Here is a 115,343-nt window from a genome sequence, read left to right on the forward strand (position 1 = left end):
AAAGGAACTGCTGCAGAAATATCTCGATCAGCAGGCTAGTCCGCAAGAGCAAAAAAAAGTTGAAGCGTGGTACGCTACACTTCAGACAAAAGATTTGGTGTTATCCGCCGATCGGAAAGCAGCAATAGGCGCGCAAATGTTTGCTCACCTCCAGGTTGCTATGCATGAGAAGCCAGAATCTGGAAAAGTATTCAAATTGCAATCTTTTATCAGGATTGCCGCCGCCGTATTACTTGTCATTGCCATAGGAATAAGCGTTTGGAAACTCAATACCAACGTGGTTGCTGAAAATCAGGTAACCGTAGTTACCGGAAGTAAGCAACAGAAGCGAATTACTTTATCAGATGGTTCGGTGGTTTTGTTGGGTCCGTCAGCAAAACTCTGCTATCCTAAAGTCTTCGCTTCAAACAGCCGCCACATTGCACTTAAAGAAGGGGAAGCTTTTTTTGATATTGCTCATCAGGAAAAAAGGCCATTTACAGTACATACAAGCGCTGGGGTAGATATTAAAGTTTTAGGAACCTCTTTCAAAGTTAAATCTTATCAGGCGAGTAAACAGCTTGAGGTTGCCGTTATTACCGGTAAAGTTGCGGTAAGCAATTTAAAAGGTAACCTGGGTACGCTGGTTAAAGATGAGTTTCTAACTTACGATAAAAATGCTGGTTGTGCCGCCATCAGTAAAATCAAAGCGCTTGCTTTTATCGAATTCACTTTTGATGGTGCAAGTCTCGACCAAGTGATTGCCAAACTCCAATATGTTTACAGCATTAAAATCTTGCTGAGCGATAGCAGTTTGGGGAAACTTAAAACTACTGCTTCTTTCAGTAGCAGACAATCGCCCGGGGAGATTCTGGATATCATCTGCAGTCTGCATCGCCTTAAATTCAATGCATCAAAAAATCATAAAACATTTAACATATACAGATGAGATAGGGATATGGTATAGAACTATGTACGGTTACCGGTCAGACTGGGTGCCGCAATCTTTCTTTCTGGCAACAAAAGCCAGTATAATTAAAGCTTTACAAAATAAAATCAAACAAATTAAGCAATGAAAACAACCTCCGCTAAGAGGACACCAGCTCTTTTAAAAATCATGAAATACTCATGTTTAACATTTACAATCCTCTGCATTTTTTGCAGCTCAATTATCGCTTCGGCAGGTATGGCGCAAAAATTAGAGAAAACTACAGTTAGCCTCACTATAAATAAAGGCCGGAAGATGACCGAGATCATCAAAGAAATTGAATCCCGTACGGGGCTTAGTTTTGTATATGATCCAGATCAGCTGCAACAAAAAAATATGTTTGTAAGCGGCGATTTTACCACCGAGCCTGTAAGATCACTTTTAGACAGACTTGGTTTGCAGGTTTTAGAAAAGGGTGGTTACGTGATTTTAAACAATGCCGTAATGAATAAACCTGACCGTATTATCACAGGCGTTGTAAGAGATACCACAGGCTTAGCACTTCCAGGTGTTTCGGTAAAAGTATTGGGTACACAAAGTGGTACTATCACTGATGGAAACGGTGCTTATCGCATTGCAGTTGGCGCTGATGCCGTACTTTCATTCTCAATGATCGGTTATCAGACCAGGGAAGCAAAAGTTGGCGAAGACCAGGTAATTAACATGGTTTTGAAAGAAGAACGCTCTACACTTGCGGACGTGGTTGTTGTGGGTTACGGTACACAGAAAAAAGAAACCTTAACCGGTGCAATTAGTATTGTTAGCCTGGATAAACTTTCTTCACGTTCATTAAACAGTGTTGGTGAGGTACTGGCCGGAAAATCTCCGGGTGTGATCGTAACCAATGAAGGTGGCGATCCAACCTCTGCACCACGTATCAATATCCGCGGTGCGGGTGGTATTAATGGAGAAAATGTACTTTATGTAATTGATGGATCTATATTTTCGGGTACGCCACAGCTTAACCCTAACGATATCGAATCAATATCGGTTCTAAAAGATGCATCTGCTGCCATTTATGGTGCGAGGGCTTCTGGCGGTGTAGTATTAATTACCACCAAAAAAGGTAAAAGCGGAAAAATGCAGATCAGTTTTGATGCTAAAGTGGGACAGCAAAGCGCCTGGAAAAAACTAGAACCGCTAGATGCACAACAACGCGCACAGGTTGCGGCAACTGCAGCTAAAAATGGAGGTACCAATCTATTACCAGCTTTTGATCCGGCAAAGTACCCTGACGGACAGATTACCCGTACCAACTGGATGGATGAGGTTTTTAGAAATGGATTAATACAGGATTATAACGCAGCGATAAACGGCGGTAGCGAAAAATCTAACTACTACCTCAGTTTTAATTACCGTAACGCAGAAGGTATTGTGTTAAATACCAAAACCCAACGTTACAACTTTAGGATCAATACAGAGCATGAGGTAACCAATTGGCTAAAAGTAGGTGAAAACCTTTCTTATAGCAGTACCAATGGAAATGGTGCCAATACCAGCAGCGATTATACAGGTGCTTTACTTTCTGCCATTTATTATCCAACCAATGGAACACCTTATAATGCAGATGGCAGTTTTGCAGGTTTGCCCGGACCATATGCAGGAGATTATGGAGATATTGTAAACCCTGTTGCCGATTTAATGCGTATTGATATCAATAACCCGGTAAATGTTTTGGTGATCAATCCTTATGCTAACCTTAAATTGGCCAAAGGTTTAACTTTCAGGTCAAATTTAAGCGTCACCAAATCAGATGCTGCCTTTAAGAGCTTTACGCCTAAAAGGTTAGAAGTAGGAAAACCTGTTGCTAGTAATAGTTTGGTAGAAAGAAGTGATAAAGCAACAGACTTTTTAGCAGAACAGGTTTTAAATTATAAAATATCTTTTGCACAGCACCAGTTAGAGTTTACCGGCGGTTATACTTTTCAGAAAACCAAAAGCAGTGGCTTGTATGCATCGGCTACAGGTTTTGATGATGAATCGAAACAATACAGGTATTTGGCCAATGCAACAACACCGCAACCTTCTTCCAGTTATTTCGATGCTAAAGCACTTTCTTCGCTGTTTTTCAGGGCAAATTATAACTATGGCGAAAAGTACCTTTTATCATTGATAGGTCGTCGTGATGGTTCATCATTGTTGGCCAAAGAAAACCGCTTCAGAAATTACGGTTCTGTTTCTGCAGGTTGGGTAGTGAGTAAGGAAGATTTCCTGAAAGATATGCGCTGGTTAAATGAATTTAAATTAAGAGCCAGTTATGGTATTTTAGGAAACCTGGGCAGTCTTTCATCATCTGCAGTTAATCCGTTGTTAAATGCTACGCAGAGTTATTTCGGACAATCGCCAACTTTACAGAACGGTTATATACAGACTGTTTTGGCCAATAAAAACTTAACCTGGGCCGAATCTAAACAAACCAACATTGGGCTTGACTTAACAGTTTTAAACCGGTTGAGTTTAGTGGCTGATTATTTTATTAAAGAAACCGATAAAATGATCTTAAACAGAACATTGCCGGGAACAGCTGGTCTGAACATCCAAACCATTAATGCCGGTGTAGTAAAAGATAAAGGTATTGAGTTAGGGCTAACTTACAACAGCGATAAAAATGCAGCCTTTACTTATTCTGTAAATGCGACTTTAACTAAGGTTAACAATAAGATAGAGGAGCTTATCCCTGGTATAGAAAACCAAACTGTACCTACTAATTTCAGGAATGAGCTTGCTCCTTTAACCAATACGGTAGGGCAGCCACTGTATAGCTACTATGTATTGAAAACTGATGGTATTTTCCAAAGCCAGGCAGAAGCCGATAATTATAAAAATGCTAAAGGGCAAAAAATCCAGCCGAATGCAAAAGCAGGTGATTTTAAGTTTGTAGATATCAACGGTGATGGATCAATTGATAGCAAAGACCGTTATTTTGCGGGCAGTGCTTACCCTGATTTCTCTTACGGATTAAGTTTTAATGCAAGTTATAAAAACTTCGATTTCAATATTTTTGCACAAGGTGTACAGGGCAATAAGTTATTTAACGCGGTAAAACGCACAACGTATAGTGCAGGTGGCCCCTCATACAACAAATTGGTTGGTATTTTAGATGCCTGGTCGCCAGAGAATCCAGGTGGCAAAGTGCCAATTATTTCAACCAGCGATGCCAATGGAAACTTTGCAGCTTCTGATTTTTATGTAGAAGACGGCTCTTACCTGCGTATCCGCAACGTAACCTTGGGTTACAGTTTGCCAAAATCGATCGCTAGTAAATTAAAAACAGGCGGTGTAAGAATTTATGCTACGGCAAATAATCTTTTCACCATTACTAAATATTCAGGTTTTGACCCCGAAATAGGAATGGACAACAACGGAGTGGATGTTGGCCGTTATCCTCAAGCCAGAAGTTTTATCCTTGGTTTAAGCGTAAATTTATAATCACAACAACAATGAAAAAGAATTTAAAATATATGGCATTTGCCGCCCTTGCTGTTTTCTCTTCATGCACAAAACAGCTTGATATTACACCAGAAGGTTCTCCGTCTGCACAGAACTTCTGGAAAACTAAAGAAGATGCATTGAAAGCCGAAGGTGGAATGTACGAACTTTATAATGCGGAAGATTTTTACGGTCGCGGAATGTTTTGGTTTATCAATGCCAGTGATGATATGGTTACCGGTCGTAATAAGCCAGAGGCCGATAACATTAAAAACTTTAACCGCACTTATGTTGGCGGTGGTTATACCGAAACACAGTGGAGTATGCGTTATGCCATTATCAAACGTGCCAACGATATCATCAACAATGTGCCTAACATCAGTATGGATGAAAGTTTAAAGAAACAGATTATTGGCGATGCTTATTTTAATGCAGGTTTAGTTTATTTCCAGTTGGCTGCAAATTATGGAAATGATAAAGCAGGTGTACCAATTGTTAAGCCCGAAACAGATGCATCTCAGCCCATCCCACGCGCTAGCAATGTAAATGAAAACTATGATTATATTATTTCGCTTCTTTTAAAAGCAGCAGATAACCTTCCATTGTTTTCGGCAATGAAACCTGCTGATTATGGTAAAGCACATAAAACGGCTGCATGGGCTTACCTATCTAAGGTATACTTATTCAAAAAAGATTATGCCAATGCCGCTAAATATGCAGATATGGTTATTAATTCAGGTCAGCATGATTTAATTAATACAGGTTTTGCTGATGTTTTTAAAGCTTCAAACAACTGGTCTAAAGAATATATCTGGTCGGTTGTTTGTACACCAAGCGGTGGCGGAACAGGCTGGGGAAGCAAGCTCCCGGGTGTAATGTTGACTAACAAAGCCTGGGGTATTTATAACGGATGGGGTTATTATCTGCCAACCAAAGAACTTTACGATTCTTACGAAGCTGGCGATCAGCGCAGGGAGGCAACCATTTTGAAACCTGGCGATAAATTTATGTTTTTCGGAGCAGAACGTAGCTTTACCAAAGACGGTGGCGCAACTTCAAACTACCAGTTTAAAAAATATATGGAGCCATTTTCTTATGCAAACCCGATTCCATCGCATGTTAACCCTAATGGCGATAATGGAACTACTGATTTAAATGTGCCCTTAATGCGTTATGCCGAAGTACTGCTGATCAAAGCAGAAGCAGCCATTAACCTGAGCGGCGCAGGAGCGGGTGATGCCGAACTGAACAAAATCAGGCTTCGGGCAGGTTTAGGTGCTAAAACAGGAATGACTATGAGTGACCTTAAACGCGAACGGCGTAATGAGCTTGCCGGAGAATGGGCAGACCGTCACCGCGATTTAGTAAGATGGGGCGATGCGCAAGCTACATATGCTAAACCATTGCATGATTACGATGGAAGTGTAATTTGGCCGGCAAGAACTTTTAATCCACAGGTACACGATGTTTGGGCGGTACCACAGAGAGAAATCGATAACAGCGCAGGTGTAATCAAACAAAATCCAGGATGGTAAAAAGAATAAGAATAAACTTTGCAGTGCTGGCCTTTGTGCTGGGGCTGCAAAGTGCCTCTGCCCAGGTAAAGTTAAACGCCAACCGTGGACATAGCCACAATGATTATAAGCAGGAAATTCCGCTTCTAACAGCATATTACGCAGAAATGGGATCTATTGAGGCAGATGTGTTTTTAAAAGATGGTGAATTATATGTTGCACATGAAGCCGCAGAAATTAAGCCGGGTTTTACGCTTAAAAAAATCTATCTCGATCCGCTAGCCCGGTTTTTTAAAGCAAAAGGGAATCATCCTTATGCCAATGCGGCCCTAAAACTGCAGCTGGTGGTTGATGTAAAAGAAGATTATCAGCATGTGCTTCCGGTATTGCTAAAAGAGCTTGAAGGTTATGGTGATGTATTCGATGCAAAAAAGAATGCCAATGCGATTAAAGTGGTAATTAGTGGTGATATGCCTGCCCCGGCTGATTTTAAAAATTATGATGAGCAATTATCTTTTGATGGAAGGCCGACAACCACTTATACCGATGCACAATTGGCCAGGGTGGCGATGATTAGCGATGATTTGAAAAATCATACCGTATGGAACGGGAAAGGCAACCCGACCAAAACGGATGAAGCCAGGATGAGAGCGGTTATCACACAGGCACATCAAAAGGGCAAACCTTTCCGCTTCTGGGCTTCGCAGGATAGTCCGAATACCTGGATTGTACTCGAAAGGCTTGGCGTAGATTGGATGAATACGGATAAACCAACCAAACTGAGAGATTTTTATCTTCATCAGGATAAATTGATTTATACGAATCCAAAACCATATACGCCTTATACACCAACGTACAAAACCGATGGACAGAACAAGGCGCCCAAAAAAATCATTTTGTTAATCGGCGATGGGATGGGACTGGCTGCCATCCACGCTGGGTTGATTGCCAATCATGGCGATCTGAACATGGCCAGGTTTCATTACATTGGCTTTTCTGAAACCGCTGCTGCTGATGCCGGAAACACTGATTCGGCCGCGGGTGGTAGTGCGATGGCAATTGGTTATAAAACCAATAACCGTTACATTGGAATGGGGCCCGATGACCAGAATAAAACCAATTTGGTTGATAGTTTATCCATCTTTGGGATCAAAAGTGGTATCATTACCGCAGGCGATCTGACAGATGCTACACCAGCGGTATTTTACGCCCATCAGCTTGATCGTTCTTACAACGGCGCAATTGCGAATGATCTGTTAAGCAGCAAGGCCGAAGTTTTAGTCGGTTCTAACCGCAAAGCTTTCGAGCAGAATAAAAACAGCAGGCTTTTGGCTGATCTAAAAACTAAAGGTTTTCAGGTAACCAATAGCTTAACTGATTTTGAAAAGCAGCATGATGGTAAACAATTGGTTTTGTTGGATGATTCGGCTACCAGGTCTGTGATAAAAGGCCGGGGAGATATGCTTAAAAAATTATTATCACATACCATGCAGATTTTATCGAAAAACAAACCGGGTTTCTTTGTCATGGCAGAGGGTGCACAGATCGATTACGGTGGACATACCAACGATCTTCCTTATTTGATTACCGAATTGCACGATTTCGACCGTACCATTGCTGAAGCATTGCGCTTTGCTGATCAGGATGGAGAAACATTGGTTATTGTAACTGCTGATCATGAAACAGGTGGATTAACTCTTTTAGATGGTGCTGCTGAAAAAGGAATGGTAAGAGGTGAATTTAGCACCAACGATCATACCGGGATCATGGTTCCGGTTTTCGCCTATGGTCCAGGTGCGCAAAATTTCAGCGGTGTTTATCCTAATAATCAAATTTTTCATAAAATCATTAAAGCTTATCACCTGGCAAAAGCTAAATAAGCCAAACATATTCTTATAGCGGTGTCTGTACCTAATACAGCGCCGCTTTTTTTTATTTTACCGTAAAAATGCAATGCCAGATTAAATTAAAGAAAACCTGATGGAAAGAAGATCTGCACTTAAAAATATCGGCGGCCTGTTTTTGCTGCCAACCTTATCTAAAGGTTCGTTATCAACAGAGAAAAAGCCTGTTTTAAGGGTGGCGCACATTACCGATGTACACCTGAAAAACCAATTTAATGCACCGGCAAGATTTGCCAAATGCCTGCATCACGTACAGGCACAATCGCCAAAAGTAGATCTGATTTTAAATGGCGGCGATATTGTTTTCGATATGAACAAAGAAAACATAGGTACCATTAATGATCAATGGAAACTGGTAAAGGAAACCATGAAAAACGAATGCAGCATACCTGTACGTTATTGTTTGGGAAACCACGATATCTGGTGGAATGAAGCTACTAAAGGTGATGTTTATTATGGGAAAAAATACGCGATGGATAAATTGCAGTTGGTTAAACCTTACTATAGCTTAGTACAAAACGGATGGAAAATCATTGTGCTGGATAGTACCCATTTGGATATAGACAGTACCTGGTACATTGGCAAATTGGGAGATGAGCAATTTAACTGGCTAAAAAATGAATTGGAAAACACCCCGAAAACGATGCCTGTGATGGTGATGTCTCACATCCCAATCCTTACTGCGCTGTTAATGATAGAAGATAATATTGTTAACAAATGGACCATGTTGGGCGGCGATATGCATACCGACACTGCGAAGATCATCAATCTTTTTTATCAGTATCCCAATGTAAAACTATGTTTAAGCGGCCATTTGCATATGCGTGATAAAGTGGTATATAACAATGTGACCTATCTTTGCAATGGCGCGGTATCCGGTGCATGGTGGGAAGGCAACAGAAGGGAGACTGCACCAGGTTACGGACTAATTGATTTATATGAGGATGGAAGTTTTGAAGAAAAATATGTGAATTATTGATGATGGAAAATGTAAGATGGGTGATAGAGCTGGCTAGTTTAGGCCCAGTTGAATACTGCATCTGTATAGTTGGTCTACGCTTCAAGTCCTTCATTCATAAACCTGGCAACAACGGAAGTCCTTTTTTTTTGCAGCAACCTCAGCATGACAGCATCACAAAAAGATTGAAGTGGATGGCAGGGCTGCAGTTCCCGATGGAAAAATGGTTATGCATTTCCAAAAAAAACTGCAAAAATAATCCATAAAATCTGAGCGGAACTTTCTAACGTTCTAAAACTATTCTTGATATTCCCTTAACATTGCCTTCACATCCAGATCCTTGCTTTGTTTAAAAAAAATAAATGAAGAAAGAATTACTCACCCTAATCGTAGCCATATCTATCGGTATGGTATCTTGTAAGAAAAGTCATGAAGAAACCCCTGTAGAATTTACTTATCCTGCCGTTGCAGAAGTTTCCGATCCTTCGGTGCTTTTTACAACTGCTGCTGGCGTAAAAGTGTATAACGGAGGTTTTGGATCAGCAGTTGCCGCCGATCCTAACTCGCCGGATGTTTTTTATATGCTGACCGATAGGGGGGCTAACGTAGCCGGACAGCTCGCAAACTCAATCATCATCGGAAAACCTGATTTTGATCCACAGATTGGAAAATTCAGGCTGAAAGATGGGAAATTGGTGCTCGAACAAACTATCGAACTTAAAAATGCAGCCGGCAATAAATTAAACGGACTTCCAAATCCTGCAGGAATGGGGGCTTCTGGTGAGATTGCTTACGACTTAAACGGACAGGTGATTGCGCCGAGTGCCGATGGAATCGACTCAGAAGGCTTGGTAAGAGCAGCTGACGGATCATTTTGGATCAGCGATGAATACGGGCCACATATTGCACACTTCGATGCAACTGGTAAAACAATAGAACGCATTAACCCATTTGGGACGGGAACCGGTGGACGTACCATTCCGGCTGTATTTGCCAATAGAAGAGCAAACCGTGGTATGGAAGGTTTGGCCATTACCCCAGATGGAAAAACTTTGGTCGGCATGATGCAGTCGCCAATGTATAATCCGTCTAAAGCTGCTGTTACAAATTCGGTGGTATTAAGAATTTTAACTTTTGATATCGCAAGCGGAGCAACCAGGCAATACGTTTACCTGATGGATGATGCTACTTTAACAGGTGTGAGTGATATTGTTGCCGTTAACAGCACTACTTTCCTAACCATTGAACGTGATGGACTGTATGGTGGCGCAGCAAGCAATCCAGCAACATTTAAAAAAGTTTTCAAAATAGACCTGAGTAATGCTACCGATATTTCTGATTCCGGCAATGGTGCAACAGGAAAACTTTATGGCGGCAAAACTGTGGAAGAACTGAAAAATGCAGCAGGTTTAAGTGCAGTGGGAATTACCCCGGTAAGCAAAACCATTGTTTTAGACCTCTTGAAAGATCTGCCTTCCATTTATCCGCACGATAAAGCAGAAGGTTTAGCCTTACTGCCTGGCAATATCCTCGTAATTTCTAACGACGATGATTTTGGTGTGGTGGATAATGGTGCAAGTGGCTTTGCACAAAAAATATTGCCTTTAACAAATTCGGTTGATAGAAACCGTTTATACTTTGTTAAAATTAAACTTTAAACGCATTTAGCCATCTGTCAATTGACTTATGGCTAATTTATAACATGAAGTAAGGCATAAGTTGAAAATTATGTACAATTAGTAAGTAGGTAGTTACCGTAATTTTACCCTTTTTTTGTCTTTTTGTTTAGATTCGGGTTAAGATATGTTAAGTTTGATGTAGCCTATCTTAACCACCTATGTATTACAGTTGTGCAATTGTTGACGATGAACAACACGCCATTGATGTCCTTCATGATTATATTGAAGACAATCATCTTTTAAAACTATCTAGCACTTTCAACAATCCAATTGATGCATTAAAAACAATTAGTGCTGGCGATACAATCGATTTTCTTTTTTTAGATATCGATATGGATGGAATGAAGGGTACAGAATTATCGAAGCATCTCCGTTCAAAAGCAAGGTTTGTGATCTACGCGTCTTCCCACCTTGAAAATGAGGTCAGGGGAATAGATTCTAACTTTGAATGTTATCTGGGCAAACCGATCTCAATGAAACGCTTTGCAAGTGCCATCAATAAACTGATACAACTTAACAATCTGTCGATAAACAATTGAAACTGCTTATGATCGAACTGACTTATCGCTTTGAACAGGAATTCTTGGAAGATATATCCTATCAGTTAATGCGTGCAGGTATGCGAAACCCATGGTTGGTCTTATCTGGATGTAAGGTGTTGGGTATTATTGATGAAGTTGAAGGTTCCTGGACCCAAACCGTTGGTGAAGATATCCCATCAATGGCTATTGAAGGGATGGGTAATTTAATTAATCAGCAGCAGTTTACCTGGTTGCCAGATCTAATTAAAAAACAATGGCCCAAGTATGTGCTTGATGTGATTGTAGAAAATTTGCAGCATTACGAAATAATTTGCCATAAAGAAGCTTGTACCAAACGTTTTATACAACGCTTTACATTGGGGATTCACGCATTGACTGAGCGGGAATCAGCTCTTGTTTTCAAAGTACGGTGTTTCCAAAAATCAGATTCATATGAGGTAATCAAAGATCCGGCAATTGACCGTTATGTTTAGCATCATTTTTCTTATGCAAACCAAAAGAGTTAACATCTTTGTTTTTAACCGTAAAGATAACGAGGGAAATAGGCAAAGCACGCAAGAGTTGCCTGGCTGGTGTAGGGAGGATATCATTAAGTAAAGGAATAAATTGCAAAAAAAAATGTTATCCTGATCGTAGTCGAAGGGTATTTATTTGCGATTTATCAATCTCAAGAAGTCGTCGACTGCAGTCAGACTGACAACCTCAATGCTAACTTAATGATCTTGAGCGTATAGTATCGGCTTTATATCCATTCTACATCATCCATTTAGCTCATTTCAACATTAAGGATAAATAATTTCTAAAGAAATAACCGCACCGATACTGCAATTCTCTTAGCCAGGTCTGGTTTCAACAAAAGAATAAGCTGTACAGAGGTCCTGCCTTGTTTTGAGATGTCAATGTTATATTTAAATTTGGCTCCACAAAACAATCCCTCAAAATGACCTTTGCAGAAAAATTGCAGGCCCTACGCCAATTAATGCTTACACAACAAGTAGATGCTTATCTAATTACCGCCGCAGATCCTCACATCAGCGAGTATTTACCCGAACATTATAAGGCCATTCCTTTCGCTTGCGGATTTACTGGTTCAGCAGGTACACTGGTTATCACTCAGAATTTTGCAGGTTTGTGGACAGATTCGCGATATTTTACACAGGCAGAAGCACAATTGATCGGTACAGGATACGAATTGGTAAAGCTGAAAGTGCCGCATACACCAGAGTACATCGGTTGGTTATCTGAAGTATTGCCGGGGGGAGCAAAAGTAGGTTTTAACCACAAACTCATTACTGTGGCATTGGCCCAGGAGATGCAGCATAGTTTAGCACAGTGTGAAATAGAAATAATAGATGTTGATTTTATTAGCACGATCTGGCCGGATAGGGTAGGGCTACCTGTAGAAAATGCTTTTTTAATAGACGAAGAAGCTGCGGGGCTTAGCATTTCGGCTAAAATAAAAGAGGTAAGAGCAGCTTTAAACATAAATAAAACAGATTATCATTTTATCTCATCGCTGGATGACATTGCCTGGCTGTTCAATTTAAGGGGTAAAGATGTAGCGTATAATCCGGTAACTTTAAGTTTTGCGCTAATAACACCTGCAGCCGTAAAACTTTTTATCGATAAACAAAAACTGTCGCATAGTGATATCAATACTTTAAATGAGCAAGGTGTAACTCTGCATGCCTACGCTGAGGTGATCAATGAAATTAAAAGTCTACCAGAAGATATACAGATTTTTATCGATCCAAAACGCACCTGTTTTGGCTTGTTTGAATGTTTGCCAAAAAGTGCTAAAATAATTTCTGGTATTAATCCGAGTACCCATTTAAAGAGTTTAAAGAACAATACTGAGATTAATCATATCCGCAGAGCCATGCTGCATGATGGGGTAGCTTTAACCAGGTTCTTTAAATGGATGGAAGAGCATTTAGGGAAAGAAAAGGTTACAGAATGGTCTGCAGCAGAGAAATTGGCTAATTTTAGAGCAGAACAAGCATCATTCGCGGGTTTAAGCTTTAATACCATAGCGGGTTATAATGCAAATGGGGCGTTGCCACATTATAGCGTTACTGCCGAAAGTAATCAGGAAATTGTAGGTAATGGTTTGTTTCTTGTTGATTCAGGAGGTCAGTATTTGTATGGTACAACCGATATTACCAGGGTAATGCCAATCGGTAATTGTTCAGCAACTCAGGCTGATGATTATACTTTAGTATTGAAAGGCCTAATTGAAGGTTCTAAACTGATTTTTCCGGAAGGTACAAAAGGTTATCAAATCGATTCCATCTGTAGGAAACCACTATGGGAATATGCTATAAATTTTGGTCATGGAACCGGGCACGGGATAGGTTTTTTTCTGAATGTACACGAAGGCCCTCAGAATATTAGTCCGGCTAATGTTGATGTAGCCTTTAAAACAGGTATGGTAACCTCCATAGAACCTGGAATTTATCGCCCGGGAAAACACGGTGTACGTATTGAAAACCTAGTTTTATGTGTACCTAAAGTGAATAGTGAATTTGGCGATTTTCTTACTTTCGAAACCTTGACATTGTGTTTTATCGATACCGCCATCATCAATAAAACGCTTTTAGTGGCAGATCAGATTGCATGGCTAAATCAATACAATCAAATGGTGTTCGAGAAGCTTCAGTCCATGTTAACTGAAGAAGAAGCTGAATGGTTGAAAGTGAAATGTGAGCCCGTTTAAAATTTGGCTGAATAAATACGCTTGTTAAAAGTAGCAATTCCAATAAATTTCTTAAATTATCGTCATTGCGAGGAGGCTTTTTCTGCCGCCGAAGCAATCTTTATAGTAAGAATCGCTAGCATGAAAGATTGCTTCGGCGTTCCTTCCAGAAATGACGACCAATTTATGGAATGTGCATTAATCATCCCAATGCTATGCTAATAACCTGAGTTCGGTTATTAATATCTGTTAGAAAGATGTTCTGCTGATATTTTAATTCAAAGTCGCCACCCTGAATTTATTTCAGGGTCTTAATAGCTGGAAAGATGCTGACCACGAAGTAGCTATTAGGCCTTTAAAACAATAAAAACTGCTAATAAAATAAATTCAGCATGACGATAGCTTTAGAAAAAGGAGGTTAAAACTAATCAAAATGCATAAATATTAATCGAACTAAGGTTAATATGCTGGGTTTTCCTCATGTATGGTAATCTGTGGTTTTTGCGTAATCTGAGGGATCACATAATACTCCGGGGTCAGACTTCTCGTAAATACACCAATTCTTTACCGATTTTGCGCTATTTTTAACTTCCGTGCCCGCTTTACTTTTTAAATTTTATTTTTGGTTTAACTAACATTCCTAAATCTGCTTTGTCATTATGATTGTCGAACCAAATAAAAAAACAGTCTTTTCCATAATAACCTTTAAATCAATAATTTGCTGTGTTTTAACTTTAATAAATATTGAGGTTATTCAAGCCCAATCTCCTTGGGTTGCTTTAGGTAAAAAGCCATCTACTTTGGGTTTGGAAAATGGTTTTTCAACCTATAATGCCGGAGCATTTAATCTGAAACTTGTTAAGTCATCACAAACGGTGGCGGGTCTCCAGCCTAAATTGGTTAAAGATTTCGATTTTGTACCAAGCGATAGCTTAAAAGTACGTAGTTCAGACGGTTTGTACCACTTGGGCGATATCAATTTAAAATTACGTTACATCGGCGAAGAAACCTGGAAAAGCTATAGTACGGCGGCAAAAAGAAGCCCTGTAAAAAATATTTCAGCAGATGAAAAATCACTCGCCGCTGCCGATCTTGCTGCAACGCTTCCAGCTGATATTCCGCTCCAGGTAAAACGGATCTGGGAGATGGTTAACGGTAAGCTCGTATTACGCTTCGAGCTGAAAAACAAAACTGATAAAAACGTAGAAATTGGTGCGCTCGGTATTCCGATGATTTTCGATAATATTTTAGAAGGCCGTACATTGGAGCAAACCCACGCCAAGAATGTGTTTTATGATCCCTATATCGGAAAAGATGCTGGTTATTTACAGGTTACGCGGTTAAGTGGACATGCGCCTTCTTTATTAGTTGTGCCATTCGGACATACACCATTTGAAGCTTATAACCCGCTTAATGACGACCGAACACCAAGAGGAATTGCTTTTGAAGGCTTTTACGAATGGATGGTGTATAGTAAAGCCTATGCTGAAAATGAGTGGAAGAATGCCGAGCAATGGAATATACCCACTTCAACCATTTTAAAGCCTGGCGAAAGCAGGAGTTATGCCCTTCAGTTTATCCTTTCAGGTACGGCAAAAGATACAGAAAGCAAGCTTATCGAAAATAAAAGACCAGTGGCTATATCCGTTCCTGGTTATGTATTGCCTAAAGATGTAGAAGGGAAATTATTCTTTAATTATCCTAAAAAGATTAAAGCTATTCAGATTCAGCCGGAAAATGCCTTAAAAGTAGTTGCATCTGGTTCAACCAAAAACGGTTGGAAAAGTTACACCATAAAAGGAATTAAGTGGGGTAGAGCAAGATTGTCCATTACTTATGAAGATGGGTTGGAGCAAAGTATTAATTATAAAGTAATCGATGCCGAGCGTGATGTGATTGCGAGTTATGGTAATTTTTTAACCACTAAACAATGGTTTAATCAAGCCGATCCTATTTTTAAAAGAAATCCTGCCGTGATTACCTACGATAATGAAAAACAACAGCAGGTTATCCAGGATAACCGTGCATGGATTTCGGGTTTAAGCGATGAAGGCGGTGCAGGTTCTTGGTTGGGCGCAATAATGAAACAGTTGGTGCAGCCCAAAAAAGAAGAAGTAGATAAACTGAAACAATTTGTTGATAGTGTTATGTTTGGACGGATCCAGCTTAAAAGCGGACCTCAGAAATATGGTGTAAAAAAGAGTTTGTTTTATTATGCACCAGATTCACTGCCTAAAGATACTTATGATGCAAATATCAATTTTAAAGTATGGTCTGCATGGCCGAAAAAAGAGGCTGATAACCTGGGCCGATCTTATAATTATCCGCATGTTGCTGCAGCGCATTGGGTAATGTACCGCTTGGCGCGTAATTACAGCGGACTTGTAGCCGGGCAGAGTTGGAAACAACACCTTATTGATGCTGCTGAAACGGGTATGGCTATGGTTAATATTGCACCTTATTATTCAGAATTCGGTCAAATGGAGGGGACCGTGTTCTTCCTTATCTTAAACGACCTTAAAAATGAAGGGTTAACCGCAGAAGCAACCCGGTTGGAAAATGAAATGAAAAAGCGTGCCAATCATTGGCGCTCATTGCAATATCCATTTGGTAGTGAGATGCCTTGGGACTCTACAGGTCAAGAAGAAGTTTATGTATGGTCGAATTATTTTGGTTACCAGGATAAAGCGAATGTAACGCTTGATGCGATATTAGCCTATATGCCTGTGATACCACATTGGGCCTACAACGGTAATGCCCGGAGATATTGGGATTTTCTTTATGGCGGTAAACTTTCGCGTATCGAACGGATGATCCACCATTACGGTTCAGCACTTAATGCCATTCCTGTATTAATGGATTACCGTAAGAATCCTGGCGATTTCTATCTTTTACGTGCTGGTTATGGCGGCTTATTGGGTGGAATCTCTAACATTACTCAGGATGGTTTTGCGCCTGCAGCATTTCATGCTTATCCATCAACCTTAAAAAATGACGGTATTACCGGCGATTACGGGTCTGGGTTTTTTGGATATGCGGTTAATACGGCTACTTACGTTTTACAGCATCCTGAATTTGGTTGGTTAGCTTTTGGTGGTAACCTGAATAAAACTGACAATGTTATCAATGTTAAATTAACTACTGCAGCAAAATCATCAGTTTACATTGCACCAGCCGGACTCTGGATTAATCTTGATGCCGGAACCATTGACGAAGTAAATTATAATACTGTGAATGGTGAAATCCGTCTGAGACTAGCTAAAGCAAACGAATATTCATCTTATGCCTTATTAAGATTGTCGCAACCTGCCAAGGTTAACGGGGTTAGTGTTTATTCAGTAAAAAGCAAAAGCATAGAGAAAAGGGGAGGATATGAATTTCCACTTTCAAAAGCTAATACCACTGAGATCATTCTTCAAAAGTAATATCAATCTGTACTATCTGTCCGTAGAGTTCCGAAGGGCTCTACGGATTATATAATGATTAAGAGTCTCTGACTCGCTGTGCATTATTGAGTTCTAAAACTTAACACCATTTGCCGATCTATAGGGATGCTGCGCTCAACACGACGCACAGGATGAGAAAACTCGTCATTCGACCATAGTGGAGAAATTTATAGTGTAATTTTTGTTTTTAGTGGATTAAAATCTATCTAAACCATAACATTTATTTAATAAGAAAATCTTATTTATATTCTTTGTTATCTTATTAACAAGGTGTTGTAAGGTTTATCATATATATTAATTTGTATTTTCTTCTTATTTATCTGTAAATCAATTTATATATAGATAATTTTTTTTGATTAAAAGCAATTTTATAGTTAATTTTTTATTTGTATAAATACTTCAATTAAATTATATAATAATTTGTTTAACAAAAATTTATGTGATATTTTTTTATTTTATCTATAAAATATCAATATCCTCAGGATGTAAACAGATTTTATATTTCTATTTCGTTAAAATGAAATTTATTGTGACTTTTACTTCATACTAATAGCTAATAATTTGCAGATACCCCTCGGATTTTAGCCATTCTATTTAATTATTATTGAATAAAATTAGCTTTTGGGATATTTGCTTTAACAAAAAAAATATGTTTGAAAAGAAAGTTTACCTCCAAAGAAGAGCAGCATTAAAATCAAAGATAAATACGGGGATATTACTCTTTTTGGGTAATGAAGAAAGCCCGATGAACTATAAAGACAATACCTACCATTTTAGACAGGATAGTACCTTTTTATATTACTTTGGTATCAGTGAACCGTCTTTAGGTGCTATTATCGACCTGGATGAAGATCAGGTAATTCTTTTTGGTGACGAGATGGGAATTGATGATATTGTATGGATGGGCAGGCAGAAAACACTTGAAGAAAAAAGTCTGGATGCTGGGCTAACCAAAGTTCTGCCTTATGCACAACTCAACACTTATCTAAAACAGTATCTGGACAAAAAACGAGCGGTTCATTTCTTGCCTCCTTATCGTTCTGAGAATAAAATTAAATTGGCCAACTGGCTTAACCTGCCAATTGATCAGCTTAAAGAAAAGGCATCAATCAGCTTTGTTAAGGCAGTAGTGGCTCAACGCGCTATTAAATCAATTGAAGAAATAGCAGAGTTGGATCGCGCTGCGGCAATATCTGCAGATATTCATTTGATGGTTATGCAGCAGGCGAAACCAGGTATGTATGAACGCGAACTGGCAGCTAAAATTCAAGGTGCCGCATTGGCTTCGGGCGGTAATCTGGCCTACCCGGTGATTTTAACCGTTCGTGGGGAAATTTTGCATAATCATTACCATGGCAATCAGCTCCTGGAAGGACAATTGGTTTTAAACGACTCAGGTGTAGAAACCGCTTTAGGTTATGCTGGCGATCTTACCCGTACTTTTCCTGTAGGCAAGAAATTTACTGCCGAGCAAAAAGATGTTTATGATATTGTTTTAAATGCTTACACGCATGGAAAAGATATGTTGGCACCAGGTGTTAGGTATTTAGATGTGCATTTGGCTTCGTGCAAAATGCTGGCACAGGGTTTAAAAGATATTGGCCTGATGAAAGGTAATGTAGACGATGCCGTACAGGCAGGTGCGCATGCCATGTTCTTTCAATGTGGAACGGGCCATATGATGGGCTTAGACGTACACGATATGGAAGATTTAGGTGAGCAATATGTAGGTTATTCAGATGAGCTGACTAAAAACACCACCCAATTTGGATTAAAATCGTTGAGGTTGGGCAAAGCGCTCGAAGCGGGATACGTATTAACAGTAGAGCCTGGTGTTTATATCATCCCAGAACTGATAGACCGCTGGAAGGCTACTAACCAGTTTGCTGACTTTATTAACTATGATAAATTGGAGCAGTTTAGAAACTTTACCGGCATCAGGGTAGAAGACGATTTTCTGGTTACCGAAAACGGAAGCCGGATGTTGGGAAAACATTTAGCTTTAACTACAGATGAGATTGAATCCATCAGGAACGAAGCTTATTAGTAAGGTTGGTTATTTGAAATAGCTGTTGCTTTTTGTTTTGGAGCGCAGGTTCATTCGATTTTTTTAAAGAATGTTCATGCCATCCGCTTTATTCCGATGCTAATTTCAGTGCCGATTTATCGGTAAAGGATCGGAATGCCCGCTGCTGTCAGGGCTAGAGACCTTGGCAGAAGCACAGAACCGGGGTTAAATAAACCTGATAGAACGGATGCTCCCGATTCTTCATCGGAGCAGGAGGGATAGCAGGACTACCGTAACCGATGAAAAGCTGCATTTGCTTTTCAAATTAATATTTTGCTAAAATAACGACATCACAAATAGTAAAGAGCCATTAAAGGGAACATAGATCTTTTAAAATAACCGATGTTTTTTTGGAGCGCAGGGTTTTTCGATTTTTTTAAAGAATGTTCCTGCCATCCGCTTTATTTCTGATGCTAACTCAGTACTGATTTATCGGTAAAGGATCGGAATGCCCGCTGCTGTCAGGGCTAGAGACCTCGGCAGAAGCACAGAACCCCGGTTAAATAAACCTGATAGAACGGATGCTCCCGATTCTTCATCGGAGCAGAAGGGATAGCAGGACTACCATAACCGATGAAAAACTGAAACTGCTTTTCAAATTATAAATGCACTATTAAACATGATAACCAGCAAAAAGATATGAAAAAAATAACCTCCATAACCCTACTCTTCTTAATGTTTAGTACCCTGCTTTTTGCACAAAACCCCAAAAAGGTTTATACCTTGACCGATACCTTAAGAGGAAGCTTAAATGCCGAACGCACCTGGTGGGATGTACAGCGTTACGAACTTGCTGTTAAGCCAGATTATAATGATAAAAGCATAACCGGCTCGAATAAGATCGTTTATAAGGTTGTGCAGCAAAATAATGGCAATACCCGCATGCAGATCGATTTGCAGGAGCCATTAATTATTGATAGTGTTTTATATAATGGCGGCTCAAAGTTAAAATTCGAACATGTTGCCAGTGTTTGGTATTTACATGTACCGGCACAAAAAATATCAGCATTAAATAATGTCCATATTTTTTACCATGGAAAGGTTCACCAGGCGAAAAGAGCACCCTGGGATGGTGGTTTTATTTTTACTACCGACTCGCTTTCACGTCCGTGGATGACAGTAGCCTGCCAGGGCTTAGGCGCTTCGGTGTGGTATCCGAATAAAGATCATCAAAGCGACGAGCCCAATCTGGGTGCATCTTTAACCATGACCGTACCGGATACATTGGTAGCAGTAGGTAACGGTCGCCTGGTATTTAAAAAAGATAACCATAATGGTACAACCACTTATCAGTACAATGTTAAAAACCCGATCAGTAATTATTGCATTATCCCTTACATAGGCAAGTACGTTAATTTTAAGGAAAAATATGCAGGCGAAAAAGGTTCCCTAGATGTGAATTATTGGGTACTTGATTATAATTACCCAAAGGCAAAAACCTACATGCCCGATCAGGTGCATAAAATGATGAAAAGTATGGAGTACTGGTTCGGGCCGTATCCTTTTTATGAAGATGGTTATCAGTTGATCGATGCTTCGCACACTGGTATGGAACATCAATCGGCAGTTTCTTATGGCAATGGTTATAAGTTTGGCTATCGCGGTAGAGATATGTCTGGCAATGGTTGGGGCTTGAAGTGGGATTTTATCATTATCCACGAAAGTGGGCACGAATGGTTTGGTAACAATATTACCAGCAACGATTTGGCCGATATGTGGGTACATGAAGGATTTACTAATTACAGCGAAACACTTTTTGTAGATTATACTTTTGGTGCTAAAGCTGGGAATGAATACAATTTTGGCATTAGAAAGGGTATCAAAAATGATGTCCCGATTATTCCTGACTATGGTGTAAATGCGCAGGGCAGTGGTGATATGTATCCAAAAGGAGGCAATATGCTGCATTCCATCAGGCATAGTTTAAATAACGATCAACTTTTTAGAGCCATATTACGTGGGCTTAACCAAACTTTTTACCATAAAACGGTAACCACAGCGCAGATCGAAAACTATGTTTCTAATAAAGCTGGTTACAATTTTTCGAAGGTTTTTGATCAATATTTGCGTACGGTGCAGGTTCCGGTATTTGAATATTACTTTAAGGATGGTAAAGCTTTTTACCGATATAGCAACTGTGTTAAAGGTTTCAATTTACCCCTAAGCCTAAAAAAAGAAGGTGTTAAAACATTAAAAATTATTCCTTCTCAAAACTGGCAGCAAGTTACGCTGGCTAAAGGGCAGGATATGCTTTTTACAAAACCGGGTATCGAATTTATGTATTATCTTCAGGTGAAAAACACAAAATAAATTATGGTGAAAAAGAAACTGCAGGATGATTTTTCTATCTGGTTGATTTTAAAGGTATTCTTGTTTTAGAGAATGCCTTTTTTGTGATATCTAATTTATTTTATAATTGCTAAAGGCTTTTCCTAATCAAATCTGTCTGATTGAAGTTGCGTATTTACGACCATTATCGGTTAAAATACAACAATACCGCTGCCGGGCAATTTCCTAACTTTGAATATCGTTTAAAGGATACAGATCATATCATCTGATTAAATGGTACTTGTCCATTACGACTGGCTTTTTGGTGAAGGGACAGATTAATTTTTGAAAATATTTTATAAAAACATAACATTACAATGAGTATCAAATGGACTGGGGTTTTCCCTGCTGTAACCACTAAATTTACAGCAAACGATGAGTTAGATTTTCCGGCTTTTGATTTAAATATCGAAGCGCAACTAGAAGCAGGTGCTGAAGGGATTATATTGGGTGGATCGCTAGGAGAAGCCAGTGTACTAACCGATGAAGAAAAATTTGGTTTGTTATCACATACCTTAACTGTGGTAAACGGTCGCGTTCCGGTTTTATTGAACATTGCAGAATCAACTACAAAAAAAGCAATCGAAGTAGCACAAAAAGCAGAATCGCTTGGTGCGCAAGGTTTAATGTTGTTGCCGCCAATGCGCTACAATGCTGCTCCAGACGAAACTTTAGCCTTTTTTGGTGCGATTGCCGAAAGCACAAGCCTACCGATCATGATTTATAACAATCCTGTTGATTATAAAATCGAAGTGACTTTAGATATGTTTGAGGTTTTAACCAAATACGATAACATCCAGGCGATCAAAGAATCAACAAGAGATGTATCTAACGTAACCAGATTAATCAACCGTTTTGGCGACCGTTTTAAAATCTTTACGGGAGTAGATCCATTGGCTATGGAAAGTATTGTAATGGGGGCACATGGATGGGTTGCAGGTTTAGTTGATGCTTTTCCAAGAGAGACTGTTGCTATTTTTAGATTGGTTAAAGAAAACCGCATTGCTGAAGCACTGAAAATTTACCGTTGGTTTTTGCCGGTGCTTGAGTTAGATATTCATGCAAAATTGGTACAATACATTAAATTAGCAGAAGTTGCCACAGGATTAGGAACTGAAGCTGTTCGTGCCCCACGTTTACCATTAAGTGGCGCTGAAAGAGAGAAAGTATTGAAAATTATTAACGATGCATTAGCTGTTCGCCCAGAATTACCTGCAGGTAGTTGGGGTAAATAGTTTAAAAACCAAATATGAACGGAAAAAATATTGTAGCCAGCACTTATATTGAAGTTAATGAAAAAAGCCTTAAAGCTGTTAATCCCGCAACGGGATTAACGCTTGATGGTGAATTTTTTAAAGCGAACGAAACACTTGTTGATGATGCCTTAACAGCAGCAACATTGGCTTTTCAAAGCTATAGAAACTTAAACAAAGATCTTAAAGCAGCTTTTTTAAATGCTATTGCGGATGAAATTGCTCATCTTGGCGAAGAACTCGTAAACAGGGCTTCGGCAGAAAGTGGCTTACCTTTAGCCCGTTTACAGGGCGAATTGGGCAGAACCACCGGACAGTTAAGGTTATTTGCAAATTTGGTTGCAGAAGGATCTTGGGTTGACGCCATTATTGATACGGCATTACCCGAAAGACAGCCTTTACCGCGACCTGATATCAGGCGGATGTTAATCCCAATCGGACCGGTAGTGGTTTTTGGTGCAAGCAACTTTCCGCTTGCTTTTTCTGTTGCAGGTGGCGATACCGCATCTGCGCTAGCTTCAGGTTGCCCGGTGGTGGTTAAAGCACATCCTGCACATTACGGAACCAGTGCTTTGGTAGGTGGTGCCATTATTAAGGCTGCAGAAAAAACGGGAATGCCTAAAGGTGTTTTCTCTTTGTTGTATGATGATGGTTATACCATTGGCGCTGGCTTAGTGCAACACCCTTTAACCAAAGCGGTAACTTTTACAGGTTCTTTTAAAGGTGGTATGGCCTTAATTAATCTTGCTCAACAGCGCGAACAACCGATTCCGGTTTTTGCCGAAATGGGCAGTATTAATCCGGTAATTTTTCTGCCGTTAGCGATAGAAAATCAGGCAGAAGAACTGGCTAAAAAATATGCTGGATCTATTACCCTGGGCGCAGGTCAGTTTTGTACCAATCCAGGTTTATTGCTGGCTGTACAATCGCCAGAATTAGAAAATTTTAAAGCGGCTTTAAAAGAGGCTATTTCAACTATTCCATCCGCAACAATGCTTACTGAAGGTATTGCCAATAATTATGGTAAACTTTCTGCTGAGGTTGTAAGTGAAAATGGGGTTGCACTTTTATCGGCTTCAACGGTGAAAAATACGGAGCTTCAAAATCAATCGGAGGCGAAAGTTGCTCAGGTAAGTGCTGCAGATTTTATTGAAAATCCAAAACTCCGTGAAGAAATTTTTGGCCCATACTCTTTATTGGTTGTTGCCAAGGATAGTACTGAACTGGAACAAGCCATTGAAGTATTGGAAGGCCAACTTACCGTTACCTTAATGGCCGAAAAACAGGAACTTAAGCAATACCAGAATCTAGTAAATAAGTTGACGGATAAAACCGGAAGAATTATATTGAATGGTGTGCCTACAGGTGTAGAAGTTTGTGCCGCCATGCAACATGGTGGACCATTCCCGGCTACCAACGATAGCCGTTTTACTTCTGTTGGTTCTACGGCAATCAATCGTTTTGCGAGGCCGTTGGCTTACCAGGATTGGGAGCAGGAATTATTGCCAGACGAATTGAAAGATGGTAATCCATTGGGTATTTTCAGAATGGTAAATCAAAAATTAACGCAAGCTCATGAGTAAAACTTTTTTTTGTGTAGATGCACATACCTGCGGAAATCCCGTGAGGTTAGTTGCAGGTGGAGGACCTCAGCTTACCGGCGCTAACATGAGTGAAAAGCGCCAGCACTTTCTGAAAGAATTTGATTGGATCAGAAAGGGGTTAATGTTCGAACCACGTGGGCATGATATGATGTCGGGCAGCATTCTTTATCCACCTCACGATCCGGCTAATGATGTAGCGGTACTTTTTATCGAGACCAGTGGATGCCTCCCAATGTGTGGGCACGGTACCATTGGCACCATTACCATCGCTATCGAAGAAGGGCTTATTCAACCCAAAATACCTGGACTAATCAGAATGGAAGCGCCAGCCGGACTGGTATTGATTGAATATAAGCAGGAAGGAAAAAAAGTAAAGTCTGTTAAGCTGAGGAATGTGGCATCATACCTGGCAGTTGAAAATCTTCAGGTAGAGTGCCCTGATTTGGGCACGCTTACTTTTGATGTAGCTTATGGTGGAAATTTCTACGCTATTGTAGATCCACAGGAGAATTTTCCGGGATTAGAAAACTATAGTGCTTCGCAACTGATTAGCTGGAGCCAGGTCATTAGAAAACGCATTAATGAACTTTACAGTTTTGTTCATCCACAAGATCCAACGATAAACGGTTGTAGCCACATATTATGGACAGGAAAAACCATAGATCCAACATCAACTGCCAGGAATGCAGTTTTTTATGGTGATAAAGCCATTGATCGTTCACCATGCGGTACGGGTACTTCAGCCCGTTTAGCACAGTGGTTTGCTAAAGGAAAACTAAAACAGGGAGAGGATTTTATCCATGAAAGTTTTATTGGCAGCAAGTTTATCGGTAAAGTAGAGGAAGTGGTAGACCTAAATGGAATTAAGGCCATTATACCGAGTGTAGAAGGCTGGGCAAAAGTTTACGGTTATAACACCATAAAAATCGATGCCGAAGATGATCCATATGCATATGGTTTCCAGGTGATTTAAGGGAGTTTTTTTAAAGAGAATATCAGCAGTATAAATTAAAAGCATGTCGAAAGTATTAATTATAGGTGGTGGAATAGTAGGTCTAACTTCAGCATATTATTTGCAGAAAAGGGGTTATGAAGTAACAATTTTGGATAAAGGAGATATTGCCGACAACTGTTCATTTGGTAATGCAGGGATGATTGTGCCCAGCCATTTTGTTCCTTTGGCAGCACCAGGGATGATCAAGCAGGGAATCCGTTGGATGTTCGATAGCAAAAGTCCTTTTTATGTGCGCCCGTCTTTAAATGCAAACCTTGTTAGCTGGGGGTTGAAATTTATGAAACATGCTACGACAAAACATGTAAGCCAGGCGGCCGTGCCATTACGCGATTTATCTTTACTCAGCAAAAAACTATATGAAGGCTTAGCCAAAGAGCCTGATTTCGAATTCGAATTAACCAAAAATGGTATCCTGGCATTTTATAAAACGGAAAAAGCAGCGGAAGAAGAAGCGCATTTGGCTGCAAGGGCAATAGAACTTGGCTTGGATATGGCTGTACTAACTGCCGATGAATGCCGCGCTTTGCAGCCAGATTTAAAATTGGATGTTTTAGGAGCAGTGCACTATCGTTGCGATGCACATCTTTATCCAACAAAATTGATGAATGCCTTACTTAAGTATTTATTAAATAATGGCGTTAATATACAGCGTAATAAAGAAGTTGATAAAATAGAGACCTCTGGCAATCGCATTACGAAGGTTTTTACTGGCAACACCGCTTGGGAAGCAGATGAGTATATTTTGGCGGCCGGTTCCTGGTCACCCGCAGTAGCTAAAATGGCTGATGTTAAAATTTCTTTAATGCCAGGTAAAGGTTATTCTTTTATGGAACCAGAACCTCAGCAGCGTGTAACGATCCCGGCATTATTATGCGAAGCCAGGGTAGCCATCACACCGATGAACGGTCAGCTTAGATATGGTGGAACAATGGAGTTGGATAAGATTAATACCCGCATTAATATGCAACGGGTTAAAGGGATTGTAGAATCGGTTCCGGCATATTTCCCCGATTTAAAACCTGCAGTTCCTGCAGAAAAAGATATCTGGTATGGTTTCCGTCCATCATCACCTGATGGTTTGCCCTATATTGGCAGATGCAAAAAGAGAGAAAACCTGATTATTGCAACTGGCCACGGCATGATGGGATTAAGTTTAGGACCAGCAACAGGTTTGTTGGTTAGCCAGATTGTTTCTGGCATAGCCACTGATATCAAAATGGAACCATACGCATTGGTTCGATAATCTTATTAAATAATCAGTTTACATTGGTCGGGATTTGTAATCCCGACTTTAACTTTTACTAGGTCCGGATTATAAATCCAGACAGCCATATTCCGAAGCAATTCCTTTTCTTTTCTGCTTCACCTGTAAACATAGCTTCATCATCTTAATAACTAGATTAATAGTGATTGTTGAGCAGCAGGATTGTTCTTTAAATCCGTCATATTTTATCAATTTGTAGCAGTATTTTAACCTTGTTTATGTTTTATTGGTTTATTTGAGTTAATATTTATATATTCAATTCATAATCAGCAACCAAACCAAACTAACTGGATCATGAAAGTATTACCATTTACCATGCTTGTTCCCGACGACAAGAGTGTGATATCGGAACAAATTGAATCGCCTTATTTTTACCAGTACCTGCATCGCCACGATGAATGGCAGATCACGTATATAGAAAAAGGAGAGGGGACATTAATTGCAGGCAATGACATGCATGCTTTCCGATCGGGTGATATTTTTTTAATTGGGGCAAAACTCCCACATCTATTTAAAAGCAACCCTGAATATTTCTCTTCAGATAGCAATAAAACAATTAAAGCATGTTCTATTTACTTTAATCCCAACGGTATTTTAGCTGCGCTATTTAATCTGCCTGAAATGAAGCTGGCCAGTGCGTTTCTAGCTAAAAACAAACATGGTTTCAAAGTTCCGGCGGCATTTACTAAAAATATGGTAAGCAAAATGCTCCATGTGCACCAGGCAGCAGGAGTAGACGTATTGTTTAACTTTCTAAAATTGGTTAACAGTCTTCAGGATTTAAATGAAAATGTTGAGCCATTATGTTCTGATATGTATTCTTCTAACGTAACCGAAAATGAAGGTATGCGTTTGAGTAAGATCATTAACTTCATTACTGAGAACTACAACAGTCAAATTTCATTAGAAGATGTAGCCAATGCTGCATTTATGACACCACAGGCTTTTTGCAGGTATTTCAAAAAACATACCGGACATACTTTCGTCTCATTTTTAAATGAAGTAAGAATTAACGATGCCTGTAAAAGTCTGATATCAGGCGAAAAAGCCGATTGTATTTCAGGTGTGGCTTATAAAGCAGGCTTTAATAGCATTACCAATTTTAACCGGGTATTTAAAAGCATTATCGGGCAATCGCCAAGAGCATATATCGATACTTATAATAGTGTAAGCAGGGTAAGCTATATAGGCGCTTAATCAAAAAACAAACATTTTTTATATTATTTAAGCTAACCATTTTTTCAAATGGAGGCAAATGCTATTTGCCTGTTTTAACCCAACCACATGCCAAACAAATTAAGTTTTTTTGCCCTTTTTTTAATGCTGGGCCTGTTCTCTGGCCCTGGTGCATCTGCCCAGACTTCAAAAGAGAGTTTATACGAACAAACCAGCGAAATGGGTACGCTGATTGTCAGTTACCAGAGGGATATGGATGCCATCAACGATTTTTACTATCCTTATTCCGCAGGAGGCTTTTACTCTTATCCGAAAGAAACCTTTAAAAGTCCGGTACAAAGAAAACGCCTTCAGGATATCAATAATGATTATTTAAGCAAGTTAAAAACTGCAAACTTTGAAAACTTCAGCATTTATGGCAAGGTAGATTATATTCTCCTTAAAAAACAGATAGAATCGTCGGTTTGGCTTTTAGGTAAAGAAGACGCAGATTATAAGGCCCTATCAAAGTATTTTACCTTCGCCGATGCGATTTATGCACTCGAAAATTTAAGAAGAAGGGGTACCTATAAAGATGGTGCTTTGCTGGCTGCCCAGATAGATGAAATAGCAAAGCAGGTTGATACCCTAAATCTAAATTTCAAAAAAGGATCACTAAAACCCGATCAGCTTAAAATGGCAAAGGCCATAAGCTTAAGTTTGAAAGACCGTTTAAAAGGTTTCTACCAATTTTATATGGATTATGAGCCTGGTTTTACCTGGTGGGTGCCTAAACCTTACGAAAAGTTAGACCTTGCTTTAACCAATTATGCTAAACTGTTTAACGGTAATGATGATACTGAACTTATTGTTAAATCAAATAAACCAGAAATTAAAGGAACACCTATTGGTAGGGAAGAACTCATCAGGCAACTGAATGCTGAGCTTATACCATACACACCCGAAGAATTGATCAAACTTGCCGAAAAAGAATTTAAATTTTGCGATGAAGAGCTTTTGAGGGCATCAGCCGCGATGGGTTTTGGTAATGATTGGAAGAAAGCGCAGGAAAAGATTAAAAACAGCTATGTGCCTTTAGGTAAACAGCCCGAATTGATTGTGAAATTACAGGATGATGCCTTAAATTTTATCAAAGCCAACGATCTGATCAATATTCCGGCACTTGCTGAAGAAACCTGGGGTATGGTCATGATGTCGGCCGAACGCCAATTGGTGAATCCGTTTTTTACAGGCGGACGCGAAATCAGTATTTCTTATCCAACCAATACGATGGAGGAAGATGATAAGTTAATGAGTATGCGGGGTAACAATCCTTATTTTTCAAGGGGAACGGTACAGCACGAACTCTTGCCAGGCCACCATTACCAGTATTTTATGAATAGCCGTTATAAAAGCTATCGCGATCCTTTTAAAACGCCTTTCAGCGTGGAAGGCTGGCCATTATACTGGGAACTTTTGCTTTACGATAAAGGTTTTGCCAAAACACCAGAAGAAAAAATGGGCATGCTTTTCTGGCGGATGCACCGATGTGCGAGAATTCTTTTTTCGCTGAACTTTCACCTCGGAAAATGGACCCCTCAGCAATGTGTCGATTTCCTGGTTGACCGTGTAGGACACGAACGTGCCAATGCCGAAGGCGAAGTGCGCAGGTCTTTCAAAGGCGATTATAGTCCCCTTTACCAAGTTGCTTATCTCACTGGCGGCCTTCAGCTCTTTGCACTAAAAAAAGAACTGGTAGATAATGGTAAAATGAGCTTTAAAGATTTTCATGATGCCGTAATAAAACAAAACTTAATCCCTGTAGAAATGATCAGGGCTACTTTAACCAATCAGCCCTTAACCCGCGATTTCAAAACCTCGTGGCATTTTTACGATCAGCTTAAATAAATACAACACCAACCTTAGAACCACTAAGCAAACAACAGATGACTGAAAAAGAAACCACACAATTTAAACCCTCACTTAAACTGATGGATGCAACAATGCTTGTAGCCGGAAGTATGATCGGCTCGGGTATTTTTATTGTAAGTGCAGATATTACCCGCAATGTAGGTAGCGCGGGCTGGCTATTAGTAGTTTGGCTGATTACAGGCTTTATGACGCTAACGGCTGCATTGAGTTATGGCGAATTAAGCGCCATGTTCCCAAAAGCAGGCGGGCAATATATTTATTTAAAGGAAGCATACAATCCACTCATAAGTTTTTTATATGGCTGGAGTTTTTTCACGGTTATCCAAACGGCAACTATTGCCGCTGTAGGTGTTGCATTTGCCAAATTTACGGCTTATCTCATACCTGCATTAAGTGAAGATTTAGTTGCCATTGATTTAGGCTTCTTTACCATCTCACCGGCCCAGCTCCTGGCCATTGGGGTAATTATTTTGCTCACCTATATAAACAATAGGGGGGTAAATGGTGGTAAAGTAATCCAAACTACCTTTACAGTAGCTAAATTGTTAAGTTTATTTGGTTTGATCGCTTTTGGACTTTTCTTCCTTGACAAAGGTATCTGGAAAACCAATTGGGAAAATATGTGGGTTTTGGGTCCACTATCTTCCAACGGAAGTATTGGTTCTTACACTACTTTTGCTGCCTTTGGAGCCATTGCTGCGGCAATGGTTGGTTCGATATTCAGTAGCGATTCGTGGCACAATGTGACCTTCATTGCCGGCGAAATTAAAAACCCTTCACGTAATATTGGTTTAAGTTTAGCCTTGGGAACCATTATCGTAACGGTACTCTACATCCTGACTAATGTGATGTATACCGGAGTACTTTCATTAAATGATATTGCCCATGCAGATAAAGATCGGGTGGCCGTTTCTGCTGCCAACCATATTTTCGGTACGGCCGGTACTTTCATTATCGCTTTAATGATTATGGTTTCGACTTTTGGCTGTAATAACGGTTTAATTATGGCTGGTGCCAGGGTTTATTACTCCATGGCTAAAGATGGGCTTTTCTTTAAAAAAGTAGGTATGCTCAACAAAAACGCAGTTCCTGGATTTGGGTTATGGATACAGTGCATTTTTGCTTGTTTGTGGTGCATTAGCGGAAAATATGGCGACTTGCTGGATATGATCTCCTTTGTAGTGGTGATGTTTTACATGCTTACCATTTTTGGAATTTTCATTCTCCGAAAAAAACGCCCCGAAGCAAACAGACCTTACAAAGCCTTTGGTTATCCGGTACTGCCCATCATCTATATTGTGATGGGACTTGCCTTTTGCATATTACTGATCATTTTTAAACCCAAATTTACCTGGCCAGGATTAATCATCACTTTAATGGGAATACCGGTTTATTACCTGATTAAAGGAGGTGTAGTAGCTCAGGAGCCGAAAACGAAAGATGCGCTTGATGTAAAAGGTTAAAATATTAATGTTATCCATTAAAATCTAAAAAATACCTGCAAACAAGCAGTACTATATTTACCACAAAAAATCTGTAATGATCATTTACGCAACCGCAAAGAAATCAATAGCCTTTATTTTATTGAGTTTTGTTTCCGTTCAATTGCTGGCACAGCAAGCCAGGTTACAGCCATATGCGCCTAACGCTGCTGAAGTGGCTGATGCCTATCAATTATCCATGAAAATGGATACTACTTTACGTAATATTCCAACCAATAATGATATTATTCCTTTCTGGAAAAAAGAGGGTACCGCATTTTGGTATAAAAAGAATCTCCCTAACAAAACATGGGAATACTACTATGTAGATGCATCAACGGGTAAGCGTCAAACTGCATTTGACCATCATAAACTTGCGCAAAATATAGAAAAGGTTACTGGTAAAAAACAGAATCCATTAAAAATTGAGCTTGCAGCGTTATATTTTGCCGATCAGGGCAATACTGCAAAATTAAAAGTATCGGATAAGTGGTATCAGTTAAACCTGAACGATTATAGTTTAACCCATACAAACGATAGCAATATTTATCGGTACAATGCCAAACGACCTTTACAACTACGCAGATCGCGCTGGCAAGGATTTCGCGAATCGAAAAAATCGCCTGATGGCAAAAGTGAAATACTGATCCGCGGAGGAAACCTGTTTGTAATTGATTTAGCAACAAAGGCAGAAAGCCAGTTAAGCACTGATGGCACTGCCGATAAACCTTATGGAGACTTTGAATGGTCGCCTGATGGCAAAAATATTGTTGCTTATAAAATCGATCCCAAAGAAATTAAAAACGTTTATTATGTATTAAGTTCTGTTCCTGGTACTACACGTGGCGAATTAAAAACGAGAGAATATGCACAGCCTGGTGATGATTTTACCGCTTATCAGCCCTATGTTTTTAATGTAGCCAATAAAACGGCCATTAAAGTAGATGCAGATCCGATTGATTTCTTTGATGCACCCGAATTACACTGGCGCGGCAATAATAGCAGATATTATACTTATGAGAAAGTGGATAGGGGGCACCAGCGTTTCAGAGTCATTGAAGTGGATGTTTTAACAGGGAAAACCAAAAACATTATTGATGAGAAAACCAAAACCTTCATTTATGAAAGCCGCATCTACACCAGGTACCTACCTAAAACAAATGAAATATTGTGGACGAGTGAGCAAGATGGCTGGCAACATCTTTATCTGGTAAATGCCCTAACCGGAAAGCAGCAGTTAATTACAAAAGGAAATTATGTGGTTAGGGATATTGACAGTGTAGATATTGTAAAACGCCAGGTATGGTTCAGGGCAAATGGTATGCATGCCGGTGAAGATCCTTATTTTATCCATTACTACAGGATCGGGTTTGATGGAAAAGGTCTGGTAAACCTCACGCCAGAAAAAGGTAACCACAGCCTCAGCTTTTCTCCTGACCGTAAATATTATATCGATACCTACTCTCAGGTAAATGTACCGCCAGTGAGCGAACTAAGGCTTACCGAAAGCACAAAAAAGATAAGTGAAATAGAGCATGGAAAAACAGATGCTTACCTAGCTACAGGAGTTAAGCTGCCCGAAGTATTTGTAGCTAAAGGAAGAGATGGCAAAACCGATATCTGGGGCATTATTTGCTTTCCTTCAAAAATGGATCCGAACAAAACCTACCCCATAATCGAAAATATTTATGCCGGTCCGCATGATAGTTTTGTGCCTAAAAGTTTCTTGCCGGCCAGTGAAATGCAGAGCATTGCCGAATTGGGTTTTATAGTTGTACAGATTGATGGAATGGGTACCGCTAACCGCTCCAAAGCTTTTCACGATGTTTGTTGGAAAAATATAGCCGATTCCGGATTTCCTGACCGGATATTATGGATGAAAGCCATGGCCGTTAAGTATCCAAATGCGGATATTTCGAAAGTAGGGATTTATGGCACTTCGGCTGGTGGACAGAGCTCAACAGGGGCATTGTTGTCTCATCCTGAGTTTTATAAAGCGGCAGTTTCGGCCTGCGGTTGTCATGATAACCGCATTGATAAACAATGGTGGAACGAACAATGGATGGGCTATCCGGTAGGGCCACATTATGCTGAACAATCTAATATTACCAATGCGGCTAAATTACAGGGCGATCTATTTCTGATTGTGGGCGAAGCTGATGAAAATGTACCGCCAGAATCGACCTACAGATTGGCTGATGCATTGATTAAAGCCAATAAAAATTTCGATATTTTAAGTATTCCAGGCATGGGACACAGCGATGGCGGTGTTTATGGGCGCAGACGTAAACGCGATTTCTTTGTGAAACATTTACTAAATGCCGAAGCTCCAAACCCGAATATTTCAAAGTAGTTCATTGGTCATTGGTTCATTAGTCATTGGTTCATTGGTCATTGGTAATTGGTAATTGGTCATTGATTCATTCGTGATTGGTTCATTGGTCATTGGTTCATTTGTAGCTGAAACCTGTTATTGCAAACGGAACTGGTAATTGTAAATTGTAAACTGTCAATTGGAAATTGATCACTGGTTCATTCGTGATTGCAAACTGGTTACTGTAAACTGATCTCTGCACACTGAAATAAGCATTTTACTGGAAGAAAAGGATAAGAATGGTAGATTAAAAAAGATATTTTCAGTTTTACCCGAAAACTTTATTAATTTTCCATTCTAACAATCAATCCTAACATGTTGCCGAAAATCAAAATGTCTTGTCTGTTTTTAATTGTACTATTAACTAGTGCATTTGCTGCTCATACCTCAATAGATTTTTATCAGATCAAAATTTACCACCTGAAAAACGATGCTCAGGAAAAAACAGTAGATGATTATTTGCAAAAAGCATATTTGCCTGCATTACACCGTAATGGAATAGCCAAAGTTGGTGTGTTTAAACCAATTGTTAGTGATCAGAATGGAGTTAACGAGAAACTGATTTATGTATTTATTCCTTTAAAATCATTTAACGGAATTTTAGAATTAGATAAAAAGCTATCAAAAGATAAACAATACGCTTTTGATGGTAAAGCCTATTTGGATGCAGTTTATACTGATGCCCCTTTTGAACGGCTGGAATCTATTGTATTAAAAGCTTTCGAAAATGCACCCCATTTTATGTTGCCCAATCTAAAGTCGCCGATGAAAGAGCGGGTTTATGAATTAAGAAGTTACGAAGCACCCACGGAGAAATATTTTCAGAACAAAGTTCAAATGTTCAATAAAGGCGACGAGATCGGTTTGTTTAAAAGATTAAATTTTAATGCCGTATTTTATGGAGAAGTAATTGCCGGAAGCCGTATGCCTAACCTCATGTACTTAACCACTTTCGAAAATAAAACCGATAGAGATGCCCATTGGAAGGCTTTTTCGGCTGATGAATATTGGAAAAAACTATCGGCTATGCCAGAGTATCAGCACAACGTTTCTAAAAACGATACCAAATTTGTTTACCCAACAGACTATTCAGATTTTTAAGGAAGGGCTTAAAGACCAAAGCCTAAAGACCAAAGCCTAAAGACTAAAGCTGAAAGGAAAAAGGTAAAGGAAATTCGGTGTAAATCAGTACTTCCGTGGCGAAAATAACGCGAACCGGAAAGATCCTGAAACAATTTACCATGGACAGAATCGATTAGTGCGGTCGTCATTCTCGCGCATGCGGGAACCACGAAGTGCTCAGCGAAGCTAATCTTAATACAAGCGCTTTAAGATTATTCATAAGTTTTCGTTTTATTAAGGTGCATTCATGAGCACTGCGTGGTTCCCAATCAAGTTGGGAATGACGATTCCTTGAGGAATATTGACTAATAAAATTTCTGTCACTCATATTGATTTTTATACTATAAATTATCCCTCAGGATGACGGTTGCAGGGGCTTAGCTGGACATTTTAATTCTCTTCACTCCGTGCAAATCTGTGTTTCCGTGGCAAAGGTAATGGCAACTCGAAAGATCCTGAAACAATTTACCATGGACAGAATCGATTAGTGCGGTCGTCATTCTCGCGCATGCGGGAACCACGAAGTGCTCAGCGAAGCTAATCTTAATACAAGCGCTTTAAGATTATTCATAAGTTTTCGTTTTATTAAGGTGCATTCATGAGCACTGCGTGGTTCCCAATCAAGTTGGGAATGACGATTCCTTGAGGAATATTGACTAATAAAATTTCTGTCACTCATATTGATTTTTATACTATAAATTATCCCTCAGGATGACGATTGCATGGGCTTAGCTGGACATTTTAATTCTCTTCACTCCGTGCAAATCTGTGTTTCCGTGGCAAAAGAGTGTCAATCAGATAGGTTGTAAACAAGTTCAGGATGACGATTGCATGGGCTTAGCTGGACATCTTAATTCTCTTCACTCCGTGCAAATCTGTGTTTCCGTGGCAAAGGTAATGGCAACTCGAAAGATCCTGAAACAAGTTCAGGATGACGATTGCATGGGCTTAGCTGGACATCTTAATTCTCTTCACCCCGTGTAAATCTGTGTTTCCGTGGCAAAAGAGTGTCAATCAGATAGGTTGTAAACAAGTTCAGGATGACGATTTTAGGAATTGAACTATACTTTAGCAAATCGTATCTTTACACCCGCAAACTGATTTTTTTGCTATCCTGTCAGTTTGCCTTACTAATGATGAAATTTATCAAAGCATTTGGTTTTATTGTGCAATGCTTGCTGTTTTCTAACAGCGTTAATGCACAGTTAATGAATCAAACGGCTATTCCAGAACATTATGTGCTTAAAACATACGGTATTAACGATGGCCTCCCATCTAAAAATACCACCGTTGCTTTAAAAGATAAAAGAGGTTTTGTATGGATAGGAACAGAAAATGGGCTTTGTAAATTTGACGGTTATTCTTTCAAAATTTATGTAAATATTGCCGGCGATAGCACCTCTTTAACCAATAACTACATCAATGCATTGGTAGAGGATAACAATGGAATTTTTTGGGTGGGAACTATGAATGGCCTAAACAGATTTGATCCGGTGACCGAAAAATTTGAACGCTTTTACCATAAAGAAAACGATAAAAATTCGCTCAGTAATAACAAAGTCTGGTCTCTACTCATCGATAAAACAAATAAATTATGGGTAGGTACCGACGATGGGTTTAACCTCTATAACAAAAAATCAAAAACATTTACAGTTTATCAGCCCGATGCAAAAAATGCATATGCCATTAAGGGAAAATCGGTCAATGCCATTGCAGCGGATGCATCTGGCAATTTGTGGCTGGGCAACTGGAGCAATGGATTAAATAAATTTGATCAAAAAACAAAGCGGTTTACCAATTATATGCAAAAGGAAATCGCCAATCAAAAAAATCCAAACGACATCTGGACCCTTTGCATTGATAGCGATGGTATGTTATGGATCGGGTGTTATTGGAAAGGAGATCTTTTCCGTTTTGATCCGAAAAAGGAAACATTTACCACTTATGGCAGTGGGACAACAGGTAACGCTTCTGTATTTAATGTTTTGAGTTTAGGTACCGGAAAATTACTGGTAGGCGGAAGCGCGGGAATATTCTGGGTAAACACAAAACTCAATAAGTGGGAGAAAATAGATAAACTCGAATTTTTTGCCAATGGAAGCTTCTACCGCGATAAAACCGGAATGATCTGGCTCTGCGGTAAAAATGGCCTTAGTAAGATTGATTTTAACCAGTATAAATTTAATTTTATTTCAATCCCATTCGGACAGGCAGAAATCAAATCAATAATCAGTGATGAGGGTAGTTTTTGGCTGGGCACCAATAAAGGCCTTTATCAATATCATCCAAACAACCGCTCCATTACCATGCTTTCGCACAGTAATAACTTAAATAGCTTATCCAGTAATGATATTATTAACTTGTCTGTTGATTTAAAAGGTGATTTATGGGTAATGAGCGAGAACGGATTTGACTGGTATAACGAAAAGGAGAATAAGTTTGTACATCACCACCATCGTTCGGCATTGGGCAGTTTTTTTAACGAAGATGTTTTTAGGGATCTGATCGAAGTAAACGATGGCGAATATTATTTAGCTACGGATGCCGGCTTAAAAATTTATAACGATAAAACCAATACTTATACCCATTATTATAACGATCCTAAAAATTTGGGCTCGCTGAGCAATAACCATTTAAACTGCCTTTTAAAAGATGCGCAGGGAAATATCTGGATAGGAACCTACGGAAGTGGCCTTAGCCGTTTTAACCCCAAAACTAAAAAATTTACGAATTACCGGATCGATAATTCAAAAAAAGGGGGCATTAGCAATAATATCGTAATCAGCCTTTACCTGGATTCGCATCACAATATTTGGATCTGTACCCGTGATGGATTGAATAAATATGTGGCTAAAACAAATACTTTCGAGGTATATTCCAAACAAAATGGTTTTGCCAGCAATGTTTTTACCGATCTGGTAGAAGATAATAGCGGCAAGCTGTGGATAACCACCGAACAGGGTATTTCACTTTTCGATCCGGTATCCAAAACGGTTAGAAATTACGATGAAAAGGACGGTGTTTATGCCAATGAGGCCATTTGCAAGAATGCAAAAGGAGAAATTTATGTGGCAGGCAATAAAGGCATCGTTTATTTCAATCCACAACAGCTTAAATATAATAAAGAAGCGCCTGCAGTTTACTTTTCTGATTTTTCGATTTTTAATAAACTGATTCTTCCCGGAAAAGATTCTCCTTTAAAATCGCCTATTTATATGACGAAAAGTATCACCCTGCCTTATGATCAGAGTGTACTTTCCTTCGGTTTTGTGGCGCTGAACTATACGCTTTCTGAAAAAAACCAGTATGCTTATTTTCTCGAAGGTTTTGATAAAAAATGGAATTATAGCGGCAGCGAACACAAAGTAACCTACACCAACTTAAATCCCGGTAAATATACCTTAAGGATCAGGGCATCAAATAATGATGGTATCTGGAATATGACCGGAAATTCGCTCCAGATTATCATTACACCACCTTGGTACCGAACCTGGTGGGCTTTTGGTTTGTACGGTCTGGCTTTCTTCGGTATGGTATATGCTTACCTTAAGTATCGCGAGCGCCAATCTAACTTAAAATTTCAGATTAAACTCGCCCACATAGAAAGTGAGAAAGAAAAGGAGCTGAGCGAGAAAAAACTATCTTTCTTTACCAACGTCTCGCATGAGTTCCGCACGCCACTTACCCTGATTATCAATCCGGTTAAAGAACTGTTGTATAAGAATGACAATAATGTTGATACTACCGATTTAAATATTGTGTACCGGAATGCCAAGCGGCTTTTGAGTTTGGTAGACCAGCTGTTGTTGTTTAGAAAAGCAGATACTTATGGCGAAAAGTTAAAAGTGGCACCTATAAATCTGGTAAATTTGTGCAAAGAGGTATTTCTTTGTTTTATACACCAGGCCCGCTCAAAAAATATAACGCTTGAATTTAGCTGTGCAGATGAAATGATTGCTTTTTATGCTGATCGGGAAAAAATGGAGATCGTTTTTTTTAACCTGCTTTCCAATGCGATAAAATTTACGCCGGAAGGTGGTCAGGTTAAGATGATCGTTGATAATAGCAAGGAAAATGTAATCATTAGTGTGGAAGATTCTGGCTGTGGTATTGTAGAGGTAGCAGGAGAAAAGTTATACGAAAAGTTTTATCAGGATCCTGGCAATAAATCAGCTAAAGGTGGTTTTGGCATTGGTTTATACCTTGCTAAAACTTTTATTGAAATGCATGGCGGTACTATAAACTACACCAGCGAAGAAAATAAGGGTACCACCTTTAATATTGCTTTGTTAAGGGGGATAAGTCATTTCAAAAATGCCGTTATATTGCAGGAAGCCTTAGTTGATACCGAATCTTCATTGTTTAAAGAATTGATAGAAGATGAGATCAGCGCCAATAAAGTTGTAGAGGCTGCTGAAGGTCTGGTAGTAGATCACCAGCTCACCATCGAATCAAAAAGCATGCTTATTATCGATGATAATGTAGAGATCAGAGCATACCTTAATCAGGTTTTTAGAATGGATTACCATCTCTATGAGGCTAGTAACGGCGAAAAAGGCTATGAAATGACGAAAGAGCTGTTACCCGATATTGTAATCTGTGATGTGATGATGGATGGCATAACAGGGATAGAGCTATGCAGTAAAATAAAGGAAGATGTTTCCATTTCTCATATTCCGATTATATTACTGACCGCCATTTCTGCACCAGAGGTTAAGCTTAAGGGTATAGAGGGTGGGGCCGACGATTATATCAGCAAACCTTTTGATAAAGATTTTTTAAAAGCAAGGGTAGCCAGTATATTAAAGAGTAAAAATGCGCTGCAAAAGTATTTTTATAACGAAATTACACTCAACTCGAACAACACCAAAATCTCTGCAGAATACAAGGATTTTTTAGATAACTGTATCCGTATTGTAGAAGAACACATTACCGATCCTGATTTTAATATCGATACCCTATCGACGGCCCTGGGCATGTCGCGATCTAATTTATACCGTAAAATAAAATCCATTTCAGGTCAGTCTGCCAATGGGTTTATCCGTTTCATCAGGTTAAGGAAAGCGGCCGAAATTTTTATCAATACAGATAAAACCATTCAGGAAACTTCTTACCTGGTAGGCATTACCGATCCCAAATATTTTAGAGAGCAGTTTTATAAATTGTTTAATATAAATCCATCACAGTACATTAAAAAATTCAGGAAACCGTTTTCCAATCATATCCAGATAAATTCAACAGGCAAAAAAGGAAAACCATAACCCTGCTTATTTGTCTGTTTTCCGAAATATGCGCTAAAACCTCATTTAGGCCATAATCCGGTCTGTTTACCCCTTAAATTTGGATTGTTTGTACCCTTTTAAAATGGTTTGTTAGTACTACTTTAGCCCCCTAATAAGCGGTTCTATAACTATAAAATCTAATAACAAATCTGTTATCTAAATTATAGATCTGATCTGCTAACCAAATATTAATGTGCAAACCAAAATGAGAAAAAAAAATCTGAAGGAATTTTCACCTTTAAAATTCTTTAAAATTAAAGCATTGGCTTTTCTAATTATCCTATCTATTAGTTTACCCGTAACCGCCTCTTCCTTTTCTGCATTGGCAGAGAAAATGAAACTGGCGCGCGAGATTGTGGTAACTGGTACTGTTACAAGTGAAAACGGAGTGCCATTTCCGGGAGTAGCGGTTAAGATCAAGGGGACTGAAAAAGCAGTTCAAACCGATGGGAAAGGTAAATTTAGTATTAGTGTGGCAGCCACAACCGACGTACTTGTTTTCTCTTACGTGGGCTACAACAGTCAGGAGCAAACCGTTGGCGATAGAACAACCATTAATGTTCAGCTTAGCCCTGATACCAAAACACTGAACGAGTTAGTGGTGGTTGGTTACGGCACCCAGAAGAAAGCCACGCTTACCGGATCCATATCGCAGGTAAAAGGAGCCGACTTAGTAAAGAGTCCGCAACCAAATTTATCCAATTCATTAGCTGGTCGTTTTTCTGGCGTAGTCATCAACAACAGAGGTGGTGAGCCTGGTTATGATGGTTCAAATATCACGATCAGGGGTTTGGCTACTACGGGGAGCAATAACGTTTTAATCGTTGTAGATGGAATTCCCGGGCAAATTGGTGGACTGGAACGTTTAGATCCAAATGATATTGAAAGCGTTTCTGTATTAAAAGATGCCTCTGCAGCCATTTATGGTAACAGAGCAGCCAACGGGGTAATTTTAGTAACTACAAAAAAAGGCAAAACAGGTAAACCAACTATCAATTATAGTTTTAACCAGGGTTTTAGCTCGCCAACAAGATTGCCTAAAATGGCAGATGCGGCAACCTATGCACAGATCATGAACGAAATCAATTTCGATTCTAACCCTTCAGGCGGACTTAATCAGTCTTACACTGCAGATCAGATCGAAAAATTCCGTAATGGTTCCGATCCCTTGTTATATCCGAATACGGATTGGATCGATCAAACATTAGAAAAAACAGCTTTACAGAGTCAGCATAGCCTTTCTATCAATGGGGGTGGCCAGGATGTGAAGTATTACATGTCGTTAGGAACCGTTTCTCAGGATGGCTTGTATAAAAATGGCGCGACCAAATTCAACCAGTACAATTTCCGTACAAATGTAGATGCAAACGTTTCCAAATACCTTAAAGTTGGTTTATCGGTATCTGGTAGACAAGAAAATCGTGTGTATCCTCAGGTAGCTGCTGGCGATATTTTTAGGTCTATTTACAGGGCAAAACCAATTGTAGCTGCATATTATCCAAACGGTTTACCTACAACTGGTATAGAAAATTCAAACCCTGCTGTACAGGTTACCGATATCGGTGGAACCAGTAAATCGCCGACACAGGTTTTAAATGGTATTTTAAGAGCTACTTTTATTGTTCCTGGCGTAGAAGGCCTTTCTGTTGATGGTTTCTTCTCGGCTGATAAATCCAACGTATTTACCAAAAGCTTCAATAAACCTTATCTGTTATACCAATACGATCCTACGTCTAAAACTTATAACAGTGTAATTACAGGTGGCAATAACCAAAGAGCTACCCTGATTGAGAGCCATAAAAATGAGTCGTTGCTTACTTCGAATATCAAGTTGAATTATGCACGTCGTTTCAATCTGCACGATATCAATGCATTTGTGGGGTATGAGCAAAGCGAAAACCACTTAGAATATTTTGATGCACAACGTTTTAACTTTTTGTCTACCAATTTGCCCGAACTTTCGCAAGGTGGTGCTGCGGCTACCGATTATCTAAACTCAGGATACAGCTCAAACTATAACCGTAAAAGTGTAATTAGTCGTTTAGCTTATAGTTATGATGATAAATATCTCTTTGAAGGACAGTTACGTATTGATGGTTCGTCTATATTCCCGGAGGGTAAGCGATATGGCTATTTTCCTTCTGCATCTGTGGGATGGGTGATGTCAAAAGAAAAATGGTTCAGCGATAATGTTAAATTTGTCGATAATTTAAAAATCAGGGCCTCATACGGTGCATTGGGTAACGATAATGTAAAAGGTTTCCAGTATTTTGATAATTATGTATTGGTTGGAAATGGATTTGTAGCTCAAAGTCCGGGCGCCACATCATCAACCATACAACCAGGCGTTAACCTGGTTAAACTGGCAAATCCAAACATTACCTGGGAGGTAGCTAAAAAGCTTGATATTGGTATTAATGCCACGGTGTTTAAAAACTTTAGTATTGAGGCCATTTATTTCCAGCAAAAAAGATCTGATATCTTAACCACACGTAATGCATCAGTACCAGGTTCTTCAGGTATTGTAAATCCATTTAATGATAACAGCGCGAACTATACGCCGTTAGTACCTTCAGAAAATATCGGTAAAGTGAATAACGAAGGTTTCGAAGCTACTTTAGGTTATAACCACAACGGCGAAAACTTTAAATGGAATGCATCGGGCAACATCACTTATGCTAAAAGTAAAGTAATCTTTATTGATGAAGCCAGTGGTACGCTAGATTATCAGCGCCAAACGGGAGGGCCTCTAAATACTAACCTGCTTTACAATGCCATAGGTATATTTAGAACGCAACAGGAATTAGATGCTTATCCGCATGTTAGCGGTGCTAAAGTTGGTGATCTCAAATACCTTGATTACAATAATGATGGAGTAATAAATGCCGATGACCAGACCAGAACGCCATATAGCAACATCCCTCAGATTACTTACGGATTTACGCTTGGTGCCTCTTACAAAAATTTTGATGTATCAATCTTATTGGCTGGACAAGCACAGGTAAGCCAGTATGTTCTACCAGAATCGGGTAGTGTAGGTAACTTTTACAGCAGTTGGGCCGATAACAGGTTTAGTGCAGCGAACCCGAACGGAACTTATCCGAGGGTAACCGACCGTTCCTCTAACGCCATTAGCGGTGGACAGTTTAATAATACTTTTTGGTTAAATGATGCCTCATTTTTAAGGCTTAAAAACGTAGAGCTTGCCTATAACATCAAAGCCAGTTTCTTAGATCGCATTAATATTTCAGGAGTAAGGGTTTATGCCAGTGCCTTTAACTTATTCACCATTTCTAAAGTGAAAGATTACGATCCGGAAGGAACCAGCGGTAGCGGACAGTTTTACCCGCAACAACGCATTATTAACCTGGGCGCCAATATTAAATTTTAAACATCATGAAAATCAAATCAATATATATAACACTTTTAGGCCTATCCCTTATTTCAGGGAGTATGGTGGGCTGTAAAAAAGAAATTTTAAACGTAGAACCAACCGATATTCTTTTGCCTGCTACCATCGAAAGTGATACAACAGCATTAGAGGCTTATATAACCAACCGATACCTGGGTACACGCTTGCAGGATAAGGAAGGTGACGGATCTGTGCCAGGTTTTGGTAGAGGTTTTGAGTATAGCATGTGGAGTTCTTTTACCGATGAATCTGTTTATAATAATGATGATGCCACCTGGTTGATCCAGAGAGGACAGTTGGCACCTGAAAATTTAGGAAGTGCAGGTGTATATTGGGGTAGGAGTTATCGCGGTATTAGAGAATGTAATTATGCACTATCAGTACTGTCAAAAATTGCAATGAGTGCAACACATAAAAAACAGTTGGTAGCCGAAATTAAATTTATCAGGGCTTTTCGTTATCAGGATTTAATCAGAAACTATGGTCGTGTTGTTTTGATGGGCGATAAGATAACCGAACTTTCGGATAATCTACAAGATCCGGCATTATTTGAACGTGCCTCAATTAAAGATTGTATAGATTATGTGGCCGCTCAGCTAGATCAGGCTGCTGCAGATTTACCTTTGGATAATAGTAGTGGCTGGTTAACTGGTAGAGCTACCAAAGGCGCTGCATTAGCACTTAAATCGCGTTTGCTGTTGTATGCGGCAAGCCCGTTATATAATGCAGGTACCTGGCAGGCAGCTGTTACCGCAGCACAAGCCGTTATTTCTTTAAATAAGTATGGAATATATACCGGTGGATACGCCAACTTGTTTTTAACCGACCAAAGCAATGAAGTTATTTTTGCAAGGTTGTTTACCAAAAATGCCAACCACACCCATTTAGAAATTGCAAACGGACCAAACGGATATGGCGGTTGGGGCGGAAATTTACCGATGCAGAACCTGGTAGACGATTATGAAATGGCCAACGGTAAACCGATTACCGATCCTACTTCTGGTTATGATAGCAATGAGCCTTACAAAGGCCGCGACCCACGCTTTGCCGCAACCATTTTATACAATGGCGCCGCATACCGCGAGCGTAATATAGAAACCTTTGTTCCCGGAGGAAAAGACAGTAAAGATGGAATTGATAACTGGAATACCAGTAAAACCGGCTATTACCTTAAAAAATATATGAATGATGCCTATCCATTGCAAAACCCTTGGGGCAATGCAGGTTTCCAGCCATGGATATATTTTAGATATGCAGAAATTTTGCTTAACTATGCTGAAGCAGCCAACGAAGCTTATGGACCTGACGCTGTTCCATCCGGATCTTCAATGTCGGCCAGACAAGCCATCAATATGGTAAGAGCAAGGCCAGGGGTTAATATGCCTGAATTAGCTGTTGGACTTACGCAGACACAAATGCGTGATGCCGTTCGTTACGAACGTAGGGTAGAACTTGCTTTCGAAGAACATCGTTTTTATGATGTGAGAAGATGGAAAATTGCAGATGTAACCGAAAACAAACCTGCTGGCGGAATGATTATTACCAAAACCGGTACCGGTTTTACTTATACGCCTAAAGTTGCTTTGGATGGTCGTAAGTTTGAAACCAAACACTATTGGTTACCTATCCCTAGGGCCGAAATTTTGGCATCAGGTGGTAAACTACAGCAAAACCCTGGTTATTAATAAATAGAAATTAATTGTTTGCATGTTAAAGTCATCCTCACATCTTAACCGTTTTTTTATCTGTCTGGCATTGTTTTTATATGCCGGAACAGCGCTTGCACAAGAAACTGTTTTAAAAGTAGAAATAGATCCCGCTATCACATTTCAAACCATCGAAGGATTTGGTGCTTCTGATGCATGGACTTGTCAGTTTGCAGGCTTATGGCCGGCAGAAAAAAAGGATAAGATGGCCGATTTGCTTTTTAGCACCCAAACTACTAAAGCGGGGCAACCCCTGGGTATTGGGCTTAACATGTGGCGTTTTAGTATTGGTGGTGGCAGTGCCGCCCAAGGTAAGGCAAGCGATATTGGCGACGAATGGCGTCGTCAATACGCTTTTTTGCAGCCAGATGGTACTTATGACTGGAACGCAATGCCCGGACAAATCTGGTTTTTAAAAGCAGCCAAAAACCGTGGCGTAAAACAGTTTATTGGGTTTGTGAATAGTCCGCATGTACTATTTACCAAAAATGGAAAAGCTTACTCTACAGATGGAAATTGTAACCTGAATTTTGACAAACTTCCTCAATTTGCCGATTACCTGGCTACAACCATTAAAGGCATAAAAAAGACAACTGGAATTGAATTAAATTACCTTAGCCCTGCAAACGAGCCCCAGTGGAAATGGAATGAGCACAACCAGGAAGGCTGTCCATATAACAATGCCGAACTTGCTCAGCTTTACAGGGGTGTTAATGCTGCTTTGGTTAAAAACCAGGTTAAAACCAAAATACAGATCGGTGAGGCTGGTCAGCTAGATTATTTATACGATAATGGCAACAGTGCAAAGGGAAATCAGGTACATCAGTTCTTTAATCCTTCTTCGCCCAATTATGTAGGCAACCTTGCTAATATAGATCAATCTATTTCTGGACATAGTTATTTTACCACCAGCCCAGAAGAAAAATTTATTGCTGTTCGTAAAAAAACAGCCGAAGCAGTAGCGCAAATAAAAGGTTTAAGATATTGGATGTCTGAATATTGTGTACTTGGTGATGAGGTGCTTAAAGGCGAGAAACGCGATTTAGGCATGGTAACAGCTCTTTTTATTGCGAGGTTGATCCATCATGACCTGGTTATATCCAACGCTACCTCATGGCAGTGGTGGTTGGCCGTATCAGCCGGCGATTATAAGGATGGTTTAGTTTATATCGATAAAAATAAAACAGATGGTCAGGTTTATGATAGCAAGCTGTTGTGGGCATTAGGTAATTATAGCCGTTTTGTTACCCCTGGTAGTAAACGCCTTCAGGTTAAAACTATGGGGACAGATTTACCTCAGGTAGATGTATCATCTTATCTGCAAAATAATAAGCTTATAACCGTATTGGTTAATCCTACAGAAAAAGATCTTGATCTGAACATGGAGGTAAAAGGAAATAAACAAAGTTTTGTACAAACCTACGTTACTTCAGATCAATACAATTTATCGCCGTACAAACAATATCAGGATACCAAACATGTGCGTATTCCTGCTAAATCTGTTACCACCGTAATCAGTAATTAAATCTGATTAATTTGAAATGATAACGTTCCTCATTTTTTAAACCCATAACATTTGGTTTGTGCTGCAAAGCATTTTATAAGATGATATGGAAAAACTATGCTTTTGATTTTTTAAATAATAATACCTCTTTAATGAAACCTACCTTAAAACACATACTAATTAAAGTAATTTTAATTACTTGTTTTGCCAGCTTTGGTGCATTCGCACAAGTTAAGCATACTTTTAAACTGGCAGACTCTGTTTTTCTGCTCGATAATAAACCCTTTCAGATCATTTCGGGCGAAATGCATTATCCGCGCATACCAAGAGAGGCCTGGCGCGATAGAATGAAAATGGCTAAAGCGATGGGTTTAAATACCATCGGTACTTATGTGTTTTGGAACGTGCATGAGCCGCAGAAAGATCAGTTCGATTTTTCTGGTAATAATGACATTGCTGAATTTGTACGCATTGCAAAAGAAGAAGGTTTATGGGTATTGCTTCGCCCTAGTCCATATGTGTGTGCAGAATGGGAATTTGGCGGCTATCCATTTTGGTTGCAGAACATTAAAGGTTTACAGGTAAGAAGTAAAGAAGCACAATATTTAAAAGAGTATAAAGAATATATTACAGAGATTGGTAAACGTTTAGCGCCATTGCAGATTAACCATGGTGGCAACATTTTAATGGTGCAGGTAGAAAACGAATATGGTTCTTATGGAAACGACAAAGAATACCTGAAAATTAATGAACAGCTGTTTAAAGATGCCGGTTTTGATGGTGTACTTTCTACCTGCGATCCGGTTGCCGCATTAGAAGGCGGGCATTTGGCGGGTTTGCTTCCAGGCGTTAACGGGATCGATAATCCAACTCAGATCAGAGCACTGATTAACAAATATAACAATGGCAAAGGCCCTTACTTTGTGCCAGAATGGTATCCGGCATGGTTCGATTGGTGGGGCACTAAACACCATGAAGTAGATCCAAAAACATACGCCAACAAACTGGATACCGCACTTAAAGGTGGCATTTCCATCAACATGTATATGTTTCATGGCGGTACAACCCGGGGTTTTATGAATGGAGCAAACTACAACGATTCTACTGCTTACGAACCACAGATTAGCAGTTATGACTATGATGCACCTTTAGATGAAGCGGGTAATGCAACACCAAAATTTATGCTTTTCCGCGAAGTGATTAAAAAGAATTTGGCAGCGAACCAGGTACTTCCTGATGTACCTGCTGCTAAACCTGCTGCGACGTTGCCTGCCATTACATTTAATAAATCTACCGACATCTTTAGCCTGATCGGTAAACCAAAATTAAGCGAACGACCATTAACTTTCGAGGCCCTTAACCAACCCTATGGTTTTGTGTTATACAGCAGCACCATAAAAGGTGGACGTAAAGGCGTAATTAAAATTAACGAGCTGCGTGATTACGGATTAGTATACATCAACAAAAAACTGGTTGGCGTTTTAGACAGGAGGCTTTACCAGGATAGTTTAGTGCTTAATCTGCCTGCCGGCACTGTACAACTGGATATTTTGGTAGAAAACCTGGGGAGGATCAATTTTGGGCCTTATCTGCTTAAAAACAATAAAGGGATTACTAAAAATGTAACTTTTAATGGTCAGGAAATTAAATCGTGGAAAATGTATCCTTTACCATTTGATAAAGTAGATACCCAAAAAATACAAGCTAAAGTAAACAGCCAATCTGCCGCGGTACTTAAATCGGGTTTCTTTAATTTAACAAAAGTTGCCGATACGTATTTAGATATGCGCCAATGGGGCAAAGGACTGGTTTGGGTTAACGGACATAATTTAGGTAAATATTGGGGCATTGGACCACAGCAAACCATCTATCTGCCAGCAGAATGGCTTAAAAAAGGAAAGAATGAAATTGTAGTTTTTGAATTGCTTAAACCAAAGCAAAATACATTAACCAGTCTGGATAAGCCTATTTTAAATGAATTAAAATAATAGTATTTCGATTTTCTTCTTAAATTAACGCCTCACTAACCAAGTATTAATTACAAAACCTATGAAAATTAAAACGTCAGTTGTAACGATGGCCGTTATGTTAAGCACATGCTTAATCGGCTGTAAAAAACAAGAGTTAGTTACAGAAACCCCAAAGACTGAAAAAGCAAGTGTAGAATCGGTAGGTGCCGCAGGTATTGCAGGGGTAAACTGGGCTGATGGCCGTGACAATTTTGTTGATGGCTGGGTTATCCCGTCAGGATTAACCGCTGGTGATAATTATACCACCGTATCAGCAAAGGCAAATGCCATTCTAACGGGGTTTCAAACGAATATGCCTGGCGTAAATACAGTTAGATTACCCATTAATCCTCCTAGTGTAGCAGAAGCATGGTGGGGTGCTTATACTGGCGCAATAGATCGCGCATTGAGCAAAAATATGAAAGTAATTCTTGCTTGTTGGGAAAGCGCGTCTTCCCACAATGGTACGATAGATAATACCACGCAGTTTTGGGACATGTGGCAAACCGTAGTGGATAAATATGGTAACAATGCCAATGTGTATTTCGAACCTATGAATGAGCCATACAGTTATTCGCTTACTCAACTAACAGCTATTTATGCCGAATGGTTATCCCGATATCCTAACGTAAGCAAGGGGAGGATTCTATTAGGCGGTACCGGCTATTCGGAAAATGTAACAGGTGTTGGTGCCGATAGCCGTTTTTCGGGTTGTTCGCTGTCCTTGCATAACTATGCTTTTTGGGCTACCCGATCTCAATCTGCATGGGAGAGCGATTGGAGAAACCGTTTTGGCAATTACGCAAGTCGTACTGTTGTTACGGAGTACGGCGCCGCCATGACCACAGGCAAAAATTACACAGGTTCCGTTGGAAGTGACAATGAGATTGCCTACATAGTTGGTTCTACCAATGTATTTAGAAATGATAAAGTTGCCAGCGTATACTGGCCTGGGCTTAGGGACAACGACAGTTACAGTATCCAGAACCGCGGCGGAAGTGGCAATAATATTACTTTAACCACCACCAATACATCAGGCTTAAGCCGTATCAGGTATGGATGGGGTTTATAATATGATTTTAATTGGAAAAAAAGCCTTCTCCTAATTATATGCGCTATTGTTTTGGTCAGAAATATTGCGCAAACGTTTGGAGTATGCCAGAATGTGCTTTATAAGCAACCTGGCATACTATTATTTTTATGTAAGTGCTTTTTTCCTGATTCTGCTCAATGTTTCTAACCTCATACCTACAAATGAAGCCACATACTTTAAAGGCACACGGTTGATGAGGTGCGGATAGTTAACTAAAAACCTTTGGTAACGTTTTAATGCGGTAGGGAGCCTGCAGATAAAAGCCCTTTCAGATGCCCCCTGGAAATAAGTTTCGGTCATTTTTCTGCCGATATAATTTGCTATAGCAAAATTTTCGTAAAGAAATTTTGTCATCTCATGTGGAATGGCGATCGCAAATACGGGATCTATCGTTTCAACATATTCGTCAGAGCTTTCATTCTCCCATAAATTTCTGATGGTTCCTGCCAATTCATTTTCTGCAGAAATCCAGGTGGTAATTTTTTTATTTCCCATTTTGAGGTAGCCGTGTACTGCGCCTTCTAAAATCAGAAAAATGTAACGGTTACGTTTTAATGGCGAGGCAATATGTTTGTTTTTGGCAAAATGCACAGGAAATGTGTCGCGGTTAATAATGTCTTCCATTTCTGGAGTAAGTGCATGGTAAGCCCTAAAGACCGAAATAAGTGGCGAGAAACCACCAAGTGTAGCCCATTTATCTTCACCATAAATGTTTTCAATATTCATTAGAGAAAAGCGAGTTTGTATTAAAAAGTGAAAATAAGTATGAAAATAAAAAAAACAATAATTTATTTACACCCAATAGGAATGTTAATTGCCGGCCGTTACAAATCCATAAAAATACATCATGCATGTAGGGGAGATGGCTTCGCTTTTAAGCTGTTTTACCAGTTAATTATGTTTTATGTTAAGGAGAAATATTTTCTTACCTCAGGTTGATTGATTTTGTAATTAAGTTGCCTGATAAATATTTTTTTTTGTTCTTGTTTAATTAGATGATTTATAAATATTTAACCCCATTTTGTGAAGTTCATGTTAACTTTTTATTAAATATTTTTAATTTACCTTTTGCAAGATTGAATTTAATTCCTAACTTCGCAGCCTCGAAAGGGAGAAATGATTCCGTAGCTCAGCTGGTAGAGCATTACACTTTTAATGTAGTGGTCCTGGGTTCGAATCCCAGCGGGATCACACCAAAGACTATCAAAATGTATAAAACCCTGCAATCGCACGATTAGCAGGGTTTTTGCTTTTAGGGAATTGCCAAATTTCACACGAATTCACAAAACTTTGGTGAGTGATTCGGTGAGTAAGGCAAAACGGTTAAAATTGACTCACCGAATTGTACATAATTATTTATTGTACAGGTTGTTACAAACTGAACATCTTGTGTAGATTTAGTTGCAAAGCTATTTTTGTTTCACCTTTAATCGTTAGATTATGAAGACCAATTTTAGCCTGCTTTTCTATTTGAAAAAGCAAAAGAACTATGTAAGTGGAAATGTGCCGATCTACATGAGGATTACCGTAGAGGGAAATCGTGTAGAGATGGCCACCAATCGGGATTGCGACCCTAAGCGATGGAACGCCAAGGGTGGCAGAGCTATCGGCTCAAAAGAAGAGATCAAGGTGTTGAACACCCATCTTGACCAATTGCAGAATGCAGTGTATTATGCCCATCAACGTGTTTTCGATATGGGGTTGCCTATTACTGCCGATGCCATCAAATCAAGTTATCTAGGTACGCTCATTAATTCACATACCCTATTGGAAGCGGTTGCCGATCATAATTTAAAGATGGAGCAGCTTGTGGGTAAAGATTATGTGCGTGGCACGTTGAACCGTTATAAAGTTCTGGAAAGACACCTTAAAGTTTTTATTCCTTTGAAATATGGTGTAGCCGATATGGACATTAGAACTATCGACCAGGCATTTCTGAACGGATTTGACCATTACCTAAGGTCTGATAAGAACTGCGCGAACAACTATGTTGTAAAAAGCATTAAGAACCTCGGGAAAATCCTTCGCATCTGTATGGAGAATGAATGGATAGATAAATCGCCATTTACAGCTTATAAAGGCAAAACAAAGAATGTTGATCGCTTTTATCTGAACAAGGAGGAATTGGCTCATATCGCGGGAAAAGAGTTTTTATCGGAGAGATTGAAGCAGGTGAGAGATGTTTTTATTTTCTGCTGTTTTACTGGTTTGGCTTATGTCGATGTCTTCAAACTGAAACAGGAGAATATCAGAAAGGGAATTGATGGCGACCGATGGATCTTTACCAATAGGCAGAAAACCAAAACAAGATCGTCGGTTCCGCTACTGTCAACAGCTGTTGAGATTGTCGACAGGTACGCAACCAACAAAGTTTGCCTTAATAAAGGCTTGCTTCTTCCTGTTCCCAGCAACCAAAAGATGAACGAATACCTGAAGGAGATTGCCGACCTGTGCGGCATAGAAAAGAAGCTGACTTCGCATATTGCTCGCCACACATTCGCCACAACGGTTACGCTGTTGAACGGCGTTCCGATTGAAAGTGTATCGAAGATGCTCGGACATACGAACATCAGGACCACCCAGCATTACGCGAAGATTTTGGATATCAAAGTAAGCGAAGACATGGCAGTGCTAAAGAAAAAGTTAGCTATGATATAAATCAATAAATTTAATAACCACAGCCAACTGACAAATATTTAAAAATATTAGGCATTAATTCCTGTTTTAGTTAGATTTGTAGGATGTTAAAGGAATTGAACAAAAGAGTAATCGTTGTGCATTGGAAAAGATTTGCCAGTACAGATATCGATGTGTTTTCAAGTCTGAAAGGATTTTGCGACAGCTACCCAACCTATAACTATCATACATTGAACAACTATCTTTCGAAAAAAAAGGTTCCATTCGAAAACGATGAAATCAAAATTGAAAGACATCCACTGATACAAAAGGTCATAAGACCAGACCTTCCAAAGGTACTGTTCTGGGATTTCGATTTTGAAAAACTGGACTGGAACAGGAGTTACAAAACCGTTATCGAACGGGTGCTTGATAAAGGCAATACAATGGATTGGGAAGAGATGATCAGGTTTTATGGTAGAGAAAACGTAATCCGAGCCCTCAAAGAAGACATCACCTATCTTTCTGATATGACCATGGAGGCCGTTTGCAAATATTTTCAGTTGAGCAAAGAAAAACTCAGATGTTACACAAAGAAACAGTTACACCAGGGACACTGGATCTAATCCAGACACTGATGCAAGACCATCAGCTCAACTCCTTTTACCTTGTAGGCGGTACCGCATTATCCCTGAGGATCGGCCATAGGGAATCCATAGATATCGACCTTTTCAGCTCATCGGACTTTGATGGTGATGAACTCGCTGTATACTTAAGGAACAGCTATGGCGCAGATGTAAAACGCCACAAGAGCAACTATGTAAGTGGTAGCATTGGCGAAGTTGATTTTGATTTTATCTCGCACAAGTATCCATCTATCAGGCCAATAGAAACAATCGAAGGCATAAGGATGATGTCCAATCAGGATATATCGGCCATGAAGATTAATGCAATTGTCAATAGTGGACAACGGATCAAGGATTTTATCGATATACATTACCTGTTAATGGAAATGCCTTTAGATGAAATATTGGATTACTACTGCCAGAAATATCCAAATGTCGACTCTAACACTGCTAGGTCGTCTCTAATGTACCATAACGATATTGACTTTAATGTTCCCGTAAAACTGATGGATGGAAAGCTAAAATGGCAGGATGTGCAGAAAAGCATTTCAAAGGCGGTACGTGAATATACCAGTCTACTAGAAAGCAGGGAATTGTATCGTAAGCTTCAGGAGGCAAAAAATAGCCAGAAAAATGACCGTGGCAGAGGGATGAGTCGCTAGATTTTCACAATAAGATAGGTTATCACAATTCGTGATAACCTATCTTATCTTAAGGTACCAAATTGGCACCTTAAGATATGAAGTATTTTAATTGGTTCAAAAGACAAACTGAGTTGCGGTTGATGGTGAGCATTAATTTAGATTTAGCGGAAATGGTTGGAGATCATTCCTGCTTCGCTTAACCAATCGGCACCATATTCTGTAGAATTGCAGTCAACTATTACCGTTTAAATTGCTGTTTTTAATTGTCAGCTGATTACCTTATTTTAGTTTAAAGTTCTTTAACTCTATCTCTCTTTTTATACAATCCATTCCCATATTTTAATTGTTTACGGTTTCCCATAAGGTGCGCCAATATTTTAGATTTAGTTTTGAAAGCTTGATGTTTTAAAGACAAATGATCAACAAGACGAAATTGTCATCTGATGCTAACGAATTTGGCTGGACTTTGGATGGCCGAGTAATATAAATTCAACAGTAATACGGTAACTTTAGGCTGAGTCAAATAAACTAAAAAAAACAATAAACTAATTATGTCAACAACACATCATTCAAACGGGAGAGCAAAATGGTCTTTAGGAAGTGCTTATCATGAAAACGGAAGAACCGCATATTCGTTAGGAACTGCCTATCACGAAAACGGAAGAACTGCGTATTCATTAGGAACTGCCTATCATGAAAATGGAAGAACCGCATATTCGTTAGGGACTGTTTACCATAGTAATGGAAGAACCGCATTTTCGCTAGGAACTGCCTATCATTCAAATGGAAGAACTGCATATTCTTTAGGTACCTTTTACGATGAAAATGGAAGAAGAGTTGACAATAAGAGCTTTAGTATTGGATTAGGAAAAGGTATTCAAATACAAATTATACCAACTATAAAAATTACAGTTTATGGGAGAAAGATAAACTAATCCCAAAATTAACACTTGCAAGGGTATTGCGTCAAATGGGCTGAAGTGTAAACATTTGGTTCTTGGCTTCTAATGCAATTTTGTAGGGGTAAATATTTCCGACTCGATTTAAAACTTTGTAAACACTGGTCAAAGGAAAAGCCAAAACAGTTTCTATGTCATCGGAAATTGATGAATTTGCAAGTAAACCTATTTAGTAAAATATTTTAGAAAATTTTAATATGGCTTTAATAGATTCTTATCGAAATTCAAAAATTAGTAAGCAAAGGGAACTTGCTAGTTTAAATTCAGAAAAGGCAAAGGAATTTGTAAAACTATCTGATTTGAATAAAAAAATAAATTCAGCATCTGAGTCGATTAAACGTACAAAGATTGTAAGTACAGTCAACTCAAAAATGAAAGAGATTGAGCGATATAATAAAAACATAGCTGATACAAATAAGAAAATAGCAGATATAGAATCTAAGATTGCTAAGAAAGAAAAGGAAATTTTTGATTACCAAACCAAAATTGAGAAAGAACAAAGCAATCTTGATAAAAAAAGAAATGCTGAAGCTGAAAAAATCACTAAAGATCAGGAAAGAAGCTTAAGAAATATAAATTCAACGTTATATCTTCATGATAAATTGCATCGAAATACTTTAAATGAAATCAAGGAATTAAAAAATATTCCCGAGAAAATCACAGTTTTATTTTTGGCATCCAATCCAATAGATCAGGTGCAATTGCGTCTCGACGAAGAAGCTCGATCTATTTCGGATATGATAAGAAAAGCGAAACTCAGAGATTCTGTAAAACTTGAATCTTGCTGGGCGTTACAACCAATGGATTTGCTTCAAGCTTTGAATGATTTTAATCCTACAATTGTGCATTTCAGCGGTCATGGTTCAAACGAAGATGAAATAGTTTTTCAAGCTCAAGATGGTACTGCGAAATTGGTTAGCAAAGAAGCTATCGTTCAGACGATGATGGCGTCATCAGAAAATATTAGACTTGTATTTTTTAATACTTGCTATTCTAGAAATCAAGCTGAAGCAGTATCTCAATTTGTAGATGCAACAATAGGAATGAATACATCAATTGGAGATGAAGCAGCAAGAGTTTTTTCTTCACAATTCTATTCTTCAATTGGTTTTGGTCATTCTGTTGGCAAAGCTTTCCAACAGGCTAAAGCATTATTGATGATGGAAGGCATAAAAGAAGAAAACACACCAGAATTATTTATAAAATATGGAATGAACTCGAACGAGATAATATTGGTAAAACCTTAAAAAATTAAAAGCCTTCTGCTAAGTGAAATTTTAGCAGAATTGAATTCAAGGAGACTTTTACTCTATTTTCTCCAAATCAATTTGCCAATTAAAAAAAACATCTTTGGCTGTACTTCAAATTTCAACCTAACTATGCTACTTCAATTTTAAAGGGGTACAAGTCTCTTCATTTTCCCGAATTTAATTCAGAAAAATCAAACAAATCTCTCGGGTCAACCTTTAAGAACTTCGCATAAATCGAAACATGGCTGATGCTGGTGTTAACCTGTCCTAGTTCAGTTCTTGCTATCTGGCTTTGCGATACTTCAGTTAGTAATGATAGCTGTTCTTGAGATAGTCCACGGCTTTCGCGTACCTGCTTCAGCTTTTGGCCGAATTTCTTAATAAAATCTTCGTCTTTTAGATACTTCACAAAACAAATAGACAGCTATAAAACAAAATAATTAATAGCAAATTTGCTATTAAAAGTAATCTTTCTTAAATTAGCTTTATGAAAAAATAAAGGAACAAAAAATAATATTGCAGTTCTATCATCGGTAAAGGAATTGCTAACAAGCCTCGCAACTAAATCTGACAGTTTATTCCCGCGAGAGTAAGTTGAGCAACCAAAACCCTATATTTGCTATAGGGTTGGTGCTCGCTTATGTCTTTTGTGGGAGCCCTTCTGAAAGGAAGGGTGGCTTTGTCAGAGCCAAGTTACATTAGACTAAGTGGGTTGCCAACCCTATTGTAATTATGGCATCCACTTGTTGAGGCTTATTTAATTTTAAAATTAAATGAGATCAATATGGAACCATCAAAATTATTACCAGAGGCCGAACACGCTGTCAATTTCAGGGAGTTTATCCATCGGCTCGCCCAGAAGTTCGAACCGCTACAGATCCTCAGCTTTTCGCAGAACAGCTACACTCATAATTCTCAGGGCTGCTTTAATGATGGTCAACACTATTTCAGATGCGACTATTGCCTATTGGTAGTTACTGAAACTGCAACCCGAGTTGATTATGAAATGCAGGATTTCGCCAACAACTATTATCGGCAAGGCACAATTACCATCATCTGCCATGGCAGGCAATCCGTTATCGACGCAGTACAGCAAAACAGCCGCTTTTTTATCAGCGTGCTTACCTATGGAAAACTGCTCTATAGTAAGGATGGACTGTTAGACAATGATCCAATCTTTGCGTTTATCCCCACAAAGGGCGCAATCAAGGCACTTAAACATTATGAACATCGCATGCCGCTGGCTGACGGATTTCTGATGTGCGCATCCGAATGTCTGGAGAAGGAACAGTTTGGAATATGTGCCTTTATGCTCCATCAGGCCGTAGAACAGACTTGTATCTGTCTGGTGAGGGTTAATATCGCCTACCGTTCTGAGTTCCATAATCTTTACCGCCTGCTCCGTCTGTGTCAATGCTTTTCTGAAAAGCCTTTTCAGCTTTTCCTGTCCAGTCCCGAAGACGAGCGGTTATTTGACGTAATGGCAAAAAGTTATTCTGGTTCACGTTATAAAGATGATTTTATGGTTTCCCGACAGGATGCGGAGCGTCTTTATCAACGGGTCGCACCTTTTCTTTTGTTGGCAAAAGAGATGTGCAACGAAAAAATAGAACTGCTTGCTAAATCGGCATCAGATTATGCAGCCTTAAAAAATGCTGATCATGTACAGATCGAAAAAATATTACAGACCAATATTTGAAACTATGGAAAAGCAAACAAAAAGAACATCGGATAACAGGATCGTTTATCTTGACAATGATGAAATAACAGATCCGATAAAAGTGATACACGATTTTTTCAGTCACTCCTGGTTGCCCAATCATTTGAAGATGCTGAAACGCTGGCGAAACGATGCAGCACTTGAATCCGAAGAATCGAAAAAATGTAGCCCAGACTACCTTGTCTATAATTACGAACTGACCATAAAGCTGATAGAGGCCTCCTGGCTCTTAAAGAACCACAAGCTTGGCAGACTTGACTTCGATGGCCAAAAGGAAAGTGATATCGCAAAATGGTACATCAAAACCGAAAGGAAGAAGCTACGGGACTATCCTGAAAATCTGAGCATTCGGGAGATCGTAAAGCCTTCATCTGTACTGAAGAAAATGTTCAGGATATATAAACTGGACGGCTACAAAAAAATCCTGAACACATGGCTTCACGAAGCGCTTAGCAACTCCTTCATGGAAGAAAGCCTTTCCAAATCTGAAGTAATCACAGTTTACGAACAATTGGTCAAACTGTTCGAGGCTACGTGGCTGATCAGTGAGCGAATAAAAGATGGCAATTAAAACTTTATTTTCCGTCCCGACTGAACGAACGGTCTAACGGAAAAGACAGGCCAACCACCAAACCTTTTCCGTAAACACCAGAGCAAAAACAGCGGGGCTGTGTGGGCTGGCGGTTTTTGCAGGCCGCAAATGCGCGGGGGGAAAATCTGATGCTACCGCCCAAGGCCTTGGTTTTGTTGCATCTTTCGCTTCCGCCTTTTCCGTGCTGCAAGCTCCGCTGGATTTACGTCAGGTTCGATCGACTGCACTGGTTCCAGCATGGCCTCGATAAATCCACTGATCGATCGGCCTGTTACCTTGACCATATCCGCAACCGAGTGAAAAAGCCCATCTGCTACATCCCGTGCCAGTTCATTAACATGCTCAAAATTATGGCGCTGATTTGTTGACATTTCAAGAATATCCATCTGTTCCTTCTGTGCGATACTGCCATTCTTCTGGACATTGGCATGCGCAAAAGTCTCCTTTAGACCTCTGTCAAAACCAAAGAGCCTATCAAAGATCGTCTCTCCCGATTGCTTGAACGCCACACGGTTGAACTGTCCAAGCTTTTTGGAATGTGCCTCGTTCTTGCCCCTTGAATTGTTCATAGGGCTCAGCTTGATTTTGTTGCTGGCATCCTTTCGGCTTACGATAATCTGAATGTGCATCTGGTTGCCCTCTTTTCTCTCACCACGTTTCCTTTCACCGTTTAATACTTCTTTGTCCTTGTAGCCGTAGTAGCGATGGTGCTCAATCTTACCGAACCACATCAGGTCTTTTGCGGAACTGATGCCTTCACGCTTGAAGTTTCTGGCATATTCGTCCATTACCTTTTCGGCATATTTCTTCAGCTGTTTATTCATCTCCTTTTTGCCATAGCTTTCTTCAAGATATTTAAGTTCTTTTTGGCTGGGGCTGATGTTGACCAGAAAGAACTTTGCATCGGCCTTGCAGAGCTTGGCGATATTGTTATCTATTAAATGCCGCACCTCATAGGATTCGATCCTGTTGCCACTATGATTAAACCAAAATTCCGGCTCAAGTTTATCTTTGATCCTGTTCTCCTTTTCAAGATAGTGCACCAACTCCCTGCTGCTTCCCTTGTTGTTTGCGGTTAGGCTGTCGGTAATATTGATGTACATATCAGAGCAGTTCTATTTGTTTACGCGCCTGTTCGGCCAGTTCCTCTTTTTCCTTGCCCGATGTCATCATGCCCATTCGTTCCCGTTCCCTGATGTAGCTATTCATTATCAGCATGAAATTCTTTTTCAACCTTTCCTTTGTGATTATTTTCATCTCTATGTTGCTGGCTACTTCGTGCAAAGTGCCCAGTCTTTTTGCCTGTGCCGACTGGTTTGACAGCATCTCATCATTGTGCTTCAGTATCTGACCATTGAAGCGGTCAATTATCTTCTTCATTGCTTCGATCATCCTAGCCGAATCACGTTTGATGGGAATGAGCAGTTCGGTCTCCTGTGTTTTGATGAAGCCGATGTATTCCTTTTGCCCTTTAAGGATGGCATTCTTCAACAGTTCATCGTTCAGGTCGGTCGGATCTTTTTTGCTCCGATAGAAATACTCCACCATCTGCGAGAATACTAAACGCTTTGACCTGCCGAGCTTGAGGGCGATCTTTTCGAACTTCACATCATCACTTACCGAATATTTTACCGTTCTCAATGTTTCCTGCATATCCGTATATCTTTATAACCAGTTATATCGCACCCTTATGGGAGTTCCAATTTTCACTTCAATACCACTTTAACAATGGCCGAGAACCCCTGGAGGGTTCTCGAAACCCCCACCGCGTAGCGTAGGGCAAGCAAAGTAGGGCTCTGCCCAACTTCCGCTTGCTCCTTTTCCGAAAGAAGGAAAAGGACTTTTCTGCAATGTGCCTACCCCTCATGGTTCGCCGTTATTGTCCAATAATGTAACCCGGCTGGCAAGGTTCGGATGGTAGGACGGTTCGTATTCGATGAGGCCGCTTGCGATCAGCTCGCCCATGCATTTGTGATAGGTGGCATAAGAACGGATGGCCGAATGTTTCATCAGTTCGCGCCTTGATACCCGAAACGGGTTTTGGCGTGATGCCTTGTCGTGGTACATGAGTATGGCCGAAAATAGGCTAAGGTGCGATTGACGGAAACGCCTGTTCCCGCTGGCAAGCTTCAGAAAGCTGGCCAGTTGTTCTGCGGTTCCCATTAGGAATTTCCGATTTCGCCCAACAACTGTTCGATGTCGGCATGTGCATAATAGAATATGCCGCCGATCTTTTCATAGGGAAGTATCCCCTTGATTCGAAGGTTCTGCAAGGTGCCAGAAGAAATCTTCAATAGCTTCCTTACTTCCGAACTTCGGAGGAATTGCTTGTTGGTTACCGTTTCATTTGTTTTGATGGTCTGTTTGATCTCCTCAATAAGTTCGGACTTGAACCTGTGGAGCTCTTCTCTCGTTAAGATCTCGATCTGCATAATGCCTCCGTTTTTAAGTTTACGGAAGCAAAATTGTATGGAAATACGTCGGTAACAATGACCATAAGTTTGCTATGGTCATATACGATAGCTGAACTGCCTGTTATTTTTCGATATAGTTGACAGGCACTATTCTGAAAAGTTTATGTTCAGCTTTGATTTCTGTTCCCTTTGAGGTTACATCTCCTTTATTGCCAACATAATAATTACGTAGCGTTTCTACTGATAAATCATCGCCACCGTCAGAAAAGTACTTGCCGATCAGTCTTGGATAGACGATCTGGTGATCGCTCAAAATCAGTTTTCTGCCTGATGGCAGTTCAAGTTTCTCAACCTGCTTCAACAAATCGATAAAAGTAGCAACATAACCTTCTTCAATTCTGATCTTCTGGCTTACTTCGAAAACTTTTAGCTCATCAAGGCGAGCTTGGAGTTCTTCGATTGTTTCCTTTTGCCTTTGAATTGTATTTTCCTTTTCTTCAATTACCAAGTGAGGTGGCCTAGCATCCCATATGTCTATGCTCTTCAAGTATCTTTCGAACTTTTGCAATCTTTTCAAGCTATCCTTATGAATACCGTGATTGTTTGAAAAAGGATCTTGTATTTCGAAGTGCTTTATCCTTATTTTCACAATCTGCCACACATGTCGGAAAAATTCTTCCTCGTTTACAAGATTATTTTCCAGTGCGTAATTAAGATGATAACTATAGTAGTCTACAAATTCTCTTTCCTCTATTCTGTAGATCTTTAGTAGAAAGTGGTTGTCGTCATGTTTATGCCATAAGCCTATGAAAGTACCCAGATCATACGGGTGAGACGAAAATGAAAAGGGTTTGCGCGGTTTGAAGTAACTGGGGTTCATAAGCTATGATTCTTGAATAAACTAATTTAAGGTTTTTTCAAAGAATGCACATTTAACAAATTGCTATACGTATCACTTGCTTGCTTAGGACTAAAGGAATTATGACTCTTATAGTCTAACAGTCGTATTATGAGGAAAAATGTACTTTTCTGACTTACAGAACCAATTTACGAACTATTTTTGGAACTGCAAAATTTTGCTCCGTTACGGTTTTATTTAAAGTCTATTGCATTTGAACTTTCTGAATTTATTTATGCCATTTCACTTTGAACTATATTATCGAACCAAGCCAAAAGCCACAGGGTGTGATCTGTGGCCATGAATTAAAGTGGTTATTGCTGATTTATTTCACTGATTTTCAGCTTAAGTATTGAGTATATTTGAAATATACCCAAATATATTTTTATGAAGCGTTTTATTGGATATTTTGACCTGCTGGGTTACAAGGAATTTATTTTAAATAACGAAACCGAATACGTCAAAAGCAGATTAGGCAACGTACTAGCGGTTATAGAAAGTTGTTTGGGGCGTGGCGAGTACGAGGAAGCGCCGCAGGGTTTTGTTGCCGATATGAAGAAATCAACAATCCAGTGTCTCAACATATCAGATACCATTATATTCTGGACAAAGGATAATTCCGAGACTAGTCTCGCTGAGTTCCTTGAGGTATGTTACACCTTCAATTGGAAAATGAATACCTTTGAATACCCCATGCGTGGTGCAATGGTTTACCAGGAAATCGAGATCATTAATGGAGCAAACAATACTGACGCGGGGGGCATGTATAACGTCAATACAATATATGGTAAGGGGCTGATCAATGCTCACCTAAAATGCGAGGGTCAGATGTGGGCTGGTACCGTAATTGACAAGTCCCTTGAAGATTTTATTTTGAAAAGCCCAAGTGGTAGCGCTATTTTAGAACCAATTGCCATCAGATATATAGTGCCTTACAAAACAGTTCCGGTTGGCCAGACCGAAGAGTACGCCTTACGATTGGTTTCCTCATCAATGGAAGATACGGCTTTCAAAAATTTGCAAGCGGATTTGATCGACATATTTAACCGGGACAATAAAAGTATGGGTGGTACCGCTCCGTTAAAATTGGATAATACCCTACTCTTTGCCGAACTGTTTAAAGCGTAAAATCCATTTAAGGAAAATAAATAATCAGAAATATAGCAATGAGCATTTCTAAAAGACATCATTATATTCCACAGTTTTTAATTCGGAGGTTTGCAGACGCAGAGGGAATGCTTTATCTCTATAATAAAGAAACTGGCACTTTTGCAAAGGAGAAAAGAAGTACCAAAGCAGTGTTTTTTGACATGAATCGCAATACTGTCAAAATGGGTGGTGTTGAAAATGACTCAATGGAAAAACTGTATGCTGTGCTTGATGAACGTTTCGCTGATACCCTGAAAGATATTTTAAATAACGGTAACCTCTCAGTAGGCAATGTTGGTTCAATGCTGATTTTTGCATCGACTTTGAAGTGGCGGGTAATGGCAAATGATGGTAAGTTCGATGAGGCTGATCAGAGGCTTGGCTATGAGGACCTTCCTATCACCATAAAGGTCTCCAAAGAGAATCAGGTACAGAATGAGGAAGCTATCCAAAATCTTGTGAATTCTGACCTATTTAGAATGTCAAAAAGGGTTATCCTTCCTTTTTTGCCCTTTTATGGTGATGAAGGACTAAGTGAAAATAAATTGCTGAAGGCCCATAACCGCAGCTATTTCCACAACAACGAAAAAGTAATATCAATCCTTGGCGATTCTCCCATAATCGAAGATAAAAATGTCTCAGACCATGATTTCGGTAATTTTATCTTTCCGGTTGGTAACCACGACACTTTTATTTGTTCAGACAGAGGCAATCAACAGGTAAACCACTATGCCTTTTATGTCAATAAAGATTTGGCAATGTTTCATCAGGCAGAGAAATATGTAGTGTGTAGTAATAAGGAACACCTGGAACAAATCATTCAGGCGTATAATTTTTTAGCGGCTGGAGGTAACCTTAACCAGATTACTGATTTCATTTTTTCTTTTACTTAATTCTGCTTGAAAAGTTTAAGCACAGTGGAGTTGAATTGAGAGGTTAACTTTTTAGCGCCTTGCAATTTAATAATATGTAATTTTCGACAACCAAATATATAATACAAATGGATGAATTTGAAAACTTTGACGATACGGACCATCAGCCCGAGATTTTAGAATTTATTCGTGAATATGACAAGGTCAGCCTACTTAAGGCTCTGGCCGCATTACAGCTTTCCCCGTTGAATCAGGGAAAAGAGGTAAGAATGGAGATGATGATTAATGATGTCTTGCTGTATGGCCAAAATAATAACTTGCCCGTGCCTTACCAAGTCCTGGTTGACTTCTTTGGAAAACACTACAGAATGGGCTATATGGAGGATCCGCTAATAGCGCATTTTACCGAAAACGTAGTTTTTTTTGGCGGAAACTATACCATTTACCCGGGCAACTTTTCAGATATATCGGATAAACTTAAGGCAATTTTGGGCTCGATATTCATGGTTGATAACGCGCTCAGTTACGAATTTAAAACGAAAGCGGATTACCTGGCCATGCTCTTGTTGAGTTGCAGCGAACTCTTGGCCCAGAAAGCAGGTACTGGTCGATATATCGTTGAAGAAAGCGAAGAGGAGCCAATTTTTATTCCTGAACAAGAGGTTTTTAACCAACTTATGACTGCCGTAGTTATTGGCAATGCCACGTTTAGCAAACTATCTAAGGCATACCAGATCCCTGAGGATCTGATGAAAGATTTTTTAATTAACGACACCCCGATTTCTGAGGATTATGATCCGGAAGACTCAGTGTTTTTAACTCAGCCCTTTTTCGAAATTGAAGATGGAATTATTTGCCTGACACCATCAATAATTGGGTTTGCACTGTACACTCGTATTAGGTCGCTTGCCGATGAAACTAATGAAAAGGAAACTCTCCGTGATGCTTTCCATCAGTGGCAGAGTACCAGGATTTTGGGATTTGCCAAACGCTCGCGTTGGGCAATGGTTGGGGTAGAGCTTCCTGAAAATCCAGCGGGACAGCGGATGATTGAACAGGTGTTTCAGATTGACAGCAACAAACTGGTTTACATCTGTTTGTTAAAGAAAATGTCCTCCGATCCTGAGGAAATTAAATCGGGCACGGTGTATGACCGTATGGAAAATGTTGTTGATCATCTTAACAAATTGAATAATGGCAATACGAAAGTATTATCAGTTTTGGTGGGAGGTGCATTTGATGATCAATTAATGCTCATGTGGCGTAAACCCAAAGAGGGAAACCACAATCTCGTCTTCAGTTTCAGCGACTTGGAAATCGTCATGCAATCCGAGGATATTGAACCCCTTATGCTTTGGAAATTTGCAAAAGCCCACAATCTTGCGGCCACACGTACTGAACACAAGTTTATGGCAGATACCATCGATATGTTTGCCTACTACAAGAATAATCATGGTTCGTTACTTCCCTCAGATGAGGCACCTGGATTCATGATTTTTTCGGGAACAGCAACAGAATACGTTCGTGACTTAGTTAGTTTTAGAGACGAACATGGTGCAAGAAGGTTGGTCGATGGCAAGTTAGCCGACATCACTGTAAAAAGGGTAAGAACCTTTGCCCCACTCTATAAGGAAGAAAGGCAGTCCCGGTATAATTCAATGCTGGTAGAGTCGTACAGATTCCCGCTATGGGTAACCAACTCGCAAGCTAAGAATAAGGAGGATAGTATCAAGATTTCAATTTACATCGAGGCTGTTGCTTTTTGGATGTTCAGGCTATCCGCTGAAGTTTCAGCGTATCTCAATCAATTGGGAAAGAGTCCTGTCGAGATACAGTTAGAACTCGACTCGTCGTTGCTCAAAAAGACGGAGCCATATGAATACCTAAATTTAAAGCCATTTACTGGCGATCTTGATCTTATCGTAGAGCAGAGACAGATTACCGTCACTATTCCTTTTGCTATCGTCAGCTTATTATCTGATGAAGAGAACGGAGGTGAACAACTTCTGATGAAAACCATTCTGTTGGGATTCAATGTTGTTTTAAGAAAGTCAGGTTACGAGCCTATTGCCGAAGAACATATAATTCAGGTTATTAACAGGGTGCTTAATCCAAAAGAGGCAAAAATGATCTTATTTTCTGATAGCTCTAGCAATCCCCTGTTGGACAATCGAAATTTGCCACCGCCTAGGTATCTTATGGACACAGAACAGGAACTGATCTCAGACCACCTGGTTGAGATGCTCAATCCGGCAACTCCGATTCCCAAAGAAATTACAGATATCAAAGAAAAGCATAAGTTATGTATGGAGTTGGTTAGTACATTACTGGAAAAGGTTGAAAATAAATTAAAACGCTTTGATACACCAAAGCTCTTGGAGTATTTGGTAACGCTGAATGAAAGGCTGATTTTTCAATCCCAATATAATTCTTTACTGCTTCCCTCTAAAATCGCATGCTATAGCGACTTCCAATCAGAAGTAACGAACCTAAAAAAACAGGACGGGAAACTCGCTCCAACTTCTCTGGCCGTCCGGGGTGTTATTGAATTTATAATCGCTAGTCCGTCATTTGACGGAGAACCTGTTAACATGGACGACATTGACGAAATCATTGCGCTAATGGACGAGGCGATAAGATGGGCTACCGTTGCGGATTCGATTACCCTGCTCGGAAATGATCCTGAAATCGGCCTTCTTAATTCAGGTAGGATCGGTATTCTTGATAACTTTGCAAATGACATTTTTGCTCCGTTTAACAACTCAAGAGCTGAGGCAGAGGTATACTATTCTATGAATCCTGGGCAAAAGGACGATCAGTTTGATGAGGGTAAAGTGTTTGTAAATAATGATGTTACTGATGCTGCTTTTTTGGAGGAATGGGGTGTTAGTTTTACAACCATTACTGCACTCTTCGGAAGCTTGCAAATGTTTGGTCTGGAACAGGGCAACTCTTTTATGACAATGAAAGAGGATGAGTTTTTGACTGAAATTCCAAAAAAATTCAAAAAAGCGGTGAGTGAAAATGAACTTATGGTGGCAATCAATCTTTTTACACTTGATCCCCGGAAGGCTGTAAAAAAAGCACCTAATGGTTTCATTGCAAAAGACATTTTACCATGGCGGGTAAACAGGGCGTTAAGTTTTGTTAGAAGACCAATCATCCGGATAACATACCCAGGAGATAAGCAGCCTACCTACCATTGGGGCTTTCGTCACCTAATGAGTTCTTACATGTCCCTTACCGGGCTTGTATCCTCTAATAAACTTAAGGTTACCGAAGACGGCCCGATTGCTACAAAAGTGATGAGTATTTTTGTTAAGTACCGTGGAAAGCAATACCGCAATGAAGTTTACGATTGGCTGAAACAAAATACATCTCTCAGGCTAATCGAATATGAGGTGACTATTGAAGAAAAGGGTCATTTGATAGCGGATAAAAATTATGGAGACGTCGACGTAATGGCGATCGATGATAAGTCGAAAATAATTTATTGCATCGAATGCAAAAATACGGCATCTGCTAGAGCTATCCACGAAATGAAAACGGAACTGGACAGCTATATAGGTCAGGATGAAAAAGGAGGGCATATATTGAAACATTTAAACAGACATAAATGGTTGAATGAACATATTGACCAACTCGAAAAATTTGTAGATGATCCCAAAGGATACAAAATCGTATCCTTTGTGCTAAGCTCCAATGTGATTCCTGCTGTTTATCTTGCAAAAAATAAGGCTGCCCTTCCAATTGTTTCCTTTAGGGATATGGTAATAAATGGATTTGAATCGATTAGTAAAATGCTTTAACTCGTGACTATGCTTGATTTAAAAAAGGAAATATCGGATGTCGAAGCAAAAATTAGCCGGATATCTGATGCGTGGAGGCAATTCTTTCTGGAATACATGGCATGTAAAAAAGAGATCAATTATGACAGCGAAGTCAGGACGAACTATGTAGCGGATGTATTTATTTATTTGCGTGATACACTTCCTTTTTTAAAGGAAACAGGATCAGACAAAGACCATATGAAGAATGTATTTAATGCTTTTGGCGTGCTTCAAACGCTTTATGTGCAACAGGATCTGATAGACGAACTGCTTTTTATTTTTAAGCTTCAGGAGAGTAAACATCTAAGCAAAAGCATAAACCGGAACCTTCGAAACGAACTTGTAGGACATCCCGTGCGCAGAACCAGGGAAGAAAACCTGATTTCCTCTGTATTTTTAGGGAGGGGATTTTCGCCTGATGGTGTAAACTACGTCCGGTATGATTACCCGGATGGATTTAAAAGCAAGGTGGTAGACCACACTTGGGACGATATACTAAGTAGACACTTTGAGTTTTTGAACCTTTATCTGGGTCAGATTTGGGATAGAATCCTGAATATAGTTAAATCTTTTCATAAAAACCTGGTAAGCTTCCTTCCGCTGATTGGTAAAATTGCTTTTACTAAGGTCATTGATCTTGCTGAACACCGCTTTGAAATTTTGTTTAAGCATAACGATGCCTATGATAAGGATTTTTTAATTTCATCCAACGAACGGTACCTTGAGCATCCCAGGTTTAAATTCATTGTTGACCTTTTCCTTTCCGAGTTGGTTGAATGTGTGTCTGAAACCATCGTAACAGCTGAAAAATTCATTAATCCCCAGGTCGTTGAAAGGGTTGTTACCGAAGCCCCAATATTTACAGTTGAACTGGTACAAGCAGGGCAACTCAGCGAAGAGGAAATCAAAGCCATTCAGAAGTCTGGAGAACTATCCTATAATTTGTCAAAGCTCTACGAAGATCACCCCATCTTTGGCATTGATTTTTTTATGAAGACCTATGGCACCGATCCTGTCATATACACTGAACTGCAAATGATGCGGGAGAATCCCAATAGCCCACTATTTGCCTGCTGCTATGAATACCTCAAAAGCTATATGGAGGAACGCCGATCACAAGAATAGCCACTTCATCTATGCTTACACAATGGCAGACATTCCTCGATAACTAACAAGAACATCATCAAGGCTTAAATGACGGTGGTCACTTTGATAATATCCATTAATAATAAGTTCCCTATAATAGGATATATCTGTTGTAAAATCCTCGTTTTTATGTTTTTGTATAAGCATTTCCAATTCCTGCGCAGTCTTATTGAAAGCTTGCACACTGACTTTCGAAATAGCGGTCAGGGCATTATAAGCTGCACCCGTAGCGGAATCAGGAAATGCCAGTGTCTTATCTAGCCCGGTGGCATAAGCGAAATCCAAAGCCTCAATGAATATGGGGATGGTTTGTTCAAATGGCATCTCCACGCAGTTGGTCATGATCGGATCCTGCCTATGGTTGAAAGGCACTTTATTGTTGTTTTTTAGATAGTTTAGCCAAAATTCCAATCCTTCGATTTTTTTAACACTTAAAAGTAGCTCACAAGCCAGGAGTTTATGACGTTCTGTGAACGAAGGCCCGGCCATGATCTGTTCAAGAATAGGCAAAATAAGATCCGGTCTCTTAGGAAGTAGATTTTTGACGAGGTACCAGGTCCAGAATATTCCATGTTCGTCTGCTGCGGGGTCAGGAACAGTTAAAACTGAAGAGAAATCTTCTATATCACCTCCGAGCGATAGATAGAAGTCCGCAAGCCTCGTTTTATCGTGTTCTGTAAAGACCGGATGAGAGATGATGGCCTTGTAAAGTTCTGGCAGACATTCCTTGTACCGCAACTGCTCACATATCGAAAAATGATTCAGCAGGCCCCATGTTGAAAGCCCATTTTTAATGTTCTGGAGAACCGTTTCCTTCAATAAATCCTTGTCGGTAATTTTCTCCAATACTACCTTTGTGATACTGGTTTCTCCTCTGAATCCACCCCTGAAGTCTGAAAGGAGCAGTTTTAGCAAAAGGGTATCGGACAGATCAAATTGAAGTATTAGGAACAATCTGTTCGTAAATTCAACTAGCCGATTAAAATTCGCCCCGCCAGTACCATTGTCCCTAACTGCGTTGGCATAATCTAAATTCTCAATATTTGCTTTGGCCCATTCAGTCGCAAAATCAATGAGCCTAGGCTCTATGGTGATTTCTTTTTTCTTGCGGTTTTCCAGCATACGCATGACCTGGTTGATCTTGAAGGTTTCCCATTGATCGCTAGTTTTATAATAGGATAGCATTTCTGAAACTGTTATTGGAGTTTTCCTGGCATTTTTTCTGATCTCCATGAATGCTATGGAAGGCGTGAATGGATTGTGGTAGTATCCGGCAGCACTGTAAAGATCCTTTGCCGTAACGGCCTCTTTTCCGCTGTGTTTAAATATTGCTTCAAGTTCTTCCACAAAAAGTTCTTTTTCAAGTAACAGTTGCTGATTCTTTGTATCGTACAGCGCAGTATTTGCCTGAAAATTGAAATTGTCTGTAGGTTCATCAAACGCAGTTCCAAACTCTTCAGCAAGCCTTTGCGCGAATTTTTCATGCAGGTTTTTATTGATCCCGGAAATATTCCGGTGAGTTCGCATCTGATCAAATGTTATCTTACCCGCTTTGTATTCATCTATCAAAAACTCACAGCTTTCTTCTTCTGCTAAGGCCATAAGGTCATGATTGTATTTCTCGTATTTGTATATTTTTTGAAATATACAGTTGAGCCCACAGGTCGCTGCAAAGAACTCCCTGAATGGAATAAGCCAGTCGCTATAAATAGAGACAAAATTTAGAGTTCTAAAAAGCTTGTACACAGCACCCAGGATTCTGGGGTTACTTGGGTATACTAAAAGTGATTTGCTTAAAATTTCAGCCATTTCCTTCGCTTCAAGCTTGAATTCATCACTTCCATCCAGGCCAATGAAATCACGATTCCTTGCGCCATAATTCAATATCTTTATTAACGAGTCTGCCGTTTTCAGCGACAGGATCACCATTTTCAGTCTTTCATCGGCGAAAAGCTCGTTTATTGACTGTTGACCTTTTTCATAGATCAAAAAGCTTTCTAAAATAAAGTTTGGATAGGAATCGGCAACACCTGCTTCGCTTAGGTAACTTACCAGGGCCTTACGTATGCTAAACGATTCCGTAGTTCCAAGTGCCCCCATTATTCCACTCACATCAGAAGGCTCAAAAAACTTGAGGGCCTCGTATGCTTCGATAATTCTCTGGATATAATTTTCAGATGCTGGCGTTCTATTGAATTCCCTCCACAAAATTGCCCTTAGTTTTGCTTCGTATATAAATCCCTTTCTGCATTCTGATAAGAGTTCAATCAGGTCTTTCGCCAGCCATTCCCTGGGGTTTGCCAACAATAGTGAATCAATATAGCCGATTGTTTCCCCATCAATCTCGACAAAATCGGCAAGTTCGTTTACGCGAAAATTAGACGAAGCGAAAAGCATAATATTTCGATCGTTGTAATAACTAATGATCCGTTGGAAAATATCTTTTCTGACCGATTTTGATACCTTATCCCTTTCAAACCTGACAAGCAGTTCAGGTTCATTATTACTTAGCCATTCTAAAAGATCTCTAAAATAATCACTGGAGGGCTCTGCGATCGCAAAAAGAAATGAAAACGTATTGAGAAACCTTGGCTGCAGTTTTGGCTTTTCATAGTTAAAGGATACCAGTGGTAGAATACTCTTAAATTCATTCTCCAGTAAAAAGCTTGCGCAGAGATACTCCTGAAGGTTTTTATGTTCAAAAGACCAATTTTCAGAAAGGTTCCCTTCCTTATTCATCAGGAAAAAATGCTTGAACAACTTGATGTAGTCCTCATTATCTAAAACCTTGCCCATCTCTGCTTCATCCAAGCTGCTTTTACCAAGCATGGTCATGCAAAAGGCAATCTTTTGAGCGAGTTTAAATAACAAATCCCTGTCCGCTGTGATATCATATTTGTCTTTGTCCCTTTTGAAGCGTTCGAATAAAATCTGCTCAAACATCGTTGCCTTGTTATGCGGAAAGGTTTCCTGTCCGTCAGCAAACAGGCTAACAAGCCTGGTAAGGTAGTATGGATTTTGAAGGTATTCAATAAAACCTGATTGCTCAACCTTTTCCAGGAATACCAGTTGTCCGGAACTCAATTTTTTCTTGATGTAAAAATCCACATCAGATTCATCAAAAGGATCAAGTACAAATGGCTGGAAAGACCTCAATGGAACTGCTGAAATATTATAAAAATTATACCTCGTCGAGACGATCACATTGGTTCTTTGGCGTACTCCGCAAAACTGGTTCAAGTGGTTGATAAAGGTTTGGTGATGCTCTTCTTTAACCTCATCAAGCCCGTCAAAGATCAATATCAAGCTTTCTTCAGGTATGCTTGCCCAGTCCTTATTGAAGATCTCAAGAATTTCAGGAATGGTTTGACCTTCGTAGTCTTTCAGGTAATTCATGACCGGGAATAAAGGCTCATCTCCATTGCTGAAATAGGCTGCAATACTTTCCATCTCCCAGGTTTTACCAAAGCCCGCGGTACTCAACAGAATAATTTTAAGCCCCTCCGCACCGATATGTTTCTTAAATTCATCGGTTAAGCTAAGGTATTGGTTCTTATCAATCCTATAGTGAAAGGAATTTTCAATATTTTTTAGGAAGCCTGCATGAGTGATTACCCGCCTGTCAATGTGATCTTTATCTGCCGTATAATTTAGCTTTGGAATTTTGAGATACTGCTTAAGGGATTCTTCATAAACAACCCCGTAGAATGCTTTCGCTATTTCAATATCAAAATATCTAGCTACAATATGTGGCTGAGGAGCTTGCCGCAAATACGCACATATACCCCGCCAGTCCCAGATAATTAGATCAATACCAAGTTTGGCCAGCTTATCTCTGAGCGTATCGATAAGGTCTTCATCTTTGATTTTTGTAAGGTCATAATTGGTACAAAGAATGAACTCCTTGGCTTTATCCTTAAATTTCCCTGCTAGGAATAGCTCGATAATCTGCTCCAATTCTTGAGGACTGATATAGGCCTTCAATTTACACTGCGCAACAGTAAGCGCATTCGTTCCGGATGCAGTTGCGTAGATATCTATGCCATCCTGGTCATTTCCTTGTTGCAGATATTCTCTTGCGTTTACAATATTCATTCGTGAAGCAAGCACATCTGTACAGAACTGCTCAAATGCTTTCCATTCCAGCACTTCGCCAATAGGTAATCTATCTAGTAATTCGTTAACAACAACAACTTTTGGTGACATTTTTGGGGCGTTTATATTCAAAGATTATAATAATAATCGGATTTTTGCTGGTGCTGGCATTTGCAGCATTTGACCTGCTGTTAGCATTTTAATTTCTCATCAGCATGGGCCTGGATCAGCTCAAATAAATAGTCGAGCAGTTCGGTAAATTCCGCGAATTTTTTCTGTTCGATCTTGATCTCGTGCAATTTGCAAAACATGCTCAACCCGGTATTCATCGCACGGTTCAGCCGAAACTGATTGCCCTCATCAAAATTCTCTCTTAGCCGGGTATTAAAGATTCGGATGTGGCTCCCCGGATGGATCTCATCATTAAGTTTACTTCCCTTAGGATGAGCAAAAAGTGTAGACAATCCAGCCATGATCATTCCGAATAATTTATGGTACCTGACCTCATCGCTGTCATCCTGGCTAATCAAACTTTCATAGGCAAAAGTATCTGCTTCCTGTTCCAATTGTTTGGAGAGGATAATTTCGTCTTCAGTAAGATCAAAACCAAGGAATTTTTTTTGGGCTATTTCTTTAAAGCTATTCCAGTGATTATTGACCAGGTGAGCAACTTCGTGGTACATGATATAGGTGATTGCATCAATAAAGATCACGTTTACGATCCTGACCGTTTCAGTAGTCGTCGCCGGATTTGGCAGACCATCTGGCCATTGTTCATCGCCACCGGTCTTTAGCTTAAATGCCCAGTCGAATAGCCAGTCCATTTGCTTGACTTCCGGATCCTGCCCGTCTATTTCCATATAATTGGCCGTTACCTGCTTTGCTGTTTTGGTCTTGTTTGCAGTGACCTCGTAAATAATATAGGTGATACACCAGATAAGGGTTAAAAAGCGCTGATTTAAAACAATCTCTTTGCTGTTGTGGTCCGACGAGGGACCCGAAAAAGATCCCGTATCGATTCTGATCCGGCGGCTTAGCTGACTGGCATCATACTGCTCCAGCCGTTTTTTACTTTGCTCGTTTACGTTTTCAAATGTGGTTGTTAATCTATCGTAAAGGGTCTCAATTGGGTTTTTATTGCTCATATGTAAAGATACCTCTAATATTTCATCGATTATGAAGGGGGGGGCTTGGGGTTTTAATGGGAAAGGTAGATTAAGCTACCTGATCTTTTTACCCTTCTGGAAAACCTTATAAAATGAGCAATGGAACCTTTGCTATTGTAAATGTTGACGACATTACAGAAAGAGACGACATGGTCACCGTTTTGATCAACTACAAAGCGAATAAAGGCAAATTATCCATGCTGATGAGGGGGGATTCATCTGATACGAATTGAAGCAGAACTCATCAGAGAGATATGGCTGTTTTCTGAAAGAACTGAGCAGGAAGATGAATTCTGGACTAAAGCAGCAAGTGCCTGATAAACCTTACTTTTTGCCGTGCTTTCTAAAAGCCTGGATAAGTTGGTAGATCGCGAATGCGATAAATATCCGGCTAAACCCCTCAACCAGACGGGCCCATGGAGATGCTTGTTGGCCAATACCTTTTGCAATTTCATCAGTTCTATGGACAGGGTTCAGGAATTCAGGCAGGTAACTCAGGCATTTTAGGAAATAATCTCTATCCTCCGGCTCCGAGATAGAGCCAATTCTGATATTCAAACCCAGAAGGTAAACAGCGAAAAATAAACTGCTTCCAATTGCGACCACCGCTAAGGCAAGTTGCCAGCTTTGGCCATGGTCATTTGAATACTTGTTGAAGCATAGGTTCAGCTTTTCCCAGAAGTTCTTTCTCCAGGTGATTGTTCTGTAGAAGGCGTTCATTTCTTTGGCGTAAAAATGATTCGCCTCCAGGTAGTCGCCTTTACCCTCGTTGATCTTTTTGAGCTGTGCATACGCTTGGCGCTGCTGGTGTTCATCTTCGGCGATGCGCTGCGGAAAAGTACCCTTGCTAAAAAATGTGTCAGTGATCCTGGAATCCTCAAAGCTCATTTTGATATCCGAGAGGTTTGAGTTGATAAATGAGGTCTTACCCAAATCACTTCTGCTTATAGAAAGTTCTTTTTCCAGCTCCAGGTTGGAAAATCCAAGCTGTCCATAATTTACAAGCCCGTTGAAAGACAAAGATTCAATGGAAACATTCAGCACCCGCAGTATTGTATCCTTATGAATATAAGAAGGGCTAAACTCTAACTTTCCGATTTTGCAACCGCTCACAACGCCATTGACCTTTCCCATCTGCCCAAAGGTTATTTTTCCTAACGATAGATCCACATTTTTTGCATGCTTTTCTATGGATAGCTCAGCGATGTTTTCTGATCTAATTCTTAGGCTGCCGAACGACCCGCCAGAAATTTTCAGTTTGTTTATAGTTGATTTGGTATCAATGTCGAAGCTCCCGTAGTCCCCATCATAAAATTCCAGTTCAGTCATTTGTACATTGCGCAGCAATACAAAGCTAACCTCTGTAACCTGCATGATACCAACAGGGTGATCAAAAATGGCATCCATAAGCGCCAGCGTTTTGATTTTGCAGGCCCCTATAAAAATAGAATTTTTAAAACTAGAGCCGCTCTGAAACCCAAGGTCCCTGAATTCACCCCCCTGGATTTTTATATCAGATTGTAAAATGCTGGATCCTGAGAAATTAAAGCTCTCAAATGTGCCGCCATTTACAGCAAATAGGTAAAGACCATGGCGGATTCCTGAAAAGGTAACGTCCTTAAAAGTGCCTTTGTGTATCACAAAATTGCCTGCGAATGAACAGTTTTGAAAATGGATGCTATACGGATAGGCGAAATCTTCATCAAAAACAAGGTGGCCGACTACCTCGCAGTCTATGATGGTGACCCGCTTGCCATCGTGATCTATTTTATAATTTTCACTATAGCCCGGCATTGCCAGAGGGGACCCTTTGAGGATAATGTGAAGGTAGACAGTCTCAATTCTTTTCAAGTTGGTGGCGTTAACAAGTAAGTAAAAGCAAGGTTAGCCAAAGATAGCTAAAAGGAAATTAGTCTTTATTAAACATAAGAAGGGGCTGAAAAATCTAGCGATCTCAGCCCCATTCTAAATTAACGCTCTCAAACGCAAAGATACGTAAAATCCTTTAATGACGGCTTTTGCCACTCTAATGCTTTGTCGGGGAGGACTATCTATTCTATTAATTCAGCACTAAGTTAGCCAGCCGCCTTCGGGGCGCAAGAATTGTTCGGCATAAACCCTCCTGTGGCCTTTACCCGCTTTGCCTTTTATTCCGCTGCATTCCCTGTTTGCTCAGCAGCAGGCTAGTTGGGCGCATAATTAATCAAATTTTCAATTTAAAAATTAAGATGATGAAAGCGCAAATTCAAAATTCCCTGTTCATGGTATCCGAGATCAAAGTTTCCTACATGCTAAATTTAAAGCCTGTGAAAGGCCAATGATCAGAAGCTCTAAATATGCCTATGAAATACTGTTCAATAACTGGGATCTCAACCGGATTGAAATGACAGAACAGTTCTTCATCCTGCTACTCAACCGGGCAAATCATGTGATCGGCATTACAGAAATTTCCAGCGGAGGATTTGCAGCAACTGTTGTTGATCCAAAAGTGATTTTCTCCGTAGCAATAAAATGCGCAGCATCAGGATTAATATTGGCGCATAACCATACAAGTTCAAATATGAGACCCAGCGACACTGACCTGTCCATTACCCGCAGAATTGCTTCAGCAGGAAAACTACTTGATATCGAAATATTTGATCACCTGATCGTTTCCAGAAACGGATATTACTCCTTCTGAGATCAGGGACTGCTCTAGTCCCTTTTTATATCAATTTAATCGCTATCTTGTGATTATCAAAATAGTAGATATGTTTAACAAATCTTACAACCAGGTTTTAGCAGAATGCGCTGTGCTGAATGGTAAACTCCGCGGACATACAGGCGGCAAACTGAATAGCCCCGTCCGGGTAGTTCAGTTTCGTCCGTCCAGCCCGGCTCAGGACGAAATTTTGTCCTGGAAAAATGTGATGATATGCGCTGCGATCATTACCGTGTATTTTTTGATCAGGGGATTATTCACCAGATAAGCTGATCCTTTTTCTTCTTAACTTAAATTTTTTTGCAGGCCTTTTTGAGTCCTGCTTTTTTTAGCAGTACATTATGAATGATTTACAAACGCTTCTTGATCCAAGCCAGAATGATATTAATGAAATCGAAGAATGGTTAGAGGCTGAATACCGGAAAACTAAAAAAGGATTTTATACTGATCGTGATGTTCTCGCCCAAAGTTTCAAGGACAAGAATTTGATCATCCTAAAGAAACAAGGAAAAGTAGTCTCCTTTATTGCCTGGAAGTGTTACACAGATAATACAGCCAAAATCTCTATTGCTGAAACGCACCCGGATTTCCGCAGGCGTGGGTTAATCAGGCTCCTGCTGGATGCTTTGATCTGCAATTTTCAAAAGAGTGGTATTTTGGTGATCGATCTGCATTCTATTTCAGAGGAATCCGAAGCCGCATGGAAACACCTTGGTTTTAATGAGTTTCCTGAAGATACAGAGGACGAGCAACCAGATGAAAAGGAACTATATAAAATAATTATTCCTGTATCAGCAACAGGCGGTATAGCAGACAATGAGACACTGGAATTGTGGCACATGGGTGATCATCAGATATCCAATGCAGCACCAAATGCCGCCTGGAGTCTCTCGTTTATTGATGGTTCCAGAAATTTGCAAAAGCCAATCGTCTATCCGGCGCATTACGACTGGTACATGTGCTGGAAAAGAGACGGAGTTCTTAGATACGACGGCAAAGTGAAAAGATTTCCTGCGCCAATTTATTTTGGGCGTTTTATGATTGTTGGCACTTTGCCTGATTAACGGGCATTTTTCCGGCTCAAAGCGGATAAGTATATTTGCACTGAAAAAATTGATTTATTAAAAAATATAATATGATTGAAGATTACGCACTCTCTTCAAAAGAACTCTATGAATTCTTAACAGAAAATGGTGTTACCCATTTACACCATGCCAATACGCTACTGACTTCTGTCAACCTAATAAAGGCCGGTTTTCTGGCGTCAAGAAAATTTGTAGAAGATCATCCTGACTTACACCAAACTCCTCAGCCTTCGGATGACAAGGATAAATTTCATGACGTATGGGATTCTACTTTTGTGGATGGTACAGACCACCACCTCATATTTAGAGGTAGAAACCTCTACGGACCTGTATTGTTTAAAATGAAGCTGGACCTTTTACTTTCTGAAGACCTTGACCAGGTCTACATTACCCGCTCAAACCCAATTTATTGGCCAGATGGCAAGCCATATCCTGATGAGCGTAAGTTTTATGGTTCCATGGAAGATGTAAAAAAGGATTATTCTTTTGGTAAAAAAAGAGAAGATGCACAGATCATGTTTACTTTCCGGAGCCCTGGAGCGAAGATCGACTTCGATAAATACCTGGATGAAATCTGGTATGATGACCCAAAAATGCGCGTACCATTTCGTGGTGGAGAAAAAGAAGGCAGGGATGTCCTGAAATTGGCGCTTGAAACCGCGTTAGAGAAGTATGGGAGGCGGCATTACCGATTGGAACAAAGGTCACATGGCACTCCCGCAAACTGCCATTGTTACAGGACTTATACTGGTCTGCAACAAATGAATCCAGTGGAATTCGCAAAAATGTTTGTCATCTAAGTTCTGCTGCGGATTCTATTTGTATTCTATTATTTTTTGAAATTCAAAGTACGCCTCTATTTTGTCTCCATCTTCGAGATCGGTTGCCCGCCTGTAACCAGATGAGGGTTCTCGCTCCCCCCAAATCGCCCAAAAGAATTTAAGCCCCTTGTTTTCAAGGTATGTGTTTAGAAGATCTTTTCGCAGGTAGACCATATTGTGGGTATTGTTGTGATCTTCATAGTAATCAATGTTTATGCTTGCTGGTTCCCAGGCTACATCAAATAGATTAAAGGTCTGCGCCTTTTCAACAAGCCCTAGGTTCATCGCAATTTCTTTGGCTAACACGGTTGTTGAGCCCGCCTTATTTATCTCCTTATTATCCGAGGGACCATGATAATTCATCACCGGCATCAAAACTTCGAACTCTTTTATTTCGCGAACAGTTATTGTCTTGGTTTTAGGGTATGATTTCTTCACAGAAAATGACCCGTTTTTTAGGATTTTATAGGTGCTATCGCATTCGTAGCCTTCCTCACCACGCTTTACCGTTTTTTCTGTGGTTGATAAGACAAATTCTAGCTGGGTCATATTGCTATAGGTTGCTTCTTCGAAAACGTAAATTTCTCCGGCAAAGGCATCGGTATTCTCATGTTTTTCGGGAAGCCACCGCCCGCCCAGAGATTGATCTGATATCCTGGCCAATAGCTCGCTGTATTCGTCCTTCTTGACCAGCAAGCCTCGGATAAATGCAAAGCGTTCCCGGCTAGACGTTTCTTCATTTTGCATAATATACCCATCCATACATACAAATTGATGGCTACCAGCCAACTTCGGTTCAAGATACTGTTCAATGTTTGGAAAATCATCCGTTTTTAACCAGTCGACAAGCGGTAAGGACCTGTCGCCAAGCAGGTCAACAGTTACTAATTTTTCTGTTTTTGGTGGTTCGGGGAAGCTGGGATCAAGGTCTGTACTTGAAATCCTGAATCGTGGGAAGTCATCTTGCAGCAAGCCCATATCCTCACGGTAACCTGCGATTTCGAAAAATGCAGTTCTTGAATATTTTTTACCATAACGCTCTACTGCCGGACGGTCGTGCCTGTTATAAGGATCGTTTGCAAAACTATCCTCCACTGATTTGAAACGATCTTCGGTCCATCCAAATTGGTCCACACGGTGAAGGATTTGCCTCCTGACTTTTTGTTTTTCGGGAGGGTTGCTGTAAGAGTGACCGCCTTTTACAATATAACCAATTGTATAATTACTGAAATCCATCCCTAATGGCGCTCTGTAAGTGGTATCTTCAGAATCTTCAACCATTGGAGGCTCAGTTCCATCAGAAGGGTAAGGAGATTTAATCCTGCTGTATTGCAAATCTGTTAATAGATTCGGTTCATGGATTAGTGCAATTCTAATACATCGGCTTGCATAATCCCGGGCAAGAACGTGAGTGGTATAGTGAGGTGCATGTTCAACGAACATAAGTTCATAAATAGAATTGCCGATTTTAGGAAGACAGTTCTGCTGGAAATCTTTGTTGTGGTGTGTCGCCATGCACATTCCATACAAGGCAGCAAGTGTCCGTTCCCAGAGATAGGGGTCATTACATGCTAACGAACTAAGGGTTATTTCGGTGTACTGTTGATAATATTTCCTTCCATAATAATAAAGCGCCCTGGTTGAAAAGTCCCTTAGTTGCCTGTTTGTTGAAACTAGAAACCATTGTATATACTGCGCCGCCAGATGCAGTTTGGCGGCACCGAGCTCAGATTCTAAAACTGTGCTTTTACACTGCTGTTCAAACTGTCCGATATACTGCATCAGACTACTTGCCGATTTTCGTACATGCGCTGTCCAGGAAAGATCGCGTTCCCAAACCGCCAAATTTAAAAGCTCAGCGCTTAAGAAACGCACATTCAGTGGATGTGAGGTGCTGGTAATTGTGTCCGTGCACATACTAATAATATGCGGCCTGCTTTTTGGCTTTTCCCTGAAATATCCGCGTACAAGAGCAATGTCCTCTTCCCTGATGTATTCTGGTTGTAATTTCCAGAGTGCATTTACTGATGCAGAATGAATCTCCCTGTCTTCCGTTAAGGGATAGAGATCATGCAGCATTTTTTGTTTATGTTTAGGAAAGAGCAATGCAAGCTCCTCAATAATGTTTTCATACAACGGATGCCGTTCGGTTTCGCTGCTTATCTTTTTATGAAAATCCGTATGCGGAAGCAAATCTTCCTCACTGATATTATCAATCAGGTATTTAGCGATCAGATAGCCAGACATTAATTCGTAGGTAATGCTGATGAATTCCTTTTCGCTGCGTAGATCACGGGTAATGATCAAACCTTCCCTGATAAGAATATCAGCCCTTGAGGTTTCTTCGTTATAATGGCCTGAGCCATCTATCAGTTCAAAATAATCTTCGATTGCTATTTCCCTCGCGCTGTTCTCCCATAAATATCGGGCGATCTTTGAGAGGTTGGTTTGGATGAATTGTTCGTTTTTGCGTAACAGATGGGATTTTAGCGTGACCGCCGTATTGATCTGGGTAAAGTACGTTTCAAATAAACTGTTTGAAGAATCGTCATCGATGATCACTTCAACCTCAATTCCCGATTGCCAGTTAGGGTTTTTTATTTCACAATATAACCGTAGAAAAATTGGTTTCTTAAAGCTATCTAAGTTTGAAAAGCTCAGATCAGCAGTGATGTGGTATTTTTTAAAGTATTTTTCAATGGCTTCCTTGGTAACCCCATATCCTTCGAATCCGTATAGGTGGTGAAATGACCGGGCGTTGGAATTTGGCCAAACCTCATCTTTGTATGATTTCCGGCAGGTTGTAATTAGGACCAGGTTTTGGAAACGCTTGATCTTACTGCTAAGCGTGGGAAGGTGGGTTTTCCAGATCGTGGAGAACAATTTATTGTGAACTGTTTCATTTAGGCCGTCAATTATCACGGGTATCCTAACCTTTGCCAAAGAGCCATAGATGTCAAGAGCGGTCAGCAGATCCTCAAATGAATAGTTCGCCGGAGTGTCAAGCAGTTTTAAGATGGTCTGCTCAAGATTTGTTTCATGGTTAAATTTGTCACCAGTTAAAAATATAGCAGGCAAACCCGCCTGAATCCTTTTATATGCAATATCGCAACTCGTATGGGTTTTGCCCTCTGCGGGTTTTGCAATGAAATGAATTTCATTGTCAAGGGAATGAATATAATTCCTGGTGAACCGGCCCAATTCTTCAAAGAAATTTTTAACAGCAAAATAGGTTTTCTTGGCAGGGCCTTGTAGTGATTCGCCTGATGAATAAGCGTATTCGCTCACCCTGCTTAAGTATTCATTAAAAATGCTATCGGAGCAATCAAACTCCAGGTTCGTCAGTGCCTGTATGTCATACTCAATAATATATTTCTTTATATCCTTTAAGATTTCATAAGCGCTGTATTTGTGTTTATCAAATTCTGCGAACAAGTTCATGCCCGCGGCTTTTTGCTCCTTCTCGTCTGAGTCATGAGCTGAGACTGCAAGGAAAAGTTTTAGCTCTGCGCAGATGTCACTTTCGATCAGGTTTAGTTTCTTAGTATACGCATCCAGGAGTGATGTATAGCTCTGGTTTACTAGCTTAAAGTCAATAATGGAATGAACGAAATCATCCATTGTATGAAGCCCAGGTTCATATTTATCTTTTACCTGTTCGAAACTGTCATTGAATTTACTGGTAAACCATTGTTGGTTAAATTCCAGTTCGCCAAAAAAGAAGCTTCTTACGCCTGCATTTTTAACATTGCCAATCAGGGTAATGATGTCATCCTCACCAATAAAATCTAATTGTACCGATTTACCATGAGGTATTTTTGACGGTAATATTTTCTCAAACCACTCTCTTTCCCCTTTTTTAGGTTTGCCGGTTTTTGTGACCGTGCTAATGGTTAGGTTTGTTCTTAGACATAAAAACCATTTCGTGAGGTTCGCATGATTTGCACAGGCTGTTTCCAGTGAACTTTCAATCGATGCATATCTGCTGCTCTGACCCAATCGACCATTGTCATCGTACCATTTGCATTGCCAGCCCCATCGTTCACCATTTGGCAGATCCAGGTAGAACTCTACCCCCGAATCACCACCTTCACCAGCAATTGCTGTAAATTTACCCATTTCACCATACTCCTTTTTCATCAGACTATAGATCAGCTGCTCAAAGGAATGAGTAGTTTTTCCGGAGTAGGCCTGCAATTTGTTTAGGTCAACCTTGTTTATGGTCATTTTAAAAGCGCTTTTTGTAAAGTTAAATAATCTGCCAATGAATTCGGCTCACCTCTTGATCTGTAGTAATAGAGAGCCAGAAAATCTACTCGATATCCGGGAACTTATTCCTAAGTAAATTTGGAAACTGGTCCGCTTCTTTATCTAGCACCTCGATATACTTGCCGATATCATTGGAATGTGCCCTGAATATTTCATTAAATTGTACTGCGAAATTTAGGAGCTTATGATGTTCACAAAACTTTTCGGTCAGATTAAACGCCTCCTGTAAAATTGCGCCCGAATCCAGCTTGAAGTCTACATTGATCTCTGCAACTCGAATTATTTTATCAGTTATATTGACTGCCCTGATTACAGGATGAGGGTGCGATTTCTCATCATAATAGATGTTGTCTCCACATTGACCCATAATCATAAAATAGTTCAAGATTCCCGAAACAGCCACAGAAAGTAGCTTGCTCAAATTCTCAGAAGTTTGGGCTTCTTTAGGTTGTTTATTCCAGAAATCTAAAATATGGGCAGGTAGAAGGTTGGCAGCATGAATGTCAGCATCGAATTCAAGACAATGTTTCTGAACAGAATATTTATCACCCTGGCCTTTGTGTTTGCTCTCATCAAATGATTTGAATTCGTTGAACGGTTTCTGTGCCAGGTGAGCAAGTTCGTGATAATAAGTAAACTGAACAGCTGCCTGGAACATAATGTGACCTAGAGGTATTTTAATGAGTTCCTGTAAACTACCATAATTCTTAATGACCTCTTTGTTTTCGTTAAATAAAGTGTTTCGGAAAGATAAGAGCTTATAGGTTTCTATCATTGCGCCGCTTGTGACTTCAATGATATTAAACCCCTTTACAAAACGCGCCCGGGCCTCAATATTATAACTATTCGTATAAATAAACCTGGAAGGCTGAATGTCATACTCCTTGCACCGCTCTGAGAGATTCGTTTGGCAGAATGTAAAAAATTCTTCAAATAATTTTTCCAGCGGTGTTTCACTAAAATCGTAGATGTCACCATAACTGACTGCATTTTTCGCAATAAGCTCTTTGCATATTTCCCCGTAACTCATCATAGGTTAAAGAATTATTTAACGGGACTGGTTGCTGCCCCTAAGTTCATTTTCTAAATTACACAATAGCTGGAATTTGATCACTGGAAAGATTGAGCTATATATTGGGTTATTTCCCGTCATATAATAACATTTCAAGGTCATCCTTATATATCTTGCCAGTTTTATAAAACCCATATTTAGCCAGAATGTGGGCCATGGCTGGTTTACGTGTTGTTGCATAAATTTGGTATGAAGCAATTGCAGGGAAAAACTGGGTCATCAAATTATTGCAATGTCCTTTCCCTTCATAATCATGATGCGTTACAATATAGCCAAGTTCATATGGATAACTATCCGGATTTTGTTTGGCCTGCGAATTTTTAAACACCCTGTTCCGGTAATTGGTGATTGGGTTTTTCAAGCAGCAACCTGCTATTACTTTTTCTTCAACGACCAGCATTGCCAGAACGAACGCATTTGCTATTCCCCTTTTTGCATCACGGTATTCAACCTGGCCGCCCGCTGCAACCAGCGAAGCCAGTTGGTCTAAATAGTCCTGAGAGATGTTTTTGGGTTGATCCCCGATAAAAAGAATTTCCATATTAATTTTTGTTTTCAGACCCGTCAGGTTGTGAAACATTGCCCCACCATTTTTAAATATTTATTGTCAAATAATTCAGAGGATAACCAGGAGCCAAGCACGCTGTATGGATAATGGGTTTTATCAATGTTCATTCCGATAACGAGTTTACCTTTTGCTCCTTCCATTGTCTTATCGTAAAGAATATCCCCCATGACGTCGTTTCTTGCATCTTTAAGGTGGTCATGATAACCATAACCTGCAATCACGAACTTCCGCTGTTTTTCTGCGGTTTCCAGCAAGATCCAATTATGTGGGAACTCCGCTGTACCCCGGTGCATTTTTTCTTCCATATCATCCACAAGCTTTTCAAATTCCTGTTGACCATCAATCGGTATATTTAACAACATATAAGAGGCTTCCAACCATGTTGGAGGCTGCTTTTCTTCAATTCTAAGGAGAATATCCTTCCACCATTTAGTTTTTTGTAATTCTGGTTTAACAACCTTCTCTTTATTTGCTGAGCCGATGATATAATTGTCAAGTTCTTTAGACTTCAAATCCATTTTAAAAAGGCCGAACCTGTGTTCATCGTCGCCCAGATTGAATCCATCATCGAGGTACCAGGCCAACAGGTCAAGTTCATCTCCCATGTACTCAACATTTGCTTCAAGTTCACGACGTCTTTGTAAGTAATGAATTTTTTCTGCTGCAAGTGGCAAAATATCAAAGACAACCTGTAGGTCGGTCAGGCTAATCGAAGTAGCCAGCTCTTCTATTTTCCTATCTGTTACTCCAGCTTTTATAAGTTGTTTAAGGTTACTGCCCATCATACCAAGATGGGATAAGGTGACACCTAATGGAATGAAATATTTAAGTAATGAAGCGTCGAACTTATTGTTTGGACCCTTTTTAACTTTTAATGATAGTTGTGTTGGGTTGTCTTTCAGATAATCAATAAAGCGCAAAGCCTGATCGGAAGGTTCCTCGATGAGGCCCTGCAATGTCTTGAAAAGGCGTTCTGGCGCCCCTCTTTTAGCCGGGGGGCTCATTAAACCTGCCTTGGCTTCAATCACCAGCGCGAATTTATCAATGATGACCAATAAATCATTTTCATATTCCTTTCCATCCCTTCCCGGCCATTTACTGCCTGCATAAACTTTGGCCATTGGGAAGGCTGTTTTAAAGAGCTTTTCAACCTGGTCTTCAAGGTATCCCGCTCTGGCATCGTTATATTTTTTGCGTAATAAATCGTCCTGGGTACAAAAGGTTTCTAAAATGCCGAGACTAAAATGGGTTATGACGGACCACAGCGAACTGAAAACGGTGTCATCAGAAGTTTTAATGAAAGGTTTCTCATGAACAGGATTGCCAAGTAAAAAATGCTCCGAATCATGGCCCGCTAAATCCCCAAACTCCATGCTAATATAACTAAAAGCTTCCTTTAGCTTTTCTTTGCTGATATTTCCTTCAGCGTATTCCGCTAGAGTAGAATACTCGAATGTAAAAAGTTTTTCCAGGTATAGGTCGGAATGCATCAGGAACATTGCTTGAAGATTTCTAAGGTTTTTTCCGAACTTTTCCCATATGTATGTTCTGGCGGTGGGAGGAGTTTTTTCTACAGGAAACTGCTCTTCATATGCATCCATGACCTTATTATATTGTTTGTGGCGCATGATCTCAACGGTTTTTAACCGATGAACATTCACCCTCTCTTGTATTTCCTCAAACATTTTATAAATGACATTCAGAAAAACAACAGGATCAAATCCGTGCTGGGTTTTAAATGCGGAACTAATGCTAGCGGCCAGATCGAGTGTTACCTCCTTCATTTTGTGCTCATAAGACCAGTTGCGCACAGCAGTTGTGTGCATCATCATTTCCGTACGCAAAAGGTGGAAAGGAAGATCATCAGCGGTTATAACAGATTCAGGGAAATTAAAATATTTCGATCTGTTCAGTTTGCTAATTTCCTTGAAATCATCCCGGAATTTTTGGACCTCGCTTGAAAAGGGTTGCGGATTGTAGGTCCTGGGAAGTGTAAGCGCAAACGCTTGTAAAAGTTCCTGGTAATATGGTGGGAATGCAATTGATCCCGTTACCGCCTCTTCATCATATCCCGCCGGGCTTGTCATAAAATAATAAAAGGCAAATGATAAAAGCTGTGGCTGATCATATCGGATAAACCAGTCCTGTATCGTTCTGTATTTTTCTGGAAAATTTTCGGCAGCTTCTTTTCCGATACTTCGGAGAATTTCTAATCTTTCCTCATAAGTACTTTCTCGTTGATCATTAAACTGAGCTTCAAAATATTTCATTTTAATGGGATCGGGAGCGAGACCCTTTGACCTCATCATCTCATTGAGTTTTTCTGAAGAAGGTAGCTTTACCTTTTTCACTGGTTTTTTCTTTTTACGGTTTCGGCTAGTTGGCATAGAGGTTAATTTTAAGAATACCAAAGTACACATCTTGTTGGGATAAGAAAAGCATTCCGGATCACGCACAGAATAAAAGAACGCAGATACGCGGTGAGGTTCCAAAAGAAACCTTCCATGGCGGCCGGAATTTCAGATAAAAACCAATCGTTAATTTCCGGATATTTGAACATAATAATTAATTATGTCTGAACACAAATATTTTGCGCTACTCAAGTTTGGGAAACTCGAGCATCTTGAAGCCTTGAGACACAGAGGTCATCTGCATTGTAAACCGTTGAACTACTTTGCTGATCTCAAAGACGAGTGCCATAGGGGCGATCCATTGGAAAAAGTAAATTACATGCACAATATCGACGGGGCGGAAATTCGTATTAAAGATGTCGACGCACCTGACAGTGAATACAAACGATTGGGGACTGCTGATACTGGAGTCTTTCAAAAGAGTTATGAAATTTCTCCTGGCAACCTATTTTGCACCTACTCCTTCAGGCTAGACAAAGAAGAACTTCAACGGGAATTTACCATACCGGAAGATTGTCGGAAACTGGGGAATCACTACCTAGTGATCAAAGACTTTGAAGAGTTTATACAAAGAGCTGGCAAGCGCCTTTCAGAATTAAACTTGACCGCTAGGCATGGCTTCGTGGGATACAAAGATTTTTCCAAATTTACCGGCACCAAGACGGTCTTTGAAAAAGACATCACTTTCGAGTTCCAAAAGGAGTTCAGGATATTTATCACCAACCCGACTGACCTGCCTTTGGATATTGAGATAGGAAGTTTGGAGGATATATCAGAAATCTGCCTGATTGATGATGAACATGTCATCACCTTCTTTGACGTAAACGAATAAACTGTAAATTATCCCAGCAGGTATCAAATTGAATCCGTACGTAGGTCTAAATCGAGTAAAAGATTCTAAGTCTTTTAGTCCTTATAGTTTCTCTAAAATCATGGTTAAATTCTTTCGAATGATTGTTTGTTTTTCTTCAAAAAAACGTATATTTAAAAAATAGCAATTGCAACTAAAAAATACAGACAAAAAGGTGAGTGATTCGGTGAGTCGCTTTGTGAAAACCTTCCAGATAGTCATTAAACGCTAAAAATTGAACGAAGTTCACATCCCAGCGGGATCACAAGAAACCTCACAGAAATGTGAGGTTTTTTTGTTTTATCCCCTCTGGGATTCGAACAGAAGCGCCGGCCTGGGTTCGATTTGTAAAAGGCTCAGGGCGGGGTTCGGGGTTTTGCGGGGCTGAGCCAATCCCAGCGGGATCACACTAAAGACTATCAAAATGTATAAAACCCTGCAATCGCACGATTAGCAGGGTTTTGGCCGAAAAGTTTTCTTTCTGGAACTGACCAGATTGCAGGAATTGTGTTAAGAACCGTCTCTCTTTATTTAAAGCCATCTCGCTAGACTTTTGCAACGAAAGTCTTACTGTGGTATAGCTCCGATTTGAGTCATTAAACCGAGCAAATCAGGTTGTCCTATTTCTTCTATGATCTGGTTGTCAGACAAACGATAAAAATTCATTGCGCTAACTACGATCGGTTTTCCGGTTGCGGGTACGCCAAAGAAAGTTCCTTTATGGGTTCCCTTCATTGTAAATCTAACGGCTACTTTGTCATTCTCGGTGATCATATCTTCAATACTCCATTGAATATCAGGAAAGCCGCTGCGCATCATTCCTATAATCGTTAGATAACCTTTAGGCCCTTGCAACGGATCAGCCTGAAAAGGCACATAGAATTTCGCAGCAGGACTTATTAATTGTTGAGCCAAATTTTCATCAGCAGTATTAATGAATTGTAAAAATTGATTGAAGAATTCTTTTGTTGCTCCCATTTTATATTTTTTTGACTTGTAAAACTGTGTTGTTATACAAAGCAAAGATGGGTTACAAATGTCTTTCCAGCCAATAAACAAACTTAAGAAATAGTCTTAATGTAGTTTAAGGGTAACTATTATTTTAATGATATACCTTTTCTGATTTTGCTCAGAAATTCAGGTGTGATGCCCAAATAGGAAGCTATCTGAGTATTGGGTAATCTTGAAGATAACTCAGTATATTGGTCAAGAAAATCCAAATATCGTTGCTCTGCATTTGAACTGAAATTTTGTAACAAGCGGGTCTGAAGTTCAATAAATTTTTCCTCCACGATCACCCGAAAGTTTCTGTCAAACTTTGGTGAATTCACAAAAAGATAAAGCAAGTCTTGCTTCTCAATTTGCAAAATGGTAGAAGGTTCAATTGCCTCTATGAATAGTTTGCTTGGTTTTCCCGAATAGAAACTCCCCAGATCAGCAATCCAATCATTTTCTGCTGCAAACCTTAGATTATGTTCCGTTCCTTTTTCATCAATGCCATACATTTTAAAGCAGCCTTTCTCAACAAATGTATAATGTTTGCAAACAAAGCCTTCCTGTAAGATCATCTGTCTCCGTTTTATTTTCCTTGTTGTTACTCTTTCGGAAAGCAAAATTATTTCATCGGAATTTAGAGGAAGGTACTTTTTAAAATATTCAATTAAAGGTTGTATCGTCAAGTTTTTGATATTAAGCCTATTTAGTTTTTACAGAAAAGAGTTCCGAAATAAATCAGCAATTTAGAACTGCAAAAATAGAACTAAAATTCTGTAATCATTAGCAATGATAATTGGATTTTAATTCATTTAAGCAAAGTTAAAAGGATTAAAATTAACTAAATATATGGGGCTGCTCTGTCGCCGTTCAGATATAACTTCATCTGCTTATCCCGTAATCCTGTGATTTTCCCTTTGCCTTTTTTTCTTACGTTTGGATGGTTTAACTGGATTTTCTTCGGGTGCGATGTAAACAGGCTCCATAAAAAGACTTAACAAATCAGTATCCAGCTTTCCAGCTGTGCCGATCATTTTCCCCACACTTTCAAATACTCCTTCAGCAACGTTTTTCCCCAAATCATTAATGATGGTCTGGTCAGCCTTTAGGTTAGGGATGTTTTGCAATAGATTCATCTGTGTTTTCTGTGCTACCGTCCCATTTTGCATCGTATTGGCATAGGCAAGGGTATCTTTCAGCCCCCTGTTAAAATCAAACAAAGCATCAAACAGGCTTTCTCCCGATTGTTTAAAGGCAGTACGGTTAAACTCGCCAAGTTTGGCGGAATGCTCTTTATTCTTCCCCTTAGTGGTGTTTTGTGGACTAAGCTTAATCCTATTCGTAATGTCCTTACGACTGACGATGATCTGGATATGATCCTGTTTTCCTTCTTTGCGGTCGTCCTTTTGCCGTGTTCCGTCCTTTACTTCCTTATCTGTATGTTTGTAATAACGGAAGTTTTCATGCTTGCCGTACCAGAGCAAATCTTTATGGCTGCTGATGCCTGGTCTTTTGAAGTTTTTGGCATACTCATCCATTACCTTTATCGCAAACTCCTTTAGTTTTTCCTTTGTACCTTCCTTGCCGTATTTTTCGTAAAGGTGCGCCAGTTCCTTTTGGCTGGGGCTGTTGGAACCAGAAAAGGAACTTTGTGTTTTATCCTTACCTCTAAAATTGGTGATTTGCAGACCTTGGTATCGGAAGATATAATCGCACTTAGCCAGCCTTCCGAGTATTCGTTTACTTTAACTCCATTGCTATATGAGAAGTGTTTTAGGATCCATTTTTCAAGTTCTGCTTTATTGCATCCCACAATCAGGTTAGCTTCATACGGCTGCTTAAAAGCATCGGCCAGTTTATTACTGTTTCCTTTAAAGATCATTTGGCTTGCAGGTTGTTTTTCCGCTTTTATTAGGGCATCAAGCTGGCTGAAATGTTCCTCTGAAAAATAAATCCTTATGAGTTGCAAAAAGTCATCTATATACTGATGATTGAATTTTGGCCGACCCGAATCGGGATTATATGGATTTTTGTGGGCTGCTCAGGCGTGATATCTTCAACTTGTTGTGGGCTTTTGCTTGGCCATCCATTCCTCGAACGTTTCACGGGGATGTAGAATTTCATCGATTTCACTAACCAACTCGCTTAGGAACTTATCCCTGATCTTCAAAGTATCATGCAGACTTTCCACAAACTAATCACCTATATAAATATCTTTGTAATCTGATTGCAGGTTGTTAACGATAAACAAGTAATTGAGTTGAATTGAAAATATGAAATTGCTTGGATATTCGACTCTAAGCTCAACGTAATGTTGGTGGAAATTTGTCCATATTAGTTTAAACCTTTCCTTCAATTTTTTGAGCTGTTCCAGTTCTCTTTTTAGACTGGTATCATTAAGTGATAGAATATCAATTAGTGCCATGTCTTTCAAAACTCTAATTTCACTCTTATAAAAAAACGAATCATAATAATGTGTTTCGTGGCTAAGGCTATAGGCTGACTTATCTTCGTCTTCTTTTATAGGGTTTTCTAATTCACTTTTCGTAACAATGAGAAGATTGAAAGTTTGTATTTTGGTTAAAAATTGAATTAGGCCGCTCATCATATGGTAGAAGTAGTTATTTATATACTAAAATTGGTAAATTTATTTTATGGCTTTGTAGCTTAATTGGTTACATTTGAATTATGGAAGACGTAATTATAATTACTGAAGATACAACATTGGAAGATTTCCGAAAAATAAAAATGGATGATCTAATCCGAGAGGGTGACAAACAGGAAAAGGTAATTGCTAACTACATTTCGTATAATGGAGATGATAAAGCTTACGAAGTAATTATTAAACTTCAATCCAGTGCTAAAGTCTATCGATCGTTTGAAAGTGAGTTTTTACCTGACAAAGATTGAAGTAACATATTATTTAACTATTTATAAACTAATAGACCTTAAATTAAGATTTTATGATAACATTTTAAGTAGGCAAAGATTTTGAAACATCTGAACGGGCTGGCGCAGGCGGCATCTTCCATGTTGATACATTAATTGATGAAAATGAGACCTGAGACCGATGTAACAAAAAAAATAGATGTAGGTATACATTTTAGGGATAACGAACATTTAAAGGAGTACCTATCAGAAATTTTCAACGTAAATGTCGATGAAATCGAAATCGATGATTTGTAATTTTCAAATCTAGCTACTCAATTTAATTTAAAACACTACTTCTAAACATCTAAGTTTCTATAAGTTTAAACCCAAGCGGGGTGGTCAACTTCAGCGAAATCTCCAGACAGAGCCCGCAAAACGCCAAAAGCCTTTTTTCAAAATTTCGTAGAAAGTTCAGTCAGTTGGAAAAACCACAATCTACTGACCCCTCTTCGCCAAAAATAAATTATTGATTACTTTATGATAACCAGTCTGTTTTGGTGTCTTTTGAAATTGGCGGAACGGGGTCAATCAAATTGGTTTATCCACCAACCATGCAATCTCGCAAAGAAATGGCTGGCATATTTAAAATGTAAATGGCGCTATAGAGATATTGAATCAACTTTAGAAATTGACACGAATAATGGTAGCTTGATTTAAACTTGCCTACTTGTTCACCTCCTGTTGGTTTTTCCGCAATAATATTTTTGCAATTTCTCCTTCTTTCCAGTAATCTGCTATATTTTTCTTTTGCTTCTCTGTAAGTGGACTTCATAAATGCTTTTGCTGTTTTTGTATTCGACAATAATAAAAAAGCTGTAATCTTAAGTACTTGAAACCAATGGAAAATTATAAGTATTGCGCGAAGAAAAATCATTAGAATTTTATTAAATTTATTATTACTAAAAACATCTTAAGCCATAAAATAATGAATTTAGAACCAATTTTAAAGTATACCGGTATTGGTGGATTAGCCATTGCCTTACTTTTTCTTCTTTTTAAAGACATTATTAAGAAGAATATCTTTAGTAATCTGGATCAAAAGCATTCCTATCAAATTTTAAAGCTGATAATTATCTTGATATTCATTGCATCCTCTGTTTGTATTGTTGGTTATTTTGTTACTTTAAGAGTAGAAGCAGAAGCAAAGGCTAAAAAAGATAGTATCAAAGTTGATGATCACCATATCAATTCTAATGGAGATAACAACGCGAATATATCCGGCAATAATAACGTGGTTAATCTAGCAGGAACGACTCCTGCCTACGACCAAAACAAGATCGAGATTGATTCACTAGCCGAATTTTTGGAAGAAAATGATGGGAGAGTTGTTTTTTTAAATATTGTATTGGGGAGCGGAGACGATCCCGAGAGTTACAAAACAATCGATGGCTTTGATTACTGTAAAACATCCATTGAATTGGGATCCACTGAAGTGAATGATAAAGGTGATTACAAGGGCTTAACATTTATCGCGCACACAAAATCAGATTATACTTATGTGGATAATGAAGATCAAAAAAAAACTAAATACTATTACTGGACTGAAGATGAGACAGAATGCACTGTAATCATCAATAACATAAATAAAAATCTAGTTTATCGGGAACATGGACTTATCATTGTAAAAGGACGATATCTGGTCAACTATTATATTGGGGGACAAGGACATCATGTTGCTACTTTAACCCCAAGGGAATCTACATAACCTGACTATGTTTAATCAAGCTATAAATAACTTGTTCAATATTTATATAATGCATACCCTTAATTGATTTCCCATATTTTATAAACTGCAACACAGAAGAAAGGTCATACAAATTGAAATACAATTTCTGAAGTTTCAGATCATCTCCACATCCATTATGCAGCCGGAAATAGACCAGATAACTTTCCAGCAAACTTCTGGTTATGATATTGGCAGTGGCCTCGTCGAAAACAGCATTGCCATCATCGATATCCAAAATTTCGTTAAAAATCTTGATCGGTTGATCGCGCGCAGCCGAAAATTACAGGCAATAACGTAATGGATATTATTGTGCAATATCGAAACATTATCATTATTGGAAAAACCACAATCTACTGACCCCTCTTCGCCAAAAATAAATTATTGATTACTTTATGATAACCAGTCTGTTTTGAGGTCTTTTGAAATTGGCGGAACGGGGTCAATCAAATTGGTTTATCCAAACCTATGACTTTCTTTCAGGTAATTTTCAGCTGAAAGAAAGACGGCCTTGCCTTGCGCTACTTTTTGCTCGTTATAGTTTACTGCTCCCCGGATGCTTCGTCCGCTGATGATCCTTGTAACCATGTGTCTGAAAATTGGTTTAACTTGTTTTTAATTTCGGTAATTTTTGTATCCACAATATCTTTAACGAGCCTGTAGCTTTCCATCAGCAATTTACTGCCCGGTGTTGTGGCATAGCTGTTGATCTTTTTGGCAATCTGGTTCAGGTTACTGCCTATGGCACTCAGCTCATTCTTTAGCAAGATCATTTCTTGTATAAACTCATCAAAGGATTGGTTACGGGTAATAACCGTAACAGGTTTTTCCAGTATTATTTTTCGCAGATAACTGCTCAGGTCTTTACAAGCTGTTTTTCTGAACCTATCATTGATTTTGCTGGCTTCTGTTTGCGTTAACCGGATGTGTAGCCATTCAGTTCGTTTAGGCTCGTTTCGCCTGGTGTTTTTGCCTATCATAAATGCATTGTATTGAGATTGTCCTGATAGCTTAGCAAGTGTCAAAAAAAACGAGTTTCGAGGTTTTCATATGCCAAAGCCGAGTTCCGAGGCTAGGTTTGAAATCCGTTTGTATCACAAACGTACATTTCACTCCGCCAAAAAAACAGGCGGCGTACCCTAACCACATCAGGATAATGCTGATTTAAAAATGGTGATACAATTGATGAGTTAAATGCCAGGATTCAGACCTGAACTTAGTCGTGAAATTGGCTGCCTTATGGGTAGCGTTTCGATAAACTTTTCAAGGTTCAACGGAAGAAATCCCCTGAGCTTGGAGCGGATCTTTTTACGTGGTGCGGTAACGATCCTTTTGATCTTTGGGTAATACTTGCCGTTAAACTCACGGCCTTTTAGTTCTGTTGTATTGTTGTTCATGGCTCAATGATTTTGATTGAGCCAAAGTTGATGAGTGATGGAACGGGTTTATGGGGAGTAGATTGGGGAGTTGTTGAACAATTTTAACCAATAAACTTATTCAATACCATACGAATTACAATATATTTGAAGTATGAAATTAACGTCAAACTCGATAGAAAAATTAGCTCCATTTTTGCTTGATCGTAATGGCAAGCAATTGGTAAGCCTTTTTAATGATTACGGAGCTCTCGATAAATACGAATATAGTGTAGGCTTGCCAGATATTGGAAAGAAAAATGGCCAACGACCATCAAAGACGCAATACATAGAGCATCGCTTAAATGAGCTATCTGGAAAACCTGAATTAAGAAATTTGCTAACTGACGTAATAAATGATCTTAAGGGATCTGAGGATGCAATTTCAAAAATAAACGACATCATCAATAGGGAAAACCTCCAAGTTATTGAAGTAGACGGAACGTATTCCATCCAGGGCGGTGTGGTCGTAAAAGCAATGGATACCGTAAACAACCCTCACTTTCAGGGCATTCAGGATGAGATTTTGGTAGTTTTAGATTCGGCACAAGTTTCAATTTCAGTTGCGATTGCTTGGTTTACAAATGACGTTCTTTTTAATAAGTTGGTAGAAAAATCAAAAGCCGGCGTCGATGTTCACGTGGCTATCTTCGACGATGGTATCAATAAAAAGCATGGTGTAGATATTAGCCAGCTAAAGCATTCAAAAATCGGAGGAAGTAGAAAAGGTTTAATGCATAATAAATTTTGTATCGTAGACAATCAAATTGTTGTTACTGGATCATATAATTGGTCAACGAATGCAGAAACCAGAAATGATGAAAACATTACAGTGCAACAAGATCCAAAATCAGCTACCAAATACTCATTAGAATTTAGAAGGCTTATCTCATAAACAATAAACCAGCTATACTTTAAGAATATCAACAATGGAAAATTCTTTTACAGAAATATATGGCCGGGACGCCTGGGGCACGGTTAGAGGTTTTGTTTATCAGGTAGATTTTACCATCAACCGCTGGCTGAATCTAAATGAGGATCAGCACCTTGAACTGGAATGTGGTGAAGATATTGATGTGGTATGTAATGACATCATCACTAAAAAGCAATCCCGTGAACTTGAACAATTCAAATACAGAGAATCAGAAATCAGCCTCAACAGGGCTGAGACTTTGGAGATTTTAAAGAACTTTTTTATCCATAGGAAAAACAATCCCAATATAAATTTGATCTTTCGGTTTGTCACCAATACACAATATACGATAGAGCGAAAAGAACTTTTTGGCGACGGTACAAAAGGTATAGATGCTTGGATAGATTTACACCAGCGAAAAAACCTTGACCCGGCTGACAGCAGACTTCAAATAATAAAAACCCATCTGATCAGAAAAGCTAAAGAACAAATTGTTGAGAAAACTGATGAATTAAAACCTGCAGAAATCATAGCACAACAGGAATGGATTGATTTTTCGGCATTTCTTGAAGACGATCAAAATGTTATCAGATTCATTCAAGGTTTTGAGTGGTCATTTAGCAATGAGGATCATGTAGAACTTGCAAACACATTACATAAAAAATTATGTGATCAGCATGGAGAAGCAAAAGCTCGACTGATTTATTCCAGATTATTTTTATTCGTCTTCAAGCTTTTATCACAAAGGGAATTAAAATCACTAACCAAACAGGACTTATTAGATCAATACCAGTTACCTCAGATTTCGTCTATAGATTTAGAATTATTTAACCAAATCATTGGTCTTTTATCAGTGGTTCATACCAAAATTCAGGAAATTGAAAACAAGGTTGAAGGCAATACGCAAAATATCGCAACTCTATTTACTGACCTAAATGCGATAAAAAAAGATGCGATTTTCGAATTCAGGCTTAATAATGTGGCTATTGATGCACCTGAACCTATAATTAATGGTTCTTCACGTTCTTTAAAGGTCACAACAATCAAATCCTTTTTCGAATTACATAGTTGGATCAATTTTTATGGCATTAACGGCTGTGGGAAATCACAAATGGCTGCTTTGGTTTGTCGAGAGTATGAAAACTACCATTGGCTTGATATGCGTGAATTTAATCAGTTCTATGATAAATCGGCATTACTGCTCGAAGCCTTTCTTCTTTCTATCTCGGGTCAAGTGATACAGCACAATCGTCAGTCATGGATAGTTCAGGTACTTGCACAATTGCCAAAAGGTACAATACTTGTCCTAAATGACCTTCCTGAATTGCGAACAGACGAACCAGCGTTCCAACATTTGGTGAATACATTGGCATTAAGCTGTCAACATTGCGGCATTAAGTTACTCACAACCTGCAACTACAAGATCCCAAACAATTTAGTCGGCGCTTTAACCTCAAATAACTTTCATGAATACACAGACTTTACATTTACCGACCAGGAAATAATCGATCTGCTGGACAATAATAAAATTGTTAAACAGACTGAACTTTTTGTTTCACTAATCGCTATAAAATCTTCGCGCAACCCAAGGTTAGTGCTTGCTATGGTTCAATACCTAGGATCAAAAGGTAGAGAAAATGAATATCAAACAGTTTTAGAGAGTCTTTCTGAGGATGGATTTGCAGGAGATGTTATTGAGGATATACAGCGGTCGGTCCTCCGGTATGTTGACGATCAACAAAGCCGTGAACTGCTCTATCGTCTTAGCCTGATGAATTGGGCATTTGGAATGACAGAAGTAAAGGCTGTCAGTACTGTTGAGACTGTAATCAGTTCGCCCGCTGAAAAATTGCAAGTCCTTTTAAATGTATGGGTTCAGCCGGAAGATAACAGAAAATATCAGGTCTCTCCTCTTGCTTATAATTTAGGCGAAAATAACCTCGCTGCAACTACTATACAGCACGCGAATGTTGCTATCGCCGATGCAATTTTGTCTAAGAAAAAGGTAAATCAGATTACGGCCACCAGAGCAATCTTTGCTTACATTAGAGGAAAAGATACCGACAGTGCAGTTTCGCTGCTGTATAATGTTCTTCAGAAAGCGCAAGAAATAAGTGCAATGGAAAACATTGATAAATGGGGCTTTCTCAAATTCTGGGTTGGTACAGACCTTCCTGAAGGAACAGCCGTAAGTCTTCAAACAGTATTGATCAATGAACAGATCAGAATTTTCAAAGCCTTAGGACGGGATCTCACTCCGTTTTTTGAAAAGATCAAAAGGCTTTCTAAGAACAGAGACCTTACCGTATCAGAAGCAGTAATTGTTCGATTGATGGCCGTTACCCACGCTATAGATACAAATTTTCGTGACACTTTTGATTATCTTGAATATATCATTAGCCATTATCATGAATTACCTATTGAACTTAAAGAGGGTATTTCACCAGATCTTTTCATTGCACTGCTTTGGGTGCCTATCAAGGATTTGAAGACCTTTGAAGAAATTCAACAATGGCTTAATCTATCTGAGAAGTTTAAGGATACATTTAATCTTTTCCTTTTTGAGAATGAAATCGCAGAGGATGCGATATCGTTGCTTTGTGATTCAATCATTAACCAAACAGCTACTTCGGAGAACCAAAAGGAGCAAACACTGGCTATCCTATATGATTTTTTCGAGAAACATCACGACCAAATTTTAAAAGCTTTAGTAATCAAACGCCAAGTTCAACTGGCATTTTGGAAAAACAAGGATCGGGTTCGAGCTGTTAAATTGACATTTGACGAACTGGGCAGTACAAACAACAATGTAGGCAGGTATCTATTGCATGAAAATCTAGGAAAGTTATTTCATCGTTCAGGAGATCTAACAAACGCCTATCAATGGCTTTCTGAAGCCTTAAAGTTTCAATGCGGAGAACAAATAAACTATACTGACACGTTAATTTACGCTGCCGCCTCTATATCTGGTACTAATCCTAGCAAGGCTATCCATTATTGTTTGGAAGCTGTTTCGGTTGCCGAAAACCGGATAGATTTTCATGAAATAGATTATATAATGATGCTCGGCGAACTAGCTGTATCTTATTGGGTTAACAAACAATATAACAAAGTATTTGAAACCTTCGAAATGGTAGTCTGCAGATTGTTTGCCGCCAAGATACATCCGGTAAACGAACGATGGATTAAGCCATTTCTACTTACGGGACACATGACAGGGTATATTGCCGGAACCTTATCTGAAGGCAGAATCCCACAAATCGATGGTGATGATTTTTTTCCGCCATATCAAGGTGTCTATTTATTTTACGAGGGAAATCTAACCGACAAGTATGAGCCAAAAAATGACGCTATTGTATTTGCCCATCTCGCAACTATCTCTGAAATCCTAGGAAAGCTAAAATCAGCTTATGAATATTCACTAAAAGCATTCGATGTTGCCAGAAAAGATAGTGATCAGAATATTTTCTATATGATTTCGACATCATGTGCGCAATATTCCATCGTTTATTATAAGCCAAGACCAGCTTTTGAAGCTTATTTATACAATGCCGTAATTGCCAGTCATCTTCATGGAAGCCCAGCAGAAAAATACGACCAAATCCAAAATTTGGATTTAAAGCAAATTTTTCAAACTAAGGCAACTGAAGAATGGAAATCTGGTGAACAAACGGCCATTTCATTCGCAATACTTTCCCTTGTCATCAGGTTGCTTCTAGCTTACATCCAGCAGGACACTGACAGGGAAGATATGAGGAAGCAGTTTATGGAAATGTTAGAAGATTATCTTCCGGATGCAGTTGACAACGTTACATTTGAAGTGATACAGGAAATAGTCACGAAAATCATTACCAATAAGATCAGTACCACAGAATTAATACAGCGCGGAAACGTTTTTAGTGGACATGGTAAGCAAGCACTTCACAACCTGTGTATTCTCGGGGTTATTTTTCTTTCGAATAACAGAAAAGAGCAAATTACCCAACTTATTAACGGAATACCTTATTTACATAATCTTTTCCGCACAAACAGCCAAAGTATAATCCGTCACGTACTTGTTCCATTTGTATCTGCCATATGCCTTCCAGTGCTAAAAGCAGAATTTTTCGGCAACAAAGAGGAGATGGTAGAATTAGATAAAATATTTCAAAAAACTGATAATTTGGATCCACATCTTATTCAAGCAATGATCAGGGCAACTATTGATCAGTTTGAAGAATTTGAGGTTATTGAAAGTCGTAAAGCCTGGTTATTCAGAAACGAATTTATTTAAGAAATGATGATATAATTCACGACTAAAACCCTGCAATCGCACAATTAGCAGGGTTTTTATTTTTAGGGGTTATGCCAAAATATGTATGAAATCGCATATAAAATGTGCGTCATTCGGAGCGTCGTTCTTTATAATTGGATATGAGTTTTTAATATTTAGGGTCGATCGAAAAACCATTTAGTAAACAGGATTGTTTAATTCATCAGTTTGCTGCATTTCTAAATAGCATATGCGCATCGCTTTCCTGATAAAAGGCTTTGTAATCTTTGATATTTAGCATATCATTAACGGCTTTGGCTTTATCTACACTTTTATCATAATAAGCTTTGCAAATTTGATATCCTACCCAGTAACCTAAGTCAGCCGGCTTATCAGCAGTTTCCTGGTTCGAATTTGCTATCCAGTTATAACTGCGTTTCAAATACATCTCCTTTTCAAAATCGGTCCATATTTGTTTTTCTTTACCTTTGGCCCATACGTGCAAACGCGGGTTAGCGTTACTGCCCGAAATTAGTTCCCCAATAAAATCGGCCATGCCTTCTATCATTACACCGCATAAAAGCGAAGTATCTCGTTTCATCCCATTCTGATTAAAATGGATCAGCTCATGTGCTATTGTGTTGGGCAAATTGGATAGATTGTTATAATTGTTATTTTGCCAAAGCGTAAGTTCTGTTACTGGGATATCGGATGTACGCACGCCCTGATCAAGACCTATTATTAGTCCGCTTTCAGTCGATGTGCCACCCGATGTAAAGGCGCCAATCACAAAATAAACGTCGGGGAAATTAGCTGCTTGGTAGAGTTGTTTAAACTTCACAAAGCTAGCTATCATCTGTGGCTTTAGCGACTCAACCATAAAAGTGTTTTTACGGATTGCGGCGTAAAACTTAGGCTTACCATCGTGCGTTTTCACGAATTTTTTTAAGCTGCCTACCTTTATGGCAAAATAGTCCTGCAAGCCAACTGTGCCTGGCTCTAAGTAATATTTTTTATAAATAGCTAAACGATTGGCTGTGTCCTGATGTGCAAGGTCATATGCCTTCCAGAAATTTTTGATATCGGTGGTAACAAGTTTAGCTTTCAGCGGATCATTTGTACTGGCCTTGATATTTCCAATCCTGGCAACTAGTTTAGTCCATTCTGGCATGAAATGCAGTGCATCAAGATCGGTGTCTACCTTTAGGTGTGCTCCATCTTTATAACCATTTTCAACCGCTTTTTTCAGCAGAAGCATAGCGCTATCGGCTTTACCGCTTAAGGCATAACAGCAGGCAGCATTATAATATTCATTACGTTTTAAAGATTTAAATTCTTCGGTTTCGGCAGCAAGCAAATAATAACGACCTGCAGCAACATAACTTTTAACTGCGTATAAGCTATCAGCTTTTCTGCTCTGAATATTTTGCGCAAAACCACATGTACTAATTAATAATAAAAACGATAAATAGATTTGTTTAAGCATAAGTTATTTTATTGAGGTCGGGTTATAAAAGTCATTTTTTTAATTATATAGTAAAAAGACAATCCAATTTATTTGCCGTTGCTTCTAGGAATAAATTTATTTTTAAGTTGGTTAATAAGCAGGAGAAATCATAAATTATTAAATATCAATCAATGACTTGTAGTCGCTTAAACAATAAATTGTTCTTTCAAAATTAGTTAAATCATGTCAAAATAACTGGTGCCCAATTTGGTGCCCCATATAAAATGATCATTAACTATTATTTTTAACTTGCTCATTTAATGACGATTGCGATATGTAGGTGTTATACCAGCAGGAATTAAAATTTTGATGACAAAATAGCCAGTATTGTTAATCCTTAAAAGGTATTTTTGAAGTTATAATTGCTGGCCTAAAAACTTCGCACATCGGTTTCAGCTTTAATTATATGGTGCAGAAAACTTTCCCTCAGTAATATCCGCATACCCGTCATCACCAACAAGTTTAGGCTTACCGGAAAAAGTTCCCTTTACACCCCATTTAGTTAAACTGGTAATAGTTAATGTAAAAAATGTGCCCTCACTTGTTCCTCCGTTATAGCCGGTAGTACCTACGATTTTTCCATCTTTCATATTCTGAATATAGTATTTCCCATGAAGCGCTAGGGCCGTATTCCCTGTAGCAGTATAGGTGGTTTCTTTTGCTCCATCAGCTAACTGAAGATCAATACCAAAACCTTTAATCATATCCTGCTTTTCATATCCGCCGATCACTACAAAATTTACGACGTCGGAAGAGGGCTTATCATTGGTATTTACCATGTAATTGAATTCATAATACTGCCCATTGATCTTGCATCTCAGAAATTTCCCGCTATCAATACTTTCATCTCCTCCATTTTTACTGCAGGCAGATAATACGGTTATTATCAGTACAAATGTTATAATGCAAAAAAAAGTACTCGTGATGTTAGCTTTCTAATAAGATGTATTTTAATGTTTAAGTATTCATTTAAATTTGATTGCCTTGGCAAAATAAGTTAATTACTTGATGAAATTTATTGTGTTTTAACAGGAGACTGAAATTAAGCCCTATCTTTTATTTTTATTAATTCCACTCTCCGGTTTTTAGCTTTATTTTCTTCTGTTGTGTTGGCAACTAGTGGTTTTTTGGAGCCGAAGCCGTTTGAGATGAGTCGTTCTTCAGCAATTCCTTTTTTAATTAATGCAGAACGCACTGCAGCAGCTCTTTCTTTTGAAAGCATCAGATTTCTTTCTTCATTTCCTGTATTATCAGTATGCCCATTTATAGCAATTTTCAGGCTCATATCGGCACTGAGCACCTTATTGATTTCTTGCACTGCCGTTTGTCCTTCAGGCTTTAAAGATGATTTGTCGGTGTCAAAGTTGATATATAGAACAGCTTTCCCCGCACGATCTAATTGCTGTTTAATTTCATCAGCTTTGATTAGCGAGATCGTCTGATGAAAACTTCCTTTCTCCGCAATTTGTATTGCGCCACTTGTGCTGGTGGTTTGCAGCTGTATATAAACTATATCGCTATCTGAACGTTTGATTAAATAAGTTTTGATAGGGATATTGCTCCAATAGTCAAAAGATCCCTCATCACCACTTTTCAGTTTATCTTTTCCTATGCGGTCAACCTCCTCTTTAGCTACCACTCCGTCAGCAATTTTTACCCCGCCTAAACTTACAATCATATCTTCATAGCTTTTATCGACATAGAATTGTTGCCACTCTTCACCGTTGTCAGCTTGTATGAATGCGCTGAAAGAAGGCCCCTCTACAGGAGTCAATATGCCATTGACAGGAACATACGTTTGATCAAAGTCCTTTTTCTTTCCGCCACCATTAATGTAAATAGTTTTTTTAGGTGCTGAAAAGTAAGGGAATACCCCAAGGTCTTTTTTAGTGACAGGAATGTTGCTGATATCAACCCCCCGCTTTTCTACAGGTTGTGCTTTGCTTGAATCTGCACCCGGGTTTTGAACTGTATCAGCCACTTTACTTTGTTTGCTGACTGGATTTGAACAGGAAACCACAAGTAATGCGAATGAAAGGAAATAAATCAATTTTTTCATAAGGATGTATTGTAAATTCAAAGTATTAGATTTTAAACAGGATACCCATCACTTGACCGGCAATGCGTAGTGCGTCTTTCGAATAATTATATACAGGTGAGGATTGTTGAATTTTCATTTCTTCAAGACTTATTTTTTTGGCTTCAACCTTTTTAAAGCAGTATATGATAGGCATATGCTCGTCTGTAGTATAAAAAACTTTCAGTTTCATTATACCTCCTTTTTCGTTGATATATAAAGGATTTAAGAAGTTAACTGATGATGGCATTTGATCTGAAGACCAAACCTCTATCTTAGCTACTTTAAGGGAATTGGATACCATTTTAGGGTCGATTGCATTACCTGGATGCTTTAAGGTATAGATGCTTTTTTTACAGTTGAAACCTGCAACGTTTTCAACAATAGGTGTTTTTTGTATTGTATAGTCTTCAATACTTATTGTAGATTGAATACCCGCTTTACCAAGTTCATTTTTTTGATACGTGAAAGTGATTTTCTCGTTTCTCTTATCCTGCGTACTGATAAAAAAGGTACCGTGCCCCGACTTATCATCCACCGTATTTTCACCATGATAAGTTAAGGCATCAAATTTCACTGTTGCTTTACCTGGCTTTATGAAAATGTATGATTTCCAGGGTAACAGCATAAGGTTAAGCAACATCATGGGGTTTTTATTACTGATGGCCTCAAATTCCTGCTTTGTTTTAGGGCTGGATACTTTGATAGCATTTTCGAGCTGTTTACGGACATTTCCCTGTCTAGCATCTACATTTCGAAAAATTTCCCCAAGTGATGTTCCAGGGGTGGTAATTTCGATTTCAATTTTACCTTCTGTAAACTTTTGCCGGATATCCTGTACAGGATCCTGATCTTTATTTTTCTCTAATACTGTTTTTTTATCAGCACTGGGAGCATTGCAGGAACTTATGGCGAACAAATAAAATATCAACACAAATAGTTTTTTCATAACGTTTGGTTCATGAATAATAGTGAGATAGCGCTATAGTTAAAAGATATTCTATACAAATTTGAATGGTATTTTAATCCTACCTGTCACTTTCAGTAGTATGTGTACAAAATTATTTCGGTAGCACGAGTCATACAATACCTGTTTACATGGAATTGTATCTACTGGGTTTTAGGTATTTACTTAGCTCATATAAATGGCAAAAAATATATACTTGTTATTTTAATATTGCCGTTGTACATCGCCTGGTGTAAAGCACAATTACCGTTAAATCAGAAATCATATGCGGACAGCCTGAATAAGAGCTTAAAGCTGAATGTATCTGGCAGCATGAAGGCCAGAACATTTTTTCTTTTATCATATTATTACCACCATAAACATCAAGATCAGAAATCGCAGTAGTGTTTAGATAAGCGCCTGGAACTAGGTAAAAACATCTCTATTTGCAGGCCATTTCTTATTTTTACGAATCTATAGTTTATCTGGAAAATGATACTTTTAAAAAGTCAAAAAACGTCAGAGCGCCAATAAAGGGCATGATTGTTTTCTTTGTAAACTACCTAAAAACCAGCAGAAATAAACCCCCAAATTAAGGGATTGCATTTGCCTGAGCTATCCAATAGTTTTGCTACATACCTTATTAATAAAATAAAATATGAAAAAGATCATGTTCATTTGCGCTGGCCTAATGTTATTCGGTTCAACATTAACAAAAGCTCAGGCCATTCTTGACAAAATCGACAGAGTGTCTGACAGAGCAGACCGTGCCGGCCGTACTGCTGATCGGTCAAAAACTACCGGTGACAAAATAATGGGTTTGTTTGGAAAAAAGAAAGATGGTGCATCTTCCGGAACGAGAACTACGGTAAAACTCAGTGGGGTTGATTTTGCAGCACTGAAAAGCCTAAATGACAAACTCCAGGGAGTAAAAGGTATTGAAAGTACTAAAATGAAATACAGTACTTCAGGATCATCGATCACACTTCAGCATGCAGGTACAACCTCGGATATCCTGAAAGCCTTGCAAAAAGCTTCACCTCAAATATTTGCGGAAAAGAATATTGATGGCATGGATGACGGTGAGATCTCTGTAAAGCTTAAATAGTGACTTTTATCCCAGTGCATTTATTGTAATAACCTAAAAGAGCAACTTAACAAGGAATAAATAAGCAAACTTGTAATAGTTGCTTACAACAGACCGTTGTGTTTCGACAGCAACAAGAATAGCAGGGAATTGCGATTATGATACTTCTCTAGTTTCAAACGCTACTGCAACATCTAACAAAAAGAGTCTTGACGGTCAAAACTTTTCAGCAGAATTAAATTTAAATTGTAACTATAGTTACAATAAAATTTCATAGAAGCAAGCTTAATAACACCATTTCAATTTGTCATGCACCCTTATTCTTTTATAAACATCAGGTTAAAATAAAAGAGAGTAAAAAACCAAAAACCCCTCTCAGAATACTTTAGAGAGGGGTTATACGCTAAACTGGATTCGGAACTAAAAAATAAGACCATCTAATCCAATTAGGATTTTCTTGAATAAGACGCTATATTTAAACATAGGATTTGCAATTATTATGAATTAAAAATAAGGTGCGTGATTCTAGGAGTTCGAATTTCAAAGCCAATTAAAGATATTGCAAACGTTGATTCGAACAGAAGGGTAGGCCCGGGTCCGATTCTGGAAGGCTCAGGTTATGTGTGCTGGCCTAAAGCGACTGAGCAATTCCCAGCGGTATCCTTGGAAACCTCAAAGTACCAGATCTATAAACTTCCGTTTTGTATCCACTACACTTGTCAATCCATTATCTGAAAGACCTTTAAAGATAGAAAGCGCTTTGACCAATAAAATGTAAATAAACTGCACCAAGTTGAAAAAAGATGATGAGTAGTAGTTAATTCTTATATGCAAAAGGGGATTTTTACGTTATTTTTGTATAAAATCTTCGAATATGGAGTTTAATCCCAACCATCCGGTCATCAAGCTTTTAATGAAAGGTATGCACCTGAATGAAACAGGCAATGTGGAAGAAGCCGTCAAAACATTTCTCCAGGCCTGGAGTGAAGCAGCAGACGATTTTGAAAAGTCTATCTCATCCTGGTACATCGCGAGGCTGGAAACAACTATTCCCAGTAAAATTGATTGGTATAAAACTGCATTGGAGCATGCCTTGAATGCTGGTAATGAATCACTAAAAGGTTCGTTTTTAACGTGCTTATATTCGGCCCTTGCTGATCATTATCAATTGCTCGGCGATGTAGAAAATGCAGAAAGGTATGAGGGTTTAGCTTTAGCATCCATAAGCCAACCTATTGATAAAGGACCTTTTTATCATGGAACAAGAGCAGCTCTGCAAATTGGAGATCTTTTAACCGCAGGCCGCACTTCCAACTATCAGTCAGAACTGGTGATGAACCATATTTACTTCACGGCATTGGTTAACAGCGCCGGACTTGCTGCTGCATTGGCGCTTGGCGAAGGTACTGAACGGGTTTATATCGTTGAACCCACAGACAGTTTTGAGGATGATCCGAATGTGACCAACAAAAAGTTTCCCGGTAATTTAACACGTTCTTACCGTACCCGGGCGCCGTTAAAAATTACCGGTGAGGTAACAGATTGGTTAAAACAAACACCTGAACAAATACAACAATGGCGCGGGAAGTTGGCCGATAATAAGGGAGAAATTATTAATTGATAATTCGGGCATAAGAATATCAGACTACCCAGCAGTATGTTAAAATTTTAGATATCAATGTAAGCGAAGATATGGCGCTGTTGAAAAATAAATTAGCTATTATTTGATATTAAACATAAATTTAAGTTAGTCATCCACAAGAATATTGAGTTTATTATTACCATAAAAATCAAAAGATATGAGTGGAGAAACTAATGGATTGTTAGTCCCTGATGAGATAGTAATGAATAAAATCTATCATATCAGAGGTATGAAAGTGATGATTGACAGCGATCTTGCTGAACTATATGAGGTACAAACCCGTAACCTTAATAAAGCAGTCAGCAGAAACCTAAAGCGCTTCCCAGATGAAGACTTTATGTTTCAATTAACCGATGACGAGTTCAAAAACTTGATGTTCCAAAATGGAACATCAAGTTGGGGCGGAACACGAAAAGCCCCCAAAGTATTTACCGAACAAGGTGTAGCTATGCTTTCAGGCATACTTAACAGTGACAGAGCGATAGCGGTTAACATTCAGATCATGCGCATATTCACCCGTATCCGTCACATGTTTATGGATAATACAGAAATCCGTTTGGAGATTGAAAAAATCAAGAACAAGCTAGACAATCAGGATAAAAATATGGAGATCGTATTTCGTTATCTTGATCAACTTCTTGAAAAACAGGAGCAGCCAAATCCTCCGAGGAAAAGGATTGGATATAAACCCGATGATCTTTAAGCATTCGCGTTAAGTTTTAAGGTCTAAAATTGGTTCTAAGATGCCAATTTATGTATAAGATTTTAAGAGATCATTTGAAATATCCTTTCTCTCAAAACATCTGGATGCTTCTCCAGTTCTTCGTTTGTCAAATTTGAATTAGCTTCCGTGACTGTCCGTAGAGTTCCGCAGGGCGCTACGGATTAGTAAATAGAAAAGAGTCTGTGACTCACTTTTATTTGAGTTTATAAGTTCAATTTATTCTAATATCCGTATAGACGCTATGCTTAACTCTACGGAGAGAGGGATAGTCATAATACTAATCTCTGCTACGTTGTTAAATTTATCGTAACTGTCAGATTAAGTTTTGACTAATTCAAATAACAGAAGTTTAACACTGCACAAATGCCTAATCGAAGCCGTTCAGTTCAGCTTTTGGCAATATCTTGTTATAGGCAGTTTTATTTTCATTTTAATGGCATTTATTTTTGTCATAGGCTCTTTTCATCTCATCCCCCTTTAAAAGAGATATCATTAATTACAAACGACCAAAATTGGGTCCAACCTGATGGAGGTATTAATAGAGTTACACCTCCATTTTCAAACTTAAATTGAGGATTGAAACCAAATTGAAGTTCCTTGTCTTGAACTCCTAATGGATTTCTGATGTTTGCTGACAAGAAATTAATGAAGTATGTTTTTAGCTTTGGAGATAATCTAACCAACATAATTACATCATAATCCCCTTTTCTTTCATTACGCTCAGAATCTTTAAATTCATAAGACTCGTCTATTCTAAATGCTTTCATCCCTTCAGTTCCAGCTGGGAATATTTTTTCCTTATTTCCACCCGAACTTCTGAATGACTGACTTTCACCTTTTGACATTTTACGAACAAGATAGTTGCCTTCTAATATTTGTATTCTTGTCATTTCAAGTTGTTTTTTATAATTTCTATCTCCTTTACTTTCTAGAAATTTCTTTGCTTCTGTTAACTTTTTTAAATTGGGTTGACCAGGAAGGTGGCGGAAATCAGTTTCTTTACCTCCTTGATATAAATTACTAAATACATCTTCTTGTAGTGATTCTATAGGATTAAGATCGGTAGTTGACTCGTTTCCAGTAAATCCGCCGTATTCTTCTAACATTCTGTCTTGCTCACTTTTTTCAGGTTTCTTTTTCTGACTCTTTCTTACTTTGGATTTCTTTTTATTTTTGTCTTGAGTTTCAAGATAATCCAATTCAAATTGTTCGTATTCGTCTAGCTCTGGTTGTGTATTAAAATATGCCTCTGTTTCCTTCTCAATATCTCTGCTTAAATCATCCGCTCCAGCTTCGTTCAATGCATTTATCAATTCAGAAGCCTTTGTTTCATCTTCAATTGTATAAAAGTATTTCCAAATTGAATCTGGATTTTTAGTATCTAGTTCACCATCATATCCTTCGATTTTGATGGCTACTCTTTGAATAACATCAACGAATTGTTTTACTTGGGTTTTATTGTTGTTAGCCATTTTCTGAATAGTCCTCAATTGCATTACTCGTGGATGATTATTGGCCATCTCTTGCAGTTTTTTTTGCGCAATAGCTTCAGGTCGGTTATCTACAAACTGAAAAGTAGACTCAACATTTTTCTGCTTTTGAGCAATGGTACTCGCCACCGATTGGCTTTTGTTCTCTTGTGTTTTATCTGCGTGAGTATCCATATTATCTCTTTTCAGTTTTGGTCTTGCCTATAACTCGTAAATATGTGCTATGCTATAGCGTATATTTTTAGTTTAAGTTAAATAAAATCTATCATTAGATTTCAAATATTCATACCATCCAATGGGCTTTTTATCAAACTTATCTGCTTTGTAATTAAATGGTTATGCAGTTGAATCGGCAAGTTTATTTTCAAACAACTCCCAATCGATTGAAAAAACACTTACAATGTCCTCCTCTACATACCTGTCCGTAGAGTTCTGCAGGGCGCTACGGATTAGTAAATAGAAAAGAGTCTGTGACTCAATTTATTTAAGTTTATAAGTTCAATTTTATTCTAATATCTGTAGAGACGCTATGCTTAACTCTACGACAGAGGGGATCAATACTTAAAATTAAGTATATTCTTTATCCAACCTCGTGAAAACACTATTCGATGCTGCGGTTATTTTTTTCTTTAAACCGCCTATCCTCTATATTTTTTGACCAGATAATGATGATCAAAAAAGCAACCTCGATTACCAGGATAATTAACTTGATAATCAGAGAGGGGCAGTCAATTAAGGCTGCAAGCGAAGCAAATGAAAGTATCCAAAGGGTGACGCAAATACCAATGAGCACAGTTCCAGACAGCAGTTCATCAGCAGAATTGCCCAATTTTAAGTCATCATCTTTTGGTTTGGTGAGTAAAAAACTAACCCCTGTATTAATCACCAAAAAAGGGGACGCAATTGCTGAAGACAATAAAGTCAGTTTAGAAAGATCCAGCCCTCGGAACAGTACTGGGTCAAAATGGAATATCAAATAAGCACTGATTGGCCAAACACAAAAGACCAACAGAAAAATAGAAAGTTTCCACCCTATGGTGATTTCTTTAAAATAATCGAGGAGAGGCATAATTTAAACAAGTTTTTTTACATTTGAAAGCTAAGCATTATAGCTGAAAAAACACTTACAAAAAGCACAATTTTTAACATACCTGTCCGTAGAGTTCCGTAGGGCTCTACGGATTAGTAAATAGAAAAGAGTCTATGACTCACTTTTATTTGAGTTTATGAGTTCAATTTTATTCTAATATCCGTAGAGACGCTATGCTTAACTCTACGGAGAGAGGGGAAAAGCACTTTTAAATCGGTAACTTCAGGTTATAAATTTGATTTAATCCCGAAACATAATGAAGAACCAGGTATGGCTAGTGCATGGCTCAATGTTTTATGACAGACAAATAAGTCCATAAAATAAACAGGATTTGTAACGGTATCCTAAACCAAAGATACTCAATTCCGTTGCCATCGAATGTGGCTTTCTGATAATCGATGTGTTTTATAGCAGCATAGATATTGAAAGGGAGCAATAGCAACAAAAAAATAATAATCAACCAACCAGCTGATATCCGATAAGCAGGAAAGAAGACCGCTATAGCAAACAGGATCTCTATAACGCCTGTTAGGTAAATAAGAGCTACTTTAAAAGGTATAAAATCAGGCACCATTAAAGTCATCCCCTTATTAAATGCGAAATGACCAACTGCTGTAAAAATCAGCATTGCTGATAGTGAAATTTTTCCCGATAAGGCAAAATCGTAATTTCCAGAAGCGACTTTTGAAATAATAATTGATATGACAAATACGATCAGAAGAACTAGTAATGGTTTCATTTTCTTTTTTTTCTACAAAGATGCAAGTAGAATGAAAACGAAACAATGAACCCAGGTTAAGAAATACGCTTTCGTATCCTACTCAATGCCTGTGGAGTAATTCCGATGTAAGAACAAATATATTTTAATGGTATATATTGGATTAGGTTTGGTCGCTCTTTGAACAATTTCAGATATCGCTCTTCAGCAGTATCGCGTAGCAATGATAACTCCCTTTTAAATTTTAATAAAAATAATCGCTCGCTGAAAAATCTACCAATTGCATTGCCCATGCTCGTCGTGTTATAGATAATCTGCAAATCATCATAGGTAATGCGCCATAGCGTTGTATTGGTAAGCGCTTCAACTGCATATTGAGAACCTGTTCTCGTTAGGAAGGAATCATATCCACTTGTAAACTCGCTTTCAAAACTAAAACCAAAGGTCAGATCATTATCCATTCCAGGGATGTAATAACGAATCATGCCCCTGTCAATAAACGAAAGATAATTTTCGATCTGCCCTTCTTTTAATATCAAGTTACCTTTCAAAAATTCCTGTTTTGTTAATTTGGTATAAAAGGATTGCCAGTCCTTATCACTAAATGGATAGATTTCTTGAAGTTGTTTTTTAATATGTTCCATACTGACAAAAAATGGTTATTCGTGTAATCCTCATAGGCTGATGACAGGTAACAATCTTGTAATGGCCCGGCCTATAAAATTACAACTATATCTAAAATAACCCTATCATGATGTATAAAACACTACAATCTCAATTTTCACTTCACCTGATTCAAAATCAATATCCCGATAATTCCGATAACGGAAACCAGCGTTTCCATCAGCGACCAGGACAAAAATGTTTGTTTGATCGATAATCCCAAATACTCTTTGAACAGCCAAAAAGAGGAGTCGTTTACGTGAGAGCAAAACAGGCTGCCTGATCCAACGGCGAGTACCATTAAATTAGGGTCGGCACCATGAGGCCCGATAAGGGGGTAAACGATGCCGGCAGCCGTAAGGCCGGCTACGGTTGCCGAACCCAGGCAAAGCCTTAACACCGCGGTGATTAACCAGGCCAATAACAAAGGCGGTAGCGTTAATCCTTGCAAAATGGCTGCAAGGCTGTTGCTTACGCCAGTTTCTACAAATACTTGTTTCAAAATGCCTGCGCTGCCGATGATGAAGAGAATCATGGCGATGTCTTTTGCAGCCTCAACATAAATGGCCATAATATCTGTCAGCTTTTTGCCTAACCTCATCCCAAGGGTGAAGGTTGCAATACAAATGGTGAGTATCATGGCCATGGTTGGGTCGCCGATAAACCTGGCAAAATTTACCACAGTTGTATTGTCGCTACATAGCCTGCTGATTAAGGTGGTGCCTAAAATAATTAGTACCGGTAACAATGCAGAAATTATGCTATTGGTGATCCCCGGCAATTCATAATCGGGCAAATCATCGGCCTTTAGGCTAATTGTTGGCTTAGATCGCATATTAATTAATGCTTTTGCAAAAACAGGACCGGCAATAATGATAGCCGGTATAGCCACGATTAAACCATAAATAAAGGTCTTCACCAGATCTGCATGAAATTGGGTGACTAAAGCCATGGGCGATGGATGCGGTGGCAAAAAACCATGCATCACAGATAGCGAGGCCAGCATAGGCAAACCTACATATACCAGCGGTAACTTATAGTTGTAGGCTACCGAAAAAATAATGGGGATGAGCAATACAAAGCCAACATTGTAAAATAAGGGGATGCCTACTATAAAACCGGTTAAAGACATGGCCCAGGTGATGTATTTATGACCGAATGTATTTTTTAATACCGTGGCTATTTTTTGCGCAGCACCGCTAAAGGCCACGAGTTTGCCGAGCATGGCCCCTAAAACGATGATGATGGACAGCGACCCTAAGGTGTCTCCCAATCCTTTATTAACCGTTTGCGGAATACGGGTGGCGGGCATACCTAACAATATAGCGGCCGTTACCGATACGATTAAAAATGCCAGGAAAGTATTCACTTTTGCCCAGGCAATTAATAGTACCAGCATCACGATACAGCCAGAAAGAATCAGTACATCCATGTTTTTATTAATGGGAGTCTCTGGTTACGGTTGGGCCCGAGCCACCTACTAAAAAGTCTAAATCAGCACCTTTATCTGCCTGCTGCACATGTTTAATGTATAGGTTTGCATAACCACGTGTGGCCAGGGGAGGGGGCTGTACCCAATGGCTTCGCCTGATGGCTAAATCTTCATCACTTACTTCCAGGTGGATGCGTTTGTTGGCTACATCCAGTTCTATGATGTCTCCGTTTTCTACCAGTGCTAAATTGCCACCAATGGCCGACTCTGGCGATACGTGCAGTACAACCGTACCATAAGCCGTACCGCTCATTCTGCCGTCAGAGATCCTGACCATATCGGTGATGCCCTTATCCAGTAATTTTTTTGGCAGGGTCATGTTGCCCACTTCGGGCATACCCGGATAGCCGACAGGACCAACCGTTTGCAAAACCATTACACAAGTTTCGTCGATATCCAGATCAGGGTCATCTACTCTCGCATGGTAATCTTCAATGTCTTTGAATACGACGGCGCGGCCACGATGTTGCATTAAAGCGGGCGTTGCTGCAGATGGTTTTATTACAGCTCCGTTTAGGGCAAGATTACCTTTTAATACGGTGATTCCGGCTTCGGGAATAATAGGCTGCTCAAATTCATAAATCACTTCCTTATTGTAGTTTATTCCACCGCCAGCAATGTTTTCGGTATGGGTTTTTCCGGTTACGGTCAGGGTATCCATTTTTAACACCGGTTGCATTTGTTTTAAAACTGCAGGTATACCGCCGGCATAGTAAAAATCTTCCATCAAAAATTTTCCTGATGGCATCAGATTAACCAGCAGTGGCATTTTACTGCCGATATCATCAAAATCTTCTAAGTTGAGCGGTACCCCCATACGCCCGGCAATAGCGGTAAGGTGAATAATAAAGTTAGAAGAACCGCCCACTGCGGCATTTACCTTAATGGCATTTTCAAAAGCATCGCGTGTGAGTATTTTGGAAATTTTCAGGTCTTCTTTAACCATTTCAACTATTCTCCTTCCGGATAGCTGAGCAAGCCTTTTCCTGCGCGAATCAACGGCGGGTATAGACGCACCACCGGAAAGGCTCATGCCTAAGGCTTCTACCATGCAGGCCATCGTGGAGGCTGTGCCCATAGTCATACAATGTCCCGGACTACGCGACATGCAACTCTCTACTTCTGCGTATTCATCATAAGTAATTTCGCCTTTTTTTAATTCCTCAGTCAGCTTCCATACACTGGTTCCGGAGCCGATGTCCTCGCCACGGTATTTTCCGTTCAACATGGGGCCGCCGGGCACCACAATGGTTGGCAGATCTACACTGGCTGCGCCCATTAGCGTAGAAGGGGTGGTTTTATCGCAACCCGTCAATAGTACCACGCCATCAATAGGGTTGCCCCTGATCGATTCTTCCGCATCCATACTGGCGAGGTTACGGAACAACATGGCAGTGGGTTTTAAGAGCGTTTCGCCCAATGACATGATGGGGAATTCGAGCGGAAAGCCTCCGGCCTCCAATACCCCGCGGCGAACACTTTCAGCAATATCACGCAGGTGGGCATTACAGGGCGTTAATTCCGACCATGTGTTGCAGATCCCGATAACCGGCCTGCCATCAAACATGTCTTCGGGCATGCCCTGGTTTTTCATCCAGCTGCGGTAGATGAGGCCCATTTTATCTTTTTTTCCAAACCAGGTTGAACTTCTATATGGTTTCATATCCAGAATATACTAGTTGTGCTATTTTTAATTTTTTTTTAGGGGCTGGTGGAGGTATTGATTAACCAATCGTTTCAACCGCGCCTGAGGAGGTGAGGAGCTTATCATTTGTTTGCCGATGTTTATCAGGCAACTACATTGATGAGTGAGCCAATCTCCGAAATGCTTATTTTTACGGTATCTCCGCTTTGCAAAGTGAAATCATCGGCGGGGATGATTCCTGTACCGGTCATTAAATAAGTTCCATGAGGGAAATCTAATTCCCGAAACAAGTAATCTACCAATTCCTTGTGCTTACGTTTCATCTGATTAATGGATATTTCCTCCTGAAAAATAACCGCTTCAGCTCTGGTTATTTCGATGCTAATACGGGTATCCGGATCTATCGGTTTTTCTGGTACCAGTAGGCAAGGACCTAAAGCAGTTGCCCCATTGTACGATTTTGCCTGTGGCAGGTAAAGCGGATTTTCGCCCTCAATGTCTCTCGAAGATACATCATTGCCTATTGTATAACCTTCTATCGTACC

General features: G+C 39.2%; 84 protein-coding genes and 1 tRNA gene (2 of these 85 running past the window's edge). 52 read left to right on the plus strand and 33 right to left on the minus strand.

Annotated elements, in window-relative coordinates; genetic code table 11:
• From OQX63_RS05580 to OQX63_RS05710, 27 genes are all read left to right on the plus strand, one after another.
• Positions 1–928, plus strand: partial view of a FecR family protein gene (locus tag OQX63_RS05580; protein WP_265849901.1) — the 3' portion only. It extends 17 nt beyond the left edge of the window; only the last 928 of its 945 coding nucleotides appear in the window; its start codon lies beyond the left edge, outside the window; its stop codon occupies positions 926–928.
• A gap of 168 nt (positions 929–1,096) precedes the next feature.
• Entirely contained in the window at positions 1,097–4,396 is a 3,300-nt protein-coding gene (locus OQX63_RS05585) for a SusC/RagA family TonB-linked outer membrane protein (RefSeq protein ID WP_265849902.1), read from the plus strand.
• A gap of 11 nt (positions 4,397–4,407) precedes the next feature.
• On the plus strand, positions 4,408–5,931 hold the full coding sequence (locus tag OQX63_RS05590) for a RagB/SusD family nutrient uptake outer membrane protein (RefSeq protein WP_265849903.1): 1,524 nt from the start codon (positions 4,408–4,410) through the stop codon (positions 5,929–5,931).
• The gene (locus OQX63_RS05595) at positions 5,925–7,790 is read left to right on the plus strand and encodes an alkaline phosphatase (RefSeq protein ID WP_265849904.1); all 1,866 of its coding nucleotides are present in this window, start codon (positions 5,925–5,927) and stop codon (positions 7,788–7,790) included. The genes OQX63_RS05590 and OQX63_RS05595 overlap by 7 nt, the downstream gene beginning before the upstream one ends.
• Positions 7,791–7,890: 100 nt before the next feature.
• Positions 7,891–8,793 carry a metallophosphoesterase family protein gene (locus OQX63_RS05600; protein WP_265849905.1) on the plus strand — a complete coding sequence of 301 codons (903 nt, stop codon included), beginning with the start codon at positions 7,891–7,893 and terminating at the stop codon, positions 8,791–8,793.
• Between the two features lie 341 nt (positions 8,794–9,134).
• Entirely contained in the window at positions 9,135–10,430 is a 1,296-nt protein-coding gene (locus tag OQX63_RS05605) for an esterase-like activity of phytase family protein (protein WP_265849906.1), read from the plus strand.
• Between the two features lie 179 nt (positions 10,431–10,609).
• Positions 10,610–10,990, plus strand: a complete 381-nt coding sequence (locus OQX63_RS05610) for a LytR/AlgR family response regulator transcription factor (RefSeq protein WP_265849907.1) — start codon at positions 10,610–10,612, stop codon at positions 10,988–10,990.
• Between the two features lie 8 nt (positions 10,991–10,998).
• Positions 10,999–11,466 carry a hypothetical protein gene (locus OQX63_RS05615; protein ID WP_265849908.1) on the plus strand — a complete coding sequence of 156 codons (468 nt, stop codon included), beginning with the start codon at positions 10,999–11,001 and terminating at the stop codon, positions 11,464–11,466.
• Between the two features lie 467 nt (positions 11,467–11,933).
• Positions 11,934–13,709, plus strand: a complete 1,776-nt coding sequence (locus OQX63_RS05620; RefSeq protein ID WP_265849909.1) for an aminopeptidase P family protein — start codon at positions 11,934–11,936, stop codon at positions 13,707–13,709.
• 638 nt (positions 13,710–14,347) lie between these two features.
• Positions 14,348–17,113, plus strand: a complete 2,766-nt coding sequence (locus OQX63_RS05625) for a DUF5695 domain-containing protein (RefSeq protein ID WP_265849910.1) — start codon at positions 14,348–14,350, stop codon at positions 17,111–17,113.
• Between the two features lie 670 nt (positions 17,114–17,783).
• Positions 17,784–19,181: an aminopeptidase P family protein gene (locus OQX63_RS05630; protein WP_265849911.1), complete on the plus strand. Its 1,398-nt coding sequence runs from the start codon at positions 17,784–17,786 to the stop codon at positions 19,179–19,181.
• A 660-nt stretch (positions 19,182–19,841) separates the two neighbouring features.
• A complete protein-coding gene (locus OQX63_RS05635) occupies positions 19,842–21,512 on the plus strand; it encodes a M1 family metallopeptidase (RefSeq protein WP_265849912.1) in 1,671 nt (556 codons plus the stop codon).
• A gap of 335 nt (positions 21,513–21,847) precedes the next feature.
• Positions 21,848–22,765 (plus strand): dihydrodipicolinate synthase family protein, encoded by a 918-nt coding sequence (locus tag OQX63_RS05640; protein ID WP_265849913.1) that lies wholly within the window; start codon positions 21,848–21,850, stop codon positions 22,763–22,765.
• A gap of 14 nt (positions 22,766–22,779) precedes the next feature.
• Positions 22,780–24,366, plus strand: coding sequence for an aldehyde dehydrogenase (NADP(+)) (locus OQX63_RS05645; protein WP_265849914.1), 1,587 nt, complete (start codon positions 22,780–22,782; stop codon positions 24,364–24,366).
• Positions 24,359–25,360 carry a 4-hydroxyproline epimerase gene (locus OQX63_RS05650; protein ID WP_265849915.1) on the plus strand — a complete coding sequence of 334 codons (1,002 nt, stop codon included), beginning with the start codon at positions 24,359–24,361 and terminating at the stop codon, positions 25,358–25,360. The genes OQX63_RS05645 and OQX63_RS05650 overlap by 8 nt, the downstream gene beginning before the upstream one ends.
• A gap of 43 nt (positions 25,361–25,403) precedes the next feature.
• Positions 25,404–26,645: an NAD(P)/FAD-dependent oxidoreductase gene (locus OQX63_RS05655; protein WP_265849916.1), complete on the plus strand. Its 1,242-nt coding sequence runs from the start codon at positions 25,404–25,406 to the stop codon at positions 26,643–26,645.
• A gap of 315 nt (positions 26,646–26,960) precedes the next feature.
• On the plus strand, positions 26,961–27,863 hold the full coding sequence (locus OQX63_RS05660) for an AraC family transcriptional regulator (RefSeq protein WP_265849917.1): 903 nt from the start codon (positions 26,961–26,963) through the stop codon (positions 27,861–27,863).
• A gap of 87 nt (positions 27,864–27,950) precedes the next feature.
• The gene (locus tag OQX63_RS05665) at positions 27,951–29,729 is read left to right on the plus strand and encodes a DUF885 family protein (RefSeq protein ID WP_265849918.1); all 1,779 of its coding nucleotides are present in this window, start codon (positions 27,951–27,953) and stop codon (positions 29,727–29,729) included.
• A gap of 38 nt (positions 29,730–29,767) precedes the next feature.
• Positions 29,768–31,216: an APC family permease gene (locus OQX63_RS05670; protein WP_265849919.1), complete on the plus strand. Its 1,449-nt coding sequence runs from the start codon at positions 29,768–29,770 to the stop codon at positions 31,214–31,216.
• Positions 31,217–31,292: 76 nt separating this feature from the next.
• Positions 31,293–33,587, plus strand: a complete 2,295-nt coding sequence (locus OQX63_RS05675; protein ID WP_265849920.1) for a S9 family peptidase — start codon at positions 31,293–31,295, stop codon at positions 33,585–33,587.
• Positions 33,588–33,941: 354 nt separating this feature from the next.
• The gene (locus OQX63_RS05680) at positions 33,942–34,709 is read left to right on the plus strand and encodes an NIPSNAP family protein (protein ID WP_265849922.1); all 768 of its coding nucleotides are present in this window, start codon (positions 33,942–33,944) and stop codon (positions 34,707–34,709) included.
• Between the two features lie 1,154 nt (positions 34,710–35,863).
• Positions 35,864–39,991: a two-component regulator propeller domain-containing protein gene (locus OQX63_RS05685; RefSeq protein ID WP_265849923.1), complete on the plus strand. Its 4,128-nt coding sequence runs from the start codon at positions 35,864–35,866 to the stop codon at positions 39,989–39,991.
• 226 nt (positions 39,992–40,217) lie between these two features.
• Entirely contained in the window at positions 40,218–43,403 is a 3,186-nt protein-coding gene (locus OQX63_RS05690) for a SusC/RagA family TonB-linked outer membrane protein (RefSeq protein ID WP_265849924.1), read from the plus strand.
• A gap of 5 nt (positions 43,404–43,408) precedes the next feature.
• On the plus strand, positions 43,409–45,109 hold the full coding sequence (locus OQX63_RS05695; RefSeq protein WP_265849925.1) for a RagB/SusD family nutrient uptake outer membrane protein: 1,701 nt from the start codon (positions 43,409–43,411) through the stop codon (positions 45,107–45,109).
• Positions 45,110–45,131: 22 nt separating this feature from the next.
• A complete protein-coding gene (locus tag OQX63_RS05700; protein ID WP_265849926.1) occupies positions 45,132–46,655 on the plus strand; it encodes a glycoside hydrolase in 1,524 nt (507 codons plus the stop codon).
• Between the two features lie 131 nt (positions 46,656–46,786).
• Positions 46,787–48,622 (plus strand): glycoside hydrolase family 35 protein, encoded by a 1,836-nt coding sequence (locus tag OQX63_RS05705; RefSeq protein WP_265849927.1) that lies wholly within the window; start codon positions 46,787–46,789, stop codon positions 48,620–48,622.
• Positions 48,623–48,683: 61 nt separating this feature from the next.
• Entirely contained in the window at positions 48,684–49,715 is a 1,032-nt protein-coding gene (locus OQX63_RS05710) for a cellulase family glycosylhydrolase (protein ID WP_265849928.1), read from the plus strand.
• 126 nt (positions 49,716–49,841) lie between these two features.
• Here the strand turns inward: OQX63_RS05710 and OQX63_RS05715 are convergent, their stop codons facing one another.
• Positions 49,842–50,462 (minus strand): Crp/Fnr family transcriptional regulator, encoded by a 621-nt coding sequence (locus OQX63_RS05715; RefSeq protein WP_265849929.1) that lies wholly within the window; start codon positions 50,460–50,462, stop codon positions 49,842–49,844.
• Between the two features lie 392 nt (positions 50,463–50,854).
• Between OQX63_RS05715 and OQX63_RS05720 the strand changes: the two genes are divergently transcribed.
• The 6 genes from OQX63_RS05720 (at position 50,855) to OQX63_RS05745 (ending at position 55,828) form a co-directional block, all read left to right on the plus strand.
• Positions 50,855–50,927, plus strand: a tRNA-Lys gene (locus OQX63_RS05720).
• Positions 50,928–51,176: 249 nt separating this feature from the next.
• Positions 51,177–52,394, plus strand: coding sequence for a site-specific integrase (locus tag OQX63_RS05725; RefSeq protein ID WP_265849930.1), 1,218 nt, complete (start codon positions 51,177–51,179; stop codon positions 52,392–52,394).
• 83 nt (positions 52,395–52,477) lie between these two features.
• On the plus strand, positions 52,478–52,978 hold the full coding sequence (locus tag OQX63_RS05730) for a DUF6922 domain-containing protein (RefSeq protein WP_265849931.1): 501 nt from the start codon (positions 52,478–52,480) through the stop codon (positions 52,976–52,978).
• Positions 52,936–53,640, plus strand: coding sequence for a nucleotidyl transferase AbiEii/AbiGii toxin family protein (locus OQX63_RS05735; protein ID WP_265849932.1), 705 nt, complete (start codon positions 52,936–52,938; stop codon positions 53,638–53,640). Before OQX63_RS05730 ends, OQX63_RS05735 begins: the two co-directional genes overlap by 43 nt.
• A 533-nt stretch (positions 53,641–54,173) precedes the next feature.
• Positions 54,174–54,557 carry a YadA-like family protein gene (locus tag OQX63_RS05740; protein ID WP_265849933.1) on the plus strand — a complete coding sequence of 128 codons (384 nt, stop codon included), beginning with the start codon at positions 54,174–54,176 and terminating at the stop codon, positions 54,555–54,557.
• A 221-nt stretch (positions 54,558–54,778) separates the two neighbouring features.
• Complete coding sequence (locus OQX63_RS05745; protein WP_265849934.1) at positions 54,779–55,828, plus strand: CHAT domain-containing protein; 1,050 nt, start codon at positions 54,779–54,781, stop codon at positions 55,826–55,828.
• Between the two features lie 166 nt (positions 55,829–55,994).
• On the opposite strand, the gene OQX63_RS05750 is transcribed toward OQX63_RS05745, so the two are convergent.
• Positions 55,995–56,240: a helix-turn-helix domain-containing protein gene (locus OQX63_RS05750; protein ID WP_265849935.1), complete on the minus strand. Its 246-nt coding sequence runs from the start codon at positions 56,238–56,240 to the stop codon at positions 55,995–55,997.
• Positions 56,241–56,615: 375 nt separating this feature from the next.
• Between OQX63_RS05750 and OQX63_RS05755 the strand changes: the two genes are divergently transcribed.
• Complete coding sequence (locus OQX63_RS05755; RefSeq protein WP_265849936.1) at positions 56,616–57,530, plus strand: HEPN domain-containing protein; 915 nt, start codon at positions 56,616–56,618, stop codon at positions 57,528–57,530.
• Between the two features lie 4 nt (positions 57,531–57,534).
• Entirely contained in the window at positions 57,535–58,122 is a 588-nt protein-coding gene (locus OQX63_RS05760) for a hypothetical protein (RefSeq protein WP_265849937.1), read from the plus strand.
• 152 nt (positions 58,123–58,274) lie between these two features.
• On the opposite strand, the gene OQX63_RS05765 is transcribed toward OQX63_RS05760, so the two are convergent.
• The 5 genes from OQX63_RS05765 to OQX63_RS05785 form a co-directional block, all read right to left on the minus strand.
• A complete protein-coding gene (locus tag OQX63_RS05765; RefSeq protein ID WP_265849938.1) occupies positions 58,275–59,246 on the minus strand; it encodes a DUF5712 family protein in 972 nt (323 codons plus the stop codon).
• Between the two features lies 1 nt (position 59,247).
• Positions 59,248–59,796 carry a BfmA/BtgA family mobilization protein gene (locus tag OQX63_RS05770; RefSeq protein WP_265849939.1) on the minus strand — a complete coding sequence of 183 codons (549 nt, stop codon included), beginning with the start codon at positions 59,794–59,796 and terminating at the stop codon, positions 59,248–59,250.
• A 210-nt stretch (positions 59,797–60,006) separates the two neighbouring features.
• Positions 60,007–60,306 carry a hypothetical protein gene (locus OQX63_RS05775; protein ID WP_265849940.1) on the minus strand — a complete coding sequence of 100 codons (300 nt, stop codon included), beginning with the start codon at positions 60,304–60,306 and terminating at the stop codon, positions 60,007–60,009.
• The gene (locus OQX63_RS05780; RefSeq protein ID WP_265849941.1) at positions 60,306–60,575 is read right to left on the minus strand and encodes a helix-turn-helix domain-containing protein; all 270 of its coding nucleotides are present in this window, start codon (positions 60,573–60,575) and stop codon (positions 60,306–60,308) included. The genes OQX63_RS05775 and OQX63_RS05780 overlap by 1 nt, the downstream gene beginning before the upstream one ends.
• A gap of 103 nt (positions 60,576–60,678) precedes the next feature.
• Entirely contained in the window at positions 60,679–61,437 is a 759-nt protein-coding gene (locus OQX63_RS05785) for a hypothetical protein (RefSeq protein WP_265849942.1), read from the minus strand.
• Positions 61,438–61,842: 405 nt separating this feature from the next.
• Between OQX63_RS05785 and OQX63_RS05790 the strand changes: the two genes are divergently transcribed.
• The 4 genes from OQX63_RS05790 (at position 61,843) to OQX63_RS05805 (ending at position 68,431) form a co-directional block, all read left to right on the plus strand.
• Positions 61,843–62,583: a hypothetical protein gene (locus tag OQX63_RS05790; RefSeq protein WP_265849943.1), complete on the plus strand. Its 741-nt coding sequence runs from the start codon at positions 61,843–61,845 to the stop codon at positions 62,581–62,583.
• A gap of 38 nt (positions 62,584–62,621) precedes the next feature.
• Positions 62,622–63,497, plus strand: a complete 876-nt coding sequence (locus OQX63_RS05795; protein ID WP_265849944.1) for a DUF4238 domain-containing protein — start codon at positions 62,622–62,624, stop codon at positions 63,495–63,497.
• A gap of 107 nt (positions 63,498–63,604) precedes the next feature.
• A complete protein-coding gene (locus OQX63_RS05800; protein WP_265849945.1) occupies positions 63,605–67,285 on the plus strand; it encodes a hypothetical protein in 3,681 nt (1,226 codons plus the stop codon).
• Between the two features lie 9 nt (positions 67,286–67,294).
• On the plus strand, positions 67,295–68,431 hold the full coding sequence (locus OQX63_RS05805) for a hypothetical protein (protein ID WP_265849946.1): 1,137 nt from the start codon (positions 67,295–67,297) through the stop codon (positions 68,429–68,431).
• 15 nt (positions 68,432–68,446) lie between these two features.
• On the opposite strand, the gene OQX63_RS05810 is transcribed toward OQX63_RS05805, so the two are convergent.
• Together OQX63_RS05810 and OQX63_RS05815 are read right to left on the minus strand one after the other, a co-directional pair.
• A complete protein-coding gene (locus OQX63_RS05810; protein ID WP_265849947.1) occupies positions 68,447–72,409 on the minus strand; it encodes an NACHT domain-containing protein in 3,963 nt (1,320 codons plus the stop codon).
• Positions 72,410–72,738: 329 nt separating this feature from the next.
• Positions 72,739–73,692: a phage exclusion protein Lit family protein gene (locus OQX63_RS05815; RefSeq protein WP_265849948.1), complete on the minus strand. Its 954-nt coding sequence runs from the start codon at positions 73,690–73,692 to the stop codon at positions 72,739–72,741.
• Between the two features lie 113 nt (positions 73,693–73,805).
• On the opposite strand from OQX63_RS05815, the gene OQX63_RS05820 reads away from it, so the two are divergent.
• Positions 73,806–73,946 carry a hypothetical protein gene (locus OQX63_RS05820; RefSeq protein WP_265849949.1) on the plus strand — a complete coding sequence of 47 codons (141 nt, stop codon included), beginning with the start codon at positions 73,806–73,808 and terminating at the stop codon, positions 73,944–73,946.
• A 91-nt stretch (positions 73,947–74,037) separates the two neighbouring features.
• On the opposite strand, the gene OQX63_RS05825 is transcribed toward OQX63_RS05820, so the two are convergent.
• Entirely contained in the window at positions 74,038–75,564 is a 1,527-nt protein-coding gene (locus tag OQX63_RS05825) for a hypothetical protein (RefSeq protein ID WP_265849950.1), read from the minus strand.
• A 466-nt stretch (positions 75,565–76,030) separates the two neighbouring features.
• Here OQX63_RS05825 and OQX63_RS05830 point away from each other — a divergent pair, with 466 nt between their 5' ends.
• The 4 genes from OQX63_RS05830 (at position 76,031) to OQX63_RS05845 (ending at position 78,299) form a co-directional block, all read left to right on the plus strand.
• Complete coding sequence (locus OQX63_RS05830; protein ID WP_265849951.1) at positions 76,031–76,393, plus strand: JAB domain-containing protein; 363 nt, start codon at positions 76,031–76,033, stop codon at positions 76,391–76,393.
• Between the two features lie 70 nt (positions 76,394–76,463).
• A complete protein-coding gene (locus OQX63_RS05835; RefSeq protein ID WP_265849952.1) occupies positions 76,464–76,682 on the plus strand; it encodes a hypothetical protein in 219 nt (72 codons plus the stop codon).
• Positions 76,683–76,755: 73 nt separating this feature from the next.
• Positions 76,756–77,478, plus strand: coding sequence for a GNAT family N-acetyltransferase (locus OQX63_RS05840; RefSeq protein ID WP_265849953.1), 723 nt, complete (start codon positions 76,756–76,758; stop codon positions 77,476–77,478).
• A 71-nt stretch (positions 77,479–77,549) separates the two neighbouring features.
• A complete protein-coding gene (locus OQX63_RS05845; RefSeq protein ID WP_265849954.1) occupies positions 77,550–78,299 on the plus strand; it encodes a hypothetical protein in 750 nt (249 codons plus the stop codon).
• Positions 78,300–78,314: 15 nt separating this feature from the next.
• Here OQX63_RS05845 and OQX63_RS05850 read toward each other — a convergent pair whose 3' ends face one another.
• The 4 genes from OQX63_RS05850 to OQX63_RS05865 form a co-directional block, all read right to left on the minus strand.
• Positions 78,315–82,547, minus strand: a complete 4,233-nt coding sequence (locus OQX63_RS05850) for a hypothetical protein (protein WP_265849955.1) — start codon at positions 82,545–82,547, stop codon at positions 78,315–78,317.
• 85 nt (positions 82,548–82,632) lie between these two features.
• Complete coding sequence (locus OQX63_RS05855) at positions 82,633–83,622, minus strand: hypothetical protein (RefSeq protein WP_265849956.1); 990 nt, start codon at positions 83,620–83,622, stop codon at positions 82,633–82,635.
• A 106-nt stretch (positions 83,623–83,728) separates the two neighbouring features.
• A complete protein-coding gene (locus tag OQX63_RS05860) occupies positions 83,729–84,202 on the minus strand; it encodes a hypothetical protein (RefSeq protein WP_265849957.1) in 474 nt (157 codons plus the stop codon).
• Positions 84,203–84,225: 23 nt separating this feature from the next.
• Positions 84,226–86,616: a hypothetical protein gene (locus OQX63_RS05865; RefSeq protein ID WP_265849958.1), complete on the minus strand. Its 2,391-nt coding sequence runs from the start codon at positions 86,614–86,616 to the stop codon at positions 84,226–84,228.
• Positions 86,617–86,800: 184 nt separating this feature from the next.
• Here OQX63_RS05865 and OQX63_RS05870 point away from each other — a divergent pair, with 184 nt between their 5' ends.
• Entirely contained in the window at positions 86,801–87,472 is a 672-nt protein-coding gene (locus OQX63_RS05870; protein WP_265849959.1) for a hypothetical protein, read from the plus strand.
• 585 nt (positions 87,473–88,057) lie between these two features.
• Here the strand turns inward: OQX63_RS05870 and OQX63_RS05875 are convergent.
• From OQX63_RS05875 to OQX63_RS05895, 5 genes are all read right to left on the minus strand, one after another.
• Positions 88,058–88,468: an ester cyclase gene (locus tag OQX63_RS05875; protein WP_265849960.1), complete on the minus strand. Its 411-nt coding sequence runs from the start codon at positions 88,466–88,468 to the stop codon at positions 88,058–88,060.
• Positions 88,469–88,587: 119 nt separating this feature from the next.
• Entirely contained in the window at positions 88,588–89,169 is a 582-nt protein-coding gene (locus OQX63_RS05880; RefSeq protein WP_265849961.1) for a Crp/Fnr family transcriptional regulator, read from the minus strand.
• 204 nt (positions 89,170–89,373) lie between these two features.
• A complete protein-coding gene (locus OQX63_RS05885) occupies positions 89,374–90,093 on the minus strand; it encodes a DUF5712 family protein (protein ID WP_322974284.1) in 720 nt (239 codons plus the stop codon).
• On the minus strand, positions 90,042–90,365 hold the full coding sequence (locus tag OQX63_RS05890; protein WP_265849962.1) for a hypothetical protein: 324 nt from the start codon (positions 90,363–90,365) through the stop codon (positions 90,042–90,044). The genes OQX63_RS05885 and OQX63_RS05890 overlap by 52 nt, the downstream gene beginning before the upstream one ends.
• 312 nt (positions 90,366–90,677) lie before the next feature.
• Positions 90,678–91,091: a hypothetical protein gene (locus OQX63_RS05895; protein ID WP_265849963.1), complete on the minus strand. Its 414-nt coding sequence runs from the start codon at positions 91,089–91,091 to the stop codon at positions 90,678–90,680.
• Positions 91,092–91,231: 140 nt separating this feature from the next.
• On the opposite strand from OQX63_RS05895, the gene OQX63_RS05900 reads away from it, so the two are divergent.
• Entirely contained in the window at positions 91,232–91,393 is a 162-nt protein-coding gene (locus tag OQX63_RS05900) for a hypothetical protein (RefSeq protein WP_265849964.1), read from the plus strand.
• Positions 91,394–91,952: 559 nt separating this feature from the next.
• On the opposite strand, the gene OQX63_RS05905 is transcribed toward OQX63_RS05900, so the two are convergent.
• Entirely contained in the window at positions 91,953–92,288 is a 336-nt protein-coding gene (locus OQX63_RS05905) for a hypothetical protein (RefSeq protein ID WP_265849965.1), read from the minus strand.
• A gap of 51 nt (positions 92,289–92,339) precedes the next feature.
• Here OQX63_RS05905 and OQX63_RS05910 point away from each other — a divergent pair, with 51 nt between their 5' ends.
• Positions 92,340–93,119 carry a hypothetical protein gene (locus tag OQX63_RS05910; protein WP_265849966.1) on the plus strand — a complete coding sequence of 260 codons (780 nt, stop codon included), beginning with the start codon at positions 92,340–92,342 and terminating at the stop codon, positions 93,117–93,119.
• A 560-nt stretch (positions 93,120–93,679) separates the two neighbouring features.
• On the opposite strand, the gene OQX63_RS05915 is transcribed toward OQX63_RS05910, so the two are convergent.
• Both OQX63_RS05915 and OQX63_RS05920 read right to left on the minus strand, forming a co-directional pair.
• Positions 93,680–94,117: a plasmid mobilization protein gene (locus OQX63_RS05915; protein WP_265849967.1), complete on the minus strand. Its 438-nt coding sequence runs from the start codon at positions 94,115–94,117 to the stop codon at positions 93,680–93,682.
• A gap of 210 nt (positions 94,118–94,327) precedes the next feature.
• Positions 94,328–94,534: a hypothetical protein gene (locus tag OQX63_RS05920; protein ID WP_265849968.1), complete on the minus strand. Its 207-nt coding sequence runs from the start codon at positions 94,532–94,534 to the stop codon at positions 94,328–94,330.
• Positions 94,535–94,667: 133 nt separating this feature from the next.
• On the opposite strand from OQX63_RS05920, the gene OQX63_RS05925 reads away from it, so the two are divergent.
• Both OQX63_RS05925 and OQX63_RS05930 read left to right on the plus strand, forming a co-directional pair.
• The gene (locus tag OQX63_RS05925) at positions 94,668–95,447 is read left to right on the plus strand and encodes a phospholipase D-like domain-containing protein (protein ID WP_265849969.1); all 780 of its coding nucleotides are present in this window, start codon (positions 94,668–94,670) and stop codon (positions 95,445–95,447) included.
• 34 nt (positions 95,448–95,481) lie between these two features.
• The gene (locus OQX63_RS05930) at positions 95,482–99,738 is read left to right on the plus strand and encodes a hypothetical protein (protein ID WP_265849970.1); all 4,257 of its coding nucleotides are present in this window, start codon (positions 95,482–95,484) and stop codon (positions 99,736–99,738) included.
• 202 nt (positions 99,739–99,940) lie between these two features.
• Here OQX63_RS05930 and OQX63_RS05935 read toward each other — a convergent pair whose 3' ends face one another.
• The 4 genes from OQX63_RS05935 to OQX63_RS05950 all read right to left on the minus strand — a co-directional run bounded on the left by OQX63_RS05935 (position 99,941) and on the right by OQX63_RS05950 (position 104,250).
• Positions 99,941–101,203 (minus strand): TPR end-of-group domain-containing protein, encoded by a 1,263-nt coding sequence (locus OQX63_RS05935; RefSeq protein ID WP_265849971.1) that lies wholly within the window; start codon positions 101,201–101,203, stop codon positions 99,941–99,943.
• A gap of 419 nt (positions 101,204–101,622) precedes the next feature.
• Entirely contained in the window at positions 101,623–102,003 is a 381-nt protein-coding gene (locus OQX63_RS05940) for a hypothetical protein (RefSeq protein ID WP_265849972.1), read from the minus strand.
• A 263-nt stretch (positions 102,004–102,266) separates the two neighbouring features.
• Complete coding sequence (locus OQX63_RS05945; RefSeq protein WP_265849973.1) at positions 102,267–103,283, minus strand: OmpA family protein; 1,017 nt, start codon at positions 103,281–103,283, stop codon at positions 102,267–102,269.
• A 25-nt stretch (positions 103,284–103,308) separates the two neighbouring features.
• Entirely contained in the window at positions 103,309–104,250 is a 942-nt protein-coding gene (locus OQX63_RS05950; RefSeq protein ID WP_265849974.1) for a hypothetical protein, read from the minus strand.
• A 655-nt stretch (positions 104,251–104,905) separates the two neighbouring features.
• On the opposite strand from OQX63_RS05950, the gene OQX63_RS05955 reads away from it, so the two are divergent.
• From OQX63_RS05955 to OQX63_RS05965, 3 genes are all read left to right on the plus strand, one after another.
• Positions 104,906–105,355, plus strand: a complete 450-nt coding sequence (locus OQX63_RS05955) for a hypothetical protein (RefSeq protein ID WP_265849975.1) — start codon at positions 104,906–104,908, stop codon at positions 105,353–105,355.
• A 1,201-nt stretch (positions 105,356–106,556) separates the two neighbouring features.
• A complete protein-coding gene (gene arr / locus OQX63_RS23455; protein ID WP_416276528.1) occupies positions 106,557–106,955 on the plus strand; it encodes an NAD(+)--rifampin ADP-ribosyltransferase in 399 nt (132 codons plus the stop codon).
• 178 nt (positions 106,956–107,133) lie between these two features.
• Positions 107,134–107,679 carry an ORF6N domain-containing protein gene (locus tag OQX63_RS05965; protein ID WP_265849977.1) on the plus strand — a complete coding sequence of 182 codons (546 nt, stop codon included), beginning with the start codon at positions 107,134–107,136 and terminating at the stop codon, positions 107,677–107,679.
• Between the two features lie 488 nt (positions 107,680–108,167).
• Here the strand turns inward: OQX63_RS05965 and OQX63_RS05970 are convergent, their stop codons facing one another.
• From OQX63_RS05970 to OQX63_RS06000, 7 genes are all read right to left on the minus strand, one after another.
• The gene (locus OQX63_RS05970; RefSeq protein WP_265849978.1) at positions 108,168–109,364 is read right to left on the minus strand and encodes a hypothetical protein; all 1,197 of its coding nucleotides are present in this window, start codon (positions 109,362–109,364) and stop codon (positions 108,168–108,170) included.
• 427 nt (positions 109,365–109,791) lie between these two features.
• A complete protein-coding gene (locus OQX63_RS05975; protein ID WP_265849979.1) occupies positions 109,792–110,259 on the minus strand; it encodes a hypothetical protein in 468 nt (155 codons plus the stop codon).
• A 307-nt stretch (positions 110,260–110,566) separates the two neighbouring features.
• Complete coding sequence (locus tag OQX63_RS05980; RefSeq protein WP_265849980.1) at positions 110,567–111,019, minus strand: hypothetical protein; 453 nt, start codon at positions 111,017–111,019, stop codon at positions 110,567–110,569.
• 56 nt (positions 111,020–111,075) lie between these two features.
• On the minus strand, positions 111,076–111,642 hold the full coding sequence (locus tag OQX63_RS05985) for a Crp/Fnr family transcriptional regulator (RefSeq protein WP_265849981.1): 567 nt from the start codon (positions 111,640–111,642) through the stop codon (positions 111,076–111,078).
• 137 nt (positions 111,643–111,779) lie between these two features.
• Positions 111,780–113,093 (minus strand): gluconate:H+ symporter, encoded by a 1,314-nt coding sequence (locus tag OQX63_RS05990; RefSeq protein WP_265849982.1) that lies wholly within the window; start codon positions 113,091–113,093, stop codon positions 111,780–111,782.
• Between the two features lie 7 nt (positions 113,094–113,100).
• Positions 113,101–114,816 (minus strand): IlvD/Edd family dehydratase, encoded by a 1,716-nt coding sequence (locus tag OQX63_RS05995; protein ID WP_265849983.1) that lies wholly within the window; start codon positions 114,814–114,816, stop codon positions 113,101–113,103.
• A gap of 125 nt (positions 114,817–114,941) precedes the next feature.
• Positions 114,942–115,343, minus strand: the 3' end of a protein-coding gene (locus OQX63_RS06000) for a fumarylacetoacetate hydrolase family protein (protein WP_265849984.1). It continues 435 nt past the right edge of the window; the window shows 402 of its 837 coding nt (coding positions 436–837); its start codon lies off the right edge, out of view — the gene reads right to left on this strand; its stop codon occupies positions 114,942–114,944.

Source organism: Pedobacter sp. PF22-3 (assembly GCF_026239555.1).
Lineage (GTDB): Bacteria > Bacteroidota > Bacteroidia > Sphingobacteriales > Sphingobacteriaceae > Pedobacter.

Bases quoted from the DNA above. Each gene is read 5' to 3' on its own strand.
- OQX63_RS05915 (WP_265849967.1), bottom strand. From the start codon at position 94,117: ATGATAGGCAAAAACACCAGGCGAAACGAGCCTAAACGAACTGAATGG.
- OQX63_RS05705 (WP_265849927.1), top strand. From the start codon at position 46,787: ATGAAACCTACCTTAAAACACATACTAATTAAAGTAATTTTAATTACT.
- OQX63_RS05665 (WP_265849918.1), top strand. From the start codon at position 27,951: ATGCCAAACAAATTAAGTTTTTTTGCCCTTTTTTTAATGCTGGGCCTG.
- OQX63_RS05785 (WP_265849942.1), bottom strand. From the start codon at position 61,437: ATGAACCCCAGTTACTTCAAACCGCGCAAACCCTTTTCATTTTCGTCT.
- OQX63_RS05700 (WP_265849926.1), top strand. From the start codon at position 45,132: ATGTTAAAGTCATCCTCACATCTTAACCGTTTTTTTATCTGTCTGGCA.
- OQX63_RS05690 (WP_265849924.1), top strand. From the start codon at position 40,218: ATGAGAAAAAAAAATCTGAAGGAATTTTCACCTTTAAAATTCTTTAAA.
- OQX63_RS05855 (WP_265849956.1), bottom strand. From the start codon at position 83,622: ATGATGAGTTACGGGGAAATATGCAAAGAGCTTATTGCGAAAAATGCA.
- OQX63_RS05935 (WP_265849971.1), bottom strand. From the start codon at position 101,203: ATGCTTAAACAAATCTATTTATCGTTTTTATTATTAATTAGTACATGT.
- OQX63_RS05940 (WP_265849972.1), bottom strand. From the start codon at position 102,003: ATGGTAAATACCAATGATAAGCCCTCTTCCGACGTCGTAAATTTTGTA.
- OQX63_RS05780 (WP_265849941.1), bottom strand. From the start codon at position 60,575: ATGCAGATCGAGATCTTAACGAGAGAAGAGCTCCACAGGTTCAAGTCC.
- OQX63_RS05660 (WP_265849917.1), top strand. From the start codon at position 26,961: ATGAAAGTATTACCATTTACCATGCTTGTTCCCGACGACAAGAGTGTG.
- OQX63_RS05910 (WP_265849966.1), top strand. From the start codon at position 92,340: ATGAATTTAGAACCAATTTTAAAGTATACCGGTATTGGTGGATTAGCC.
- OQX63_RS05990 (WP_265849982.1), bottom strand. From the start codon at position 113,093: ATGGATGTACTGATTCTTTCTGGCTGTATCGTGATGCTGGTACTATTA.
- OQX63_RS05835 (WP_265849952.1), top strand. From the start codon at position 76,464: ATGTTTAACAAATCTTACAACCAGGTTTTAGCAGAATGCGCTGTGCTG.
- OQX63_RS05725 (WP_265849930.1), top strand. From the start codon at position 51,177: ATGAAGACCAATTTTAGCCTGCTTTTCTATTTGAAAAAGCAAAAGAAC.
- OQX63_RS05645 (WP_265849914.1), top strand. From the start codon at position 22,780: ATGAACGGAAAAAATATTGTAGCCAGCACTTATATTGAAGTTAATGAA.
- OQX63_RS05890 (WP_265849962.1), bottom strand. From the start codon at position 90,365: ATGATCTTTAAAGGAAACAGTAATAAACTGGCCGATGCTTTTAAGCAG.
- OQX63_RS05650 (WP_265849915.1), top strand. From the start codon at position 24,359: ATGAGTAAAACTTTTTTTTGTGTAGATGCACATACCTGCGGAAATCCC.
- OQX63_RS05845 (WP_265849954.1), top strand. From the start codon at position 77,550: ATGATTGAAGATTACGCACTCTCTTCAAAAGAACTCTATGAATTCTTA.
- OQX63_RS05615 (WP_265849908.1), top strand. From the start codon at position 10,999: ATGATCGAACTGACTTATCGCTTTGAACAGGAATTCTTGGAAGATATA.
- OQX63_RS05675 (WP_265849920.1), top strand. From the start codon at position 31,293: ATGATCATTTACGCAACCGCAAAGAAATCAATAGCCTTTATTTTATTG.
- OQX63_RS05925 (WP_265849969.1), top strand. From the start codon at position 94,668: ATGAAATTAACGTCAAACTCGATAGAAAAATTAGCTCCATTTTTGCTT.
- OQX63_RS05680 (WP_265849922.1), top strand. From the start codon at position 33,942: ATGTCTTGTCTGTTTTTAATTGTACTATTAACTAGTGCATTTGCTGCT.
- OQX63_RS05860 (WP_265849957.1), bottom strand. From the start codon at position 84,202: ATGGAAATTCTTTTTATCGGGGATCAACCCAAAAACATCTCTCAGGAC.
- OQX63_RS05815 (WP_265849948.1), bottom strand. From the start codon at position 73,692: ATGAGCAATAAAAACCCAATTGAGACCCTTTACGATAGATTAACAACC.
- OQX63_RS05735 (WP_265849932.1), top strand. From the start codon at position 52,936: ATGTTACACAAAGAAACAGTTACACCAGGGACACTGGATCTAATCCAG.
- OQX63_RS05965 (WP_265849977.1), top strand. From the start codon at position 107,134: ATGAGTGGAGAAACTAATGGATTGTTAGTCCCTGATGAGATAGTAATG.
- OQX63_RS05870 (WP_265849959.1), top strand. From the start codon at position 86,801: ATGTCTGAACACAAATATTTTGCGCTACTCAAGTTTGGGAAACTCGAG.
- OQX63_RS05710 (WP_265849928.1), top strand. From the start codon at position 48,684: ATGAAAATTAAAACGTCAGTTGTAACGATGGCCGTTATGTTAAGCACA.
- OQX63_RS05730 (WP_265849931.1), top strand. From the start codon at position 52,478: ATGTTAAAGGAATTGAACAAAAGAGTAATCGTTGTGCATTGGAAAAGA.
- OQX63_RS05955 (WP_265849975.1), top strand. From the start codon at position 104,906: ATGAAAAAGATCATGTTCATTTGCGCTGGCCTAATGTTATTCGGTTCA.
- OQX63_RS05790 (WP_265849943.1), top strand. From the start codon at position 61,843: ATGAAGCGTTTTATTGGATATTTTGACCTGCTGGGTTACAAGGAATTT.
- OQX63_RS05640 (WP_265849913.1), top strand. From the start codon at position 21,848: ATGAGTATCAAATGGACTGGGGTTTTCCCTGCTGTAACCACTAAATTT.
- OQX63_RS05945 (WP_265849973.1), bottom strand. From the start codon at position 103,283: ATGAAAAAATTGATTTATTTCCTTTCATTCGCATTACTTGTGGTTTCC.
- OQX63_RS05865 (WP_265849958.1), bottom strand. From the start codon at position 86,616: ATGCCAACTAGCCGAAACCGTAAAAAGAAAAAACCAGTGAAAAAGGTA.
- OQX63_RS05995 (WP_265849983.1), bottom strand. From the start codon at position 114,816: ATGAAACCATATAGAAGTTCAACCTGGTTTGGAAAAAAAGATAAAATG.
- OQX63_RS05770 (WP_265849939.1), bottom strand. From the start codon at position 59,796: ATGCAGGAAACATTGAGAACGGTAAAATATTCGGTAAGTGATGATGTG.
- OQX63_RS05595 (WP_265849904.1), top strand. From the start codon at position 5,925: ATGGTAAAAAGAATAAGAATAAACTTTGCAGTGCTGGCCTTTGTGCTG.
- OQX63_RS05905 (WP_265849965.1), bottom strand. From the start codon at position 92,288: ATGATTTTTCTTCGCGCAATACTTATAATTTTCCATTGGTTTCAAGTA.
- OQX63_RS05975 (WP_265849979.1), bottom strand. From the start codon at position 110,259: ATGCCTCTCCTCGATTATTTTAAAGAAATCACCATAGGGTGGAAACTT.
- OQX63_RS05820 (WP_265849949.1), top strand. From the start codon at position 73,806: ATGAGCAATGGAACCTTTGCTATTGTAAATGTTGACGACATTACAGAA.
- OQX63_RS05625 (WP_265849910.1), top strand. From the start codon at position 14,348: ATGATTGTCGAACCAAATAAAAAAACAGTCTTTTCCATAATAACCTTT.
- OQX63_RS05985 (WP_265849981.1), bottom strand. From the start codon at position 111,642: ATGGAACATATTAAAAAACAACTTCAAGAAATCTATCCATTTAGTGAT.
- OQX63_RS05620 (WP_265849909.1), top strand. From the start codon at position 11,934: ATGACCTTTGCAGAAAAATTGCAGGCCCTACGCCAATTAATGCTTACA.
- OQX63_RS05610 (WP_265849907.1), top strand. From the start codon at position 10,610: ATGTATTACAGTTGTGCAATTGTTGACGATGAACAACACGCCATTGAT.
- OQX63_RS05715 (WP_265849929.1), bottom strand. From the start codon at position 50,462: ATGAATATTGAAAACATTTATGGTGAAGATAAATGGGCTACACTTGGT.
- OQX63_RS05590 (WP_265849903.1), top strand. From the start codon at position 4,408: ATGAAAAAGAATTTAAAATATATGGCATTTGCCGCCCTTGCTGTTTTC.
- OQX63_RS05970 (WP_265849978.1), bottom strand. From the start codon at position 109,364: ATGGATACTCACGCAGATAAAACACAAGAGAACAAAAGCCAATCGGTG.
- OQX63_RS05930 (WP_265849970.1), top strand. From the start codon at position 95,482: ATGGAAAATTCTTTTACAGAAATATATGGCCGGGACGCCTGGGGCACG.
- OQX63_RS05585 (WP_265849902.1), top strand. From the start codon at position 1,097: ATGAAATACTCATGTTTAACATTTACAATCCTCTGCATTTTTTGCAGC.
- OQX63_RS05775 (WP_265849940.1), bottom strand. From the start codon at position 60,306: ATGGGAACCGCAGAACAACTGGCCAGCTTTCTGAAGCTTGCCAGCGGG.
- OQX63_RS05800 (WP_265849945.1), top strand. From the start codon at position 63,605: ATGGATGAATTTGAAAACTTTGACGATACGGACCATCAGCCCGAGATT.
- OQX63_RS05605 (WP_265849906.1), top strand. From the start codon at position 9,135: ATGAAGAAAGAATTACTCACCCTAATCGTAGCCATATCTATCGGTATG.
- OQX63_RS05875 (WP_265849960.1), bottom strand. From the start codon at position 88,468: ATGGGAGCAACAAAAGAATTCTTCAATCAATTTTTACAATTCATTAAT.
- OQX63_RS05920 (WP_265849968.1), bottom strand. From the start codon at position 94,534: ATGAACAACAATACAACAGAACTAAAAGGCCGTGAGTTTAACGGCAAG.
- OQX63_RS05895 (WP_265849963.1), bottom strand. From the start codon at position 91,091: ATGATGAGCGGCCTAATTCAATTTTTAACCAAAATACAAACTTTCAAT.
- OQX63_RS05755 (WP_265849936.1), top strand. From the start codon at position 56,616: ATGGAACCATCAAAATTATTACCAGAGGCCGAACACGCTGTCAATTTC.
- OQX63_RS05740 (WP_265849933.1), top strand. From the start codon at position 54,174: ATGTCAACAACACATCATTCAAACGGGAGAGCAAAATGGTCTTTAGGA.
- OQX63_RS05900 (WP_265849964.1), top strand. From the start codon at position 91,232: ATGGATGATCTAATCCGAGAGGGTGACAAACAGGAAAAGGTAATTGCT.
- OQX63_RS05695 (WP_265849925.1), top strand. From the start codon at position 43,409: ATGAAAATCAAATCAATATATATAACACTTTTAGGCCTATCCCTTATT.
- OQX63_RS05840 (WP_265849953.1), top strand. From the start codon at position 76,756: ATGAATGATTTACAAACGCTTCTTGATCCAAGCCAGAATGATATTAAT.
- OQX63_RS05980 (WP_265849980.1), bottom strand. From the start codon at position 111,019: ATGAAACCATTACTAGTTCTTCTGATCGTATTTGTCATATCAATTATT.
- OQX63_RS05950 (WP_265849974.1), bottom strand. From the start codon at position 104,250: ATGAAAAAACTATTTGTGTTGATATTTTATTTGTTCGCCATAAGTTCC.
- OQX63_RS05600 (WP_265849905.1), top strand. From the start codon at position 7,891: ATGGAAAGAAGATCTGCACTTAAAAATATCGGCGGCCTGTTTTTGCTG.
- OQX63_RS05685 (WP_265849923.1), top strand. From the start codon at position 35,864: ATGATGAAATTTATCAAAGCATTTGGTTTTATTGTGCAATGCTTGCTG.
- OQX63_RS05830 (WP_265849951.1), top strand. From the start codon at position 76,031: ATGATCAGAAGCTCTAAATATGCCTATGAAATACTGTTCAATAACTGG.
- OQX63_RS05670 (WP_265849919.1), top strand. From the start codon at position 29,768: ATGACTGAAAAAGAAACCACACAATTTAAACCCTCACTTAAACTGATG.
- OQX63_RS05760 (WP_265849937.1), top strand. From the start codon at position 57,535: ATGGAAAAGCAAACAAAAAGAACATCGGATAACAGGATCGTTTATCTT.
- OQX63_RS05850 (WP_265849955.1), bottom strand. From the start codon at position 82,547: ATGACCATAAACAAGGTTGACCTAAACAAATTGCAGGCCTACTCCGGA.
- OQX63_RS05635 (WP_265849912.1), top strand. From the start codon at position 19,842: ATGAAAAAAATAACCTCCATAACCCTACTCTTCTTAATGTTTAGTACC.
- OQX63_RS05765 (WP_265849938.1), bottom strand. From the start codon at position 59,246: ATGTACATCAATATTACCGACAGCCTAACCGCAAACAACAAGGGAAGC.
- OQX63_RS05630 (WP_265849911.1), top strand. From the start codon at position 17,784: ATGTTTGAAAAGAAAGTTTACCTCCAAAGAAGAGCAGCATTAAAATCA.
- OQX63_RS05655 (WP_265849916.1), top strand. From the start codon at position 25,404: ATGTCGAAAGTATTAATTATAGGTGGTGGAATAGTAGGTCTAACTTCA.
- OQX63_RS05795 (WP_265849944.1), top strand. From the start codon at position 62,622: ATGAGCATTTCTAAAAGACATCATTATATTCCACAGTTTTTAATTCGG.
- OQX63_RS05745 (WP_265849934.1), top strand. From the start codon at position 54,779: ATGGCTTTAATAGATTCTTATCGAAATTCAAAAATTAGTAAGCAAAGG.
- OQX63_RS05805 (WP_265849946.1), top strand. From the start codon at position 67,295: ATGCTTGATTTAAAAAAGGAAATATCGGATGTCGAAGCAAAAATTAGC.